General features: G+C 73.1%; 117 protein-coding genes, 1 tRNA gene and 4 pseudogenes (1 of these 122 cut by a window edge). 72 read left to right on the top strand and 50 right to left on the bottom strand.

Going from position 1 to position 108874, the window contains the following annotated elements; all coding sequences use genetic code 11:
* Both AVL61_RS14375 and AVL61_RS14370 read right to left on the bottom strand, forming a co-directional pair.
* On the bottom strand, positions 1-388 hold the start of the coding sequence (locus AVL61_RS14375) for an ABC1 kinase family protein (RefSeq protein ID WP_058875010.1). 1295 nt of this gene lie to the left of the window's left edge; only the first 388 of its 1683 coding nucleotides appear in the window; it begins with the start codon at positions 386-388; its stop codon lies off the left edge, out of view.
* Complete coding sequence (locus tag AVL61_RS14370) at positions 385-1542, bottom strand: hypothetical protein (RefSeq protein WP_058875009.1); 1158 nt, start codon at positions 1540-1542, stop codon at positions 385-387. Before AVL61_RS14370 ends, AVL61_RS14375 begins: the two co-directional genes overlap by 4 nt.
* 192 nt (positions 1543-1734) lie before the next feature.
* Here AVL61_RS14370 and AVL61_RS14365 point away from each other — a divergent pair, with 192 nt between their 5' ends.
* Both AVL61_RS14365 and AVL61_RS14360 read left to right on the top strand, forming a co-directional pair.
* Positions 1735-3159, top strand: a complete 1425-nt coding sequence (locus tag AVL61_RS14365; RefSeq protein ID WP_058875008.1) for a hypothetical protein — start codon at positions 1735-1737, stop codon at positions 3157-3159.
* 66 nt (positions 3160-3225) lie between these two features.
* Positions 3226-3429, top strand: a complete 204-nt coding sequence (locus AVL61_RS14360) for a hypothetical protein (protein ID WP_058875007.1) — start codon at positions 3226-3228, stop codon at positions 3427-3429.
* Positions 3430-3538: 109 nt separating this feature from the next.
* Here the strand turns inward: AVL61_RS14360 and pepN are convergent, their stop codons facing one another.
* Positions 3539-6163, bottom strand: a complete 2625-nt coding sequence (gene pepN / locus AVL61_RS14355) for an aminopeptidase N (RefSeq protein WP_058875006.1) — start codon at positions 6161-6163, stop codon at positions 3539-3541.
* A gap of 102 nt (positions 6164-6265) precedes the next feature.
* Here pepN and AVL61_RS14350 point away from each other — a divergent pair, with 102 nt between their 5' ends.
* Entirely contained in the window at positions 6266-6568 is a 303-nt protein-coding gene (locus AVL61_RS14350; protein ID WP_082697183.1) for a DUF2243 domain-containing protein, read from the top strand.
* A 12-nt stretch (positions 6569-6580) separates the two neighbouring features.
* On the opposite strand, the gene AVL61_RS14345 is transcribed toward AVL61_RS14350, so the two are convergent.
* Together AVL61_RS14345 and AVL61_RS14340 are read right to left on the bottom strand one after the other, a co-directional pair.
* Positions 6581-6853, bottom strand: coding sequence for a hypothetical protein (locus AVL61_RS14345; RefSeq protein WP_058875005.1), 273 nt, complete (start codon positions 6851-6853; stop codon positions 6581-6583).
* Positions 6850-7221, bottom strand: coding sequence for a hypothetical protein (locus AVL61_RS14340; protein ID WP_058875004.1), 372 nt, complete (start codon positions 7219-7221; stop codon positions 6850-6852). Before AVL61_RS14340 ends, AVL61_RS14345 begins: the two co-directional genes overlap by 4 nt.
* Positions 7222-7397: 176 nt before the next feature.
* Between AVL61_RS14340 and AVL61_RS14335 the strand changes: the two genes are divergently transcribed.
* The 10 genes and pseudogenes from AVL61_RS14335 (at position 7398) to AVL61_RS14295 (ending at position 19130) form a co-directional block, all read left to right on the top strand.
* Positions 7398-8381: a polysaccharide pyruvyl transferase family protein gene (locus tag AVL61_RS14335; protein WP_082697182.1), complete on the top strand. Its 984-nt coding sequence runs from the start codon at positions 7398-7400 to the stop codon at positions 8379-8381.
* Between the two features lie 49 nt (positions 8382-8430).
* On the top strand, positions 8431-10068 hold the full coding sequence (locus AVL61_RS14330) for a carbamoyltransferase family protein (RefSeq protein ID WP_058875003.1): 1638 nt from the start codon (positions 8431-8433) through the stop codon (positions 10066-10068).
* Positions 10065-11717: an HAD-IIIA family hydrolase gene (locus AVL61_RS14325; RefSeq protein WP_082697181.1), complete on the top strand. Its 1653-nt coding sequence runs from the start codon at positions 10065-10067 to the stop codon at positions 11715-11717. The genes AVL61_RS14330 and AVL61_RS14325 overlap by 4 nt, the downstream gene beginning before the upstream one ends.
* A 2-nt stretch (positions 11718-11719) precedes the next feature.
* Entirely contained in the window at positions 11720-12823 is a 1104-nt protein-coding gene (locus tag AVL61_RS14320) for a glycosyltransferase family 9 protein (RefSeq protein WP_058875002.1), read from the top strand.
* A complete protein-coding gene (locus AVL61_RS14315) occupies positions 12811-13770 on the top strand; it encodes a glycosyltransferase (protein ID WP_058875001.1) in 960 nt (319 codons plus the stop codon). Before AVL61_RS14320 ends, AVL61_RS14315 begins: the two co-directional genes overlap by 13 nt.
* A pseudogene (locus AVL61_RS18755) lies at positions 13767-14945 on the top strand (glycosyltransferase); the annotation flags it as partial. The gene AVL61_RS14315 and the pseudogene AVL61_RS18755, both read left to right, overlap by 4 nt.
* 111 nt (positions 14946-15056) lie before the next feature.
* Complete coding sequence (locus tag AVL61_RS18750; RefSeq protein ID WP_408669429.1) at positions 15057-15617, top strand: D-sedoheptulose-7-phosphate isomerase; 561 nt, start codon at positions 15057-15059, stop codon at positions 15615-15617.
* A complete protein-coding gene (locus tag AVL61_RS14305; protein WP_058874999.1) occupies positions 15614-17020 on the top strand; it encodes a PfkB family carbohydrate kinase in 1407 nt (468 codons plus the stop codon). The genes AVL61_RS18750 and AVL61_RS14305 overlap by 4 nt, the downstream gene beginning before the upstream one ends.
* Positions 17010-18032, top strand: a complete 1023-nt coding sequence (locus AVL61_RS14300; protein ID WP_231738425.1) for a glycosyltransferase family 9 protein — start codon at positions 17010-17012, stop codon at positions 18030-18032. Before AVL61_RS14305 ends, AVL61_RS14300 begins: the two co-directional genes overlap by 11 nt.
* An 81-nt stretch (positions 18033-18113) precedes the next feature.
* Positions 18114-19130, top strand: a complete 1017-nt coding sequence (locus AVL61_RS14295; RefSeq protein ID WP_058874998.1) for a UDP-glucuronic acid decarboxylase family protein — start codon at positions 18114-18116, stop codon at positions 19128-19130.
* A 34-nt stretch (positions 19131-19164) separates the two neighbouring features.
* Here the strand turns inward: AVL61_RS14295 and AVL61_RS14290 are convergent, their stop codons facing one another.
* A complete protein-coding gene (locus tag AVL61_RS14290) occupies positions 19165-20091 on the bottom strand; it encodes a glycosyltransferase family 2 protein (RefSeq protein ID WP_197412721.1) in 927 nt (308 codons plus the stop codon).
* The gene (locus AVL61_RS14285) at positions 20088-20972 is read right to left on the bottom strand and encodes a glycosyltransferase family 2 protein (RefSeq protein ID WP_058874997.1); all 885 of its coding nucleotides are present in this window, start codon (positions 20970-20972) and stop codon (positions 20088-20090) included. The genes AVL61_RS14290 and AVL61_RS14285 overlap by 4 nt, the downstream gene beginning before the upstream one ends.
* A 246-nt stretch (positions 20973-21218) precedes the next feature.
* Between AVL61_RS14285 and AVL61_RS14280 the strand changes: the two genes are divergently transcribed.
* The 3 genes from AVL61_RS14280 to AVL61_RS14270 are packed head-to-tail and all read left to right on the top strand — an operon-like array spanning position 21219 to position 24654.
* A complete protein-coding gene (locus AVL61_RS14280; RefSeq protein WP_058874996.1) occupies positions 21219-22883 on the top strand; it encodes a circularly permuted type 2 ATP-grasp protein in 1665 nt (554 codons plus the stop codon).
* On the top strand, positions 22877-23803 hold the full coding sequence (locus tag AVL61_RS14275; protein ID WP_058874995.1) for an alpha-E domain-containing protein: 927 nt from the start codon (positions 22877-22879) through the stop codon (positions 23801-23803). Before AVL61_RS14280 ends, AVL61_RS14275 begins: the two co-directional genes overlap by 7 nt.
* The gene (locus AVL61_RS14270; protein WP_058874994.1) at positions 23800-24654 is read left to right on the top strand and encodes a transglutaminase family protein; all 855 of its coding nucleotides are present in this window, start codon (positions 23800-23802) and stop codon (positions 24652-24654) included. The genes AVL61_RS14275 and AVL61_RS14270 overlap by 4 nt, the downstream gene beginning before the upstream one ends.
* Here the strand turns inward: AVL61_RS14270 and AVL61_RS14265 are convergent.
* The 3 genes from AVL61_RS14265 to glgC all read right to left on the bottom strand — a co-directional run bounded on the left by AVL61_RS14265 (position 24638) and on the right by glgC (position 28088).
* A complete protein-coding gene (locus AVL61_RS14265; RefSeq protein ID WP_231738431.1) occupies positions 24638-25339 on the bottom strand; it encodes a class E sortase in 702 nt (233 codons plus the stop codon). The genes AVL61_RS14270 and AVL61_RS14265 overlap by 17 nt on opposite strands.
* Before the next feature lie 117 nt (positions 25340-25456).
* Positions 25457-26485: a hypothetical protein gene (locus tag AVL61_RS18035; protein WP_157571449.1), complete on the bottom strand. Its 1029-nt coding sequence runs from the start codon at positions 26483-26485 to the stop codon at positions 25457-25459.
* A 358-nt stretch (positions 26486-26843) separates the two neighbouring features.
* A complete protein-coding gene (gene glgC / locus AVL61_RS14255) occupies positions 26844-28088 on the bottom strand; it encodes a glucose-1-phosphate adenylyltransferase (RefSeq protein ID WP_058874991.1) in 1245 nt (414 codons plus the stop codon).
* Between the two features lie 212 nt (positions 28089-28300).
* On the opposite strand from glgC, the gene glgA reads away from it, so the two are divergent.
* Positions 28301-29494 carry a glycogen synthase gene (gene glgA / locus AVL61_RS14250; protein WP_058874990.1) on the top strand — a complete coding sequence of 398 codons (1194 nt, stop codon included), beginning with the start codon at positions 28301-28303 and terminating at the stop codon, positions 29492-29494.
* Between the two features lie 441 nt (positions 29495-29935).
* Positions 29936-30021 (top strand) — tRNA-Leu (locus tag AVL61_RS14245).
* Between the two features lie 175 nt (positions 30022-30196).
* Here AVL61_RS14245 and AVL61_RS14240 read toward each other — a convergent pair.
* The 8 genes from AVL61_RS14240 to AVL61_RS14210 all read right to left on the bottom strand — a co-directional run bounded on the left by AVL61_RS14240 (position 30197) and on the right by AVL61_RS14210 (position 34059).
* The gene (locus tag AVL61_RS14240; protein ID WP_157571448.1) at positions 30197-30514 is read right to left on the bottom strand and encodes a hypothetical protein; all 318 of its coding nucleotides are present in this window, start codon (positions 30512-30514) and stop codon (positions 30197-30199) included.
* A gap of 611 nt (positions 30515-31125) precedes the next feature.
* Complete coding sequence (locus AVL61_RS14235; RefSeq protein WP_058874988.1) at positions 31126-31923, bottom strand: hypothetical protein; 798 nt, start codon at positions 31921-31923, stop codon at positions 31126-31128.
* Positions 31920-32333 carry a hypothetical protein gene (locus AVL61_RS14230; protein ID WP_157571447.1) on the bottom strand — a complete coding sequence of 138 codons (414 nt, stop codon included), beginning with the start codon at positions 32331-32333 and terminating at the stop codon, positions 31920-31922. Before AVL61_RS14230 ends, AVL61_RS14235 begins: the two co-directional genes overlap by 4 nt.
* On the bottom strand, positions 32320-32604 hold the full coding sequence (locus tag AVL61_RS18030) for a hypothetical protein (RefSeq protein ID WP_157571446.1): 285 nt from the start codon (positions 32602-32604) through the stop codon (positions 32320-32322). The genes AVL61_RS14230 and AVL61_RS18030 overlap by 14 nt, the downstream gene beginning before the upstream one ends.
* Complete coding sequence (locus tag AVL61_RS14225; protein ID WP_058874986.1) at positions 32594-32920, bottom strand: hypothetical protein; 327 nt, start codon at positions 32918-32920, stop codon at positions 32594-32596. The genes AVL61_RS18030 and AVL61_RS14225 overlap by 11 nt, the downstream gene beginning before the upstream one ends.
* Before the next feature lie 15 nt (positions 32921-32935).
* Entirely contained in the window at positions 32936-33244 is a 309-nt protein-coding gene (locus AVL61_RS14220) for a hypothetical protein (RefSeq protein WP_058874985.1), read from the bottom strand.
* 10 nt (positions 33245-33254) lie between these two features.
* Positions 33255-33593 carry a hypothetical protein gene (locus AVL61_RS14215; RefSeq protein WP_058874984.1) on the bottom strand — a complete coding sequence of 113 codons (339 nt, stop codon included), beginning with the start codon at positions 33591-33593 and terminating at the stop codon, positions 33255-33257.
* 178 nt (positions 33594-33771) lie between these two features.
* Positions 33772-34059 carry a hypothetical protein gene (locus AVL61_RS14210; RefSeq protein WP_058874983.1) on the bottom strand — a complete coding sequence of 96 codons (288 nt, stop codon included), beginning with the start codon at positions 34057-34059 and terminating at the stop codon, positions 33772-33774.
* Positions 34060-34223: 164 nt separating this feature from the next.
* Between AVL61_RS14210 and AVL61_RS14205 the strand changes: the two genes are divergently transcribed.
* Complete coding sequence (locus AVL61_RS14205) at positions 34224-34748, top strand: cupin domain-containing protein (RefSeq protein ID WP_197412720.1); 525 nt, start codon at positions 34224-34226, stop codon at positions 34746-34748.
* A 21-nt stretch (positions 34749-34769) separates the two neighbouring features.
* Here AVL61_RS14205 and AVL61_RS14200 read toward each other — a convergent pair.
* Positions 34770-35093: pseudogene (locus AVL61_RS14200) on the bottom strand (NUDIX domain-containing protein); the annotation flags it as partial.
* A 237-nt stretch (positions 35094-35330) separates the two neighbouring features.
* On the opposite strand from AVL61_RS14200, the gene AVL61_RS18515 reads away from it, so the two are divergent.
* Complete coding sequence (locus AVL61_RS18515; protein WP_058874980.1) at positions 35331-36173, top strand: hypothetical protein; 843 nt, start codon at positions 35331-35333, stop codon at positions 36171-36173.
* Here the strand turns inward: AVL61_RS18515 and AVL61_RS17600 are convergent.
* Positions 36073-36804 (bottom strand): annotated as a pseudogene (locus AVL61_RS17600) (class 1b ribonucleoside-diphosphate reductase subunit alpha); the annotation flags it as partial. The gene AVL61_RS18515 and the pseudogene AVL61_RS17600 sit on opposite strands and share 101 nt — an antisense overlap.
* A gap of 199 nt (positions 36805-37003) precedes the next feature.
* Between AVL61_RS17600 and AVL61_RS14185 the strand changes: the two are divergent.
* Positions 37004-37363 (top strand): hypothetical protein, encoded by a 360-nt coding sequence (locus AVL61_RS14185; protein WP_058874978.1) that lies wholly within the window; start codon positions 37004-37006, stop codon positions 37361-37363.
* A 123-nt stretch (positions 37364-37486) separates the two neighbouring features.
* Positions 37487-38125, top strand: coding sequence for an Ltp family lipoprotein (locus AVL61_RS14180; protein WP_058874977.1), 639 nt, complete (start codon positions 37487-37489; stop codon positions 38123-38125).
* Between the two features lie 658 nt (positions 38126-38783).
* On the opposite strand, the gene AVL61_RS14175 is transcribed toward AVL61_RS14180, so the two are convergent.
* On the bottom strand, positions 38784-39242 hold the full coding sequence (locus AVL61_RS14175) for a helix-turn-helix domain-containing protein (protein ID WP_058874976.1): 459 nt from the start codon (positions 39240-39242) through the stop codon (positions 38784-38786).
* A complete protein-coding gene (locus AVL61_RS14170) occupies positions 39239-39808 on the bottom strand; it encodes a hypothetical protein (RefSeq protein WP_058874975.1) in 570 nt (189 codons plus the stop codon). Before AVL61_RS14170 ends, AVL61_RS14175 begins: the two co-directional genes overlap by 4 nt.
* Before the next feature lie 809 nt (positions 39809-40617).
* Between AVL61_RS14170 and AVL61_RS14160 the strand changes: the two genes are divergently transcribed.
* The 5 genes from AVL61_RS14160 to AVL61_RS18245 all read left to right on the top strand — a co-directional run bounded on the left by AVL61_RS14160 (position 40618) and on the right by AVL61_RS18245 (position 42093).
* Positions 40618-40809, top strand: a complete 192-nt coding sequence (locus AVL61_RS14160; protein WP_058874973.1) for a hypothetical protein — start codon at positions 40618-40620, stop codon at positions 40807-40809.
* Positions 40806-41021 (top strand): hypothetical protein, encoded by a 216-nt coding sequence (locus AVL61_RS14155; protein WP_058874972.1) that lies wholly within the window; start codon positions 40806-40808, stop codon positions 41019-41021. The genes AVL61_RS14160 and AVL61_RS14155 overlap by 4 nt, the downstream gene beginning before the upstream one ends.
* Positions 41018-41257, top strand: coding sequence for a hypothetical protein (locus AVL61_RS18255; protein WP_058874971.1), 240 nt, complete (start codon positions 41018-41020; stop codon positions 41255-41257). The genes AVL61_RS14155 and AVL61_RS18255 overlap by 4 nt, the downstream gene beginning before the upstream one ends.
* 3 nt (positions 41258-41260) lie before the next feature.
* Positions 41261-41425: a hypothetical protein gene (locus AVL61_RS18250; protein ID WP_197412719.1), complete on the top strand. Its 165-nt coding sequence runs from the start codon at positions 41261-41263 to the stop codon at positions 41423-41425.
* Between the two features lie 203 nt (positions 41426-41628).
* Positions 41629-42093, top strand: a complete 465-nt coding sequence (locus tag AVL61_RS18245; RefSeq protein WP_058874970.1) for an ester cyclase — start codon at positions 41629-41631, stop codon at positions 42091-42093.
* A gap of 435 nt (positions 42094-42528) precedes the next feature.
* On the opposite strand, the gene AVL61_RS14140 is transcribed toward AVL61_RS18245, so the two are convergent.
* On the bottom strand, positions 42529-43716 hold the full coding sequence (locus AVL61_RS14140; protein ID WP_058874969.1) for a cytochrome P450: 1188 nt from the start codon (positions 43714-43716) through the stop codon (positions 42529-42531).
* 224 nt (positions 43717-43940) lie between these two features.
* On the opposite strand from AVL61_RS14140, the gene AVL61_RS14135 reads away from it, so the two are divergent.
* Positions 43941-44135 (top strand): ferredoxin, encoded by a 195-nt coding sequence (locus AVL61_RS14135; RefSeq protein ID WP_058874968.1) that lies wholly within the window; start codon positions 43941-43943, stop codon positions 44133-44135.
* A 184-nt stretch (positions 44136-44319) separates the two neighbouring features.
* On the opposite strand, the gene AVL61_RS14130 is transcribed toward AVL61_RS14135, so the two are convergent.
* From AVL61_RS14130 to AVL61_RS14105, 6 genes are all read right to left on the bottom strand, one after another.
* On the bottom strand, positions 44320-45168 hold the full coding sequence (locus AVL61_RS14130) for a hypothetical protein (protein WP_058874967.1): 849 nt from the start codon (positions 45166-45168) through the stop codon (positions 44320-44322).
* A 42-nt stretch (positions 45169-45210) separates the two neighbouring features.
* Entirely contained in the window at positions 45211-45600 is a 390-nt protein-coding gene (locus AVL61_RS14125) for a hypothetical protein (RefSeq protein WP_058874966.1), read from the bottom strand.
* Positions 45597-46079 carry a hypothetical protein gene (locus AVL61_RS18025; protein WP_157571445.1) on the bottom strand — a complete coding sequence of 161 codons (483 nt, stop codon included), beginning with the start codon at positions 46077-46079 and terminating at the stop codon, positions 45597-45599. The genes AVL61_RS14125 and AVL61_RS18025 overlap by 4 nt, the downstream gene beginning before the upstream one ends.
* Before the next feature lie 459 nt (positions 46080-46538).
* Positions 46539-46799, bottom strand: a complete 261-nt coding sequence (locus tag AVL61_RS14115) for a hypothetical protein (RefSeq protein ID WP_058874964.1) — start codon at positions 46797-46799, stop codon at positions 46539-46541.
* A 26-nt stretch (positions 46800-46825) separates the two neighbouring features.
* On the bottom strand, positions 46826-47482 hold the full coding sequence (locus tag AVL61_RS14110) for a hypothetical protein (protein ID WP_157571444.1): 657 nt from the start codon (positions 47480-47482) through the stop codon (positions 46826-46828).
* Between the two features lie 71 nt (positions 47483-47553).
* Positions 47554-48111, bottom strand: coding sequence for a GNAT family N-acetyltransferase (locus tag AVL61_RS14105; RefSeq protein ID WP_058874962.1), 558 nt, complete (start codon positions 48109-48111; stop codon positions 47554-47556).
* A 201-nt stretch (positions 48112-48312) separates the two neighbouring features.
* On the opposite strand from AVL61_RS14105, the gene AVL61_RS18020 reads away from it, so the two are divergent.
* Positions 48313-48507 (top strand): hypothetical protein, encoded by a 195-nt coding sequence (locus AVL61_RS18020; protein WP_058874961.1) that lies wholly within the window; start codon positions 48313-48315, stop codon positions 48505-48507.
* Between the two features lie 152 nt (positions 48508-48659).
* Here the strand turns inward: AVL61_RS18020 and AVL61_RS14095 are convergent, their stop codons facing one another.
* The 4 genes from AVL61_RS14095 to AVL61_RS14080 form a co-directional block, all read right to left on the bottom strand.
* Entirely contained in the window at positions 48660-48995 is a 336-nt protein-coding gene (locus AVL61_RS14095; RefSeq protein ID WP_058874960.1) for a hypothetical protein, read from the bottom strand.
* A gap of 329 nt (positions 48996-49324) precedes the next feature.
* Complete coding sequence (locus AVL61_RS14090; RefSeq protein WP_058874959.1) at positions 49325-49705, bottom strand: hypothetical protein; 381 nt, start codon at positions 49703-49705, stop codon at positions 49325-49327.
* A gap of 235 nt (positions 49706-49940) precedes the next feature.
* The gene (locus AVL61_RS14085; RefSeq protein ID WP_058874958.1) at positions 49941-50345 is read right to left on the bottom strand and encodes a hypothetical protein; all 405 of its coding nucleotides are present in this window, start codon (positions 50343-50345) and stop codon (positions 49941-49943) included.
* 143 nt (positions 50346-50488) lie between these two features.
* Positions 50489-51262: a hypothetical protein gene (locus AVL61_RS14080; RefSeq protein WP_058874957.1), complete on the bottom strand. Its 774-nt coding sequence runs from the start codon at positions 51260-51262 to the stop codon at positions 50489-50491.
* Positions 51263-51636: 374 nt separating this feature from the next.
* On the opposite strand from AVL61_RS14080, the gene AVL61_RS14075 reads away from it, so the two are divergent.
* The 7 genes from AVL61_RS14075 to AVL61_RS14045 all read left to right on the top strand — a co-directional run bounded on the left by AVL61_RS14075 (position 51637) and on the right by AVL61_RS14045 (position 56175).
* Complete coding sequence (locus AVL61_RS14075; protein ID WP_197412718.1) at positions 51637-52443, top strand: alpha/beta fold hydrolase; 807 nt, start codon at positions 51637-51639, stop codon at positions 52441-52443.
* A gap of 162 nt (positions 52444-52605) precedes the next feature.
* Entirely contained in the window at positions 52606-52818 is a 213-nt protein-coding gene (locus AVL61_RS14070; protein ID WP_058874955.1) for a hypothetical protein, read from the top strand.
* Between the two features lie 329 nt (positions 52819-53147).
* A complete protein-coding gene (locus AVL61_RS14065; protein WP_058874954.1) occupies positions 53148-54224 on the top strand; it encodes a TerC family protein in 1077 nt (358 codons plus the stop codon).
* Complete coding sequence (locus AVL61_RS14060) at positions 54221-54712, top strand: hypothetical protein (protein ID WP_058874953.1); 492 nt, start codon at positions 54221-54223, stop codon at positions 54710-54712. The genes AVL61_RS14065 and AVL61_RS14060 overlap by 4 nt, the downstream gene beginning before the upstream one ends.
* A 67-nt stretch (positions 54713-54779) precedes the next feature.
* Positions 54780-55160 (top strand): winged helix-turn-helix domain-containing protein, encoded by a 381-nt coding sequence (locus AVL61_RS14055; protein WP_408669428.1) that lies wholly within the window; start codon positions 54780-54782, stop codon positions 55158-55160.
* A 117-nt stretch (positions 55161-55277) separates the two neighbouring features.
* Positions 55278-55577 (top strand): hypothetical protein, encoded by a 300-nt coding sequence (locus AVL61_RS14050; RefSeq protein WP_058874951.1) that lies wholly within the window; start codon positions 55278-55280, stop codon positions 55575-55577.
* Between the two features lie 34 nt (positions 55578-55611).
* A complete protein-coding gene (locus AVL61_RS14045; RefSeq protein ID WP_058874950.1) occupies positions 55612-56175 on the top strand; it encodes a DinB family protein in 564 nt (187 codons plus the stop codon).
* 153 nt (positions 56176-56328) lie between these two features.
* Here the strand turns inward: AVL61_RS14045 and AVL61_RS14040 are convergent, their stop codons facing one another.
* The gene (locus AVL61_RS14040; protein WP_058874949.1) at positions 56329-56532 is read right to left on the bottom strand and encodes a hypothetical protein; all 204 of its coding nucleotides are present in this window, start codon (positions 56530-56532) and stop codon (positions 56329-56331) included.
* A gap of 98 nt (positions 56533-56630) precedes the next feature.
* Positions 56631-57362 carry a DUF72 domain-containing protein gene (locus AVL61_RS14035; protein WP_058874948.1) on the bottom strand — a complete coding sequence of 244 codons (732 nt, stop codon included), beginning with the start codon at positions 57360-57362 and terminating at the stop codon, positions 56631-56633.
* 166 nt (positions 57363-57528) lie between these two features.
* Here AVL61_RS14035 and AVL61_RS14030 point away from each other — a divergent pair, with 166 nt between their 5' ends.
* Positions 57529-58119 carry a thymidine kinase gene (locus tag AVL61_RS14030; protein WP_058874947.1) on the top strand — a complete coding sequence of 197 codons (591 nt, stop codon included), beginning with the start codon at positions 57529-57531 and terminating at the stop codon, positions 58117-58119.
* Positions 58120-58146: 27 nt separating this feature from the next.
* Here the strand turns inward: AVL61_RS14030 and AVL61_RS14025 are convergent, their stop codons facing one another.
* Positions 58147-58644 (bottom strand): hypothetical protein, encoded by a 498-nt coding sequence (locus AVL61_RS14025; protein ID WP_058874946.1) that lies wholly within the window; start codon positions 58642-58644, stop codon positions 58147-58149.
* A 592-nt stretch (positions 58645-59236) separates the two neighbouring features.
* On the opposite strand from AVL61_RS14025, the gene AVL61_RS14020 reads away from it, so the two are divergent.
* On the top strand, positions 59237-59848 hold the full coding sequence (locus AVL61_RS14020; protein WP_058874945.1) for a deoxynucleotide monophosphate kinase family protein: 612 nt from the start codon (positions 59237-59239) through the stop codon (positions 59846-59848).
* On the opposite strand, the gene AVL61_RS14015 is transcribed toward AVL61_RS14020, so the two are convergent.
* Positions 59823-60713, bottom strand: coding sequence for an SDR family NAD(P)-dependent oxidoreductase (locus AVL61_RS14015; protein ID WP_058874944.1), 891 nt, complete (start codon positions 60711-60713; stop codon positions 59823-59825). The two genes, AVL61_RS14020 and AVL61_RS14015, sit on opposite strands and share 26 nt — an antisense overlap.
* Positions 60714-60809: 96 nt before the next feature.
* Here AVL61_RS14015 and AVL61_RS14010 point away from each other — a divergent pair, with 96 nt between their 5' ends.
* Entirely contained in the window at positions 60810-61682 is an 873-nt protein-coding gene (locus tag AVL61_RS14010; RefSeq protein ID WP_058874943.1) for an aldo/keto reductase, read from the top strand.
* Positions 61683-61754: 72 nt separating this feature from the next.
* Complete coding sequence (locus AVL61_RS14005; RefSeq protein ID WP_058874942.1) at positions 61755-62453, top strand: type 1 glutamine amidotransferase domain-containing protein; 699 nt, start codon at positions 61755-61757, stop codon at positions 62451-62453.
* An 84-nt stretch (positions 62454-62537) separates the two neighbouring features.
* On the opposite strand, the gene AVL61_RS14000 is transcribed toward AVL61_RS14005, so the two are convergent.
* Positions 62538-62738 (bottom strand): hypothetical protein, encoded by a 201-nt coding sequence (locus AVL61_RS14000; RefSeq protein ID WP_058874941.1) that lies wholly within the window; start codon positions 62736-62738, stop codon positions 62538-62540.
* A gap of 219 nt (positions 62739-62957) precedes the next feature.
* Between AVL61_RS14000 and AVL61_RS13995 the strand changes: the two genes are divergently transcribed.
* Positions 62958-63701, top strand: coding sequence for an MBL fold metallo-hydrolase (locus tag AVL61_RS13995; RefSeq protein ID WP_058874940.1), 744 nt, complete (start codon positions 62958-62960; stop codon positions 63699-63701).
* Positions 63702-63814: 113 nt separating this feature from the next.
* On the top strand, positions 63815-64822 hold the full coding sequence (locus tag AVL61_RS13990; RefSeq protein ID WP_058874939.1) for a zinc-dependent alcohol dehydrogenase family protein: 1008 nt from the start codon (positions 63815-63817) through the stop codon (positions 64820-64822).
* Positions 64823-64871: 49 nt separating this feature from the next.
* Here the strand turns inward: AVL61_RS13990 and AVL61_RS13985 are convergent, their stop codons facing one another.
* A complete protein-coding gene (locus AVL61_RS13985) occupies positions 64872-66047 on the bottom strand; it encodes a CAP domain-containing protein (RefSeq protein ID WP_058874938.1) in 1176 nt (391 codons plus the stop codon).
* A gap of 419 nt (positions 66048-66466) precedes the next feature.
* Here AVL61_RS13985 and AVL61_RS13980 point away from each other — a divergent pair, with 419 nt between their 5' ends.
* From AVL61_RS13980 to AVL61_RS13970, 3 genes are all read left to right on the top strand, one after another.
* Positions 66467-66895, top strand: a complete 429-nt coding sequence (locus AVL61_RS13980; RefSeq protein ID WP_058874937.1) for a hypothetical protein — start codon at positions 66467-66469, stop codon at positions 66893-66895.
* A 50-nt stretch (positions 66896-66945) separates the two neighbouring features.
* The gene (locus AVL61_RS13975; protein ID WP_058874936.1) at positions 66946-68280 is read left to right on the top strand and encodes a M20/M25/M40 family metallo-hydrolase; all 1335 of its coding nucleotides are present in this window, start codon (positions 66946-66948) and stop codon (positions 68278-68280) included.
* Between the two features lie 77 nt (positions 68281-68357).
* Positions 68358-69599, top strand: coding sequence for an acyl-CoA dehydrogenase family protein (locus AVL61_RS13970; RefSeq protein WP_231738424.1), 1242 nt, complete (start codon positions 68358-68360; stop codon positions 69597-69599).
* 27 nt (positions 69600-69626) lie between these two features.
* Here AVL61_RS13970 and AVL61_RS13965 read toward each other — a convergent pair whose 3' ends face one another.
* Positions 69627-69860: a DUF5703 family protein gene (locus AVL61_RS13965; RefSeq protein WP_058874935.1), complete on the bottom strand. Its 234-nt coding sequence runs from the start codon at positions 69858-69860 to the stop codon at positions 69627-69629.
* Between the two features lie 40 nt (positions 69861-69900).
* Here AVL61_RS13965 and AVL61_RS18015 point away from each other — a divergent pair, with 40 nt between their 5' ends.
* The 3 genes from AVL61_RS18015 (at position 69901) to mshC (ending at position 72583) form a co-directional block, all read left to right on the top strand.
* Complete coding sequence (locus tag AVL61_RS18015) at positions 69901-70266, top strand: hypothetical protein (protein WP_058874934.1); 366 nt, start codon at positions 69901-69903, stop codon at positions 70264-70266.
* A 102-nt stretch (positions 70267-70368) separates the two neighbouring features.
* Positions 70369-71199 carry an undecaprenyl-diphosphate phosphatase gene (locus tag AVL61_RS13955; protein ID WP_058874933.1) on the top strand — a complete coding sequence of 277 codons (831 nt, stop codon included), beginning with the start codon at positions 70369-70371 and terminating at the stop codon, positions 71197-71199.
* Between the two features lie 100 nt (positions 71200-71299).
* Positions 71300-72583, top strand: a complete 1284-nt coding sequence (gene mshC / locus AVL61_RS13950; RefSeq protein ID WP_058874932.1) for a cysteine--1-D-myo-inosityl 2-amino-2-deoxy-alpha-D-glucopyranoside ligase — start codon at positions 71300-71302, stop codon at positions 72581-72583.
* An 87-nt stretch (positions 72584-72670) separates the two neighbouring features.
* On the opposite strand, the gene AVL61_RS13945 is transcribed toward mshC, so the two are convergent.
* Positions 72671-73579 carry a PAC2 family protein gene (locus AVL61_RS13945; RefSeq protein WP_082697176.1) on the bottom strand — a complete coding sequence of 303 codons (909 nt, stop codon included), beginning with the start codon at positions 73577-73579 and terminating at the stop codon, positions 72671-72673.
* A 75-nt stretch (positions 73580-73654) separates the two neighbouring features.
* Between AVL61_RS13945 and AVL61_RS13940 the strand changes: the two genes are divergently transcribed.
* From AVL61_RS13940 to AVL61_RS13865, 16 genes are all read left to right on the top strand, one after another.
* Positions 73655-74365: an HAD family hydrolase gene (locus tag AVL61_RS13940; RefSeq protein ID WP_058875047.1), complete on the top strand. Its 711-nt coding sequence runs from the start codon at positions 73655-73657 to the stop codon at positions 74363-74365.
* Complete coding sequence (locus AVL61_RS13935; protein ID WP_058874930.1) at positions 74362-75495, top strand: site-2 protease family protein; 1134 nt, start codon at positions 74362-74364, stop codon at positions 75493-75495. Before AVL61_RS13940 ends, AVL61_RS13935 begins: the two co-directional genes overlap by 4 nt.
* 120 nt (positions 75496-75615) lie before the next feature.
* Positions 75616-76755: a tRNA (adenine-N1)-methyltransferase gene (locus tag AVL61_RS13930; protein ID WP_058874929.1), complete on the top strand. Its 1140-nt coding sequence runs from the start codon at positions 75616-75618 to the stop codon at positions 76753-76755.
* Positions 76752-78524: a proteasome ATPase gene (arc, locus tag AVL61_RS13925; RefSeq protein ID WP_058874928.1), complete on the top strand. Its 1773-nt coding sequence runs from the start codon at positions 76752-76754 to the stop codon at positions 78522-78524. Before AVL61_RS13930 ends, arc begins: the two co-directional genes overlap by 4 nt.
* Complete coding sequence (dop, locus tag AVL61_RS13920) at positions 78521-80158, top strand: depupylase/deamidase Dop (protein ID WP_058874927.1); 1638 nt, start codon at positions 78521-78523, stop codon at positions 80156-80158. Before arc ends, dop begins: the two co-directional genes overlap by 4 nt.
* A 35-nt stretch (positions 80159-80193) precedes the next feature.
* Positions 80194-80403 (top strand): ubiquitin-like protein Pup, encoded by a 210-nt coding sequence (locus tag AVL61_RS13915; protein WP_058874926.1) that lies wholly within the window; start codon positions 80194-80196, stop codon positions 80401-80403.
* A 5-nt stretch (positions 80404-80408) separates the two neighbouring features.
* The gene (gene pafA, locus AVL61_RS13910) at positions 80409-81854 is read left to right on the top strand and encodes a Pup--protein ligase (RefSeq protein ID WP_058874925.1); all 1446 of its coding nucleotides are present in this window, start codon (positions 80409-80411) and stop codon (positions 81852-81854) included.
* A 131-nt stretch (positions 81855-81985) separates the two neighbouring features.
* Entirely contained in the window at positions 81986-82945 is a 960-nt protein-coding gene (locus AVL61_RS13905) for an FKBP-type peptidyl-prolyl cis-trans isomerase (RefSeq protein WP_058874924.1), read from the top strand.
* Positions 82946-83050: 105 nt separating this feature from the next.
* Positions 83051-83446: an FKBP-type peptidyl-prolyl cis-trans isomerase gene (locus AVL61_RS13900; protein WP_058874923.1), complete on the top strand. Its 396-nt coding sequence runs from the start codon at positions 83051-83053 to the stop codon at positions 83444-83446.
* 11 nt (positions 83447-83457) lie between these two features.
* Entirely contained in the window at positions 83458-85533 is a 2076-nt protein-coding gene (locus AVL61_RS13895) for a WYL domain-containing transcriptional regulator (RefSeq protein ID WP_058874922.1), read from the top strand.
* Between the two features lie 23 nt (positions 85534-85556).
* The gene (locus AVL61_RS13890) at positions 85557-85925 is read left to right on the top strand and encodes a hypothetical protein (protein ID WP_058874921.1); all 369 of its coding nucleotides are present in this window, start codon (positions 85557-85559) and stop codon (positions 85923-85925) included.
* Positions 85918-86214, top strand: coding sequence for a Sec-independent protein translocase subunit TatA (gene tatA / locus AVL61_RS13885; protein ID WP_058874920.1), 297 nt, complete (start codon positions 85918-85920; stop codon positions 86212-86214). The genes AVL61_RS13890 and tatA overlap by 8 nt, the downstream gene beginning before the upstream one ends.
* Positions 86215-86347: 133 nt before the next feature.
* The gene (gene tatC / locus AVL61_RS13880) at positions 86348-87241 is read left to right on the top strand and encodes a twin-arginine translocase subunit TatC (RefSeq protein ID WP_058874919.1); all 894 of its coding nucleotides are present in this window, start codon (positions 86348-86350) and stop codon (positions 87239-87241) included.
* A gap of 71 nt (positions 87242-87312) precedes the next feature.
* Positions 87313-90150, top strand: coding sequence for a DEAD/DEAH box helicase (locus AVL61_RS13875; protein WP_058874918.1), 2838 nt, complete (start codon positions 87313-87315; stop codon positions 90148-90150).
* Between the two features lie 55 nt (positions 90151-90205).
* Entirely contained in the window at positions 90206-91894 is a 1689-nt protein-coding gene (locus AVL61_RS13870; protein WP_058874917.1) for an amidohydrolase, read from the top strand.
* 196 nt (positions 91895-92090) lie between these two features.
* Positions 92091-92828, top strand: coding sequence for a polyprenol monophosphomannose synthase (locus AVL61_RS13865; RefSeq protein WP_058874916.1), 738 nt, complete (start codon positions 92091-92093; stop codon positions 92826-92828).
* A gap of 82 nt (positions 92829-92910) precedes the next feature.
* Here AVL61_RS13865 and AVL61_RS13860 read toward each other — a convergent pair whose 3' ends face one another.
* The 3 genes from AVL61_RS13860 to AVL61_RS13850 form a co-directional block, all read right to left on the bottom strand.
* Positions 92911-93246: an RNA polymerase-binding protein RbpA gene (locus tag AVL61_RS13860; protein ID WP_058874915.1), complete on the bottom strand. Its 336-nt coding sequence runs from the start codon at positions 93244-93246 to the stop codon at positions 92911-92913.
* 133 nt (positions 93247-93379) lie between these two features.
* Positions 93380-94504: an SPFH domain-containing protein gene (locus tag AVL61_RS13855; RefSeq protein WP_058874914.1), complete on the bottom strand. Its 1125-nt coding sequence runs from the start codon at positions 94502-94504 to the stop codon at positions 93380-93382.
* Between the two features lie 65 nt (positions 94505-94569).
* Positions 94570-95061, bottom strand: a complete 492-nt coding sequence (locus AVL61_RS13850) for an NfeD family protein (protein ID WP_058874913.1) — start codon at positions 95059-95061, stop codon at positions 94570-94572.
* Between the two features lie 258 nt (positions 95062-95319).
* Between AVL61_RS13850 and AVL61_RS13845 the strand changes: the two genes are divergently transcribed.
* On the top strand, positions 95320-95694 hold the full coding sequence (locus tag AVL61_RS13845) for a hypothetical protein (RefSeq protein ID WP_058874912.1): 375 nt from the start codon (positions 95320-95322) through the stop codon (positions 95692-95694).
* Positions 95695-95704: 10 nt separating this feature from the next.
* Here AVL61_RS13845 and AVL61_RS13840 read toward each other — a convergent pair whose 3' ends face one another.
* Positions 95705-97150, bottom strand: a complete 1446-nt coding sequence (locus AVL61_RS13840; protein WP_231738423.1) for an alanine racemase — start codon at positions 97148-97150, stop codon at positions 95705-95707.
* Positions 97151-97964: 814 nt separating this feature from the next.
* On the opposite strand from AVL61_RS13840, the gene AVL61_RS13835 reads away from it, so the two are divergent.
* Together AVL61_RS13835 and AVL61_RS13830 are read left to right on the top strand one after the other, a co-directional pair.
* The gene (locus AVL61_RS13835; protein ID WP_058874910.1) at positions 97965-98381 is read left to right on the top strand and encodes a DUF3054 domain-containing protein; all 417 of its coding nucleotides are present in this window, start codon (positions 97965-97967) and stop codon (positions 98379-98381) included.
* 51 nt (positions 98382-98432) lie between these two features.
* Complete coding sequence (locus AVL61_RS13830) at positions 98433-98711, top strand: Lrp/AsnC family transcriptional regulator (protein WP_017833527.1); 279 nt, start codon at positions 98433-98435, stop codon at positions 98709-98711.
* 102 nt (positions 98712-98813) lie between these two features.
* On the opposite strand, the gene trpD is transcribed toward AVL61_RS13830, so the two are convergent.
* Positions 98814-99872 carry an anthranilate phosphoribosyltransferase gene (gene trpD, locus AVL61_RS13825; protein WP_058874909.1) on the bottom strand — a complete coding sequence of 353 codons (1059 nt, stop codon included), beginning with the start codon at positions 99870-99872 and terminating at the stop codon, positions 98814-98816.
* A 250-nt stretch (positions 99873-100122) separates the two neighbouring features.
* Between trpD and ctaE the strand changes: the two genes are divergently transcribed.
* The 4 genes from ctaE (at position 100123) to qcrB (ending at position 104441) form a co-directional block, all read left to right on the top strand.
* Positions 100123-100761 carry an aa3-type cytochrome oxidase subunit III gene (ctaE, locus tag AVL61_RS13820; protein ID WP_082697175.1) on the top strand — a complete coding sequence of 213 codons (639 nt, stop codon included), beginning with the start codon at positions 100123-100125 and terminating at the stop codon, positions 100759-100761.
* Positions 100762-100820: 59 nt separating this feature from the next.
* Positions 100821-101612 carry a cytochrome bc1 complex diheme cytochrome c subunit gene (qcrC, locus tag AVL61_RS13815; RefSeq protein WP_058874908.1) on the top strand — a complete coding sequence of 264 codons (792 nt, stop codon included), beginning with the start codon at positions 100821-100823 and terminating at the stop codon, positions 101610-101612.
* A gap of 73 nt (positions 101613-101685) precedes the next feature.
* Complete coding sequence (qcrA, locus tag AVL61_RS13810; protein WP_058874907.1) at positions 101686-102780, top strand: cytochrome bc1 complex Rieske iron-sulfur subunit; 1095 nt, start codon at positions 101686-101688, stop codon at positions 102778-102780.
* Positions 102780-104441 (top strand): cytochrome bc1 complex cytochrome b subunit, encoded by a 1662-nt coding sequence (gene qcrB / locus AVL61_RS13805; RefSeq protein ID WP_058874906.1) that lies wholly within the window; start codon positions 102780-102782, stop codon positions 104439-104441. Before qcrA ends, qcrB begins: the two co-directional genes overlap by 1 nt.
* Before the next feature lie 450 nt (positions 104442-104891).
* Here the strand turns inward: qcrB and istB are convergent.
* From istB to AVL61_RS13790, 3 genes and pseudogenes are all read right to left on the bottom strand, one after another.
* A pseudogene (gene istB, locus AVL61_RS13800) lies at positions 104892-105695 on the bottom strand (IS21-like element helper ATPase IstB).
* Between the two features lie 20 nt (positions 105696-105715).
* A complete protein-coding gene (istA, locus tag AVL61_RS13795; protein WP_058874905.1) occupies positions 105716-107071 on the bottom strand; it encodes an IS21 family transposase in 1356 nt (451 codons plus the stop codon).
* A 98-nt stretch (positions 107072-107169) separates the two neighbouring features.
* Positions 107170-107523 carry a hypothetical protein gene (locus tag AVL61_RS13790; RefSeq protein WP_058874904.1) on the bottom strand — a complete coding sequence of 118 codons (354 nt, stop codon included), beginning with the start codon at positions 107521-107523 and terminating at the stop codon, positions 107170-107172.
* Between the two features lie 390 nt (positions 107524-107913).
* Here AVL61_RS13790 and AVL61_RS18010 point away from each other — a divergent pair, with 390 nt between their 5' ends.
* Positions 107914-108111: a hypothetical protein gene (locus AVL61_RS18010; RefSeq protein ID WP_058874903.1), complete on the top strand. Its 198-nt coding sequence runs from the start codon at positions 107914-107916 to the stop codon at positions 108109-108111.
* 286 nt (positions 108112-108397) lie between these two features.
* On the opposite strand, the gene AVL61_RS13780 is transcribed toward AVL61_RS18010, so the two are convergent.
* Positions 108398-108802, bottom strand: coding sequence for a cytochrome c oxidase subunit 4 (locus tag AVL61_RS13780; RefSeq protein ID WP_058874902.1), 405 nt, complete (start codon positions 108800-108802; stop codon positions 108398-108400).
* Positions 108803-108874 lie beyond the last annotated feature (72 nt).

Below are 108874 nucleotides of genomic sequence, written 5' to 3'. Positions count from 1 at the left end.
TCGAGCCGGTGGCGAGCGGCACGGGGTCGATCTGCGCGAGGATCTCCTCGGCCGCGGAGTCCGGCTCCGACTCGATCATCGCGCGGATCCGCTCCGGCGGAACGGGGGGCGAGTTGTCCTGCAGCCGCGTCAGCTCCTGCACGTACCGCGGCGGCAGCAGGTCCGGCCGGGTCGAGACGACCTGGCCGAGCTTCACGAAGGTGGGCCCGAGCTCCTCGAGGGCCTGCCGCAGGTGGACGGGCTGGCTGTAGAGCTTGTCGGGGTCGATGAGCCGGACCCGCGCCAGCGGTGCCCGCCACTCCTCCTTGATCCCGCCGAGGGCGAAGCCGAAGCCGTGCTTCGAGAGCACCTCGAGGATCTGCAGGAAGCGTTCCCGGCGGCTGATCATCGGCGGGCCGCTCCGGTGCTCATCCGGGCCAGGTAGAAGGACATGAACCCGGTCGCGACGGCCACGATGAAGCACAGCGCGCTCACCAGCGGCTCGATGCCGAGGAAGACCGTGCCCACCCCGCCCAGCAGCACGGTCATGGCGAGCAGCGCCCAGACGGCCGCGTGCACCCGGCCGAGCACGCCGGACCCCGGGCCGGCGGAGGACCGCTGGGCGGACACGTCGTCGTCGTGCGCGGGCCGGTCGGTGCCACCGGCCGCCGCCGCGGACACGGCCAGGCCCTTGCGCCACTTCTTCGCGTTGCGCGAGCGGTCGGCCTCCGCCGGGACGTAGGCGTCCGGGACGGGATGGCTGTCGGCGGGCGGCAGCAGCTCGGGGACGTCGTTGGGCAGCCGCTCGAACCACTCGGCGGGGATGTCCTCCGGGCGCGCGGCCTGGAGCGTCATCGAGACCTCGAAGGCCGAGCCCCGGATGGTGCCCCACACCGCGGTGAGCCGATCCTGCTGGAAGGCGTGGTCGATGATCGGGATGAACTGCTGGGACATCTGGGTGGAGAGCCTGCCCACCTGGCGGCGCTCGTAGAGCACGTCGACGATGTCGAGGGTCTGCCCGTGGTGGTTGCGGACCTTGTTGGTCTCGAGCGTCAGCATCACGCGGCCCTCCCCGGACGGGGGGATGACGCTGTGCAGGTACTCGGCGAACTCCTGCTCGTCCAGGACCTTGATGGAGGGGCCCTGCGGCAGCACCGCCGCGTGCGTCGGGGGCGTGTTGAGCGGGAAGAGCAGGTCCGGGGCGGCGATCGACAGCCGCGCCGCGGCGTCGACCTCCGCCTGCCCGTCCTGGCGCAGGACCGTGGCCTCGAGCTTCAGCGGCGCCACCGGCGTGTAGCCGGAGGCGATGACCCGCGCGAGGTAGGGCCAGTACCGCTGCGCGTCCTGCTGGGCGAGGTGCCCGATCTTGTTGGGCCCGATCCGCACCGAGACCGTGTGGGGGTCGAAGGGATTGTCCGGTTCCGGGACCAGCGCCGCGTTGCCCGTCCAGGTGCGCAGCTTGCCGAAGGACAGACCGCCGAACACCCGCATGATCTCGGTGTCGTAGAAGTTCTCCGTGACGATCTCCAGAGAGCCGCGGTCGTTGAGCGCGTAGTCGGTCATGGTCTCCCTCGATGGAGCTGGGGCATCAAGTCGTCCTCAGCATCTCACGATTCCCGGGACGCCCGGTTCATTGTCCGGCCCGTACGGTGTCCGCGCTGACTGGTGCAATGATGGCCGATCAGGACACCGGGCGGGCCCCGGTGGCCGTCCCGGGACGAGAGCCGGACCGGGAGCCGCAGAGGAGGCGCACGGATGCCCCAGGGCCAGGTCCCCCCGCCCGAGCCCGGCCGCCCGGCGGTGGACGTCGACGTGCTGCGCACGCTGTTCCTCAGCCCCGCCGACTGGATCCACCGCCGCGTGGAGTCCGTGCTGATGAGCCCCGACGGCGTCACCCGCCGGAAGGTCTCCCTCGACGTGGACCTCGCCGCGCGCGCCCCCTGGCCGGCCGACGCCGCCGGCCGGCTGCTGGTGCCCGTGACCATCCAGGCCAAACAGCCCCTGCGCAACTTCGACGCCGTCTGCCAGGGCGACCCCGTCCCGGTCCTGAGCACGGAGGACAACGGCGCGCTCGCCGAGCTGCTGCTGCGCGGGCTGATCCCGGAGCAGCTGCCGCCGGCCGAGGCGGCCGTCCTGGCCCACGACCACGTCCCGGCGATCGTGCACGCCCCCGAGCTGCTCGTGGAGGACGCCCTCGACGGGTTCTGGGCCTACTGCGAGCACCTGCGGGTGGTCGTGCAGGAGCTCGTGGACCGGGGGATGCTCCCGGCGGAGGACGCCGAGCACTGGGATGCGGACCTCGCGCTGTTCACCACGGTGGCCGACCAGCTGGCCCGTGGCTTCCTGCTGACCTTCGCGCTGCCGGAGGAGTTCGCGGGGCGCCGGCTCGTGCTCAAGTACTCGATGGACGAGCAGTACGCCGCCGGCGGGAGACCGCGCGCCCGGGACCGGCTGCGGCACTGCTGGATGCCGTGGGTGGGGCGGGTCGGCCTGCACGACCTCGCGTCCTGCCGCAGCTTCCACCTGGAGCTCACGGTGCCCGCGGAGGTCCGGCTGCACGAGTTCACGGTGCTCTCGCACGAGGGCGGGCGCCCGGGCGGTGCGGGGGGATCGCACCGGGCGGTGGACAGGGTGCTCGCCGAGGACCGCACCGTGCGGCGGTGGCCCGGGGCGGTGCGCGGTCACCTGGCGCTGCGGCCCACGTCCCGCTTCGACGACGCCTTCTGCGAGATGGTGATCCTGCCGGCGCGGCAGGGGATCACGGCGTTCGCCTCCGTGGCGGTCAGCCTCATCACCGCGGTCCTGCTGCTCGTGGGGCTCGTGTCGACCGTGCGGGAGCACGTCCTGGGGCCCGGCTGGCAGGTGCCCTCCGCGGCGGCGTCGATCGTGATGTCCGTGGTGGCGGTGCTGCTGTCCTGGATCAACCGGCAGCCGGAGCACGACGTCTCGGTGCGCGTGATGCGCCCCCTGCGCTACGCGCTGAACCTGGAGGCCCTGGTCATGCTGATGCTCGCCGGCGCCGCGTCGGTCCCCTTCACCCCGGGGGCGGCCGCGGCGTACTGGGCGGTGCTCGTGCTGCTGCACGTGCTCTCGCTCGTGCTCGTGGCGCGCACCTGGTGGGTGCGGCGCTCGGTGGACCGGGGCTGGTACACCTCCCGGGCGCGGCGGCACGGCCGATGACCGGCGGCGCTCTGTTCAGTGGGACGGCGGCCTCCTACACTGGAGGAGTCACGGAAAGGATCCACCATGGCCTATGACGCCCGGACCGGTCCGCAGGCGCCCCAGCCGCGCCGCGAGCACCGCAACGACTCCAAGGTGAACCTGCTGCAGCTGGGCAACTCGTCGATGTCGCTCGGCCAGAGCCTCGACCGGCGGGTCTTCAAGTCCAACGAGGACGCCCAGCGCGCCGTCGACCGCGTGCTGCGCCGCTCGGGGCGCCCCGCCGCCTGATCCCGGCCGGCCCGGAACCGCCGGACCCCCAGACGCTCGCGATCCCCCCGGTGCCCACCGGGGGGATCGCCGTTGCCCGGGGCCCCGGCGCGGGGGTGTCGGCGAGGGGTCAGGGCCGCGCCGCCGCCTGCGCCCGCAGCGCCCGCAGCAGGTGGTCCCGCTCCTCGACCAGGATCCGGCGCAGGGCCGCGGGCGCTCCGGCGTGGCTGTTCAGCCACAGCTCCGTGCGGGCGAGCACGGGGTGGTGCCCGGGGTCGTGGCCCGGTTCGAGGTCGGCCCCGCCGGGGTAGAGGCCGGCCACGATGCGGGTGGCCATCCCGATGGACCGGTGCGCCCAGACCTCCTCCAGCATGCCGAAGTACCGCTCGCGGTAGGGCTCCACCAGTTCGGCCGGGCCCAGCCGGAAGCCCTCGATCGTGGCGGTCAGCAGGTCGTTGGACAGCTCGTCACCGGTGATCGCCTCCCAGGCCGCGGCCTTGGCCCCGGGCAGCGGGCGGGCGGCCCGGGCGCGGGCCCAGCCGACCTGCCCCGTGCGGGTCCGGTCGCCGGCGTGCTCCCGCTCCAGGGCGGCCTCCAGCTCCGGGTCCTCGCCGTGGCCGGTGGCCGCGAGCGCCGTCCACAGCGCCCAGCGCAGCTCCGGGCCCAGCCGCAGCCCGGGCAGCGCGTCCCGCCCGCCGAGGAGGTCGCGCAGCCAGCCGGCGTGGCTGCCGTCGCGGCGGGCCGTGCGGGCGGTGAGCCGGGCGAGGGCCAGCTGCCGGTCGCTGCCGGGGTCGGCGCGGCGCAGCTCCCGGACGGCGGCGTCGAGCAGCCGCCCCCGCAGCCGGGCCCGGCGGGCGGTGGGGGTGAAGCGCTCGACGGCCTCCACGGCGTGGTCCACGGCGGTGCTGAACATCCCGGTCCGCGGCTCGGCGAAGCCGTGGTCCAGGACGGCGCCCACCCAGTCCCCGGGGTCGAGCTCGGCGTCCCGGGTGGCGTTCCACAGCCCGGACCACAGCTGGGCGCGGGCCATGTCGTCCTCCACGGAGGACAGGGAGCTCAGGGCCGTGGTGAGCGAGAGCGGGTCCAGGCGGGTCTTGGCGTAGGTGAGGTCCTCGTCGTTGACCACCAGCAGGGGAGCGGTGGAGCCCACGAGCTCGGGGACCTCCACGGACGCCTCGGCGGGCAGGTCCACGCTGACCGTGCCGGTGCGCACCAGGACGTCGCCGGGCCCGCGCTCGTAGCCGCCGAGCAGCAGCCGGTGCGGGCGCAGCACCCCGGGTCCGGGGTCCTGGAGCAGCGCGGCGAAGGTCACGGTGCCGTCGTCGTCCCGGGCGAGGTCCAGGGTCAGCGTGGAGACGCCGGAGGTGGCGAGCCAGGACTCGGCCCAGCCGCGCACGTCCCGCCCGGAGGCCTCCTCGAGCACGGCCAGGAAGTCCTCGAGGGTCGTGGAGCCGTAGGCGTGCCGGCGGAAGTAGGAGCGGCACGCGTCGACGAACGGCTCGTAGCCCACGAACGCGACGAGCTGCTTGAGCACCGCGGCGCCCTTGGCGTAGGTGATGCCGTCGAAGTTCTGCCGGGCGGCCTCGAGGTCCTGGACGTCGGCGACCACGGGGTGGGTGGTGGGCAGCTGGTCCTGCCGGTAGGCCCAGGCCTTCCGGCGGTCCGCGAAGGCGATCCACGCCTCCTCGAAGTCCGTGGCCTGCACGGAGGCGTGGGCGCCCATGAACTCCGCGAAGGACTCCTTGAGCCACAGGTCGTCCCACCACGTCATGGTCACCAGGTCCCCGAACCACATGTGGGACATCTCGTGCATGAGGGTGTTGGCCCGTCCCTGGTACTGGGCCCGGGTGGCCCCGTCCGGGAACAGGTACTCCTCGGTGAAGGTCACCAGCCCGGGGTTCTCCATGGCCCCGAGGTTGTACTCGGGCACGAACGCCTGCTCGTACTTCCCGAACGGGTACGGGTAGCCGAACAGCTCGGTGAAGAACGTCAGGCCCTGGCGGGTGAGGTCGAACAGCTCGGGGGCGCCGGTGGCCGCGTCCAGGTGCTCGGCCAGCGAGGCCCGGCAGTACAGGGCCAGCGGCACGGACATCCGGCTGCCGTCCTCGAAGGAGTGCCGCCACTCGCCGGCGACCCGGTGGTACGGGCCGGCCAGCACCGTGGTGATGTACGTGGAGATCCGCTCCGTGGGGGCGAACTCGTGGCGCACGGACCCGGCCCGCTCGGCCTCCGGGGCGGGGGAGACCGCCATCCGCACCCCGTTGGAGGAGACCTGCCAGCCCTCCGGGGCGAGAACCGTGAACCGGAACGACGCCTTGAGGTCCGGCTGCTCGAAGTTCGCGAAGACCCGGCGGGCGTCCGCCGGCTCGTACTGGGTGTACAGGTAGACCCGACCGTCGGCGGGATCCACGAACCGGTGCATCCCCTCGCCGGAGCGGGAGTACCGGCCCCGCCCGGCCACCGAGACCTCGTTGCTGGTCTCGAGGGACGGGAGGCGGATCCGCGCGCCCTCGACGACGTCGTCCGGGTCCAGCTCCCGGCCGTTGACCGTCACCGACTCCACGGAGTGGGCGATGAAGTCCAGGAACGTCTGGGCGCCCTCCTCCGCGCTGAAGCGCACGGTGGTCACGGACCGGAACGAGTCCGCCTCCGGGTCCGGCGCGGTGGACAGGTCCAGCAGGACGTCGTAGCTCTCCACGGCGACGAGCTGGGAACGGTCGGCGGTCTCGCTGCGGGTCAGGTTGTCGTTGCGCACCGTGCCATTGAACCACCCGCCCCGCCCCCGGGCCCTGGACAGGGGACCGGCCCGCCGTAGGCTGGACCGCGAGCCCGCCCGAGCGCACCGGAGGACATCCGCATGGCCGACCAGGACCGCCGGACGCTGCTCGCGGGCACCCTGCTGGGGGCGGGGATCGCCGCCTCCGTGGTGGACCTCGCAGTCTTCCACCTCCTCCTGCACTGGCACCACTTCTACGACCTGTCCACCACCGGGGTCGCCCTCGCCTCGGACGGGGTCTTCCACGCCTTCGGCTGGTTCACCACCGTGGGCTTCCTCTTCCTGCTCGCCGACGTCCGGCGCCGGGGCACCGTGTCCTGGCGTTGCTGGAGCGGGGGCCTCCTCCGGCTCCGCCGCTCCCGGCCCGCCCGGTCGACCGCCTGAGTGGACCGCAGGTCACGCCCCGGACGCGGCGTCCCGGCGGGCCTCGAGCTCCGCCACGAGCTCCTCGTGCCGGTCCTGGGTGACGGGGTGGGGGCCGTCGGCGTTGACCAGGTACTCGTGCTCGAGCTGGCACACGACCCTGCTGTGCAGGACCTGCAGCTCCACGAGGGGCAGCGCGGAGAGCTCCGCGGGGAAGTCGCAGTCCGGGCCCAGGCACGTCTCGCAGTCCGGGGACCTCCCGGCACCGGTGCCGGCCGGGGACGGGACGGTGTCGACGCCGCTCATGCCGCCACCCCCTCCGCCCCGGCGCCGTGCCGCGGCGCGGGGGCCGGGACCTGCGCACGGACCGCCGGGCGGGACGCCTCGGCGAGACCGAACGGCACCGGCCGGGTGAGGATCCGGACGGAGCCTCCGGGCTCCGGCACGGAACTCTGCTCGAGGGACCACCGCAGGAGGTCCAGGCCCTCCGGGTCCACGTGCTGGGCCCCCGTGAGGTCCACGGCGACGGCCGCGTCCGGGAACAGCGCGCGGGCTCGGCCGACCAGCGGGGTCAGGGTGCGGTGGTTGTGCTCGGTGAGATCGCCGGTGACCACCAGGCGCACGCACCGGGTGTCCAGCTCGATCTGCACGACGACGGACAGGGAGTGGTCCATGGAGGGGTCCTTCCACGACAGGACGTCACGGCCGGCTGCTCGACCCGTGCTGTCGATGGTAGATGCCCGTGACGTGGGTCACCAGACGCTGTGCCGAGTCGTTACGGACGTGAGTGTGCCCACAGCCGGCCCGCTGAGGGACCGCGGGCGCCGGTGCGCCCGGTAGCGTCGGAGCCATGCGCATTCTCGTGGTCGGTTGGTCCAGCGTCCTGCACGGCGAGGCGACGGCCGGCGACGTCCTCGCCATGGACGCCGTCGCCGACGCCCTCGGCACGGCGGGCGTCCCGCACGACGTCGCGTGGAGCGCCGTCATGTGCCCGCCCGGGGGGCTGCGGCTCGACGACGCCGAGCCCGCCGACTACACCCACCTGCTGTTCGTGTGCGGCCCGGCGACCGGGCGCTCGATCGCCGGGCTGCACGAGCGCTTCGCCCACTGCCGCCGGATCGCGGTCGGGGTCAGCGTCCTCGACCCCCGGGACCCCGTGACCGCCGGGTTCCACCGCGTCATCGCCCGGGACCGCCCCGGTGCCGGTGCCCACCGGGACCTGGCGGCACGGGCCGTGCCCGGGCTCGTGCCCGTCCTGGGCGTCTACCTCACCTCCGGGCAGCACGAGTACGGTGCCCGCCGCCGGCACGACGACGTCCGGGCGGGGCTGGAGGAGTGGCTGGGCCGGCTCGACGCCGCCCGGCTGCCGCTGGACACCCGGCTGGACCCGCGGGACTGGCGGCTGCCCGCCACCGCGGCCCAGGCCGGCTCGGTCATCGCCCGGCTCGACACCGTGGTGACCATGCGCATGCACGGCCTCGTCCTGGCGCTGCGGGCCGGCGTGCCCGCGCTCGCCGTCGACCCCGTCGCGGGCGGCGGGAAGGTCACGGCCCAGGCGCGGGCCTGGGACTGGCCGGCCGTGGTCGGCGCCGACGAGCTCGACCCCGCCCGGCTCGACGAGCAGCTGCGCTGGTGCCTGTCGCCGGCCGGGCGCACGGCGGCCGGGGCGCGGGCCACGATGACCCCGAGCGGTTTCGAGCAGCTCGACGAGCTCCTCCAGGACCTCCTCGCGGACCTGTCCGGGGAACCGGGCCGGAACGCCGACGACGAGTTCGACCGCGAGCTCGGCGCGGAGCTGCCGGCGGTCGGGGCGGCGGGCTCGCAGCGGCGCTGACGCAGGCCCTATGTCAGCCGCCTGATCATTTTGTGCCATACTCCGATCCATGAACTACCTGGGCGTCAACGCGATTTTTCACGACCCCGCGGCGGCTCTCGTCGTGGACGGCAGAGTGGTGGCAGCGGCGGAGGAGGAGCGTTTCTCCCGCCGCAAGCACGGCAAGCGTCCCGTGCCGTTCTCGGCCTGGGAGCTGCCCGAGCAGGCGATGCGCTGGTGCCTCGCCGAGGCCGGGCTGACGCCGGCCGACCTCGACGCCGTGGGCTACTCCTTCGACCCCGCCATCGCCGCCGAGATGCCGGACGACCCGTACGACCCGGTGCGCGTGGACTACGCCCGGCGGGCCCCCGGGTTCCTCGCCGAGGCCCTGCCCGGGCTGGACCGGGAGAAGGTCCGCTTCGTCGAGCACCACGTGGCCCACGCCGCCTCTGCCGGCCTCGCCGCCCCCGCCCGCACGAGCAGCGTCCTGGTGGTCGACGGCCGGGGCGAGGCGCACTCGCACCTGGCCGGCCGGTACCGGGACGGCGAGCTGGAGATCCTGCACCGCCAGGCGCTGCCCGAGTCCCTCGGCCTGCTCTACGAGTCCCTCACCGACCACCTGGGCTTCCTGCGCTCGAGCGACGAGTTCAAGGTCATGGCCCTGGCCTCCTACGGGCGGCCCCGCTTCCTGCCCGAGCTGCGCGAGATCGTCCGCGCCAAGGGCGACGGCGGCTTCTGCGCCCAGGCGCCCGACTGGACCCGCTTCGCGCCCCGCCGGATCGACGACGGCACGTGGGGCGGCGACCACGCCGACCTCGCCGCCTCGGTCCAGGCCGTGGTCGAGGAGGTCCTGGTGGACCTGGCCACCTGGCTGCACGAGCAGACCGGGGACACGGTCCTCACGATGGCCGGCGGCACGGCGCTGAACTGCGTGGCGAACTCCAGGATCTGGCGCGAGACGCCGTTCGAGGAGGTCTGGGTCCAGCCCGCCTCCGGGGACTCCGGGACCGCGCTCGGCGCCGCCCTGCACCTGGCCCAGGAGGCCGGGGACCTCGGCGCTCCCCAGCCCACCGCGGCCCTCGGCCGCAGCTGGTCCGGCGAGGAGCTCGCGCAGTGGCTGAGGACCGCGCAGGTGCCCTTCAGCACCCCGGCGGACCTCGCCGGCGAGGTCGCCGACATCCTCGCGGACGACGGCGTGATCGCCTGGTTCGACGGCCGCAGCGAGTTCGGCCCCCGGGCCCTGGGCCGCCGCTCCCTGATCGCCAATCCGATGCGCGCCGAGAACCTCGAGCGGCTCAACGACGTCAAGGGCCGCGAGCAGTTCCGGCCGGTGGCGCCCATGGTCCTCGAGGAGCGCGCCGCGGAGATCTTCAGCGGCGGCCCCCTGCCCAGTCCCTTCATGCTCTTCGTCCACGACGTGGCCCCCGAGTGGCGCGAGCGGATCCCCACCGTGACCCACGTGGACGGCACCGCCCGGATCCAGACGGTCACCGACGAGGACAACGCCGGGATCGCCGCGCTGCTGCGCGCCTTCGACGAGCGCACCGGCGTGCCCGTCGTCGTCAACACCTCGCTCAACACCGCCGGGCGGCCCATGGTCGACGACCCGCGCGACGCCCTCGAGCTCTTCGGCTCCGCCCCGGTGGCCGCGCTCGTGCTCGGCCCGCACCTGGTCCGCCGCGCCGCCTTCTTCCAGGAGGCCCAGTGACGGCCGCGCCCGGGACCTACGCCGTCGTCGTCCCCTCCGTGGGGCGGCCGACCCTCCAGTGGCTCCTGGACACGCTCTCCGCCCAGGACGTCGACGCGGACCACCCCGGCCCGCTCGAGGTCGTCGTGGTCGACGACCGGCCCGGCGACGTGGAGCCCCTGCGGCCCAGCGTGCCGGACAGCGTGGCCTGGACCGTGCGCACCGTCCGGGGCCACGGCCGCGGCCCGGCCGCCGCGCGCAACCGCGGCTGGCGCGCCGCCCGCCGCTCCGGGGCGGAGTGGATCGCCTTCCTCGACGACGACGTGGAGCTGCCCGCCGGCTGGGCCCAGCGCCTCGCCGAGGACCTCGCCGCCTGCGGGCCCGAGGTCGGCGCGACCCAGGGCCGGATCGACGTCCCCCTGCCGGGCCACCGCCGGCCCACCGACTGGGAGCGCAACACCGCGTCCCTCGAGGACGCCGACTGGGCGACCGCGGACATGGCCTACCGTGTCGCCGCCCTCGAGGCCGTCGGCGGCTTCGACGAGCGCTTCCCGCGGGCCTACCGGGAGGACGCCGACCTCGCGCTGCGCGTGCGCCGGGCCGGATGGCAGCTGGTGCGCGGGCAGCGCCGGATCACCCACCCCGTGCGTCCCGCCGACGACCTCGTGAGCCTGCGCGTGCAGGCCGGCAACGCCGACGACGCCCTGATGCGCCGCCTGCACGGGCCGGACTGGCGCCGCGCGGCCGAGGCCCCGCCGGGCGGCTTCCGGTGGCACGCCGCGACGGTCGCCGCCCTGGGCACTGCGGGTGCGGGTGCCGGCGCGGCGCTCACCGCCACGGTCCTGGGCCACCGGCCCGCGCGGCGCGCCGCGCTGGCCGCGGCCGGCGCCGGGGCCGCGGCGTGGGGCTGGCTGACCGGGCGGTTCGTGCTCCTGCGCACGGTCCCCGGTCCCCGCCCGGGCGACCCCGAGTTCCGGCCCGAGCTCGGCCGCATGCTCCGCACCAGCGTCGCCATCCCGGTGGCCGCCGTGCGGCACAAGGCCCGGGGCTGGTGGCGGCACCGGGGCACCGGGCCCTGGCCCGTTCCGGTGCGCGCAGTGCTCTTCGACCGGGACGGCACCCTGGTCCACGACGTCCCCTACAACGGCGACCCGGACGCGGTCGAGCTCGTCCCCGGGGCCCGGGAGGCCGTCGACGCCGTGCGCGCGGCCGGCCTGCGGGTGGGCGTGGTGTCCAACCAGTCCGGGATCGGCCGCGGCCTGCTGACCCGCGCGCAGGTCGACGCCGTCAACGCCCGGGTGACCGAGCTCCTCGGCCCCTTCGACACCTGGCAGCTGTGCCCGCACGCCCCGGAGCAGGACTGCGCGTGCCGCAAGCCCCGGCCCGGGATGGTGCTCGCGGCCGCCGCGGAGCTCGGGGTGGACCCGTCCGAGTGCGTGCTGATCGGCGACATCGGCGCCGACGTCGAGGCCGCCCAGGCGGCCGGCGCGGGCAGCGTCCTGGTCCCCACCCCGGTGACCCGCGAGGAGGAGGTCGCGGCGGCCCCGGCCGTGGCCGGGACCCTGCGCGAGGCCGTCGCCGCCGTGCTGGCCCCCGGCGCCGGTGCGGGGACGGAGGCCCGCCCCGCCGCCCGCCCGGCACCGGCCGCGGCGGCCGGGGCCCGGGGCTGAGCGTGGGACGCACCCTGGCCGTCCGCCTCGACTCGGACGGGGACGTCCTGCTGACCGGGCCCGCGGTCCGGGCCCTGGCCCGGACGGGGAACCCCGTGGACCTGCTGGCCTCCCCGGCGGGGGCCGCCGCCGCCCGGCTGCTGCCGGACGTGGCGGAGGTCCTCGAGTACTCGGCGCCGTGGTCGGGCTTCAGCCCCCCGCCCGTGGACCGGGAGGCGACCGAGGCCCTGGTCGACGACCTCGCCGCCCGCGGCTACGACCTCGCCGTGGTCTTCACCTCCTTCCACCAGAGCTCCCTGCCCATGGCCCTGCTGGCCCGGCTCGCCGGGATCGAGCGGGTCGTGGCCACCAGCGAGGACTATCCCGGATCGCTGCTGGACGTCCGGCACCGCCGCGCGGACCCGCCCGGCGGCGGCCACGAGGTCGAGGCGGCCGTGGAGGTCGCGGTCGCCGCCGGCGCCCCGCGGCCCGCGGAGCAGCAGCTGCGCCTGGCCGTGCGCCGCCCGCTCCCGCCCGTGCCCGCGGAGGTGGCGGCACTGCCACCGGGCTGGGTGGTCCTGCACCCGGGCGCCTCCGTCCCCTCGCGCGGGCTCACCGCCGAGCACGCCGGGTCCCTCGCGGCGGGGCTCACGGACGCCGGGCGCGCCGTCGTCCTCACGGGCGGGCCGGGGGAGCGCGAGCTCACCGCCGCGACCCGCGCCGCGGCCCAGGCCGCGGCGCCCGGGGGCACGGTGCTGGACCTCGCCGGCCGGACGGACCTGCCGGGCCTGGCCGCCGTGCTGGACGCCGCCGCGTGCGTCGTCGTGGGCAACACCGGTCCCGCGCACCTCGCCGCCGCCGTGGGCACCCCGGTCGTCTGCCTGTTCTCCCCGGTGGTGCCGCCCGAGCGGTGGGCGCCCTACGGCGTGCCCCTCGTGCTGCTCGGGGACCAGGGCGCGGCGTGCCGCGGCTCCCGCGCGCGCGACTGCCCCGTGCCCGGCCACCCGTGTTTGAGCTCCGTCTCCCCGGCCGCGGTCCTCGCCGCCGTCGAGGAGCTGACGGCCGGGGCCCGGGGCATCCCCGCCACTGTTCCCGAACCGCAAGGAGGACCCGGGTGCGCATCCTGACCTGGCACGTCCACGGGTCGTGGACGACATCGTTCGTGCACGGTCCCCACACCTACCTGCTGCCCGTGCTGCCCGACCGCGGCCCCGACGGCCGGGGCCGCGCCGAGACCTGGGACTGGCCGGCCGCCGCCGTGGAGCGCACGCCCGAGGAGCTGGCGGACGACGAGTTCGACGTGGTCCTCCTGCAGCGCCCCCACGAGCTCGAGCTGCTCGAGCGGTGGACCGGGCGCCGGGCGGGGACCGACGTCCCGGCGGTCTACGTGGAGCACGACACCCCCCGCGGGCCCGCCGTGGCCACCCGCCACCCCCTGGCCGAGCGCTCCGACGTGCCCGTGGTGCACGTGACGCACTTCAACCGCCTGATGTGGGACAACGGGCTCGCGCCCACCGAGGTCGTGGAGCACGGCGTCCTGGACCCCGGCCCCCTCTACACCGGGCGCACCGCGAGCCTGGCCGCCGTGGTCAACGAGCCCGTGCGGCGCGGGCGGGTCGCCGGCACCGACCTGCTGACCGCCCTGGCCGAGGAGCTGCCCGTGGACGTCTACGGCATGGGGATGGACCGGCTGGCGGAGCACGCCCCCCACATGGCCGGGCGGTTGCACGAGAACTATCCTCAGGAGAAGCTGCACGCGGCCCTCGGCGGGCACCGGGCCTACTTCCACCCCTACCGGTGGACGAGCCTGGGGCTCGCGCTGCTGGAGGCGATGACCATCGGGATGCCGGTGCTCGGGCTCTCCACCACCGAGGCGCCGCGGGCGGTGCCGCCCGGGGCGGGGCTGCTCTCCAACGATCCGGAGGAGCTCGCCGCCCGGGCCCGGCACTGGCTGAACGACCCCGACGCGGCGTCCGCCGCGGGCACCGCCGCCCGCGAGCACGCCCTGAGACACTACGGTGCGGACCGCTTCCTCGCGGAGTGGGACCGCGTCCTGGAGAAGGTGACAGCATGAGAATCGCAATGGTCTCCGAGCACGCCAGCCCCCTGGCCGCGCTCGGCGGGGTCGACGCCGGGGGGCAGAACGTCTACGTGGCCGCCCTGGCCGAGGGGCTCGCCCGGCTGGGCCACGACGTGGTGGTCTACACCCGCCGCGACGACGCCGGGCTCCCCGACGTGGTCGAGCTCGCCCCCCGGGCCCGGGTGGTCCACGTCCCCGCGGGACCCCCGAGCCTCCTGCCCAAGGACGACCTCGCCCCGTACATGGACGAGTTCGGCCGCTGGCTCGCGCGCGAGTGGGCCCGCGACGGCGCCCCCGACCTCGTGCACGCCCACTTCTGGATGTCCGGGCTCGCGGCCCGGCGGGCCGCCGGGACGATGCAGATCCCGGTGGTGCAGACCTTCCACGCGCTCGGGGCCGTCAAGCGCCGGCACCAGGGCGCGGCCGACACCAGCCCCACCGGCCGGCTCGCCGCCGAGAACGAGCTGGTCGCGGCGGCCGACCTGGTCCTGGCCACGTGCCGGGACGAGCGGGCCGAGCTCCTGGCCCTCGGGGGCGACCCCTCGCGGATCGACGTGGTCCCGTGCGGCGTGGACCTCGACGCCTTCGTCCCCGCCCCGCCGCCCGCCGGCGGGCGGCGGCCCCGGATCGTGGCGCTCGGCCGACTGGTGGAGCGCAAGGGCGTGGACGTCGTCGTGCGCGCCCTCGCCGAGCTGCCGGACGCCGAGCTCGTCGTGGCGGGCGGGCCCGACCGCGCCGAGCTGGACCGCGACCCCGAGGCCCTTCGCCTGCGGGCGCTGGCCCGGGAGCTCGGGGTCGCGGACCGGGTCGAGCTCCGCGGCCGGGTCGACCACGACGACGCCGCCGCGCTGCTCGCCACCGCGGACGTCGTCGCCTGCACCCCCTGGTACGAGCCGTTCGGCATGGTCCCGCTCGAGGCGATGGCGTGCGCCCGCCCCGTGGTGGGCAGCGCCGTGGGCGGGCTGCTCGACAGCATCGAGGACGGCGTGACCGGTCTGCACGTCCCCCCGCGGGACGTCCCGGCGACCGCGGCCGCCCTCGGCACCCTCCTCGGGGACCCCGAGCTGGCGGCCCGCATGGGCCGCGCCGGGCGCGAGCGCGTGGAGCGGCTCTTCGACTGGCGGCGCGTGGCCCAGGAGACGGAGCGCTCCTACGCCCGCGTCGTCGCCCGGCACCGCCGGGAGCACCCGCCGCTGCTCGGGCAGACGGAGCAGTGGCTCGGCAGCCACCTGGACGAGCTGGCCGTCGCCGCCCGGGACGCCGCCCAGCACGCCGACGTCGTGGACCGGTGGGGCGCCCGGCTCGCCGGGCTCCTCACGGACGGCGGGCGCGTGCTCGCCGTGGGCAACGGCGGCAGCGCCGCGGAGGCCCAGCACTTCACCGCGGAGCTCGTCGGCCGCTTCGTCGACGACCGCCGGCCGCTGTCCGCCGTGTGCCTGTCCGCCGAGACCTCGAGCCTGACCGCCATCGTCAACGACTACGGCGTGGAGGAGGTCTTCGCCCGCCAGGTCCAGGCCCACGGCCGACCCGGCGACGTGCTCGTGGTGCTCTCCACCAGCGGGCGCAGCCCCAACGTCCTGGCCGCGGCGGACCGGGCGCGGGAGCACGGCCTGCATGTCTGGGCGCTCACCGGTCCCGGCCCCAACCCGCTGACCGAGCGGGCGGACGAGTCCCTGACCGTGGCCGCGCCCAGCACCTCGGTGATCCAGGAGGTCCACCTCATGCTGCTGCACGCGGTCTGCGCCGCCGTGGACGCCCGGCTCGCCCCGTCCGCCGGGCCCGCGGCGCCCGTCGAGGCCGGCACGCCCGTCCGCACGGCCGTCCGGGCGGGGGCCGCATGAGCGCCCCGCACGTCGTCGTGGTCGGCGACGCCCTGCTGGACCGGGACGTCTCGGGCACCTCGACCCGGCTGAGCCCCGACGCGCCGGTCCCCGTGGTGGACGTCGACGCGGTGTTCGCCAGTCCCGGCGGGGCGGGCCTGGCGGCGCTGCTGTGCGCGGACCCGCCGTCCGTCGGCGCCGGTCCGGCGGCGGTCGCCGTGACCCTCCTGGCCCCGGCCGCGGACGACGACGCCGGCCGGGAGCTGGCCGGCGCGCTCGGCGAGGTCGCCCTGGAGCGGCTGGGCCACGAGGGCGGGACCCGCACCAAGACGCGGATCCGCAGCTCGGGCCAGACCCTGGTGCGCGTGGACGAGGGCGGGCCCGGCACCCCGGTGGGCGTCTCCGCCGCGCACGTGGCCGCGGTCCTCGCCGGCGCGGACGCCGTGCTGGTCTCCGACTACGGGGGAGGCGTCACCCGCGATCCCGCCGTGCGCGCCGCGCTCGAGGAGCACGCCCGCACCGGTGTGGTGGTGTGGGACCCCCACCCCCGCGGGGGGCCCCCGGTGCCCGGGTGCACGCTCGTCACCCCGAACGCCGCCGAGGCGGCGGCCGCCCTCGAGGGCCCCGCGTCCCCCCGCGAGCTCGCCGGCGCGCTGCGCCGACACTGGGACGCCCGGGCCGTGGCCGTCACGGCCGGCGCGGACGGCGCCTACCTGGCCACGACCACCGGCACCGAGCGGGTTCCCGCCGCGCCCGTGCAGAACACCGACCCCTGCGGGGCCGGGGACCGGTTCGCGTCCGCGGCGGTCCTCGCCCTCGGCGGCGGCACCGACGTGACGGCCGCCGTGGAGACCGCCGTCGAGGCCGCGGGGCAGTGGGTCGCCGCCGGCGGGGCGGCCACCTGGCGCACGCGCCGCGCCGCCGGCGTGCACGCCCGCCCGGTCCTGCACCCGGGCGCCGAGCGGCTGCCCCGCGAGGTGCAGGAGCTGCTGGGCGAGGTGCGCGGCCGCGGCGGGACCGTCGTGGCCACCGGAGGGTGCTTCGACGTCCTGCACGCCGGGCACATCGCCTCCCTCGACGCCGCGCGGCGGCTCGGCGACGCCCTGGTGGTGCTGCTGAACTCGGACGCCTCCGTGCGCCGGCTCAAGGGCCCGGGCCGGCCGGTGGTCGGCGAGGCCGACCGCGCCCGGGTGCTGGGCGCCCTGCGCAGCGTCGACGCCGTCGTCCTCTTCGACGAGGACGACCCCCGCGCGGCCCTCAACCTCCTGCGCCCCGACGTGTGGGTCAAGGGCGGGGACTACACCCCCGAGCAGCTGCCCGAGGCCGTCGACGTGCGCGGCTGGGGCGGGCGCGTCACGGTCCTGCCCTACCTGTCGGGACGCTCGACCACCGCGATCCTGCAGAAGGCCGGCCGTGAGCGCTGAGCCGGCCACCGCCGCGGCCGCTCCTCCCGCCGGGACGGAGCCGGACCGGTGGACCGTGGACCCCGTGACGGTCGGCCCGGGCGACGTGCTCGTGCTGCGGGCGCTCGGGCTCGGGGATGCCCTGACCGCCGTGGCCCCGCTGCGGGGTGTGCGCCGGATGCTGCCCGGGCACCGGCTCGTGCTCGCGGCGCCGTCCGCGGTGGGTGCGTGGCTGGCCGGGCTCGGCGTGGTCGACGGCGTGCTCCCGGTCCCCGGGCTGGTGCCGCTGCCGTCCACCGCCGGCGGCCACGTGGCCGTGAACCTGCACGGGCGCGGGCCGCGCAGCCACGAGCTGCTCCTGGCCTCCCGGCCCGAGCGGCTCGTCGGCTTCGCCGCGCCGGAGGCCGGCCACGACGGCCCGCCGTGGCGGCGGGACGAGCACGAGGTGCACCGCTGGTGCCGCCTGGTCACCGGGGCCGGTGGACCGTGCGGCCCCGAGGACCTGCGCCTGCGCGCCCACCGGCCGGCCCCCGGGGACGCTCCCGTGCTGATCCACCCGGGCGCCGCCTCCGCCGCACGGCGCTGGCCCGCCGAGCGCTGGCGGGAGGTCGCCGCGGCCCTGGCCGCGGACGGGCACCGGATCGTGGTGACCGGCTCCCCGGCCGAGGCGGAGCTCGCCGCCGCCGTCGTGGCCGGGATCGACGCCGCGGAGAACCGGTGCGGTGCGCTGGACCTGGACGGCCTGGCCCGCACCGTCGGTGCGGCCGCCGTGGTGCTCAGCGCCGACACCGGCGTGGCCCACGTGGCCACCGCCCTGGCCGTGCGCTCCGTCGTGCTCTTCGGTCCCACGCCGCCCTCGTGGTGGGGGCCCGCCGTGGACCCCGGTCTGCACACCGTGCTGTGGCACGGCGACCCGGCCGCCCGGGCCTGGGGCGACCCCCACGCGGACCGCCTCGACGCCCGGCTCGCCGCCGTCACCCCGGCGGAGGTGCTGACCGCGGCCCGGGCCCAGCTGGACGCCTCCCGCCCCTGACGCCCGCACGGCCACGGCCTCGTCCTTCCAGTCTCCCGAGACCTGCCCACCGATCCCCGTCCTTCGACCCAGAGGAGCACCGTGAACCCCACGACCGACGCGACCGCCACCGCGGGCGCCGCCCGTCCGATCCGCCGCGCCGTCGTCACCGGCGGGGCCGGCTTCCTGGGCAGCCACCTGTGCACCGAGCTGCGCCGCCGGGAGGTGGAGGTGGTCTGCCTCGACAACTTCCTCACGGGCTCCGCGGCCAACATCGAGCACCTCGTGGGGGACCCTGGGTTCCGGCTCGTCCAGTGCGACGTCACCGACTACGTGCACGTGCCCGGGGACGTGGACCTCGTGCTGCACTTCGCGTCCCCGGCGTCCCCGATCGACTACCTGAAGCTGCCCATCCACACCCTGAAGGTCGGCTCGATCGGCACCCACCACGCCCTGGGGCTCGCCAAGGACAAGGGGGCCCGGTTCGTGCTCGCCTCCACGTCCGAGGTGTACGGCGACCCGCAGGTCCACCCGCAGCCCGAGAGCTACTGGGGCCACGTCAACCCGGTGGGCCCGCGGGGGGTCTACGACGAGGCCAAGCGCTTCGCCGAGGCCCTGACCGTCGCCTACCGCGCCGAGCACGGGGTGGACACCGCGATCGTGCGGATCTTCAACACCTTCGGCCCCCGGATGCGGCCCTTCGACGGCCGTGCGATCCCCACGTTCATCCGCCAGGCCCTGGCGGGGGAGCCGCTCACCGTGGCCGGGGACGGTGCCCAGACCCGCTCCGTCTGCTACGTCTCCGACCTCGTCCGCGGCATCCTGGCCCTGGCCGGCAGCGGGCACAGCGGCCCCATGAACATCGGCAACCCGCACGAGCTGTCCGTGCTGCAGATCGCCCGCGACGTCATCGCGGCGACCGGCTCCTCCTCGGGCCTGGAGTTCGTCGAGCGTCCCGTCGACGACCCCATGGTGCGCCGCCCGGACACCACGCTCGCGACCGAGGTCCTCGGCTGGGCCCCGGAGGTCCCGTGGACGGAGGGGCTGGCGCACACGGTCGAGTGGTTCCGCGAGGGGGCGGGCCTGCCACAGCCGGGCGCCGCCGTGCGCTCCCGCTGACCGGACCGCCGCGGCGCCGGCCGCGGCGGTCCGGTCAGCTGACGTAGCGCCGGGCGGCGCTGCTGCGCTGCGACTCCTCCAGGGCCAGGAACCGCCGCTCGACGTGCTCGGGCAGGGGGCGCCGCTCGCGCAGCACCCACGGCGCCCCGCGCAGGGCGTCGAGCAGGGCCAGGGCCGTGACCCGGTCCCGGGGGGCCGCGCCGACCACGTCCCGGGTCCGGCGCAGGGCCGCGCGCAGCGGCCGGCGCAGCCAGATGAACCACAGCGTGTTGCGCAGCCCGTGCCGGCGCCGCAGGTGCGGGTCCCGGACCGTGGAGGCCTGGTGGTGGACCACCACGTCGGGCAGGTGCACGAGCTCCCAGCCCGCGGTCGCGAGATCCGCGGCCAGCAGCTCCTCCTCCCCGCCGAGCCACAGCCGCTCGCTGAACCCGCCCACCTCGAGGAACGCGGTCCGGCGGACCACGGACGCCCCCGCCAGGAAGCTGCCCAGGGCGGGTCCGGGCATCCAGGCGGGGCCCTCGACGGGCGAGTGCAGCAGCTCCGCGTTGATCGCGTCCTCCCGGGACCCGGGCTCCACCAGGATCTTCCCCGTGACCACGCCCAGCCGCGGGTGGGCCTCCAGCGCGTCGGCCGCCCGGCGCAGTGACCCGGGCTCCCACCACGTGTCGTCGTCGCAGAAGGCCACGAACGGCGTGTCCACGCGCTCCAGCGCCACGTTGCGGCCCACGGCGCCGAGGTTGACGGGGCTCGCGACGAGCTCCGCCCAGGGGTGGTGCTCCCGGACCGCGTCCGCGGTGCCGTCCGCGGAGCCGTTGTCGACGACCACCACGTGCGGTCGTTCGGGGAGCTCCCGCAGCCGGGCCAGCGCCAGCAGGGCCTCGTCCCGGCGGTTGTGGGTGATCATCACGACCGCCACGCGCCCGTCGGGGGCGGACGCGGGGGTGGAAGCGGTGTCGGTCACGGGCTCTCCTCGGGTGCGGTGGGGTCGGTGGGGCCGTGCAGCAGCGCGAGCGCGGCCTCCGTGGTCGGGGACACCCGGTGCCGGGCACGCAGCGCGGCCGGCACGCGGGGGAGGGCGCCGAGCAGCCCGCGGCGCCCGGTGCGGCCCCCGCGCAGGGCGCCCAGCGCCTCGTGCGCCACCACCCGCAGGGGACGGCGCATCAGCGCGGTCAGCAGGCGGCTGCGGACCAGCTCGGCCTGCCGGCGGCCGTCCGAGCCCCGCCGCGGCGAGGGGTGGTGGTGGGCGCGGATCTCCGGGACGTAGGACAGCCGCCACCCGGCGTCGAACAGGTCGAGGGCGAGGCGCTCCTCCTCACCGGGGAAGCGCACGACGTCGTCGAAGCCGCCGGCCGCCAGGAACGCCGAGCGCCGCACGATCGCCCCGCAGCCCACGAAGCCGAGCAGCGCCGGGCCGGGCGAGCCGGTCGGGATGCCCAGCGGGGACGCCGCGAGCACGGCGTTGAGCGGATCCGGGCGCTCCTCGGGGCCCACGGCGATGGACCCGGCGACCAGGCCCAGCCGGGGGTGGGCGTCGAAGACGGCCGCGGCGCGGGCGAGCGCCCCGGGCGCCCACCACGAGTCGTCGTCGGCGAAGGCCACGTAGGGCGTGCGGGCGATCCGGACGCCCACGGTCCGGGCCACGGCCCCGACGTTGCGGGGCAGCTCGACCACCTGCACCCGGGGGTGGGCGGCGCGCACCGCCTCCGCGGAGCCGTCCGTGGAGGCGTTGTCCACGACGACGACGGGCCCCTCGTGCCGGCCCAGGTGCGCCACGAGCTCCTCCCGGCGGTTGCGGGTGGCCACGACCACCGTGACACGGTGCTGGGGGTCCGGGGCGTCCATCGCGTCCTTCCGTCGAGTCCGCCGTGTCCCGGTGGCGGACGCGGCCGCGTGCCCGCCTCCGGGCGGACACGCCCTCCCATCGTAGGGGCACGTCCTCCCGCCGTCCGGCGCACCGCGCGTGGCACAATCGGGAGGGACCTCGGCATCCGGGTTACCGTTGCGAAACACGGCGCGTCCACACTGCACGTACTGCACGTACAGCACGTCCTGCCCGTCACGACCCCGAAAGGCCTGTGATCGCCCGACATGTCCGACCTGTTCGAGAACTACGCCACCGACATGGCCGTGGCGGCGGCCTACGACGAGATGTTCACGGCGGACCAGCGGATCCGGTCCGGCTACGACCAGGTGGGCGGGGTGCTGGACGACCTCTCGCTCAGCGACGTCAACACCCGCGCCGACTCCATGGCCCGGTCCTTCCTGGACCGGGGGGTGACCTTCGACTTCGCGGGGGAGGAGCGGCCCTTCCCGCTGGACATCGTGCCGCGGGTGATCACCGCCGGTGAGTGGGACGTCATCGAGCGCGGGGTCAAGCAGCGGGTCCGCGCCCTGGAGTGCTTCCTCGACGACGTCTACGGGGAGCAACGGGTGGTGGCCGACGGCATCGTGCCGAAGGCCCTGATCACCTCCTCCGCCCACTTCCACCGGGCCGTGTGGGGCTTCCGGCCCCCGGGCGGGGTGCGGATCCACGTGGCGGGCATCGACGTGGTCCGGGACCAGGCGGGCGTGTTCCGGGTCCTCGAGGACAACGTGCGCGTGCCCTCCGGGGTCTCCTACGTGATCGAGAACCGGCGGGCCATGACCAAGGGCCTGCCGGAGGCGTTCATGTCGCAGCCGATCCGCGCCGTGGAGGCCTATCCCCGGCACCTGTACAAGGCGCTGCGGGCGACCGCCCCGGAGGCGGCGGAGGACCCCACGGTGGTGGTCCTCACCCCCGGGGTGTTCAACTCGGCCTACTTCGAGCACACCCTGCTGGCCGGGCTCATGGGGGTGGAGCTCGTGGAGGGCCGCGACCTCGTGGTCCGCGGCGACAAGGTCTACATGCGGACCACGGACGGCGAGCAGCGCGTGGACGTGATCTACAAGCGCATCGACGACGAGTTCGTCGACCCGCTGCACTTCCGCTCGGACTCCGCGCTGGGCTGCTCGGGGCTGGTCAACGCGGCACGGGCCGGGAACGTGACCATCGCCAACGCGATCGGCAACGGCGTGGCCGACGACAAGCTCACCTACTCCTACGTCCCCGACCTCATCCGGTACTACCTCGACGAGGAGCCGGTGCTGCCCAACGTGGACACCTACCGGCTGGAGGAGGACGAGGCCCGTGCGTACGTCCTCGAGCACCTGGAGGAGCTCGTGGTCAAGCCCGTGGACGGCTCCGGCGGCAAGGGGCTGGTGATCGGCCCCCAGGCCACCGAGGCGGAGCTCCAGGAGCTGCGGGCGAAGGTGCTCGCGGACCCGCGCGGGTGGATCGCCCAGCCGGTGCTGCAGCTGTCCACGGTGCCCACCTTCGCGGAGGGCGGGTTCAGCCCCCGGCACGTGGACCTCCGGCCCTTCGCGGTGAACAGCGGCGACGAGGTCTACGTGCTGCCCGGCGGGCTGACCCGCGTGGCCATGCAGAAGGGCTCGCTGATCGTCAACTCCTCGCAGGGCGGCGGCTCGAAGGACACCTGGGTGCTCGGCCAGCCGCAGACCCAGGACCTCGACCCCGGCCAGGCCCCGCCCCAGGACGTCGACTCCTCGGTGCACACGTGGCCGGTCTCCGCGTCCTGGCAGGACGAGGGCGACACCGGCCAGCAGCAACAGCAGCAGCAGGCCGTGGCTGCTCCCGGCACCGCCGGGAGCACGGCCGCGTCCACCACCGCATTCGCCACCGACGCGACCCGCACCGGAGAGGGGCCCACATGCTGAGCCGTATTGCCGAGTCCCTGTTCTGGATCGGCCGCTACGTGGAACGGGCCGACGGGGTGGCGCGGATCCTCGACGTGCACCTGGAGCGCATCACGCAGCTGCCCGTGGGCGAGCAGGAGGCCGAGGTGCGCCGCATCATGGCGGTCATGGGCGTGGAGCCCGGGGACGGCGACCACAGCGTCCGGTCGCTGATCCACGAGCTCGCGTGGAACAAGGACTGCCTGACCTCCATCTCGGGCTCCCTGCACGCCGCCCGCGAGAACGCCCGCCGCGCCCGGGAGACCGTGTCCTCGGCCATGTGGGAGTCGCTGAACTCCACCTACTACGGACTGGGCCAGCACCGCCGCGACGTCGTCGGCACCTTCCGGGTCTGCCACTGGACCATCGAGCGGATGGCGACCGTGCGGGGACAGATCCAGATGACCATGTCCCACGACGAGTCCTGGATGTTCCTGTCCCTGGGCGCGGCGATCGAGCGGGCCGACATGACGTCCCGGCTGCTGTGGACCCGGTCGACGTCCACGTCCGGCATGTCGTGGGTGTCGATCCTGCACTGCGCCGGCGGGTACGAGGCCTTCCTGCGCACCCGGTACGGCACGTTCAGCGACGAGTCCGCGACCGAGTTCCTGCTCCTGGACCGGCTCTTCCCGCGCTCCATCCTGCACGCGCTCACCACGGCGGAGGAGATCCTCGTGGGCCTGGAGCCCGGCCTGCAGCGGGTCGGCTTCAAGGACGACGCCCGCCGCATCATCGGCGAGGCCCGCACGTCCCTGGAGTTCCACCACGCGCTGGACCTCATCGCGGTGCTGCCCGAGCACCTGAACAACGTCCAGGCCGCGTGCGCCAACGCGTCGGAGGCCGTGAGCACCAAGTACTTCTCGCACGCCGTCGAGGCGTCCTGGTTCGGAGGCATGCTGTGACCCGGCTCAAGATCGACCACGTCACCCGCTACGACTACAACGACAACGTCTCCAAGTCCTACAACGAGGCCCGGATGACCCCCCTCACGGACGACGAGCAGGTCGTGCTCGAGGCGGAGCTCGCGCTGAGCCCGGGGATCGCCACGGTCAGCAACTACCGGGACTACTGGGGCACCCGGGTCGCGGCCTTCGACATCCAGGGCCGGCACCGGCACCTGGAGGTCCGCTCCTCGGCCACGGTGGAGGTGCACCGGCGCCCCGGCGACGAGGTCGCGGACGGGCTGAGCTGGGCGGAGCTGGCCACCCCCGAGGTCCTGGACGCGGTCTCCGACTTCGTGCCGCAGACCCCGCTCACCCGGCTGGGGCCCGAGCTCGAGAGGATCGCCGAGGAGATCCGCCGCGAGGCGGCCGATCCGGCGGCGGCGGCCGCCGCGATCTTCCGCGGCATCGCCACGCACATGCAGTACGTCCCGGGGGTCACCGGCGTCCACACGGACGCGGAGGCCGCCTGGCGGGAGGCCAAGGGCGTGTGCCAGGACCTCGCGCACGTGGCCCTCGGCATGATGCGGCACATCGGCATCCCCGCCCGCTACGTCTCCGGCTACCTGCACCCGGACTACGAGGCGGGCATCGGCACGACCGTGCCGGGGGAGTCCCACGCGTGGGTCGAGTGGTGGAACGACCGGTGGTACGCCTACGACCCCACCAACCACACGCAGCTCACCGACTTCCACGTCACGGTGGCCCGCGGCCGCGACTACACCGACGTCACCCCGCTGAAGGGCATGGTCACCGGGGGTGGGGGCACCTCGGGGCTGCAGGTCCAGGTCGAGGTCACCCAGACCGCCTGAGGCGGTGCCCGGCGGGCTCCCCTCGGACCCGGTCCCCGGCCACCGCCGCGGCGATCTCGGCCGGAGGGCCGGCGGACGCCGGGCGCCAGGACGTCAGCTCGGCGCGGCCGACGAAGCGCTCGGTGGCTCCCCAGCGCGGGTAGCACGTGGTGAGCGTGAGGATCCGGCTCCCGGCACCGGCAGCGGGGGCCAGGACACGTGTCTCGTCCGGGGCCACCACCTCGCCGCTCCGGTAGGAGTACGTGTAGTAGGCCTCGACCGTGCGTACGTGGATGCGGTCGCCCGGCCGCAGGGTGTGCACCAGGTCGAGCGCCTTCCCCTTGGACTGCCGGTGGCCGGCGATCGCGAAGTTGCCGGGTTCGCCCGGCAACGCGGTGGACGGGTAGTGCCCCAGTCCCAGGGTGTCGAGCACGCCGGGGTCCGTTCCCTCCGCCAGGGGCCGGGCGTAGTCGTCACCGAACCGCGGGACGTAGACGAGGCCGATCAGCTGCCCGTACGGTGGCCGCGCCGTCACCGGAGGCGTCCCTGCTCCGCCGCCGCCGGCCTCCGTCCCGGGGGCGGAGCCCGCCTGCTCGAGCCGGTCGCTCATCGCCACCACCGCCCGTTCCTGGGCCTGTGCGGCCACGAGGTCCGTCCCCCACAGATGCCACACCGGCACGAGCAGCAGCGCCAGCCCCAAGGCCATCAGCACCACCGGTCCTGCGCCGCGGCGACGTCCTCCCGCGGCACGGAGGCCTGCGGTCCGGACGCGTGAGTCCGGACCGCGGAGGGCGGTGTCCGGGATCGACGGCACGGTGCCGCCTCAGGCCCGCCTGCGGCGCAGGGCCGCACCCAGCACGAGGAGCAGCGCGCCGAGCACACCCGCCGGCAGCACGCCACCGGGCACGCCCGTGTAGGCCAAGGAGTCCGGCTGGGCAGGCGGAACCCGGACCGGGTCGGAGACGGACAGCGCGAGACCGGTCGCCGGCGAGCTCGCGGCGGCGGTGGCTGCGGCCGGGACGCCCGGTGCGGCCGGGGGTCGGTCGTCGGCGGTCTCCTGGTGCGCCGGCAGGGCCACGTGGGCACGGACCGAGCCGGCCGGACGCAGGTCCGCGTCCGCCGGCACGACAGGGTGCACCGGCCTCGGCGCCCGGGGGTCGGAGTCCTCGACGCCGGGAGACGTGGGGGCCGGTGATGGGGCGAGGAGGGTCGGCGCTGGGAGGGCATCCCGGTCCGGCGGGACGGGCGCAGACACGGGTCCGTCGGTGCCGCTGACGGGCGTGGCACCTTCTGAGCCCTGGCCACCGTTGCCCTGTCCGTCGTTGCCCTGTCCGTCTGAGCCCTCATGGCCGGTACCGGGGGCAGTGCCGTCGGAACCGTGCCCGTCGGTGCCGTGGTGTCCTTCACCGGGGTCGGTGCCGTCGTTGCCTTGGGTGCCGTTGCCGTTGCCGTTGTCGCCGTTGCCGGGAGTGGCGCCGTCGTTGCCCTGGCCGTTGTTGCCGTGGCCTCCGTCGTCAGGGGTCGCTCCACCGTTGTCCTGGCCGTCGTTGCCCTGTCCGTCTGCGCCTTCGTGGTCGGTACCGGGGGCAGTGCCGTCGGAACCGTGCCCGTCGGTGCCGTGGTGTCCTTCACCGGGGTCGGCGCCGTCGGAGCCCTGGCCGCCGTTCCCGTGTCCGCCGTTGCCCGCAGCCGTCGTCGTCCACGGGGCCGGCGCTGCGGTGGCGGAGGCCGGTACGATCTGCTGTCCGGGTCCGGGGCCCAGATCGGTGGCAAGAGCACCCGTGAAGCCGCAGAAGGTCAGGGCGGTGGCAGTGGGGGCGACGAGCAGCGCTCGGCGGAGGGAGGGGTTCATGGTGATCTCCGAGGGGTGAGAGACGGTGTTCTGGATCGGTTCTCACCGTAGGGAAATCACATGACATTGCATGTAGGCAGAAGTGCCTCGGATCTGCACTGTCCCCCGTGCTGTCGATGGCGGATGCTATGCCTCTGACCTGGGGGAACGCCGTTCCGGTGGATCCGGGCGCCCGGACCGGGATCGATTCCTGTCCCTCGTTCTGGTCCGCTGGTGCGGGCCGTGTCCCCGGAAGTGTGCGGCCTCGGTGCTCTCGGCGCCCGGGATGTGACGGGGCCGCGAAGAGACGGCGTCACCGCACCACGGGGGACGCGGTGCGGTGACGCCGTCGGACGCCGGCTTTCGGGGGCCGGAGCGGTCAGTTCTCGAAGCGGAAGTTCTTCGGGGCGACCGTCAGGCCGGACGGGGTTACGGTCAGGCCCCGGGCCCGGTCCTGCTCCGCGTCCACGCCGACCTTCACGCCGGGGGGCACCACCACGTTCTTGTCGAGGATGCACCGCTCCACGACGGCGCCCTCGCCGACCTCCACGTTGGGCAGCAGGATGGACTGGTTGACGGTGGCGTCGTTGTGCACGAGGACCTTGGGGGAGAGGATCGACTCGCTCACGCGCCCGCCCGTGACGAGCACCCCGCGGGAGAGGATCGAGTCCGTGGCGATCCCGCCCTCGCCCCGCGGGCCGCGCACCAGCTTGGCCGGCGGCGCCTGGATCTCGTGCGTGTAGAGCGGCCACGCGTAGTTGTACAGGTTGAACACCGGCAGCGGGCGGATCAGGTCCATGTGGGAGTCGTAGTACGAGTCCAGGGTGCCGACGTCCCGCCAGTACTGCCGGTCCCGCTCGGTGGAGCCCGGGACGTCGTTGTTCGTGAAGTCGTAGACGGCCGCCTCGCCGCGGTCCGCGAACCAGGGCATGATGTCGCCGCCCATGTCGTGGCTGGTGCCCTCCTTCGACTCGTCGGCCCGCAGGGCCTCGATGAGCGCGTCGGTGTCGAAGACGTAGTTGCCCATCGACGCGAAGAACGCGTTGGGGTCGTCCGGGAGGGGTGCGGTGCTCTCGGGCTTCTCGACGAACCGGGTGATCCTCGTGACGTCGTCGGGGTCCGTCTCGATCACGCCGAAGGACGTGACCATCTCCATCGGCTGGCGCACGCCGGCCACGGTGGCGCGGGCCCCGGACTCGATGTGGAAGTCGACCATCGCCGAGAAGTCCATCCGGTACACGTGGTCGGCGCCGACCACCACCACGATGTCGGGCTTCGCGTCGTCGATGAGGTTCATCGACTGGAAGATGGCGTTGGCGGAGCCCAGGAACCACTCCTTGCCCCGCCGCTGCTGGGCCGGGACGGTGGCCACGTAGTTGCCCAGCTGGGTGGACAGGCGCCAGGTCTGGGAGACGTGCTGGTCCAGGGAGTGGGACTTGTACTGGGTGAGCACCACGACCTGGAGGTAGCCCGAGTTCACGATGTTGGACAGCGCGAAGTCGATGAGCCGGTAGCCGCCCGCGAAGGGCACCGCGGGCTTGGCACGGTCCTCGGTGAGCGGCATCAGGCGCTTGCCCTCGCCTCCGGCCAGGACGATCGCGAGTACCTTCTTACGGTGCGGCATGGGAACCTCTCTGACTTCTTCGGCAATCGGGCGCAACAACTCCGCCTCGCGGCGCGGAACCACTCGACAGGCGCCTTCATTGTGTCTTAACAGCCGCGAAGGGGGGTGACCGACCACACAGGAGTCGGGATGTGTCACCCCGCGCACGGCGTGGCGTCCCCTGCGGGAGATTCCCCGTGGCGGCGGGGCGTTCCTGCAGTACGCTCGGAACCGTGCGAGCAGATATCTTGTCCAAGGAGTTCCCGCCCGAGATCTACGGCGGCGCCGGAGTCCACGTGTCCGAGCTCTCGCGGGTCCTGGCCCCGCTCGTCGACCTGAGGGTGCGGTGCTTCGGCGCTCCGCGCGAACCACGGGTCAACGGCGTCGAGGTCCAGGCGTACCCCGTGCCTGCGGAACTGGCCGACGCCAACGCCGCGATCCAGACGCTGGGGGTGGACCTCGCCATGGTCGGCGACATCGCCGGCGCCGACCTGGTGCACTCCCACACCTGGTACGCCAACATGGCCGGGCACCTCGCATCGCTGATGCACGGCATCCCGCACGTGCTCTCCGCCCACTCCCTGGAGCCCCTGCGGCCCTGGAAGGCCGAGCAGCTCGGCGGCGGGTACGCGGTGTCCTCCTTCGTGGAGAAGACCGCCTACGAGTCGGCCGCGGCGATCATCGCCGTCTCCGACGGGATGCGCCAGGACATCCTGCGGTCCTACCCGGACGTCGACCCCGACCGGGTCCGGACCGTGCACAACGGCATCGACGTCAGCCAGTGGGTGCGCGACGAGAACACCGACGTGCTCGAGTCCTACGGCATCGACCCCGCCAGGCCCTCCGTGGCGTTCGTGGGCCGCGTCACCCGGCAGAAGGGCGTGCCGTTCCTGCTCCGCGCCGCGGCCCGGCTGCCCGAGGACGTGCAGCTGGTGCTGTGCGCCGGCGCCGCCGACACCCCGGAGCTCGGCGCCGAGGTCAACGCGCTCATCGACGACCTCAGGGCCACCCGGTCCGGGGTGGTGCTCATCGAGAAGATGCTGCCGCGCCGCGAGATCGTCCAGATCCTCTCCGGCGCCACGGCGTTCGCCTGCCCGTCCGTCTACGAGCCGCTCGGGATCGTCAACCTCGAGGCCATGGCCTGCGGCACCGCCGTGGTCGCCTCCGCCACGGGCGGCATCCCGGAGGTCGTCGTCGACGGCGAGACCGGGCGGCTGGTCGAGATCGAGCAGGCCCAGGACGGCACCGGCACGCCGGTGGATCCGGAGAAGTTCGTGGCCGACTTCGCGGCCGCGCTGACCGAGGTGGTCTCCGACCCGGAGCGCGCCCGGGCGATGGGCGCCGCCGGCCGGCGCCGCGCCGAGGAGCACTTCGCGTGGGAGTCCATCGCCGAGCGGACCGTGGAGGTCTACCGCTCCGTGCTGTGAGTCCCGCACGGCGCTGCCGGCCGCCGTGGCCGGCGGCGCCGCGCGGGAGAGGCGGCGGCCACCGTGGGCCCGTGGGAGCACGGGGCGGCGGCGGCCGCCGCCGGCACAGGTGAGGGGGGTCCCCGGCCACCCCGAGAGCCTGCGTCGCCGGCGGGGACGGGGGGGCACCCCGGTGGCTGGGACGCTTCTCTCGAGTGAGCATCGTCCCAGGTCAGCTGGACAATCCGGGAGACGCTCAGGACACATTCAACCGCATGCCGGGTCGTGGCGGAAGCCGGGAGAGCGCCTACCGACGAGTTTTCATCATTTTTTCGGCCGCGCCCCGCGGGCGGCCCCGGAGCCGCGCCGATGTGAACCCCAGGCCCGCATGTGGTAACTTATTTTCTGTTGCGTTCAGGGAGAGCGGCCGGAAACGGCACGACGTTTCACCTGGATCCACTCGCGCGGGTGGCGGAATAGGCAGACGCGCTAGCTTGAGGTGCTAGTCCTCGTATTAGAGGGTGGGGGTTCAAGTCCCCCCTCGCGCACAGATAACGGCCCAGTCGGGCCGAAGACGGCAGCCCCGTCGTTGACAGGACCAAGAATCCTGTTGACGGCGGGGCTGTTGTCATCGCCATGGCAAGCATCAGACAGCGCGCACACCAGGACGGATCCCCGACGCGGGCGGTGCTGTGGCGCGAGCAGGACAGTGGCGAGCAGACCTCACGCACTGTCGACGACCACCGCGAAGCCGTGATGCTCAAGGACTTCCTCGATGCCAACGGCAATTCCTTCCGCCTGGCCGCCCGGTCCGCCGCTGAGCTCCGTTGCCAAGCCCCTGAGCTCGCCGATGTCGTCACGGGGCACATCGAGGCGTTGACGGGCGTGGAATCCGGCACACGTGTCAGGCATGAGCGTCTCGCCGCCGAGCACATCCTTCCCAGCCTGAACACCCGACCAGTGGACAAGACCACGCGCGCCGACATGGCCTTGTGGTTCAACACTCTGTTCGTCGCGCCCAAGACGCGGAAGAAGATCCACGCCCTCCTTCCGGCTGCCCTGGCGAGAGCTGTGGACGAAAAGCTCATCGACACCGATCCGGCTCAGGGCATCCGTGGTCCCGGGTCCAGCCGTCAGCGCGATGCCGTCGTCCTCACCCCGGAGAGGTGCGCATTATTGGAGAGACCATCGATCCGCGCTGGTCAGGCTCGATCCACCTGCTGGCACACTCGGGGTTGCGCTACGCCGAAGCCACGGCCCTGCGCCCAGTCGATCTCACAACAGCCCACGACCATTCGACTCTCCCTATCAGCCGCGCATGGAAACGGACCGCCAACGGTGAGCAGATCGCCACGCCGAAGTCCCCGCGTTCCCGCCGCCACGTCACGCCCCACAGGGTGGTCGCGTCGCGGTCCAGGCGTCTCTTCCAGTCGGTGGTGGCCAGGCCGGCGTCGACCAGCTCTGTGACGAGTTCGGGGTAGTCCTCCGCGCAGCTCTGTGCCCCGCGGCGAGATACGGGGCGCCTCAGCTGGGAGTGGAGGACTGGGCGGGCTCGCTGAGCCGGTCGGGCCGGATCAGCGGGCAGTCGGGCGCGGCGGGCGTCTGGGTCGTCATGGCGTCCAGGTGTGCGGACGCGCCCCGGCGAGGGAGGGTCAGCGATTCATGAAGTAGCCCCAGTCGGCGGCCTGGTGGAGGTGGGCGTCGGTGTAGCCGGGGTGGTGCTCGCGCAGCTGCTGGACCTGCCGGCCGTTGTCGTCGGGGTAGTACGCGCAGCTCCAGCCTTCTTCGATGAGGGCGTCGGAGCGCGTGACCGCCTCGTCGATCTGCTCGCAGTCGAACAGGTCTCCCAACGCCTCAGAGAGGTTGATCGGACCCAGCCCGTACTCCCCGATGTGGCCGGAGAACCGGCAGTTGAAGTAGTGCAGCTCGAAGACGGCGTTGAGCGCATCCAGCTGACGGGCCTCGGCGATGTCCTTGGCGCGGCGAGCGGCCACCCTGGCCTTGGCCTCCTCGATGCCGGACAGGGCAGCGTCCAGCTGGGTCTCGTAGCGCTCGGGCGGAAAGCCCCCGATGGTCTCTCGCATGTGTTTCAGGGCCCCGGCGCGGTCGGTCTTGCCTTCGGCCATCCGGGTGCCGTTGAACCAAGCGGCCGCGTACAGGCTGGACTCGCGCTGCTCCTCGGTCAGCACCCGGGGCGAGGGCGTGCGACGCGGCCGTGGGGTCGTGGACAGTCTCAGGACAGACGTGCGGGCCGGCCTGTGGTTGTGCGCCCGGCGCCGGCCCAGGAGAAGTCCAAGGCCGGAACCGAGTCCGACGCCGGCGGCGATCCACGACAGCGTCCCGGTGAACGCCCAGAGGGCCGCACCCATCCCGAGCCCGATGAGCAGACCCTTCTGGTGCGGGGCCAGGGAGCTCCAGGCGTCCTCCTTGAAGATGCGTCGACGGGTCATCGGTTCGCACCTCGGCGCAGGACGAACCCGCTGGCAGCACAGGCGACGAGCACCGTGGTGCAGACCCAGAAAGCCGTCGTGCCGCCGCCGTACATGTTGTCCGCCAGCGTGGTCCCCGGGTCGGCGCGCACCCGGTAGTGACAGACCAGGCGTGGCGGAAGGACCGAGAACTCGGCGGTGCCGGTGGGATGCAGGGTGCCGAAGCCGGCGGGAGGGGAGACGCAGGCATTGGTGGCACCCTCATGGATCAGGGCAATGAATTGGACCTCGACCATGGCCATGGTGACCAGCGCCAGCACCGCCACGATGATCACGACGAAGATCTTGTCGCTGTCCTCGCAGGCCGGTGGCGGCGGAACGCGCTCCACCTTTCGGCGGTCACGCCCTTCCGGCGGTTCAGAATGCTGCACGACGGGCTCGCGGAAGCGTGGCAGCGGCCACGAGGACGAGGCCGGCGACGATGATGAACCCGTGCAGGCCGCCGGCCTTCTCGGTGAGCACGACGGGTACCGGGGCGAGGAGCATCGCGACCGAAGCGAGTCGTGCCACCCGAATACGGGAGGGGAGCACCTCGTGTCCACGCAGCACCGGGCCCGCGGTCCCGGACAGAGAGAGCAGGACGATCGTGAGGATTTCCGGTCCCAGCAGCGGGGACGCTCCGAGCAGCGGGTCAGTACCCACCGGTGCCCCGCATCGGAAGCGCAGGGCTGGTGCGGTGCAGCTGGAAGAGGGTGTGGGCGGAGACGACCGCGAGCACCCCCACGATCGCCACGGCGAAGATCGCGCCGGACAGCGCGGCGGGGATCATCGGGAGGACGGAGAGCACGGACACCAGGGCGATCACTCCGGCGGCGGTGCGTCGGCCGGGGTCTACGGGGCGGACCCCACGCATGATCGGCCAGATGAGGATCAGCTGGGCCACGACCATCCCGGCGGGGATGCCCAGACCGATGATGAAGTAGCCGGCGCCGAACAGGATCAGGGGGATGTTCTCCACAGTGAGGTCTTTCGGTCAGGGTGTCGGAGGTGTGTGGGGCAGCCTGCGCAGGCGCACCAGAGTGAGCACTGCCGGGACGGTCAGCCCGCCGAGCAGCAGCAGCCCGAAGACCCCCAGGAACCAGGCCATGATCAGCAGCGGCGCCGCGGCGATGAGCGAGAGGATCGCCAGCACGGTCGCCGCGGTCCGCCGGCGTTCGGTGACCGCCTCCCGGCGCAGGATCGGGGCCTCGACGATGAGCGCGGCGATGATCAGCACCGGGTAGCCCAGCAGCGGCAGGGCGAACATCAGCGCCTCGAGCGCCCAGACTGTCTCCTGTTCCACAGCGGCTCTCCTACCCGTCTCCGGGCGCCGGAAGGCTGCCGCTCGGTCCGGCCGCAGGTGTGCGGCCCAGCTGGATGAGGGTAGCGGCCGCCGAGGCGACCAATGCGGTCATCAGCGCGATCCCGTAGACCCCGAGGTCCAGGACCCAGCCGATGAGCTGGAACGCCCAGAACAGGCACAGCAGCGAGAAGATGACCGCTGCGGTCCGACGCCCGGCGCTGACCGGCTGCCGCCGACGAAAGACCGGGGCGGCGACGGAGATCAGAGCCACGAGCAGTGCGGGGCCGATCAGGTACGGGAGGAGGAAGATCAGTTCGAAGACCGTCTCGACGGTCGCGTTGTCGCCCATGGGGGCCTTCCGGTCAGGGTGCGCTGGAGCGGCGCTGTTGGTCAGAACCTAGCGGTGGAGCGGTCGTTCAGGAGGGAACTGGGGCTTCGAGCCAGGTGATGCGGGCGAGGCGCTCAGGGCCGCGTCTGGGCCCGGGCGGTGTAGAGCCGGCGGGGGAACCCGGGGGCTCAGAATCGGGTCAGCGCAGGATGCAGCCGCGGTGCGGGCTGGCGTGGGTGGAGTGCAGCGTGCAGCAGTAGTCGGTGTGGTTGTAGGCCGGGAATTCGTACTCCGCCTCCAGCTCCTCGATCGGCAGGAAGTCACGCACCTTCTGCGCCATGCCGCCGGGGGAGTGGACGAGAGCGACCCGGCGGCCGGAGCGTCGCCCGGTGAGGATCCACAGCTTGCCGGTGGCCTTCTCCTGGTAGGTGTAGCCGTCGCCCACAGGAATGGGCAGGGTCACGGGGTGCGACAGAGGCTCGGTCATCGGCGGGTCAGCTCGATCTCGGTGAAGATGTCGCACTCGCACGGGCTCATTGCGCCGTAGTACGAGCAGGTCTGGGGTGGCCGCAGGATGTCACCGGGTCACGGTTGTGCCACGGCCAGCAGCAGGCCGGCGCCATGAGGGGTGCCCAGAGGGATCCTGATGGCATGGAGACCAGGATCTACGGGCCGGTGGGTCCCGAGGACGGGCGTACTGCGCTGATGGGTCCGTTGACCGCCCGGACCATGCTGCCCCCGGAGCTGACCGAGGGGCGCCTGTCGGTCGTCGAGCACTATCTGGACCCGAAGGAGCTGGGTGCGCCGCTGCACCGTCACGCCCGGGAGGACGAGTACACCGTGGTGCTTCAGGGCCGGATGGGCGTGCTGCTCGGTGAGGACGTCTACGAGGCCGGGCCCGGGGAGCTGGTGCTCAAGCCGCGGCACCAGTGGCACGCCTTCTGGAACCCCGGCCCGGAGCGGGCCCGGCTGCTGGAGATCATCTCCCCGGCCGGTTTCGAGCAGTTCTTCCAGGAGATCGGTCAGTACTACGGGCCTGACCGGGACATGGACCTGGAGAAGTTCCTGGCTGCCTGCGACCGGTACGCCCTGGAGATGGACCTGGAGTCGATGCCCGAGCTGATCGGCCGCTTCGGCCTCACCCCGCCACCGGAGATGACCGCCGGCGGCGGGTGAGGCAGAGCCGGTACGAGCCGATCAGCGGGCGCAGACTGCCAGAGCCAGCGCTGCCAGTGTCATCGCATCGGTGATCGCCCCGGAGCCGATGAGCTGCGGCATCCCGGAGGCCGACACCCAGACCTGCGCTGCTCCCGTGATGCCCTCGACGTGGCCGGTGTCGGGGGCGTAGTCCAGGTGGACGGCGTAGACGGTGACCTCGGTGGTCAGCAGCCCCGAGTCGGGGTGGATGGTCCCCAGCCGCTTCAAGGCCGCCCCGGCCCAGGCCGGGCCCACCTCTTCGACCATTTCGCGCACCGCGGCCGCCGCTGCGTCCTCGCCGGCGCCTGCTCCGCCGCGGGGGGAACTCGAGCAGGGTGGTGCCGACCGGGAACCGGTGCACGATCAGCAACCCGTAGGAGGTACCGGCCCATCCGTTGACCCCGGTGGCGGGGGAGATCAGGGCGCTGGTGTCGGGGGGTAGTCACGAACCCATTGTGTGCGGGGAAACGGGACGAGCTCCGCATCGCGTGTGCGGACCTCCGGTGCTGTCGGCATTAGGTACGGTGGCGCGGTCGTTCGCCGAGGAAAGGCTCCCGCACCATGCCTGACATCTCGTGGCTGCTGGAGTCGCTGCACCACGTCGCGCTGCGTGTTGGGCGAGCCGACGAGTTGGGCCTGCAGGCGGTCCACGATTCCCACCTGTGGCCCCGACAGGGGCCGGTGGAGCTGGTGTCGCGCGTCGACGACCAGGCGAAGAGTCTGATGCTTCGATCGGTGGCCCCGGTGCCGCCGCGGATTTCCCTGCTGTTCAGCGAGGCCGTCCACCAGCTGCGTGCCGCTCTCGACAACGTCGTGTTCAACCTGGCCTCGGAAACGGTGCCAGGACCCATGACCGAGAAGCAGGTGAAGGCCGCGTCCTTCCCCATCGCCAGGGACGATGCTGCGCTGAGGGGCTGGACCAAGCGGATGCGCCGTGACGGTCTGCCCGGCCTGACGGACGGGGCGTTGTCAGACCGGATCGCCTGCCTGCAGTCCTTCGTCGACTTTGGGCGACAGATCGAGTCTGTGATCCCGTGGCTGGGACAGATGCTGGGGATGCCGCTTGACCGGGTGCACGCGCTGATGCTGCTGCAGGAGTACTCCAACCAGGACAAGCACCGTACGCTGCGGACCGCCGGCCACCCGGGCATCGCCACCGTCTACGGCGAGACGTTCGGCGAGGACGACCGCTCCCCGCGGGGGCTGGCTCCGGCGACGTGGTCCTCTCCCAGCCCGCGGGCAGTCCGGGCAAGGAGATCGACACCTGGGCCTATGTGGCGGTCGAGCGCCCGTTCGACCCGCCAGTGGTGGTCGGCGCCGGGTAGTAGGTGCGCCCGAGCTCGCCCTCCTCGCGGATCTCGATCTGAGAGGCGATCGGGTGGATGGAGGAGGTGGAGTGGTTGATGTAGGAGATCGAGCCGGTCGGCGGCACGGCCTGCAGGTTCTGTTTGTAGATCCCGTGCTCCATGACCGAGGTATTGAGCTGCGCTCAGTCCTCGCGGGTCGGCAGCGTCATGCCGAACTTCTCGAACAGCGCTCGCACGGTCTCGGTGGCCGGGGTCCAGTCGCGGGTCGTGCACTTGTCTCAGTACTCGCCGATGACGTGCTTGGAGCGGGAGAACCCGTCGAAGGTCCCGCCCTTCTCGATGGCGATCAGGTTGGACGCGCGCACCGCGTGGTAGGTCACCACTCCGAAGTAGATGGACGTTAAGTCCACCGCCTCGACGGAGTCGTAGTGGATGCGCTCGCGGCCCAGGAACCCGTGGAGGTTCATCTGGCCCAGCTCGATGGCGTGGGAGCGGGCGTTGCCGGCGGCGATCGAGGGGACGATATGGATGTCGGAGGGATCCGAGACCGTGGTGAGTCCGCGCACGGCCGTCCCGACGGTGGCGCCGGGGTCGCCGCCGTCCATCGCCATCGCGATGTTCATCGACCCGAGGTTGCAGGAGATGTCCTTGCCGACGTGGTCGTACTCGCCCCAGGAGTTGTAGGTCGAGCGTTCGGAGACCCGGAGGAACTCGGAGCGCAGGTTCGAGCCGTTCAACGACGACGTGGTCGTCAACCTCTACGCCAACATCGTGTTCGACGGCCCTGGGGTCAAGGGGCCTTGGTGAACAAGGCGCAGTAGCCGTTCCACTGAGGCCGTCCGTCAGGGATGACCGCTGTCGCAGTCGACCTTCGCTGGCCTGGGCGCGCCCCCGCCGGGGCGGAGACCACCAACGAGAGGCACCCCCATGTCCGAGCACCAGTCCGGCACCGAGGACGTCGTGGCTGCGCGGCTGATGGCCGACCCGGAGCTGGACGGGCCGGTGGGCGTCCCGCTGGCCGTGCTGGACGAGCACCTGGAGCGCTTCACCGCGGACCGGCCGTTCCTCACCACCGAGGACGCGCTGCGGGCGGTGCTGCGCGACTCTGGGGTGCGTGCCAAGCTCACCCCCGCGCACCTCAGCATCGTGGGCTGGAGCGAGGACGGCTGGCAGCTCATGGAGATTCACCCGAACTGTCTGAGCCGGTCCCGCCGGATCCGAGCCACCGCGCCGCCAGGCACCGGGCGCACGATAGCCAGCATCTGCGGTCGGTCGTCCGAGACGTGAAGGCTCAGCCTGTGGGATGGTGTACGAAAGCGAACCACGCATGTGGGAGTGGTCGAGGGCGTTACCGCCGACGCTCTGACGTCGACCCGCCAGAGCCTCGGGTGCACCAGAAGGAGATCCACGATGCAGACAATCAACACACCGGCCCTGGTGACCTCGGGCGGTCTCGCCGCGCTGCTGCTGCTGAGCGGATGCGGTGCCGAAGAGGCGTCGTCGTCGACCCCCACGGCCACGGTCACCGTCACCCAGGACACCTCCGAGGCGGACCAGCGGGTGGCCGATGCCGAGGCCAAGGCTCAGGAGGCCGAGGAGCGGGCCGCGGAAGCGGAGCAGCGCGCCGAGGAGGCGGAAGCGGAAGCAGAGGCCAAGGCAGCGGCAGAGGCCGAAGCGGAAGCCAAGGCCGCCGAGGCCGCTGAGGAGGCAGCACAGCCGGAGCCGCCGGCTCCGGAGCCGAAGGCCGACCAGTCGGGGTTGACGCTGGCGCAGCAGAACGCGGTGCGCTCGGCCCAGAGCTACCTCGACTTCACCGCGTTCTCGCGGTCCGGGCTCATCGATCAGCTGGTCTTCGAGGACTACTCGACCGAGGACGCGACCGTGGCCGTCGACAGCCTGACGATCGACTACAACGCCCAGGCCGCAAAGGCCGCCCAGAACTACCTCGACTTCTCGGGCTTCTCCCGCGGGGGCCTCATCGAGCAGCTGATGTTCGAGGGGTACACCGCCGAGCAGGCGACGTACGGGGTGGACCAGGTCGGGCTCTGAGCCGCTGATCTGCGGGGTGCCGGCACACCGCGCGGTGACGCTGACAACCAGCTTGCAGGCTGGAGACATCACGACGGCGAGGTGATGATCGACGCGCAAAGACGATCCGAGCCTCGGCGAGCGCCATAGCTCGGGTCTCGACCGGGGTCGTCTTCGGGGGAGACTGGGACCATGTCTGATCCCGCGCGGGACCCGCACCCCGATCCGGACGACATGCTGGACGCGCTGCAGGTGCCCGGTGAGGTCGTCGAGGAGTCGAACCTGGCTGACCGGCGCCCGGACGTGAACCGGTTGCGCGCGGTGCGCACGGGGGAGGGGACGGCGGCCCTCTACGTCGGCTGGCCGGAGAACTCCGACACCTTCGCCCTGCCGGCGCGGATCTACGAGCAGGCTCGCGCGTTCGCTCAGGCGACCAAGCGGGAGGATCGGCTGCCGGCTCGCGCTCCGCTCATCGTGGGGGGAGTTCTGCACCAAGGGATGTCTAACATGTGGACCATCGAGTCGAGGTACTTCTCCCGGGTCTGCGGGTGGCGTGGGTCGTGGCGCCTGGATCGGAATATCTGTTCGTGCTTCGCGTACCGCTCACGTTCAGCTCGAGCCCGGGCGCGGGCGAGCCGGGGGAGCGCAGACGGTCCCCATCGGTCCTTGCGCTTGCACATCACGTCCTCCCCGGTGCCTCGACGATCCGCAGGCCCGGCACGTCCTCGGCCACCCGGTAGGCGACCGCCCGCCACCACCGGGCGGTAGGCGGCAAGGGTGCGCCCGGCAGGTCGAGGGCCGGCATGTCGGTGTCGCGGTCGTAGACCTCGAAGACCGGGTCGGGCCCGGCGTGCTCGAGCAGGTGAGCCGCCAGCTGGTCCGCGACCTGGGCGGTGTACGCCTCGATCCGCTCGACGTCGTCGCGGACGCCGTCCGGGATGGGCCGGCGGCCGGACTCCCAGTCGTCGACCGAGCGCAGTCCGACGTTCAGGGCTGCGGCGAGCTGCTCGCGCGACAGGCCCAGGGCCTCGCGCACGATCTTCAGCTCGATCGGCGTCATCCGCCCGTCGGCCGGCACCTGACCCGCGGGGAGCGGCTGCGGACGGGACTGCGCCCAGGCGACCAGGTCCTCATTCATGAGCCCTGCACCGTCTCCCCGGTGTCGTCGTCGGGGTGGGCGGCGCCGAAGGCCCAGTTCCACGGGGTGGTCAGGAAGTCGTAGGCGTCCTGCGGGAAGCCGTCGGTGTCGATCAGGTCCCGGGCGGCGAGGGCGATCAGGGCGTGGGCCACGGGCATCTGAAAGCTGGTGGCGGTGGCTGCGGCGGCGTGCTTCAGGGCGTCCCCGGACGGCGGCGTGGAGTCGGGGCGGGTGTGCCGGTGCATCTGCAGGAACAGGTCGGTGGCGATCGCCTGGGACAGATTCCGCCAAGAACCCAGGACGAGATCCAGAGAGTTCTGGCGTCCGGCGGCAGCTGCGGCGCTGACGGCCAGCTTCACCGCGGCCAAGCCGAGCGCGTCGTAGTCGACCTCGGCGGGGGCGTTGTCGGTGACGAACTTCTGATGGAGCTCGGACGCCTTGCGCAGCGCCTGCGACTCGTCGAGCCCGATGTCGGCCGCCTTCTCGAAGACGGCCTGGACCTGCGGGGCCTGGGGCCCGGCCGCGGCGGCGAGGATCTCGGAGTTCTGCCAGGTGGGGGTGCTCATCGCACGGTGCTCCTCGGGGAGTCGGAGGCGGTGAGCGACGTCTTCGCCCGGTGCCTGCTGGTCGCACCGTAGCAGGCGTGCCAACGGCGACAACAGAACCGGCAAGAGCAGGGACGCGTCTGGCCGCCTTCGCTGCTCGAGCCTGAGGATCGCCCGATCGATGGCCTCGAAACGTTCCGGGCAACCATAGGAGGCGCGAACCTCAGCGCGTCCTCGGCGTTGAAGTCATCAGGGCTCACCAGCCAACGGCAAACCTCGCCGTCCAGGTCGGAACCGAGCCGGCGCCACCGCGCGGCGTTCGACGAAGGCGTCCGTCCTTCGAATGCCCGGTCCTCCATGTTCTCCGAGGCAGTTCCCAGCAGCAGGTGCGTGGTCGGCTGCAGCGACGCGCGCACGCACAGCGGCACATCGAACCAGTGCAGCGCGGTCCGGACCTCGATCGCCTCCAGACCGCCGTGGACGGTGCCCAGGCCCCGCACCGGTGGGCGGAGACGACCTTCTGGCCGGCCAGGGTGCTGAACCAGAACCGGCCGTACCCGTCGTCGCTGATCGCGCCCAGCCACCACCAGCAAGCATCGGGAGTCGGGCCCTTGAGCACGTGGGCGTAGAACCGCTCCACATCGACCGGGTTCACGGCAACCTCCTCCGCACCCGAGACCATCATCGACCCGGCGGCCACGGCCCCCTCCAGCCGAACGTGGCCCGCCCCTGCTCGCTGCACCACGGTTCGCCGATGAGGGGTCAGACAGCCCCGGTCTCCTCGTGGCACGATGCGAGCAAGCAAGGCGATGGGCGAGAAGGAGTGCAGGGTGTCGAGGCGATGGCAGCAGGTGCTCATCCAAGCGGCGATCATCGTGGCCCTCATCGTGGGGCTGCGTCTGATCCTGGGCGAGTGGAACTGGTGGATGACCGCGATCGGCGTGGCCGCTTTGCTGCTGAGCAACCTCTGGTCTCCCGGCACCCGTCGCGGCGGGCAGACCGGCCCCCAGGAGAGGCCATGACACCGGACCGGTCCCTGCACGGGCACCTGATCGCGATGCTCGTCGGCGCGGCGCTCCTGGTACTGGCGCAGGTGGGCACGTGGCCGCCGCTGACCGCATTCGAGCGGGCCCTGACCGGGCTCACCGTGACCGCGGTGCTGATCGCCGTGTCCCGGCCGGTCCACGAGTGGCGGCAGAGTCGGCACCGCCGCGGACCGGACCACCAGCCATGACCGAGGAACGGCAATGGCCCCAGCGCGTGTGGTTCGCTGACGTGCTGACCGACACGCTGAGCATTTTCGTGATCGTCGTCGTCGGACTGCTCTACGGATGGGGTGCGGCCGTCCTGGTCGGCCTGGTGGTTGTCCCCTTGGGATTGTGGTGGAGGCTCGGTCCGTTCTGGTCCCGGGAGCAGCGATCGCGGATCCGTCGGCGGGCCCAGCAGCGCGCCGGCGACCGGCAGGTGTAGGTCGTGTCGAAGGCGCGTCGGTGGTACGTGACGTTCCTGGGGCTGATGCTCGCTGTGTGCATTTGGTTGGGGCTCGAAGGAGCCCTGGGCGCATGGTTCACCGCTGTCGCCTTCGCCTGTCTCATCGCCTCGGTCGTCCAGCAGGACCGGCGGGCCCGGCGCCGGTAGCCGACGCGACGAGGTTTCCCGGGCTCGTGGTGGGGCACAAGAGCGACCGTCGGCGGGATGGGAGGCGTCATGTATCCGCCCTGAGTCACGAGCCTGCGACGATGCGGCCGGAGTCCTTGGTGCCCCAGTCAGCCGGCGCCTACCGTCGAGTGCCGGCCCTGCCGAGCAGGTGGGGCCTGGGTCCACCAGAAGCGGAGATCACCATGAGCGACACCCACACGTCCGTCGTCGGACCAGTCCCGGGCGAGGGCATGGACCGCCGGGAGCAGGTCGAGCACGCCATCGCATCCATCAATGCCCACGATGCCGCAGGGGCTGCGGCCACCTACGCCCCGGACGCCGTCGTCTACACCGCTGCCTCGCCTGAGCCGGTACGTGGCCGAGCGGCTATCCAGCAGGACTTCCAGCAATGGATCACCGCGATGCCGGACATGAAGCTGGAGATCGAGGAGGTGGCGATCGATGGCCCCACGGCAGCGATGCGGCTGCTGTTCGTGGGCACCCACACGGGGCCGCTGACGACTCCCCTGGGGGTGGTCGAGCCCTCTGGCCGGCGGGTGTCCGTCCCCATGGCCGTCTTCAACCGGCACGACGAGAGCGGGACGACCGAGGTGGAGCACCGCTACCTCGACATGATGTCCATGGCCCAGCAGCTCGGCATCGTTTGACCCACCAGGCGGGGAACGCCCCGGTCTCCTCGCTGGCCCGGCCCTCCAACAGGGCGTAGAGGGAGACCTCCACGACCGCGGTCAGGAACCCGTCCTCAGCGGCGGCCTCGGTGATCGTCATCGGCTTCTCCAGCGTGGCCAGGCCCAGCTGCGCGACGTGGACGGCCAGGGATTCCGGGACGTGGCCGGCGGCGACAGCGTCGGTGACAGTGGGTGAAGCGGGTGCGTTCGTGGTCGTTTCCATGCCCTCCATGTGTGCGGACAAGAGCCCAGCCCTCGCAGGCGGTGCAGTACGGCACCGCGCCCGCCTGATGGGTGAGCCGGGAGCGGTGCCGGGCCGGGAGACCAGAGCAGCAGGTGCACTCGGCGATGCGCTCCGGGGCCCGAGGAGCACAGGAGATGGCCACGTGCCCGGAAGTCACGGTCATGTGGTCACTAGGTGACGGGCAGCTCGTGGAGGCCGTAGATGTCGGAGTCGTTCTTGAAGGGCAACTCGTTGACGGGAACCGCGCACCGGAGGTCGGGGATACGCCGGAACAAGGTGTTGATGACGATCTGCAGCTCCAGGCGGGCGAGGTTCTGGCCCAGGCACTGGTGCGGGCCGTAGCCGAAGGCGAGGTGGTGGCGTCCGCCCCGGTCGATGTCGAAGGCCTCCGGGTCGGTGAACACCTCCGGATCGCGGTTGGCGGTGTTGGACAGGCCGAGGACTCCTTCCCCGGCACGGATGAGCACCCCGCCGATCTCCACGTCTTCCAGGGCCACCCGTGAGGTCCCCAGTTCGGCGATCGTGAACCAGCGCAGCAGCTCCTCCACGGCATCGGGGGTCCTGCTGGGATCCTGGCGGACCACAGCCAGGTCTTCGGGGTGCTCGAGCAGTGCCAGCACGCCCAGGGAAATCATGTTCGCCGTGGTCTCATGACCGGCCACCAGCAGCAGGAAGGCCAGACTGACCAGGGCTTCATGGTCCACACCGCCCTTCTCCTGTTGTTTGCGGATCTGGCGGCCCAGCAGGTCGTCGGTGGGGTCCTGCTCCTTCGCGCTGATCAGTCGGTCGAGGTAGGACAGCAGTTCGCCCAGTGCCTGCTGGATCTGCTGCACCGCCACGCTGCGGGAGAGCAGGGTGGCCGAGCGGGTCTGGAAGAAGTCGTGGTCGGCGTAGGGCACCCCGAGCAGCTCACAGGTCACCAGTGAGGGCACCGGCAGGGACAGCGTCTGCACCAGGTCCACCGGGCGGGGTCCGGCCTGCAGGACATCGATGCGCTCGTCCACGATCTGCTGGATGCGCGGACCGAGTGCGGTGATCCGTTTGAGGGTGAACTCTCCCATCACCGCCCGGCGGGCCGGTCCGTGCTCGGGCGGGTCCATGCCGAGCAGGCTCAAGGACACCGGGATCGCTTCGTGTGTAGGGGCCGGGAACCCGGGGTGGTTGCGGTCGGAGCTGAACCACGGATCGGCCAGCATCGCCCGGATGTCCTCGTGGCGGGTCAACGCCCATACGGTCATCCCTGAGGGCAGGGTGACCCGGGAGATGGGCGCCTTTTCGCGCAATTGCAGGTGCTCGGGCGGTGGGGCGTCGGGGCACTGACGGGTCAGTGGCAGGGCGACGGGTTCGGTGGAGGTCATGGCGCACCTCAGTCCTGGTAACCGTACGGCGCAGCTTCTTCCGTGGAGATCCACGCTACCGAGCCGCCGGAAAACCGTCCATATGCGTCACGACCAGCGACGATAGAGGTCCGGGGGGAAGAGCGCTCCAGCCGCCGCTGTTACCTCCAGCAGGGCGGGGACCCGGCCACCCGCGACACGGTGCCGGCATTTTCCCGGAGTCGGCTGGAGACGAGGAGGCGGCCATGCGGGTCAGCGTGGATCAGACCAGGTGCTGCAGCTCCGGGCAGTGCGCCGCCCTGGCACCGGAGGTGTTCGACCAGCGCGACGACGACGGCGTCGTGATCCTGCTCGATGCAGCACCGCCAGAGGCCGTGCACGCTGCGGTCCGAGACGCCGCGCTGGCCTGCCCGGCCGCCGCGATCCTGCTCGACCCATAAGGAGTGCGAGGTGCCCAGGGGGAGTGTTGACTCCGAGACCGAGGGCGGCCCCGGAGGCGCTCGAGCGCGGCGCGACCGGCCTTCGCATCTGCGTCACCACGAGCCCGGCAGGTCCTGCGGTTGCGGCGGCTCCGGCCGGACAGCCGCTGCGGGCCGCGTGATCGGACCCCGTCGGAACATCCGGTCAGGCCAGGCCGCTGCGGCTCCGCCGGGCAACGGCCCCGCCGATGAGCGCGATCGCCAGGACGGCGAGAAGACCCGCGGTCACCGGCCCTGAGGTTCCGTCGGCTTCCGCGGACACCGCGGTGTCCATGTTCAGGCCGGGGTTGACGGCCACCGGGCCGGACGCGGGCGGAGTCGCGACCGGCTCCGGCGCTGCGACGGGTTCCCCTGCGTCCACGACGGGCGGACCGTCAGCGAGGTCCCCGCACAGGTCGCGCACCTGATCGGCCAGACCCACGAGCTGGTGGGCGGAGGCCTCGTCGAGGCCGAGGCCCGAGCGGAGCGTCTCCAACTCGTGGTAGGCGGCGTCGAGAGCGTGCTGGGAGGCGACCACCTCGGGAGCGCTCAGGGCGACTCCCAGGGCGTCCATGAGCTCAGCGGCCTGCGCCTCGATCGGAGCCAGCGCCGCCCGGGCGGCGGTGAGCTGGTCTTCCGCTGCGGAGATCGCGGCGGCGTTCCCGGAGGCCTGCGCCACCCGCAGCGCCTCCTCGGCCGCCAGCAGCGCGGGTCGGGCTTCGTCATCGGCCCGGTCCACGATCCCCAGCTGAGCCCACAGCTCCCCGGCCGCCGCCTCGCGCAGCGCCTCCGACCGGGTGTGGGCGTCCGCGGCGGCCGCGGAGGTCTCCGCCAGCTCCACCACCGATGCCACGGTGATGCCGTAGGCGCCCAGCACCTCGGTGAAGTGCCCTGACGTCTGCACGCAGGCCGGGTCGTCCGTGGCGGCGACCGCCGCCGGGCCGCCCAGCATCAACCCGCCGCCCAGTACCGCGGCCGAGGCCCCGGCCGTCACCCACTTCGTCACAGCGACCATGCCCGTGCCTCTCCTGGAATCCTGTCGCGGCCCGGGCCGGTGTCAGCGCGGACGCCGGCGGACCATCGCCACGCTGCTTCCGGGCACGATCCCGTACAAGAACGCGCCGACCGGTTCGAATCCGTGCTCCCGAACGGCCCGGACGATTCTGGCCCGGCCTTCGTCGGCCCCGGTGAAGCCCGTGACGGAGCCCGAGGCGAAGACCGGTCCGTCACCGGTCTCGCTCTCCACGACCTTCCAGCGGGTCGGGCCCTCGTATCCTGGCCCGGCGTCCTGGCCCCAGGCCACGACCAGGGCGTAGAGGGTGTCGGTGCCCTGCTCCAGCTCCTCGATCGCGGTGGCCACGCTGCTGCGCAGCACGTGGACGTCACCGCCGCAGTCGCGCTCCAGGTGCTCGCGCAGGAAGGCCAGCAGGGCGTCGTAGGCGGTCATGGTGAATCCTCCTTCAGCTCCGGGACGATGTCCGTGGCACAGATCGTAGATCCGTCCGCGCGTCCGCAGAATGTCTCCAGGGACGCCGCAGGGGCCGAGCGCATCAGCGGTGGACGAGGTGGCTCCGGTCCAGGGCTTCCCTCGACGCCCGGCCACGGGAACCGGGATGAGCAGCCCGCAGCCGGGCCATGTTCAGCTCGTGGGTCCAGGACCCGGGGCCCCTGCGGATGCCTTCGTCTGCGGATGCCTTCGTCGATCAGGGCGTCGCAGCAGGCCAGGGCGGCGTCCAGCTGCGTCTCGTATCGCTCGGGCGGGAAGCCGCCGATGGTCTCTCGCATGTGCTTCAGTGCCCCGGCGCGGTCGGTCCTGCCTTCGGCCATCCGGGTGCCGTTGAACCAGTCGGCGGCGGACAGGCTGGACTCGCGCTCCCCCTCGGTCAGCACCCGCGGTGCGAGTCGGCGGCGCAGTGGCTTTGCCATGGAGTTCCCGGGGGCGGTGCCGGACCCCGGATGCGCGCCCGGCGCCTGCCCGGGAGGAGTCCGAGGCCGGAACCGAGGCCGACGCCGGCGGCGATCCGGGGCAGCGTTCCGGTGAACTCCCAGAGAGCCGCACCGATCCCGAGCCCGGCGATCATGATGAACCCCTGCACCCCATCAGCGGTCTTGGGGAGCACGATGGGCGCTGCGGCGGTGAGCACGCCGTCAAGGTCCACCGGGCGGCACGGACGCGGGCCTCGGTCACCCGGTGACCCCGCAGCACCGGCAGCACGGTTGCGGCGATTCACCGCCTGCCGGTGACGGGTTCCCGCCGCAGGATCGGAGTCTCGACGACGAGCTGGATGATCGTCATCGTCGGAGGCCCGAAGGAGAGGCAACCACGGCCGGCCACTCGACAGCGGTGAGGGTGACCGTCAGGCGCAGCCTCTCGGAGGGTCGGCGTCAGCACTCGCCACCGCCCACACCCCCGCCGCCGTCGAATCCTCTTCCGGAATCCCCGCCGCCGTAGCCCCAGAATCCAGCGGTGGAGCCCCCAGCGGCCGTTCCGCCATCGGTGCCGGTGCGCTGGTCGAGATGCTTCGGGCGGTAGAGACGCAGGAGAGCCGCCACGCACACCGCGGCGACAGCCAGGCCGAGGATCCCCAGGACGAGACCGAACGGGGGCGGGCTGTCGAGTGCTTCTGCGGGCATCAGGGGCAGCATGTCGACTCCTTCGAGGGCTCGTGGGTTCAGGGTGCAGGAAACCGACCCGGTTGCACCAGGGCGAGGACCGATGTGGCGACCAGCGCGACGACCAGGCCCGGGCCGATCACGCACGGGATCAGGAGGACGAGCCCGAAGATCGTCTCGATGGCGGCGTTGTCACCCATGGGGGCCTTCCGATCGGTGAGCGTGCGGAGCGCTCCCGATCCGGACCAAGCGGTGGGACCGCTGTTCGGGCCGGAGCGGGACCGGTGAGCCGGCCGCGCCCACGCAGCTGACTCCTCGACGCCCCAGTGCGCGGAACCGGCCCCGGATGCGGCAACGCCCCGGACTGCCGGGTCGGGGCGGAGTCCGGGCGTCGCCGGGGAACCACCGGGAACCGGACTTCCGACGCGGTCGTCCCGATGCCGGCCTCGCGCAGCACGTCGCTGGAGCGGTGGAGGGCGCCAGGCCCCCTTCCGCACGGCCCGCACCGTTGTCACCAGCGGCAGGAGGCCGGCTTCGACGAAGATCCGCGTGAACAGCATCCAGGGGCTCCAGAACGCCACCGTCAGCAGGATCGGCACGCCGATCAGGACCGCGACGACGACCGCGGCGAAGACCGGTCCGACAAGCGGGGCGCCGCGCCGGAACAGGTCCGGCCGCGCGTCCTGCTGGACGTGGAGGACCGGGCTGTCGGTCACGGCGGTCCGGGGCACAGGACGGGGGTCCGGCGTCACGGCCGGGTGCACGCACTCAGGATGTGGTGGGCGGGTCAGCGGCCGGGGACCGTGGCGGTGACCTGCAGCGGCTCGATGGTGTGTCCGGGGTGCTCGACCAGGGCCCGGCCGAGCACGAGCGCGCGTGTGAGGCCGTGGGCGAGCCGGTGCTGGAGCGGGACGAAACCGGCGGCCCCGTAGAAGGCCAGCAGCTCCTCGACTCCGTGGACGAAATCGGGGGATGCGGGGCGGAGCACGACCCAGGTGTTGCCGGCCGCCCGCGCGGCGTCCAGGAAGCGCTCCAGCAGGGCGGCGCCGATGCCGTGGTCGCGGTGCTGGTGGGCGACGACGAGGGTGTCGAGGTAGCTGCACCGCCACTCGGCGGGCGGCTCCGGCGTCACGACGAAGCTCTGCCAGGTGGCCGAGGAGTGGTTGCCGTGGCACAGCCCGACGATCTCGCCCCGGCGGGTCTCCGCGACCGTGGTGGTGCCCAGCCACCGCTCGAACTGCTCCCGGGTCAGATCCCGGTGCGGGGCGACCTGCCGGTTGAGTTCGGCGGCCGCTTCGTAGTCGTCGCAGGCGGCGGGCCGGATCGTGATGCTGGGGGAGCACATGGGTCGAGCGTAGCGCCGGTGCGCTGCGGCATCGAGGAGGTCCTCGAGGAACTCGGGCGGACCGACCTGCCGGAGAGCAGCCCGCGCTGCGGCAATCCACCTGACGCACGGACCGCCTGACGAGCTGCGTGGGCTCGCGCTCGCGTTTCGTTACGCTGGCGACATGGCGGAGACGGGCGCGACCACAGCGAAGATCCGCTGATGCCGACGTCGCTGAAGCTCAACCTGGTCGCTCTCGGGTTCCTGTTCGCCGGCCTGGCCTTCCTGGCCCGGGGACTGGTCGGGGGAAGCGGCACGATGCCCAAGGGCCGGGACCGCCGGGCCGCTGCCGGGTTCTTGGCCGTCTCGGCCGCGCTGTTCCTGGCTGCCGGCGGCTTCCTGATGGCCGGGGACTGAACCCCGGAGGCCCGCGGACGGCTCCGTGGCGGCCCGGCCGGGAAGCGATCCGGCGGCCCGCACAGCCCCACGTCGGTGCACCGGCGCGGAGGCGACGGATCCGGGGACCCGGACCGTCGTGCGCCGGCTGGGGGTCGAGCAGCTCCGAGCCGCTACCGCGACTCCGGCGGTTCCTCGAGCGAGGAGTCCGTCTCGGCGGATCCGGCCTCCTCGTCGCCCCGCCCCTGGCCGGGTGCGGTCCCACCGGCCGAGTACGCCTGGTGCCGGGCGACGTCCGCGTCATTGCGCTGCCTGTCTGCCAGGGCCACGTCACCGCGCCCGCGGGAGATCAGCTTCCACCCCAGCACGGCGATCAGCACGCCGGCGACAGTGACCGAACCGCCCAACCAGAACGGGCCCACCGTGTGGAGCTCGAAGGAGTTGAACACGGTGAGGACTCCCGTGGTCAGCACCACGGTGCCGATCGTCTGCTTCGTCGTGCCCTTCATGCCTGCCGCATCCCATCCGGTCGCGTCGCCATCCGCGACCAGTCCACCAGATCTGTGTGTGAAGGGGAATGCCCCGCTTCGGGGGTGGGGCAGGGGAGGGCTGGACCCCGATCAGGGGCACGGGCCTCCACCATGTTCGGTCTCCCGTGCCGGAGGCAGGCCGACCGTGGTCGAGGTCGGCAACGCTCGCACGGTCCCTCGACGGCTGCCGGTGCCTCGGCCGGCTCCTCGGTCACGGTGACCGTGGTGCGATCGGCCGGCTCGTGCACCCCGGCGGCTGTTCGCGGGCCCGGACCGACGGTGTGCGGTCCGCCCGGGGCAGGAACGGGTCAGCCGCGCACACCCGGCACCGACCACGCCACGGGCTCGGCGCGCATCCGGGTGTGCTCGACGAGGGCGAGGTCGCGGGCCGCCAGCAGCGCGCCCGGTGCGTAGCCGTCGGACTCGTACCGGACCAGGACGACCATGCCGAGCACGGTCGGCTCGTAGACCGCGCACAGCACCAGCTCACCGGCGCGCAGACTCAGGCTCGGCCGGTCCGCGCGCACCCGGTAGCGCGACAGCGTCGTGGCCTGCACCGCAGGCAGCACCTGCGGGGAGGCGCCGACTCCGATGCCGGGCGGACGGGTGTGCGGAGAGGCCCGGTGGCCCGTGCGGGAGACGCCGTGGGAACCGGTGCGGGGAGTGGGGGTCAGAGTGGGGGAGCCCATGATCCTCGAGGTGTGCGGCGCGTCACGGTTTGCGACGCCACACGATCGTGGCACCGGATGCTGAGGGCTCGCTCGGATCCGGCTGGGGATTCAGCGCCGCTTCAGCCCGTACGGGTCCTCGGTGCGGCCGGCGGCGACAGTCCCGTCGCCGACAGGACGCACGATCCTGTCGGCGACGGGGCTGGCCGCCTTCTGCCGGCAGGCATCCGGTGGCCCGGGGCGCCAGCGCGAGCGCTCAGGGGTTCGTGCTGATCTGCCCGCCGAGCTCGTCCTGCAGCTGCTCCAGCGGCGCCGCGTCCCTCGAGATGACGATCCAGTTGCCCGCGTGCAGGATCGAGGCGTTCTGCTCGTCCCGGAGGAGGCCCAGCAGCTGGTCCATGCTCTCCTCGGACCCCGCGACGGCCATCGCCATGACGCCGTTGGCGCAGTCGAGGAAGGTGGTCGACGCATCGGCCGGGGCGCGCAGCTGGTCCGTGCCCGGGCACTCCACACCGGCGTCGACGACGTCCTCGCGCAGTGCCAGCGCGTCGTCGTAGGCGGTGTTGCCGTCCACCATCGCCTGGATGTCCGCGGCGGTCGGCCCGCAGCCGGTCAGCGCCAGGGCGGAGAGAGCCAGGAGAGCAGGAAGGGGGCGGCGCATGGGACGTCCTCTCGTCGGTGGGGCCGGAGGCCGAGCAGGCAGCACCGGGCGCGCGGGTGCAGCCACTGGCCCGATCCTACGTGCCGGACCGCTCCGGGCGGCTGGTTTCCGTACCGCGGCGGGCCGCTCCGCCGGTCCCGGGCTCACCCGGATTCGCCCTGCTCCGCGCGGTGCTGTTCGTCGAGGACGCGGTCGAGGACACGGCCCGGGGTGTGCTGGTACCCGGGGTCGATGCGCTCCAGCGCGGTGAGGATCGCCCCGACGTCGTAGGTCACCGCCGGGTCCCCGCCGTGGTGGCTCCAGCGGCGCTCGGCGACCCAGGCCCACACGTGCACGGGCCGGCACCGCCGGCAGGTGCCGTGCTCGGCGGTGAGGCAGTCCGGGCCCACCGGCCGGGTGAGGCCGGCGATCTCGGCGGGCGTGCGGCGGTGGTGCTCCACCACGGCCCAGAACTTCTCGTCGGGGATCCGGGTGAAGTCCGCGCTCAGCCCGGCCAGCGCGTCCCGGGCCCGTGCCGTGTCGTAGTAGAAGTCCGCCCTCGCCCACGGCGGGACCCGGTGCCGGGCGCGCAGTGCCTCGAGGACCACCTGGTCCTGGGCCTGCGCGATCTCGGCCGCGGTGCGCGGCGACGGGTCCGTGGCCGAGCGCCAGAGGCTGTCGAACAGGGCCGCACCCTCGGTGCAGGCCTGGCGGACCAGCAGGGTGCCGATGTCCAGGGAGTAGCGCTGGGACCACAGTGCCCCGGAGAGCCGTTCGTAGACCTGCCCGTCGTCGAGGGTGAAGCTCTTCCGGTCGGCGGCCACGACCGCACGGCGGGTGGTGGGTTCACCGGTGGCTCCGGTGCGGGCGGGGACGACCACCGCCCGGGCACCGGGGTACACGGCGCCGCCCTGGTTGAGTCTCCGCCGTTCGTCCATCAGCCGGGGTGCTCCTCGTGGCGTCGGAGGCGGGGGCGACGTCTTCGCCCGGTGCCTGCTGGTGGAACCGTAACAGCCGCCGGCCGCTCCTCCCGGCAGCCGCCGGGGCAGCGGGTTTCCCCGCGGCGACGGTGGTCGGCTTCACGACCGCCGTGCACCACGACGGGTCCTCGGGTCCGTTCTCGGCGCAGTTCCCCGGGTCGGGCACGACACGAACCGTTCTGCTCTGGCGGCGGCCTCGCCGCCCCGGGACACTGGGGGCATGACTGCAGCTCCCACCCAACGCGACGCGCCGGCGGCCGGAGTCCGGAGGACGTTCCCGGTGCGGTCGGCGTCCCTCGGACCCTCCAGGACCGGTTGAGATGGCCCGGACCGTGACCGACCGCGGATACCTGGGTCCGGGCCTGCCGTTCCTGCGCGTCGGCTCCGGCCCTGCGGTGGTGCTCCTTCCCGGGCTCAGTGCCCACCACCGGCTGCCCGAGGGCGCGGAGCTGACGGCGCAGCTCGCCCAGCTGCGCATCCTGCCCGCCGATCGCACCGTGTGGTGGATCAACCGGCGGCACCGGCTTCCGGCCGGGGCGACCATGGCCGGGATCGCCGGGGACTACGCCGCGGTCCTGCAGGAGCAGTTCACGGAGGAGACGGGCGGGGTCGACGTGGTAGGGGTCTCCACCGGCGCCAGCGTGGCCCTGCAGCTGGCCTTGGACCACCCCGGCCTGGTGCGCCGGCTGGTGCTCGTCTCCGGCGCTCACCGGCTGGGCCCGCGCGGGCGGTGGGTGCAGCAGGAGGTCGCCCGGTCCCTGCGGCGCGGGGAGGTCCGGCGCGCCGGGGCACTGACCATGGCGACCATGGGGGCCACCGCACCGACGTCCCGGGCGCTGGGCGTCCTCGGGTGGCTGCTCGGGGTCCGCGTGCTCGGCAGCGGCGACCCGGACCTGCTGACGACGATCGACGCCGAGGACGCCTTCGACGTCGGGGACCGGATGTCCGCACTGGGCTGCCCGCTGCTGGTCGTGGACGGTGCGCGCGACCGGTTCTACACCCCGCAGCTGTTGCACGAGACCGCCGCCCGGGCTCCGCGCGGACACCTGGTGCTCTACCCGCGCCGGGGTCACCTGTCCACGCAGCTGGTCCGCCGGCTGCCGACCGATGTGGGGGCCTTCCTGGCCCTGCCCTCGTGAGCTGCGGCGGGTGCGCGGCAGCCCTTCCGCGCACCGGCCCCGGGGGTGCACAATCTGATCACCCGAGGACCTCGTGAGCGCTGGCCCCAGCGCGGCGGGGTCCTCGCGTCGATCCGATGAGCGCCCGGCGCCGTGCCGGGGAGCGTGAGCAGAGGAGCTGCCGTGGAGACCGACGAGTGCCCGGACTGCGAGTACGGCACGGTGGCCCGCTACCGGGTGGAGGCCACCGGAGAGGTCGTGCAGGTCTGCGACGAGTGCGACGCGCTGTGGGAGGCGGAGGAGGACCTGACCGCGCCGTCGGTCACCACGATCGAGAGGTACCTCGGCCTGCGCGGGCTGCCCCTGCTGCGGAGCGGACTGGTGCCGCTGCTCTGAGCCTCCCGCATCGTCCTCGGTCCCGACCGAGGGCAGCCGGTCCACGAAGCCCACCGGCAGAGCGGGCCCGGCCGTCCGGCGGCACCGTGATGACGACGAGCTGGACGATCCCCGCCGACACCCGGATCCCGGCCGGCCGATCCTTGTGGACGGAGCGGGTACCGATGCGCCCCTTGCCGCAAAAAGGTGAAGTGTGCTTCACTGGTTAGTGCAGGGAGGGGAGTATCCCACCAGCGTTCCGTCGTCACTACGGCCCTGAGGGTCCGGCGGAACGGGCCCGTGCCGGGCCGGGAGAGACCTCCGATCGGATCGATCGGAAGGTTGTCGTCATGGATGTCCCGTTCTGGATCTGGGCCGCGGTGCTGGGCTTCATCGTGGTGATGCTCGCGGTCGACCTGTTCGCCCACCGCCGCGCTCATGTCATCGGCGTGCGTGAGGCTGCCGTGTGGTCGGGGGTGTGGGTGGCCTTCGGCGTGGCCTTCGGCGCCGTCGTCTGGCAGGTGTGGGGCGCGGAGTACGGCCAGCAGTACTTCTCCGGATACCTCATCGAGAAGTCCCTGGCGGTGGACAACGTCTTCGTCTGGGCGATCGTCTTCAGCTACTTCGCCGTTCCCCGTGAGTTCCAGCACCGGGTGCTGTTCCTCGGCGTGCTCGGCGCCCTGGTGTTCCGCGGGGTGTTCATCGCCGCCGGGGCGGTGCTGATCCAGAACTTCTCCTGGATCCTCTACGTCTTCGCCGCGTTCCTGCTCTACACCGGGTACCGGATGATCCGTCAGCGCAACGAGCACCTGGATCCCGAGCATTCGATGGTGCTGCGCGGCTTCCGGCGCTTCGTGCCGATGACCGACGTCTACCACGGGCAGAGGCTGCTGGTCCGGAAGGACGGGGTTCTGCTGGCCACCCCGCTGCTCGCGGTGCTCGTGCTGATCGAGACCACCGACGTCGTCTTCGCCGTCGACTCGATCCCGGCGATCTTCGCCGTCACCGACGAGGTGTTCCTCGTCTTCACCGCCAACGCCTTCGCGATCCTGGGACTGCGGGCGATGTACTTCCTGCTGGCGGACCTCATGCACCGCTTCGTGTACCTGAAGGTCGGCCTGGCCCTGGTCCTGATCTGGGTGGGGGCCAAGATGCTGCTGAAGATCGACCTGTTCTACGTCCCCACGCCGGTCTCCCTGGCCGTGGTCGCCACGATCATCACGGTCTCGATCGTCCTCAGCCTGCGGGCCACGCGGGGACAGGGACGCCGGGAGCTGCCGGCCCCGGCCGAGCCCCCGTTCCGGGTCGCCACCGAGGCCGAGGACGCCGCCCTGGAGCCGGTCCGGTCCGCCCGCCGCGCGGGAACCGCCACCGGGCACCGGGAGGACCCCGAGCCCGCCCGCCGTCACGAAGGAGACCTCCGATGACCGCCCTTGCTCCCCGCCGTCCCGTGGCCGCGGTGGTCACCGACGGCCCCGAGTCCGTCACGGTGGCCCGCTGCGCCGCGAGGATCGCCGCCGAGCAGGGCCGCCCGCTGCTGCTGCTGCTGGTGCCGATGCTGCGCTCGGCCTTCAGCGCCGACGCCGTCATCGCCGCCCGGGTGCACCGGGAGGCGCTGCGCGAGGCCGAGGCCGTCGCCGCCCGCACTCGCCCGGTCCTGGACGCCGCCGGGGTCCCCGCCCGGGTCCAGGTCGTGTGGCACCGGTCCTGTGCCTTCCGCCGTGCCCGTCAGGGGCGGGCCATCGCCCTGGCCCATGCGGCCGGCCGGGCCGGTGCCGCGGTGGTCGTCACCCCGGCGGGACTGCCGCTGCCCACGGTCCGGCACGGCGCCGAGGTCCTGCTCGTGGCGGCCGGCGCGGCGGCCCTGGTCACCGTGCGCCGCCCGGCACGCTCCCGCGGGCTGGCCGAGCTCTGACCCGGATCGGCTCCCGCCGGCGTCCGGGTCGTAGAATCGGCATTCCCGACGGGAAGGATCCACGACCGTGCCCTCCAGCTCCCACCCCGGTGCGGCCGCGAGCCCGCCTCCCGCCCCGGACGGATCCGGAGGGCCGGTGGCGGGGCGCCCGCCGTGGACGTTCCTCACCAACCACGGCCACGTCCTGCTGGCCGTGGCCCAGTCCCAGGACGTGCGGGTGAGCGAGATCGCCGCCCAGGTGGGCATCACCACGCGGGCCACCCTGACCATCCTCAAGGACCTGGAGGACGCCGGGTACCTCACCCGGCACAGGGTGGGCCGGCGCAGCCACTACACCCTCGACGTCCACCGGCACTTCCGCCACCCGGCCACGGCCGCCCACGAGGTCGGGGAGCTGCTGGCCGTCTTCGCCCCCGGCGTCTCCCGCGGGACACCGGACGGAACCTGAGCCGACGTGCAGGGCCCGGGAGCGCCGGCGCGTGCCCACGCCGCCCGTGCCGGGGACCGGTGGTGCCCGGCCCCGCCCGGTGCGTATCCTGTCCGCACCGGCGGGAGGAGGCCGACGATGTACGCACGGGTCAGCACCTACGAGGGTGCCTATCCGGAGGACTACGACTCCGGCCTGGACGCGCTGCGCTCCGAGGTCCTTCCGGGCATCCAGGCGCTGCACGGGTACCGAGGATCCCTGAGCCTGGTGGAGCGGACCACCGGCCGGTCCGTCTCGATCACCTTCTGGGCGGACGCAGCGGCCCTGGCCGCCACCCGGCAGACCGTGGAACGGATCCGGGAGCGTGCCGCCGCCACCTCGGGCTCGCGCGTCCTGGACGTGACCGAGTACGAGGTCGGCTACAGCGACCTGCCGTAGCCGCGGGCGCCGCCCCGAACGGAGAGGAATCGCCATGACCGAACTCGACGTCGCCGCCTGCGCGGCCGACCAGATCGACCGGCACTGGGCCGGCCAGCTGCGCCCCCGTCTCGCCGGGCTCACCGACGAGGAGTACTTCTTCGACCCCACCGGCGGGACCGCGTGGACGGTCCACCCACGGACGCAGCGGCGCACGCCCCTGCAGACGGGCGGCGGGGATCTCGTGCTGGACTTCGCCCATCCCGAACCGGTGCCCGCGCCGTTCACGACCATCGCCTGGCGGCTGGCGCACGTCGTGGTCGGCGTCCTCGCGGTGCGCAGCCACGGGCACTTCGCCGGCCCGGAGGCCTCCTACCAGTCCTGGGCGTACGCCGGCACCGCCCACGAGGCGCTGGCCCGGCTCGACCGGGAGTTCGACCGGTGGACCTCCGGGGTGCACGCGCTGTCGGAGGCGGACCTGGCCCTCCCCTGCGGACCGCAGGAGGGCCCCTACGCGGACCTGCCGATGCTCGCGCTGGTCCTGCACGTCAACCGCGAGCTGATCCACCACGGCGCGGAGATCGCCCTGCTGCGCGATCTGTACGTGCACACCCGATGACCGGCGGGTCCCGAGCCGCCCCGAGCACTGCGAAGGCCCGGCCCCTCCGCTGAGCGCAGGGTCCGGGCCTTCAACACGTTCCGCCTCCCGGTGCCGGAGGCAGGCCTTCCATGGTGGAAGACGTCGCCGGGGCAGTGCAAACCGGGACGGCGGCTACCGGTCGTCCTCGGGGCGACCGTCCTCCGGGTCCTCCGGGGGCACGACGTCGTCCCCCGCATCCTGGGGCCGGGCACCCTCGCGCCTGTTGTTCTCGTCCGTGGTGGCGGTCAGCCAGTCCTCGTCGCGGACGCCCAGCCTCTCCTGGCTCGTCTCCGCGTAGGCCTCGTTGCGGTCCGCGGGCTCCTGGTAGCGGTCCATCTCCGGCTCCTGTCCTGCTCGACGGTGATGGCCCGATCCTATGCCCGGCCGGTGCGTGCCGGGGCGCTCCGGCCCGGGCACCCGGCACGGACCGCTCCTCAGCCGCCGTCGAGCAGCCCGCGCAGCGTCAGGGCGTTGCGCACGGCGTGGCCGTCGCCGTCGTTGTTGAAGTACGCGTACACCTCGCGGCCGTCGCGGTCCCACTCCCGGATCCGCTCCGCCCACCACGCCAGGTCCTCGTCCGAGTAGGAGCCCGCGTAGAGGTGGTGGTGGTCCGGGCCGTGGAAGCGGACGTAGACGAACGGGGCCGTGGCCTCCAGGACGCAGGGCAGCCCGGCCCCGCTGAGCACGCAGTAGGCCGCCCCGTGGCGCCGGAGGAGCTCGAACACCTCCGGGTGCACCCAGCTGTCGTGGCGGAACTCGACCGCGACCGGGAGCCAGCCGGGCAGACCGGCCAGGAACCAGTCGAGCCGCGCGTCGTCGCGGGCCTGCGCCGGCGGGAGCTGGACGAGCAGCACCCCGCGCCGGTCCCGCAGCTCGTGCCAGGACTCCGAGATCCGCCGGCTCCAGGTCTCGGGCGCGTAGAGCTTCTTCGCGTGCGTCAGTCCGCGGGGAGCCTTGACCGTCATCCGGAAGCCCTCCGGCAGCCGCCGGTTCCAGCCGGCGAAGGTGGCGCTGCGCGGCCACCGGTAGAAGCTCGCGTTGAGCTCCACGGTGGCGAAGGCCCGGGTGTAGAGCTCCAGGCGCTTCGCCGGGGGAGTGCCCGGGGGGTAGAGGACGTGCTCCCAGTGGTCGTAGCTCCACCCGGAGGTGCCGATGTGCCAGCCCATGGGCTCCAGGCTAGCGGGATCCCCCGGCGGTGCCGGCCACCGCGCGGGGCCGACGTAGGGTGTTCACCGGCACGCACGGCGCTGCCCGCCGCCCACCGAACACCCGGCACGACCCCAGGAGCACCCGCATGACCACCCCCGCCTCCCGTCCCGCCGGAGCACGCTGATGGCGAAGCTCTACTTCCGTCACGGGGCCATGAACTCCGGGAAGTCCACGGTGCTGATCCAGGCCGCGCACAACTACGAGGAGCGGGACCAGAAGGTCCTCGTCGCCAAGCCGGCGGTCGACTCGAAGGGCGCGGACACCGTGGTCTCTCGGCTGGGGGAGTCGCGGCGGGTCGACCTGCTCCTGGCTCCGGACGACGCCGTGCGCGGGCGCTTCCGGGCCACCGTGCAGCAGTTCGGGCAGGTGCACTGCCTGCTGGTCGACGAGGCGCAGTTCCTCACCCCGGCGCAGGTCGACGACCTGCTGCGCATCGCGGTGCTGGACGGCGTGCCGGTGCTCGCCTACGGGCTGCGCACGGACTTCCGCACGGAGGCGTTCCCCGGCGCGGCCCGCCTGCTGGCCGTGGCCCACACCGTCGAGGAGCTGCGCACGATCTGCCGCTGCGGGTCCAAGGCGATGTTCAACGCCCGGACCGTGGACGGGGAGCCCGTCTTCGAGGGCGACCAGGTGGCCATCGACGGCGTCGCGGTGTCCTACGAGTCGATGTGCGCGGGCTGCTACCTCCGCCGCTCCGGCGGGCGCCTGCGCTGAGCCGGGCGGGAGGTCCCGGCGACGGTGTCACGGGGTGGTGTCCCGGTCCTCCTCGCGGCCGTGCCGGTCGACGACCGCCCAGAACAGGTCCTCGGGGATGGCCTCGAGGTCGGGGTGCAGGGCGGCGAGCTCGTCGATGATGGCGGCCACGTCGTAGTGGGCGTGCACGTCGCCGCGCCGGGCCAGCCGGTTGGACGCGATCAGCCCCTCGACGTAGGCGGCGTGGTCGGAGTCGGTGAAGGCGCTGAGCCCCGCGTCCGCCCACAGCCGCTCGAACTCGGGGTGTCCCTCGGTGACGAGGCGGGTCGGGGCGGGCGCGCTCCCGTGCTCACCGGGGCCGGGCTCCGGGGCACGTCGTTCGAGACCCGTCGCCTTGGCGAAGCGGGTGCCGTCGTCGACCGTGACGGTCCGGTCGGTCTCGTCGACGACGGTGCGCCGCTCGGTGCGCAGGGTCGGGTCGCCGCGGACGACGACGGCTCGGGTGCCGATGCCGGTGGCGCCGCCGACGTGGTGGTGCTGGCTCACCAGAGCCTCCTCGGGGCCGGGGCACCGGTGGCGGCCGCTCCGCCGGGTGCCTGATGCGCAGAACGTAGCAGTCGGCGCAGACCCCGGGGAACTCCCGGGCCCGCCCCACGGCGCGGGCCGGCGGTCGCACCGCCGTCGTCGCCCGGCCCGCCGCGGCCCCGGCCGAGGGCGCGGGTCGACGTCGCCGCCCGGCCCGGGACGACGTCGGCGCCGCCGGAGCAGGTCCGGCGGCGCCGACGGGGCGTGGTGGACCGCGGCTCAGCCGCCGAGCAGCACCGCGCGGACCAGGTCGAAGAACATGCCGAGGATGGCCGTGAAGTTGGGGTTGAAGAACGCGTCGAACTCGCCGACCAGTCTGATCATGACAGTTCCTTCCGGGGAATGGGTGGGTGCCCGGGCCCGGCGGGGGGTGCCCGGCCCGGGCTCACTCTATCGAGGGCGTTCTCGATCGCACATGGCCTTTCGGCCAGTTCCTGCGCGGACCTCCGGGGCGCCGGGGGCACGAGGGAGCCGGCGCACGCGGCACCGGTGCGCGCCCGCCCCTCCGTCCGTACGCTGGAGCGCTAGCGAGCACGAGCGGAGGAGGCCCGTCATGGCGCAGGGACCGGACCCCCGTCCGCGGCTGATCGGGCTGCACGGGCGCAAGCAGTCGGGCAAGGACACGTGCGGTGACCGCCTCGTGGCCGCCCACGGCTACGCCCGGGTGGCCTTCGCCGACCCGCTGCGGCTGTTCCTCGCCGAGCTCGACCCCCTCGTGGGCGTCCGGGACGGCAGGCCGCTGCGGCTCGGCACCGTGCTGGCGGAGGCGGGCGGGGACTGGGGTCTGCTCAAGGACGAGGCGCGGGACCCGGTGCACCGGGAGATCCGGACGCTGCTGCAGAAGGTCGGCAACGAGGCCGGCAAGGCCGTCTTCGGGGAGACGGTCTGGGCGGACCGCGGCCTGGAGACGGCCCGGCGGCTGGCCGGGCCGGTCGTGTTCACGGACGTGCGCTTCGACGTCGAGGCCGCCGCCATCACGGCCGAGGGCGGCCGGGTGGTGCACGTGGTGCGCCCCGGGGCGGCCGCCGATGAGGACCCGCACCCGTCGGAGGCCGGCATCGACCCGCGCTGGATCACCGCGACCCTCGTCAACGACGGGACGGTCGAGCAGCTCTGGGCGAAGGTCGACGCCCTGGTGCTCAGCCGGCCGGACGCCCCGGGGTGAGCCCCACGAGCTCGGCGCTGCGCTGCCACAGGGCGTCCGCGAGCGCGTCGTCGGCCGCCCGGGACGGGACACGGGCCGGTCTCCTGTTCTCGTAGTAGCCCCTGGAGCGCCAGTCCCGACCGGCGGTGCCGTCGGCCAGCCAGACGAGGGTCTCCGCGCCCTGCTCGGGGGTCCGCATGAGCCGGCGGCCCGGTCGGGTGCGGTACAGGAACCGCAGGGCGGTGCTCGTGCCCGAGGCGAAGTTCGTCGCCACGCCGCCGGGGTGGAAGGCCGCGGCGGCCAGCCCCTGCTCCCCGTACCGGCCGTCGAGTCCGCGGGTGAAGAGGAGGTTGGCGAGCTTGGTGTCCGCGTAGGCCCGCTGCGGGCTCCAGCGCCGGCCGTCCACGAGGGTCTCCGGCGAGAGCCGGCCGATCCGGGCCGCGACGCTGGAGGTGCTGACCACCGCCGCGCCGTGCGCCAGGAGGCCGTCCAGCAGCAGCCGGGTGAGCAGGTAGGGCCCCAGGTGGTTGACCTGCCACGTCCGCTCGTGCCCGTCGGGCGTCAGCTCGCGGCGGTCGAAGATCCCCCCGGCGTTGTTGACCAGCACGTCGATCCGCGGGACGGACTCCTGCAGCTCCCGGGCCAGCCGGCGCACGTCGTCGAGCCGCGCGAAGTCGGCGGTGAAGCGGCGGGTCCCGAGCGGACCGGCCACCGCCGCGGTCTTCTCCTCCGAGCGGCCGACCACGACGACGTCGTGCCCCCGCCGCGTCAGCTCGCCGGCGGCGGCGGCACCGATGCCGTCGCTGGCCCCGGTGATCACCACGGTGCGCCGCCCGGAGCGCTGCTCGCCGCGCTCGCCGTCGTGCTCGCCGGTGTCCTGGTCCACGGAGACCTCCTGGGTCGTGCCGGAATCCCGGTCAGCCTATCGGCACCCCGGGCCGCCGGGCGGAATAAGCCCGCGGGCGGACTCGTTGCGGGTCGCATGACGGAAAACACCCGGACCACCGCCCGCACCGTGCCCCGCACCATCGAGCTCCGGGACCTCGGGACCGTCCACCGGCTCGGCTTCGGTGCCATGCGCATCGTCGGGGAGGGCGTGTGGGGGGAGCCCGCCGACCGCGCGAACGCCGTGCGCCTGGTGCGCCGGGCCGTGGAGCTCGGCGTCGACTTCATCGACACCGCCGACGCCTACGGCCCCGACGTCAGCGAGCAGATCATCGCCGAGGCCCTCCACCCCTACCCCCCGGGCGTGCGCATCGCCACCAAGGTGGGCTTCGCCCGCACCGGACCCGGGCAGTGGACCCCGCTCGGGCGGCCCGAGTACCTCCGCCAGCAGACCGAGCTGAGCCTGCGCAAGCTGAAGGCGGACGCCCTCGACCTGCTCCAGCTGCACCGCGTGGACCCGGCCGTCCCGGCCGAGGAGCAGTTCGGCGTCCTGCGGGAGCTCCAGCAGGAGGGCAAGGTCAGGGCCCTGGGCCTGTCCGAGGTCACCGTGGAGCAGCTCCGGAGCGCCGGACGGCACTTCACCGTCTCCACCGTGCAGAACCGCTACAACCTCACCGACCGCACCTCCCAGGACGTCCTGGACCACGCCACGGAGCACGGCATCGGCTTCATCCCCTGGGCCCCGATCTCCGCCGGGGAACTGGCCCGCCCGGGCGGGCCCGTCGACCGGGCCGCCCAGCGGCTCGGCGCCAGCACCGCCCAGGTCGCCCTCGCCTGGCTGCTCCGGCGCTCGCCGGTGATGATGCCCATCCCCGGCACCGCCTCCCTCGAGCACCTCGAGGAGAACATGGGGGCCGCGGAGCTCGAGCTCGACGACGCCACGGACGAGGAGCTCACCGCCGCGGGCTGACCGCCCCGGCCCCGACCGCCCGGACGGACACCGGTTCGCCCCGGACAGACACCAGTTGAGGAGCAACCCATCATGGCCCGTGTTCTGCTGATCGCCTCGGCGGCCGACTCCCTCACCATGCGGGACGGCACCGAGCACCCCACCGGCTTCTGGGCGGAGGAGCTCGTCGTCGCCCACCGGACCCTGCGGGCGGCCGGGCACACGGTCGACCTCGCCACCCCGGGCGGGCGCCGCCCGACCGTGGACCGGGTCAGCCTGGACCCGGACTCGGCCGGGGGACAGGAGCGGGCCGACGAGCTCCGCGCCTATCTGGAGGACATCGACGCGGAGCTCTCCGCGCCCCGCGTCCTGGCCGACGTCGACGAGAGCGACTACGACGCCGTGGTGCTGCCCGGCGGGCACGGCCCGATGGCGGACCTCGTCCACGACCCCTCGCTCGGCCGGATCCTGGCCGCCTCGGACCGCGCCGGCCGGATCATCGCCCCGTTCTGCCACGGCCCCGCAGCGCTGCTCAGCGCCCAGGACGACGGGACGTTCCTCTTCGCCGGCCGCCGGCTCACCGCCTTCACCAACGAGGAGGAGCTGGGCGGCGGCACCGGGGAGAACACCCCCTGGTTCCTGGAGACCGTGCTGCGGGAGAAGGGAGCCGTCGTGGAGACCGGACCCGCGTGGTCCAGCCACGTCATCCGCGACGCCAACCTGATCACCGGGCAGAACCCCCAGTCGAGCCAGGCCGTCGCCGACGTCCTCGTGGAGGCGCTCGCCGAGTGACGCCGGCCTGGGCCTCCCGGACGCCCCGGACGCCCGGCGCGGGCCGGGCGGGTCAGCGTCTGCCGGGGTCGGCCCGGGCGGAGCTCAGACGCCGACGGGCGCCCGGTGCTCCAGCGCCAGGGCGCGGGCGGCGGCCACGGCGTCCCGGAAGTCCGGGAACGTGCGGCGGACGGGGCTGCCGCCGGCCGGGACGAAGGTCATGGCCCAGCGGTGCCGGCGGAACCGGTGGAAGGGGACGGCGACGATCTCCACGGAGGGCAGGGCATCGGGGCGCTGGTCGATCACAGCGGGACCTTTCGGGGGGCAGGCCGGGGGGCCAGGGCCTGTTCCGGGCGGACCGGGGGATCCGTGGACGGCGGCCGTGGTGGGACCCATGCTACCGGGAGCACCCGCCGGCGGCGGCCTTCCCGGGCCGGTGTCGTGGACCGGTGCCGCGGACCACCAGGTATGATCAGCACACTGATCGTGTGACCTGCGCCATGACCTGATCGAGTGAGGAGACCCATGTTCACCCCCGAGGTGGCCGACGGCATCCACCGCATCACCCACGCCCACGTCAACTGCTACCTGGTCGAGGACGAGGACGGCGTCACCCTCGTGGACGCCGGCCTGCCCAGCATGTGGCCCATGCTGCTCGCCGCGCTCGAGGAGCGGGGCCGGCGCCCCGACGAGGTCAGGGCCCTGGTGCTCACGCACGCGCACTTCGACCACGTGGGCTTCGCCCGCCGCGCCCAGGAGCAGTGGCAGCTGCCCGTCCTGGGCCATGCGGGAGACGCACACCTGGCCGCCCACCCCTACCGGTACCGGCCCGAGCGCAACCGGTTCCTCTACCCCGTCACGCACCCGAGGTCGCTGCCGCTGCTCGGGCGGATGGCGGCGGCCGGAGCCCTCTCGGTCAAGGGCGTCCGGGGGCTGCGACCGCTCGAGACCGGGACGGCCCTGCCCGTCCCCGGCCGGCCCGTGGCGGTGCACACCCCGGGCCACACGGACGGGCACTGCGTCCTGGACCTGCCCGACCGGGGAGCCGTCCTCAGCGGGGACGCCCTCGTGACGCTGGACCCCTACACCGGCCGGCGCGGCCCGCAGATCATCGCCGCCGCGGCGACCAAGGACTCCGCCGTGGCCCTGGACTCCCTCGACGCGGTGGCCGCCACCGGGGCGCACACCGTGCTGCCCGGGCACGGGGAGCGCTGGACGCAGGGCGCCGAGGCGGCCGCCCGGCACGCCCGTGCCGTGGGCGCCCACTGACCGGCACCGCCGGGGTCCGGCCGGAACAACAGGAAGCGTGCTGATGACAGGTCCGGGCGCGGCGGCTATCGTGGGCGGCGACCGACGGCCCCGACCTGCCTGGAGGACCACCCGTGAAGCAGCTGACCGTCTCCGCCCCCGGCGGCCTCGACCGGATCGAGTTCGAGGACGTGCCCGATCCCGGGGAGCCCGGGCCCGGTGAGGTCCGCGTCCGCCTGCACGCGAGCTCCCTGAACTACCACGACTACCTCGTGGTCTCGGGCGGGACGCGCACCGAGGACGGGAGGATCCCCCTCGCCGACGGGGCAGGTGTCGTCGAGGCCGTGGGGGAGGGCGTCGAGGAGTTCGCGGAGGGCGACGCCGTGGTCTCCTGCTTCTTCCCGCTGTGGCAGGACGGCCCTCCCGTGGACGGCGACTTCCGGCGGGTCCCCGGCGACGGGCTCGACGGCTACGCCCGGGAGGCGGTGGTGCGGCCCGCCACGTGGTTCACCCGGGCCCCGCAGGGCTGGTCGCACGCCGAGGCCGCGACCATCACCACGGCCGGCGTCACGGCCTGGCGCGCCCTCGTGGTGGAGGGCGGGCTCCGGGCGGGGGACGTGGTCCTGGCCCTGGGCACCGGCGGCGTCTCGGTCTTCGCCGTGCAGCTCGCCAAGGCCATGGGCGCCACCGTCGTGGTCACGTCCTCGTCCGACGACAAGCTCGACCGCGTCCGGCAGCTCGGCGCGGACCACGTGCTCAACTACCGGGAGACGCCCGAGTGGGGACGCGCCGTCCAGGAGCTCACGGACGGCCGCGGCGCGGACCACGTCGTCGAGGTCGGCGGGCCGGGCACGCTCGCGCAGTCCATCCGGGCCGTGCGCGTCGGCGGCCGCATCTCCCTGATCGGCGTGCTCACCGGCGCGGCGGGCGACGTCCCCACGGCGCTGCTCATGGCCCGCCAGGCGAGGCTCCAGGGGCTGCTGGTGGGCAGCCGGCGGGACCAGGCCGACTTCGTGCGGGCGCTCGAGGCGACCGGCCTGCACCCGGTGATCGACCGGCGGCACGGCCTCGCGGAGGCCGCCGACGCGTTCCGGGAGATGGAGTCCGCCCGGCACTTCGGCAAGATCGTGCTCGAGCACTGAGCACGGCCCCCGGGCCGCGTCCCGGGGACCGTGCCCCGGGACGCCGGGGTCACCACCCGGTGACCCACACCTGACCGGTGGTCGAGGACCAGTTCACCCGGTAGCCGTTGGAGAAGCGCTGGTAGACGGTGTCCCCGTAGCGGATCGGGTCGGTGACCGGGTAGCCGTAGCCCCGCTCGAAGCCCGCCGCCTTCCAGGCGCGGCCGATGGCGCCGGTCTCGTTGACCGCGCGCGCCCCGTGGGCCCGGGTCCACATCACCTTGGTGAGCACGCCGTCCCGGGAGAAGACCTGGTAGGAGGAGCCGTCGGGCAGCCGGCGCTCCTCCGTGGTCGGGAAGCCGTAGCCGTTCTCCCGTCCGGCCGCCACGAACTTCTGCCCGATGGCCGTGGGGTTCTCGACCCAGTGGGCGCCCGTGGCGGGGCTCCAGTACAGGGTGGTCTTGCGCCCGTTCAGGGAGAACTCCTGATAGGCGCCCCCGGCGCGCAGGCCGCCGCGCTCGGGCATCACGGGCTGCCCCAGGACCAGGGCGCCGCCCAGGGCGTGGTACTTCGAGCCGATCGCGCCGGCCACGCCGTAGCCCGCCGGGGTCTGGACGGGCGTCGACTCGTAGCTGTGCACCGGCGCTCCGTCCACGCGCGCCGACGCGTCCGCGGGGGCGCCTCCGTTGGCGTACCCGTAGAGGTTGACGGTGGAGAGCACCTGCCAGGGCTGCCCGGTGTTCGCGAGCCGGCCGTCCGCGTAGGTGAGGCCGATGCCGATCACCTCGTGGCGCGGGTCCTTGATCGCCTTGTCGTGGGCCGCCGAGGACTTCCACCACTTCACGAGGGCCCGCACGTCCCGGTGGTGCTCCAGGGCGATGACCTCGTTGGCGCTGGTGTAGGGCCCGGTCCGGGGGTCGGTGAGGAACGCGGTGCTGTGCGAGAACTTCTCCTCGACCACCTGCCGGTCGGACTCCTTCTGCACCACCTGGGACAGCGTGGCGGAGTACTTGAGGGGCTTCACGCCGAGGGACGCGCGGTAGCTGTTGATCTCGTCGAGGATCAGCTGGGCGTCCGCCTGACGGGTGGCCGCGTCGACGGCGACGACGTCCTGCGCGGCCGCGTGGGCTGCCGGACCGGCCAGCAGCGACGTGCCGGCGAGGGTGGTGACGCCGATGCCGGCGGAGAGGGCCAGGGCGGCCATGCGGCCGGAACGGCGCGCGGGGGCGCAGCGGTGTTTCGCCATGGGTGCTTCTGCTTCCTGGGTCTGTCTGCGCGCACGGACGAATTGGGGGGGGTCCGCGCGGCGGGGGGCTATCGTCGTCCGGCCGGACGACGAGACAGATTGGGCTGGGGAAGTCGCCCAGGGAAAGGCTAGGGAATTTCGATTGCAAATACGAAATGTGTGAAATTGTTTCGTCTATCACGGAACAATAACGGCGACATCACGGAATATCCCGCGGAGAGCCTTTTCCCGTGGTTATAGTGGGCGGTTCTCGTCCCTGCGGGCGGGAGGCCCGCGGCGGCCGGGTGTCCTCGCGGGCCGGTCCGCCCGCCGACCGCGACGTCCGCCCGCCGCGCCCCTGCGCCGGCGGCGGCCGTGCCCCGGCCGGTCCGAGGGGCGGGGAACGATAGGCTGAGGGCGCACCCCCGGAGAGGAGTCCGATGACCGTCCACGCCACCCGCGCCACCGGCGTCCGGAGCCGGCTGGGGCTGTGCCTGACCCTCGCCGTGGGGCTCGCCGGGTGCGGCCCGGACCTCGGCACCCCCGAGGGCACCACCCGCGCCTTCGTCGACGCGATGGCCCAGCGCGACTGGGACAGCGCCTGCGGGCTGCTGTCCCACGACTTCGTGCACCGGGCCATGGAGGGCAACTCCCAGTACTGCCCCGTCTACCTCGAGCGCTGGCACCCGGACACGTCCCGCTACGAGACGCTCGCCGTCCAGGGCGAGGCCGTCGACACCCCGGACGGGCACCGCCTCGAGGTCGCCCCCGAGGACTCGCCCGGGGAGACGGAGGAGGTCCTCGTGGTCGAGGAGTCCGGACGCCTCGTGCTGCTGCGCTACCCCGGCCGCGACACCGCCATCCGCTGAGCGCCACCCGCGCACGGCCCCGCCCACCAGGCACCCCAGGAAGGACCGCCATGACCGACCCGCAGACCGTTCCCGCCGCGGCGGCCGCGTCGTCGCCCGAGGGCGAGACCGTCGAGATCTGCCGCAACCTCATCCGCATCGACACCTCCAACTACGGCAGCGGCGACGCCAAGGGGGAGCGCAGGGCCGCCGAGTACGTGGCCGGGCTGATCGAGGAGGTCGGTCTCCCGACGACCGTCCTGGAGTCCGCGCCCGGCCGGGCCAACGTCTTCGCCCGGATCGAGGGCACCGACCCCTCCGCCGACGCCCTGCTCGTGCACGGCCACCTCGACGTGGTGCCCGCGATCGCCGCCGACTGGTCGGTGGACCCCTTCGGGGGCGAGCTCCGGGACGGCATGATCTGGGGTCGCGGCGCCGTGGACATGAAGGACATGGACGCCATGATGATCTCGGTGCTGCGCCACATGGTGCGCACCGGCCAGCGGCCGCGGCGGGACATCGTCTTCGGCTTCTTCGCCGACGAGGAGGCCGGCATGGTGTACGGCTCCCACTGGATCGCCGAGCACCACCGCGGGCTCTTCGACGGCGTCACGGACGCCATCAGCGAGGTCGGCGGGTACTCGGCCACCATCGGCGGCCGGCGGGCCTACCTGCTGCAGACCGCGGAGAAGGGCCTCATGTGGCTGCGCCTCAACGCGCAGGGCACGGCCGGGCACGGTTCGCAGATCAACGACGACAACCCGGTCACCCGGCTCTCGAGAGCGCTGGCCAACATCGGCGAGCACCAGTGGCCCATCGAGCTCACCAAGACCACCCGGGCGTTCCTGGACTCCGTCACCGAGCTGACCGGCGTGGAGTTCGACCCGCAGAACCCCCAGCGGCTGCTGGCCGAGCTCGGCTCCGTGGCCCGGTTCGTGGGCGCGACGCTGCAGACCACCGCGAACCCGACGATGCTCGAGGCCGGCTACAAGGTCAACGTGATCCCCGGCTCGGCGCAGGCCGGCCTGGACGTGCGCTACCTGCCCGGTCAGCGCGAGATCGTCCTGGCGAAGCTCGCCGAGCTCGCCGGGGACGGGGTGTCCTTCGAGTTCGAGTCCGACGACATCGCCCTCGAGGTGCCGTTCTCCGGCACCGTGGTGGACGCCATGGTCGACGCGCTGCACGCCGAGGACCCCGAGGCGGTCGTGCTGCCGTACATGCTCTCCGGGGGGACGGACAACAAGTCCCTGGACCCGCTCGGGATCACCGGCTACGGCTTCGTGCCGCTGCGCCTGCCCGACGAGCTGGACTTCCCGGCCATGTTCCACGGCGTGGACGAGCGCGTGCCCACGGACTCCCTGGAGTTCGGCTCCCGGGTGCTGCACCGGCTGCTGACCCGGTACTGACCCGGCACCGGACTCCTCCGCCCCGGCCGGAACGGTCGCCGGGGCCCAGATCTCAGGACATCGCCGACAGGAGCGAGATGGACCACACCACCGGACCGCAGCCCGACACCGTGCCGCCGCGGCCCCCAGCGCCCGAGGACCAGGTGCCCGAGGACCAGGTGCCCGAGACGCTGCTGCCGGACGAGCTGCTGGCCGTGTTCCGCGAGCGCGCGGCCGGCTACGACCGGGAGAACCGGTTCTGCGACGAGGACTTCGCGGACCTGGTGCGGATCGGCTATCCGCTCATGCTGGTGCCGCGGGACCACGGCGGGCTCGGGTTCACGCTGCAGCAGGCGGTCGCCGCGCAGCGGCGCCTCGCCGCGGCCGCCCCCGCCACGGCGCTGGCCATCAACATGCACCACGTCCTGGTCGGGGTGGCGCACACCCTGCGCCTGCGCGGGGACGCCCGGGCCGAGCGGATCTTCGAGCAGGCCGCGGCCGGGGAGATCTTCGCCTTCGGCATCTCCGAGGCCGGCAACGACTCCGTGCTCTTCGACTCCGACACCACCGCCGTGGCCACCGAGGACGGGTACCGGATCACGGGCACGAAGATCTTCACCTCGCTCTCGCCCGTGTGGACCCGGCTGATCGTCCACGCCCGCGACGACGCCGAGCCCGGCGCGCCGCTGGTGTTCGGCTTCCTCGACCGGGCGGCGGAGGGCATCGAGGTCCTCGACGACTGGGACACCATGGGCATGCGGGCCTCCCAGTCCCGCACCACGGTGCTGCGCTCGGTGCCGATGCCGGCGGCGCAGGTGCTCACGCGCACCCCCGTGGGGCCGAACCCGGACCCGGTGGTGTGGGGCGTGTTCGGCTGCTTCGAGCTGCTGCTGGCCGCGGTCTACACCGGGATCGCGGACCGGGCGGTGGAGCTGGCCGTGGAGCTCGCGGGCGCCCGGCGGTCCCGGGGCGGAGGACCGGCCCGGGCCGAGCACCCCGACGTCCGCTGGCAGATCGCGGAGGCCGCGCTGCTGCGCGACGGGGTGGAGCTGCAGCTGCTCCGGCTCACCGCGGACGTCGACGCCCTCGGCACCGCGGACGCCCCGGAGCACGGAGCGCGCTGGTTCCTGCTGTTCTCCGGGGTCAAGCACCGGGCCACCGAGGCCGCCCGCCAGGTCGTCGACCTGGCCGTGCGCACCTCCGGCGGCGCCCAGTACTCCCGGGGCCGGGAACTGGAGCGGCTGTACCGGGACGTGCTCGCCGGGATCTACCACCCCTCCGACAACGAGTCCGTGCACGCGGCCGTGGCCAAGGCCCTGCTGGGCCCGGTCGGCGGCTGAGCCCCTTCCGCGGGAGGGGCTCCGGGCTCAGACGGTGCGCTCCACGCGGATGACCCGGCGGCGCAGCCAGTACTTGCGGGTGCCGCCGTAGAGCAGCACGGAGCGGGTCAGCTCCCACTTGCCGTACTCGGCGTGCTCGCTGAGCCGGGCCCGCGCGTCGCTGAGCAGCTCGTGCGGCGCCACGGTCAGCAGGAGGTACTCGTAGCGCTGGTCGGCGTCCCTGGTGACGGTCGCCGTGCTGGTCCGGACTTGTTCTCTCATCGGTCCCCATTCTGCACGGAATAGCGCTAACGTCTACTCCATGAGCAATGATCCTCGTGCCGCGCTGCAGGCTCTCGTGAGCGCCTTCGAAGAACACCTCGTCGCCGCGTCCAACCGGCGCAGCGACGACGACCCCGCCGTCGACGGCGCGTACATCGCCATCGCCGACGCCTTCGACGCCTACGAGGAGGCGCTCTACGACGCCTACGACGAGGTCACCCCGCTGACCGTCTTCGCGGAGGAGGAGGACTCCGACGACGAGGACGACGACTCCGACGACGACTCGGACGACGACGAGGACGACGAGGAGCTCCTGGAGGACAACGAGATGCTCGACGAGGACCTCGTCGACGAGGAGGACTACGAGGACCTCGACGACACGGACGGGGCGCGCACCGGCCGCTGAGCCGCGCCGCACCGACAGGAACGGCCCGCCCGGCGGGCCGTTCCTGCCGTGTCCGGGCCTGTCCCGCCGTCGACGGCGCGGAGGGTGCCGTAGGGTGGCCGGGTGAATTGGATCGAAACCATCATTCTGGGCCTCGTCCAGGGCCTGACCGAGTTCCTCCCGGTGTCCTCCTCGGCGCACCTGCGCATCGTGGGCGAGCTCCTGCCCAACAGCGCCGACCCGGGGGCCGCGTTCACGGCCATCACGCAGCTGGGCACCGAGACCGCGGTGATCATCTACTTCTGGCGGGACATCGTCCGCATCCTGAAGCAGTGGAGCCTGTCCCTGGTGGGCAGGGTGGAGCGCTCGGACCCCGACGCCCGGATGGGGTGGCTGATCATCCTGGGCTCCTTGCCCATCGGCGTGCTCGGGCTGCTGCTGGAGGACTACATCGACACGGAGTTCCGCTCCCTGTGGATCACGGCCACGATGCTGGTGGTCTTCGGCGTGTTCCTGGCCGTGGCGGACCGGGTGGGCCGCCAGGCCCGCCACCTGGACGACCTCACCGTCAAGCACGGCGTGCTCTTCGGCCTGGCCCAGGCCCTGGCCCTGATCCCGGGGGTCTCCCGCTCCGGGGGCACGATCACCGCGGGCCTGCTGATGGGCTACACCCGCGAGGCCGCCGCCCGCTACGCGTTCCTGCTCGCCATCCCGGCGGTGTTCGCCTCGGGGCTGTACAAGCTGGCCCAGACGGTGGGGCAGCCGCAGGCGGGACCCTACGGCATGACGGAGACGCTCGTGGCCACGGGCATCGCCTTCGCGGTGGCGTACGTGATCATCGGCTGGTTCATGCACTACATCTCCAACCGCAGCTACACGATCTTCGTGTGGTACCGCATCGCCCTGGGCCTGGCCATCTTCGTGCTCCTGGGCCTCGGGGTCATCAGCGCCTGAGCCCTGCGTCACCCGGCGGACCGGGGGCGCCGGCCGGTCCGGTAGGTTGGGTGAGGCCCCGCGCCGCCGATCTCCGATCCCCGAACCACCCGAGGTGAGCATGAAAGCCTGGTCCGCCCGACCCGTCCCCGACCTCCCCGGCGAGGCGCCCCTGCCCACCGTGCAGGACACCCGGCTGCGGCGGCGGGTGGAGTTGCCCCGGCAGGAGCGGGCGAGCCTCTACGTGTGCGGGATCACCCCGTACGACGCCACCCACATGGGCCACGCCGCCACCTACGTGGCCTTCGACCTGCTGCACCGCGCCTGGCTGGACGCGGGCACCCCGGTGGACTACGTCCAGAACGTCACCGACGTGGACGACCCCCTGCTCGAACGGGCCCGGGACACCGGCGTGGACTGGCGGGAGCTGGCCGCCGGGCAGACCGAGCTGTTCCGCACCGACATGAGCGCGCTCAACGTCCTCCCGCCCCAGCACTACGTGGGCGCGACCGAGTCCGTCGGCTGGATCGTGCCCGCCGTCGAGCGCCTCGTGGACCGCGGCCTCGCCTACCGGGTCCCCGGCCAGGACGGGGAGCCGGACGGCGACGTGTACTTCGACGTGGCGGCCGTGGGCTCCCTGGCCGGCGACGACGCCGACGCGTGGGTGCTCGGCGACGTCTCCCACCTCTCGCCCGAGGAGATGCTGCCGCTGTTCGCCGAGCGCGGCGGTGACCCCGAGCGCCCGGGCAAGCGGCACCGGCTGGATCCGCTGCTGTGGCGCGTGGAGCGTCCCGGCGAGCCCGCCTGGGACGGCGCGTCCCTGGGCTCGGGGCGCCCCGGCTGGCACATCGAGTGCTCGCTCATCGCCCTCGAGTACCTGCCCGCGCCGTTCACCGTCCAGGGCGGTGGCTCGGACCTCGTCTTCCCGCACCACGAGATGGGCGCCGGCCACTGCTGGGCCCTGACCGGAAAGCCCATGGCCCAGCACTTCCTGCACACGGGGATGGTCGGGCTCGACGGGGAGAAGATGTCCAAGTCCAAGGGCAACCTCGTGCTCGTCTCCGCGCTGCGGGCCCAGGGCGTGGACCCGGCCGTGATCCGCACCGCGATCCTCGCCCACCGCTACACCGAGGACTGGTACTGGACCGACCTCGTGCTCGCCGGCGCCGTCGCCCGCGTGGACGCGTGGCGCCGCGCCCTGGCCGTGGCCCCCGAGGGCAGCGCGGCCCCGCTGCTGGCGACCGTGCGCGCCGCCCTGGCCGACGACCTGGACGCCCCTGCGGCGCTGGCCGCCCTGGACGAGTGGGCCGCCGCCGCCCTCACCGCCGGCACCCCGGGGGCCGGCGGGGCGGACGCCCGGCTGGTCCGGGACCTGGTGGACGCCCGGCTCGGCATCGAGCTCTGACGCCGGTCCCGGACCGGCTCCCGGAACGCGCGGAGGGGCGGCACCCGTTCCGGGTGCCGCCCCTCCGCGCCCGGGCGCCGGCCGCGCTCACTTCTCGTCGCGGCGGCGGCGCAGGTAGCGCTCGAACTCCTTGGCGATCGCGTCCCCGGTGGCCTCGGGCAGGTCCGTGGTGTCCTTGGCCTCCTCGAGCTGCTGGACGTAGGCGGCGATCTCGGGGTCGTCGGAGGCCAGCTCGTTGACCCCCCGCTCCCACGCCTCGGCGTCCTCGGCGATCTCGTCCAGCGGCAGCGTGATGCTGAGCAGCTCCTCCAGCTCCCGCAGCAGGGCCAGCTCCGCCTTCGGGGAGGGGGACTGGGCGACGTAGTGGGGCACCGCCGCCCACAGGCTGACCGTGGGGAACCCGCCCAGGGACGCCATGTGGGAGAGCAGACCCACGATCCCGGTGGGCCCCTCGTACTGGGAGGAGTCGATGCCCAGCTCCTCCTGCAGCTCCGCGGTGTCGGAGGTCTTGGTCACCGGGATGGGCCGGGTGTGCGGCACGTCGGCGAGCAGCGCACCGACCATCACCACGAAGTCGACGTCCAGCAGGGTCGCCTGCTCCAGCAGCTCGGCCGTGAAGGAGCGCCACCGGTAGGAGGGCTCCCAGCCGTGCAGCAGCACGAGGTCGAGATTGGTGCCGGGCACGGTGGCGGTCGAGAGCCGGGTCGTGGGCCAGACGATCTTCACCTCGCCGGTCGCGGCGCGGCGCACGATCGGACGGGAGAACTGGTAGTCGTAGTAGTCGTCCGACGTGACCTCGAAGACATCCTTCGCCCCGTAGTGGGTCGCCAGGAACTGCACCGCGTCCGTGGCGGCGTCCCCGGCGTCGTTCCACCCCTCGAACGCCGCCACCAGCACGGTCACGCGCTCCTGGTCACCGTCCTCCCGGACCACGCCGAACGGGCCGGCCTGGGGACGGGGGAACGTCTCGTCGAAGTCGTTGCTCACGCCACCCACACTACGCGCAGGGACATCGACGGCAAGAGCACCCGGCAGGCGGGGGCCCGTGTTGCGGACACTACGATGGAGGCCATGCCCCGCCACCTGTCCCCGTCCCCCGACGACCTCCTGCCCACCGCCGTGCTGTTCGACATGGACGGGACGCTCGTGGACACCGAGCCGTACTGGATCGAGGCCGAGATCGAGCTGGTCCGCTCCCACGGGGGCCGCTGGACCGAGGCCGACGCCCTGGCCATGGTCGGCACCGGGCTCGAGGACGCCGCCGCCGTGTTCCAGCGCCAAGGGGTGCGCCTGGGCGTGCGCGAGATCGTCGACCGGCTCATCGCCCGGGTCGCGGCCCGCACCCGGGAACGGGTCGTGTACAAGGAGGGGGCGCAGGAGCTGGTCGCCGCCCTGCGCGAGCGCGGGGTGCCCCTGGCCCTGGTCACCAGCAGCGAGACCCCCCTCGCGGAGGTCGTCCTCGACGCCTTCGGCGGCCCGGGCGTCTTCGACGTCGTCGTCACCGGCGACCTCGGCCACCCGGCCAAACCGGCCCCCGACCCGTACCGGATCGGCGCCGCCGGGCTCTGCGAGCGCGCCCGCCGCCCCTCGGCGACCGCCGGCATGGTCGCCGTCGAGGACTCCCGCACCGGCATCCGCTCGGCCGTCGCCGCGGGGATCTTCACCGTGGGAGTGCCCAACATGGTCCCGCTCGACGACGCCGGCGCCGACCTCGTGCTGCCCAGCCTCGCCGGCGTGGGCCCCGAGGACCTCGGACGGCTCGTGGCCGGGACCCGCGCGTGAACCGCACCCGCGCCGAGGGAGTCCCCCTCGGCAGGATCGGCGGAGTGCCCGTGACCCTGTCCTGGTCCTGGTTCGTGATCGCCGCGGTCACCGTGCTCCTCTACACCCCCGTGCTCATGGAGGCGTACCCCCGGCTGGGGGCGCTCAACTACGCCGCCGCCCTCGGCTTCGCCCTGACCCTGGCCCTGTCCGTGCTCCTGCACGAACTCGCCCACGCCTGGACCGGCCGCGCGTTCGGCTGGCCCACCGGCCGGATCGTGCTGAGCCTGCTGGGCGGGCACACCCACTTCGGGGACGTGCGCAGCACCCCGCTGGCCTCCGCCGTGGTCTCCCTGGCCGGACCGGCCGTCAACCTCGCCCTGGGCCTGGCGGGCTGGACCGTGCTGCGCACCGGGGAGCCCGCCCCCACGCTCGGCTGGGTGCTGCTCGACCTCACCACCTGGGCCAATCTCATCGTGGGCGTCTTCAACGTGCTGCCCGGCCTGCCCCTGGACGGCGGACGCGTGGTCGAGGCCCTCGTCTGGGCGGCCACGGGCCGGGAGCAGCACGGCACGGTGGTGGCGGCCTGGACGGGCCGGCTGCTCGCCGTGGGGATCGTCGCCGCCACCGCGCTCACCGGCCTGTGGCGCCAGCCCGTCGCGCTCGTGCTCGTGGTGCTCGTCGCCGGCTTCATGTGGCAGGGCGCCGGCGCCTCCCTGCGTGCCGCGGCCGTCCTGTCCCGCATGCACGGCGTCAGCGCCGCGGCGCTCGCCGAACCCGCCGTGGCGGTCCCCGCGGAGGCCACGCTCACCCACACCGACCGGGTGGTCACCGAGCACCTCGCGCACGCCGCGGTCCCGGGCGGACCCGTCCCGCACGTGCTGGCGGTCTCCCCGGACCGGCAGGTGGTGGGTCTGCTCGTGCCCGCCGCCGCGGACGCGGTGCCCGCGGACCGGCGTGCCGGGACGCCGCTGACGTCCGTCCTGCAGCACCTGCCGGCCGACGCGGTGCTCGACGCCGGGCTGCGCGAGGAGTCGCTGCTGCGGGCGGTCGCCGCCCGGGAGTACCCGCACTACGTGGTCACGGGACCCGGCGGCGCGCTCGTGGGGGTGCTGCGCAGCGCGGCCCTCGAACGCCTGCTGGCCGGCTGAGCCCCGGCGCCCGGCCCCGGCACCCCGCGCCGCGGTGACACAATGGGGGAGGACCCCGGGCCGGCGGCGCACCCGCCGGCTCCCGCACGACCGACCAGACCCCGCCCCGAGAGTGAGCCGATGACCGGAACCGCTGACCAGACCGCCGCCCCTTCGCCCGCGTCCCCGCGGGGCGCCGCCAACCGGCGCGGACCCTTCCGGGCCGGGGAGCGCGTGCAGCTGACCGACGAGCGCGGGCGGATGAACACAGTCACGCTCGCGGAGGACGGCGCGTTCCACTCCCACCGCGGGGTGCTCGGCCACGGCGAGCTCATCGGCCGCCCGGAGGGCACCGTGGTCGAGAACTCCGCCGGGTTCCGCTACCAGGCCCTGCGCCCGCTCCTCAAGGACTTCGTGCTGTCCATGCCCCGCGGCGCCGCGGTGGTCTACCCCAAGGACGCCGGCCAGATCGTCACGATGGCCGACATCTTCCCGGGCGCCCGCGTGGTCGAGGCCGGCGTCGGCTCCGGCGCCCTGTCCATCTCCCTGCTGCGCGCGGTGGGCGACGAGGGCAGCCTGCACTCCTTCGAGCGGCGGGCGGAGTTCGCCGACATCGCCCGCGGCAACGTGGAGACCATGTTCGGCGGCCCCCACCCCGCGTGGCGGATCAGCATCGGGGACCTCGCCGAGGAGCTCGGCGAGCACGAGGAGCCCGGCTCCGTGGACCGCGTGGTCCTCGACATGCTCGCCCCCTGGGAGTGCCTCGACGCCGTGGCCACCGCCCTCGCCCCGGGCGGCGTGGTCATGTGCTACGTCGCGACCGTCACCCAGCTCTCCCGCACGGCCGAGGCGATGCGGGCCGACGGCCGCTACACCGAGCCGGACGCCTCCGAGACCATGGTCCGCGGCTGGCACGTCGAGGGCCTCGCCGTGCGCCCCGACCACCGCATGGTCGCCCACACCGGGTTCCTGCTCTCCGCCCGCCGGCTCGCCGACGGCTCCGAGCGGCTGGCCCCCAAGCGGCGGGCCTCCAAGTCCGAGTACAGCGAGGACGACCTGCAGGCCTGGACCCCCGTGGCCCTCGGCGAGCGGGACGTCACCGACAAGAAGCTGCGCCGCGCCGGCCGCGAGGCCCTCGGTCTCGCCGAGCGCGCCGCCCGCGGGAGCGCACCCGCCGACGCCACCGCCCCGGCCGCGCCGGACGCCGCGCCCGAGCCCGCCCAGGCACCGGCGGCCGGGCCGGCTCCCGGCACCGAGCAGCCCCACGAGGAGCGCCCGTGAACGAGTCGTCCCCGCAGCAGACCACCGGAGCGGCCGACGCCGAGCAGACCCGCCGGGCCCTCGTCAACGCCCAGCGGCAGGTCAACATCCTCCGCGACCAGAAGCGCGCCCTCGACAAGCAGCTCGCCGCCGCCGGGACCCAGAACCAGAAGCTCGTCCGGCTCCTCGACGCGACCCGCACGGAGATCGCCCAGCTCAAGCGCGCCCTCGAGAACGACCTCGTCCCGCCCCTGAGCCAGGGCACCGTCCTGCAGGTCAACCCCGGGCGCGCGCCCGTGGGCGAGCCGACGGGCACCGGGCCCGCGGTCACCGACCGCACCCTCGACGTCCTCGTCGCCGGCCGCCGCATGCGCGTGGCGCTCAGCCCGCTCGTGAGCTTCGCCGCCTGCGAGCCCGGACGCCAGGTCCTCCTCGACCAGAACTACACCGTCGGCGCGGTCCTCGACTACGAGCAGACCGGCGAGATCGCGACCGTCAAGGAGATCGTCGACCACGACCGCGTCCTCACCGTCGGGCGCTCCGACGAGGAGCGCGTCCTGCTGCTCTCCGGGCTGCTGCGCCGCAGCCGCCCGGAGATCGGCGACGCCGTGTCCATCGACCACCGCACCGGCTTCGCGCTCGAGCCCATCGAGCGCACCGACGTCGAGCAGCTCGTCCTCGAGGAGGTCCCCGCCGTCTCCTACGACGACATCGGAGGCCTCGGGCCCCAGATCGAGCAGATCCGCGACGCCGTCGAGCTGCCCTTCGTCCACCCCGAGCTCTACCGCGAGCACGGGCTGACCCCGCCCAAGGGCATCCTCCTCTACGGGCCCCCCGGCAACGGCAAGACCCTCATCGCCAAGGCCGTCGCCCGCTCCCTCGCCGAGCGCGCCGCCGACCGCGCCGGGCGCGGCAAGGCCCTGGGCTACTTCCTGAACATCAAGGGCCCCGAGCTGCTGGACAAGTACGTGGGGGAGACCGAGCGGCAGATCCGCTCCATCTTCCTGCGCGCCCGCGAGCAGGCGGCCCGTGGCATCCCCGTGGTCGTGTTCTTCGACGAGATGGACTCCCTGTTCCGCACCCGCGGCTCCGGGCTGTCCTCGGACGTGGAGACCACCATCGTCCCGCAGCTGCTCACCGAGATCGACGGCGTGGAGCGCCTCGACAACGTCATCGTCATCGGCGCCACCAACCGCGAGGACATGATCGACCCCGCCGTGCTGCGCCCGGGCCGGCTCGACGTCAAGATCCGCATCGACCGCCCGGACGCGACGGGTGCCGCCGAGATCCTCCGGCTCTACGTCACCGAGGACCTGCCCCTGCGCCAGGACGAGGTCGACGCCGCCGGCTCCCGCACCGGGGCCGTCGCCGCGCTCGTCGACGCCGCCGTCGCCCGGATGTACGAGAAGAGCCCCGGCACGCAGTTCCTGCACCTGAGCTACCGGGACGGCACCGAGGAGACCCTCTACTTCAGCGACTTCACCTCCGGGGCGGTCATCCGCAACGTGGTGGACCGGGCCAAGAAGCAGGCCATCAAGGACCTGCTCACCACCGGGGTCCGCGGCCTGGGCCGCGAGCACCTGGTGCGCGCCGTGGACGAGGAGTTCCACGAGCAGCAGGACCTGCCCAACACCTCCAACCCGGAGGACTGGGCCCGGATCTCCGGGCGCCGCGGCGACACCATCACCGACCTGCGCGTGGTCCTGCACCGCGACCCGCACCCCGCCGGACCCGGCGCTCGGCACGCCGCCGCCCCCGCCGGCCCCGTCCCGGGGGAGGGACCCGCATGAGCGTCCGTCGCGTCATGGGCGCCGAGACCGAGTTCGGCGTGCTCGCCACCGGCAACCCGCAGGCCAACGCCACCGTGCTCTCCACCCAGGTGGTCACCACCTACGCGGCCCTGGTGCGGCGCCGCCTCGGCGCCTCCCGCACCACCGCCGGCTGGGACTACCACGGCGAGACCCCCCTCGAGGACGCCCGCGGCTTCACCGTCCCCCGCGAGCAGGCCGACCTCTCCCAGCTCACCGACGCCGCCCCGGTGCTCACCGCCGAGGAGGTCGCCGCCGAGTCCCTCCGCGAGAGCGGGCCCCACGCCGAGACCCTGGACTGGCGCCAGGTCGTGATGAACACCGTCCTGCCCAACGGCGCCCGCCTCTACGTGGACCACTCCCACCCCGAGTACTCCTCCCCGGAGGTCACCACCCCCCGCGACGCCGTCCTGTGGGACGCCGCCGGGGACCGCGTCGCCCTCGACGCGGTCCGGGCGATCGCCGCCAGCGCCCCGGGCACCGGCCTCGACGTCGTGAACCTCTACAAGAACAACACCGACAACAAGTCCGTCTCCTACGGCGCCCACGAGAACTACCTCGTGCCCCGCTCCGTGCCCTTCGACGCCCTCGCCGCGGGCCTGCTGCCCTTCTTCGCCTCCCGCCAGGTGGTGTGCGGCGCCGGACGGGTGGGTCTCGGCGACCGCGGCCGGCGCCCCGGCTTCCAGATCAGCCAGCGCGCCGACTTCTTCGAGCGGGAGGTCGGCCTCGAGACCACCGTCCACCGGCCCATCGTCAACACCCGCGACGAGCCGCACGCCGAGCGCGCCCGCCACCGGCGCCTGCACGTCATCATCGGCGACGCCAACCTCTCGCACACCTCGAACCTGCTCAAGTTCGGGACCACCTCCCTGGTCCTCGGCCTGATCGAGGCCGGCGCCGCCCCCGACGCCGCGCTCGTGGACCCCGTGGCGGCCCTGCAGGCGATCAGCCACGACCCGGGGCTGACCACCGCCGTCCCGCTCCGGGACGGCCGGGAGCTCACGGGCGTCCAGCTGCAGCGGCTCTACCTCGAGGCCGCCCGGGCGCACGAACGGGCCACCGGGGGCCCGGACCCGGACACCCGCGAGGTCCTCGAGCTGTGGGAGGAGGTCCTCGACGCCCTCGAGACCGACCCCCTGTCCCTGGCGGACCGCCTGGACTGGGTCGCCAAGCACGCCCTGCTGCTGGGCTACCGCGAGCGCGACGGCCTCGCCTGGGACGATCCCCGCCTGACGCTGATCGACCTGCAGTACGCGGACGTGCGCCCGGAGAAGGGGCTCCACCACCGGCTGGTCGCGGCCGGACGGATGCGCACCCTCTTCGGCGAGGAGGAGCTCCGGCGCGCGGTGGAGCTGCCGCCCGCCGACACCCGGGCGTGGCTGCGCGGCCGGCTGGTCACCCGGTTCCCCGACGACGTCCTCACGGCCAACTGGGACTCGGTCTCGCTGACCCTGCCCGGCGTCCGCCGGGGCGCGCGGATCACGATGCCCGAGCCGCTCGAGCTGACCCGCGAGGACGTCGGCCCCCTGCTGTCCGCGGCGCCGGACGCCGAGCACCTCGTCCGCGCCCTCGCCGCCGCCCGTCCCGCCCTCGTGCACACCGGCTCCCTCGGCTGAGCACCCCCACCACCGACCCCAGGAGGAACCCCGTCATGGCCCAGGAACGCATCTTCGGCACCGGCGCCCAGCGCCGCGAGGAGACCGAGCTCCCCGAGCCCGGCGCCCCCGCCCCCAGCACCCCCGCCGCCCAGGCGCAGACCGGCACCGCCGGCACCGACGACCTGCTCGCCGAGATCGACGGCGTGCTCGAGTCCAACGCCGAGGAGTTCGTGAAGGGCTTCGTCCAGAAGGGCGGCCAGTAGCCCCCATGGACCGCAGGATCTACGGGGTCGAGACCGAGTTCGGCATCACCCACAGCGCCCCGGGCGCCCGTCCGCTCAGCCCGGAGGAGGCCGCGCGCACGCTCTTCCGGCCCGTGGTGGCCTGGGGCCGGTCCTCGAACGTGTTCCTGCCCAACGGCGGACGCCTCTACCTGGACGTCGGCTCGCACCCCGAGTACGCCACGGCGGAGTGCGCCACGCTCGAGGACCTCGTGGCCCAGGACAAGGCCGGCGAGCTGATCGTCGACGACCTCCGGCGGCAGGCCCAGGACGAGCTGGCGGAGCAGGGGACGGCCGGGCAGCTGTACCTGTTCAAGAACAACGTCGACTCGCGCGGCAACTCGTACGGCTCGCACGAGAACTACCTGATCGCCCGGCGCACCGAGTTCGCCCGGCTCGTGCAGATCCTCATCCCGTTCCTCGTCACCCGGCAGCTGCTCGTCGGCGCCGGCAAGGTGCACCCCGCGGGGCCCGAGGACTTCGGCGCCGTGCGGGTCGGGGACGCGGCCGGGGCGCCCAGCTACTCCTTCTCGCAGCGCGCCGACCACATCTGGGAGGGCTCGTCCTCGGCCACCACGCGCTCCCGGCCCCTCATCAACACCCGTGACGAGCCGCACGCCGACGCCGAGCACTACCGCCGGCTGCACGTCATCGTGGGGGACTCGACGATGTCCCAGACCACCACCGCGCTGCGGATCGGGACGACCGACCTCGTGCTGCGGATGATCGAGGCCGGGCAGATCCTGCCCGACCGCACCATGGAGGACCCGGTGCGGTCCCTGCGGGAGGTCTCCCACGACCTCACCGGCACCCGCCCGGTGCCGCTGGCCGACGGCACCCGCCGCTCCGCCCTGGACCTGCAGCGCGAGCACCTGGAGGCCGTGCACCGGTTCGTGGACCGCGAGGGCGCCCACCACGACCGGGTGCCGTGGGTGCTGGACCTGTGGGAGCGGACCCTGGACGCCGTGGACCGCCAGGACGCCTCCGCCGTGGACACCGAGATCGACTGGGCGATCAAGAAGAAGCTCCTCGACGGCTACGCCGCCCGCGACGGCCTGGACCTCGGGGCGCCCCGGATGGCGCAGCTGGACCTGGCCTACCACGACACCGCCCCGGAGCGGGGACTGTTCAACCTCCTGCAGCGGCGGGGACGCGCGGCGACCTTCGTCCCCGAGGAGCGGGTCCGGGAGGCGGCCCGGACCCCGCCCGCCACCCGGGCCGCCGTGCGCGGCCGGTTCATCGACGCGGTCGTCGCGTCCGGGCACAACTACACCGTCGACTGGGTGCACCTGAAGGTCAACGACCGCACCCAGCGCACGGTGCTGTGCAAGGACCCGTTCGCCGTGGACAACGCCGAGGCCGACGCCCTGGTGGCCGGCCTCGCCGCGCCCGGCACCTCGGGGGACGCCCACGGGGACGCTCCCGTGGTCTGAACCGCGGCGGAGCCCCCGAGGCCCCCGTCCAGTCAACGTCCAGCGCCCTGCACTAGGCTGGTCGCCGTCCCGCCCCGTGCCGTCCGTTCCGCGTGCCACCCACCCGGCCCGACCCCCTGAGGAAGCAACCCGTGCGAAAGACCCTGACCACCTCCGGTGCCGCCCTGACCCTGGCGCTCGTCCTCGCGGGCTGCTCCGGGCCCGGCGTCGACTCCGTGGAGCTCAGCAACGAACCGGACCCGGGCACGGCCCCGTCGGTCACCTTCGAGACCCCCCTCAACGCCGAGGAGGCCGGCGCGAAGGAGCTGCGCGAGGGCGAGGGGGAGGAGATCGCCGAGGGCGACACCATCCTGCTGCAGGCGGCGCTGTTCAAGGGCTCCGACGGCACCTCGATCGGCGAGACCTACTCCCGCGGCGCCGGCCAGGTGCTCCAGCTCGAGCAGGAGCTCAAGGACCAGATCCCGGAGATGTACGACGCGCTGGTGGGCGCCAAGGAGGGCGCGATCATCGCGTACTCCTCCCCGGAGACCGCCGGGGCCGCCGGCGACGAGTCGACCTCCGTGGAGGTCTACGAGGTCGTCCGGAAGATCCCCACCGAGATCGAGGGCGAGATGCAGGACAGCCCCCGCGGCCTGCCGGAGATCACCGAGAACGACGAGGGCGTGCCGTCCGTGGCGAAGCCCGAGGGCAAGGCCCCGAAGAAGCTCGTCTCCGAGTACCTCGTCGAGGGCGACGGCGAGGAGGTCGCCGAGGGCGACACCGTCATCGCGCACTACGTGGGCGTGAAGTGGTCCGACGGCGAGACCTTCGACTCCTCCTACGAGAACGGCGCCCCCGCGTCCTTCCCGCTCGCCAACGTCATCGAGGGCTGGCAGGAGGGCCTGAAGGGCAAGAAGGAGGGCTCCCGCGTGGTCCTGTCCGTGCCCGTCGGCCAGGCCTACGGCACGGAGAAGGACCTGGGCGAGGACTCGGACTACCCGGCCGGCAGCCTGCTCTTCGTCGTCGACATCCTCGCGGCCGTGGACACCCCCGAGGCACCGGCCGAGGAGGAGCCCTCCGCCTCGCCGTCGCCCTCCGCGACCGGGGAGTAGCCCCCGGTCGGATAGGGTGGCCCGGTGGGGCACGAGCCCCCAGGGGCCTCGTGCCCCGCCGTTCCCGACGACCGACCGTCGACGACCCGACGAACAGGAGCACCCATGTCCTTCGGAGAGCGCAAGCTCGACCGCAGCAAGCCCGAGATCGACTTCCCCGAGGGGGAGGCGCCGACCGAGCTCGTCATCACGGACCTCGTGGAGGGCACCGGCGCGGAGGCCACCCCCGGCAAGCAGATCTCCTGCCACTACGTGGGCGTGACGTTCTCCGCCGGCGAGGAGTTCGACGCCTCGTGGAACCGCGGCCAGCCCCTCGACTTCACCGTGGGCATCGGCCAGGTCATCGAGGGCTGGGACAAGGGCCTGCTCGGGATGAAGGTCGGCGGCCGCCGCCGCCTGGAGATCCCCTCGGACCAGGCCTACGGCTCCCGGGGAGCCGGCGGGGTCATCGGACCCGACGAGGCGCTGATCTTCGTGGTGGACCTCCTGGACGTGCGCTGAGGACCCAGCCGATGGCAGCCCGATCGACGGAGCGGCTTCTCAACCTGCTCATCGCCCTGGTCTCCCGCGACCGCGGGTACACCCGCGCCGAGCTCCGGGAGGCCGTTCCGTCGTACGCTGAGTCCGCGTCCGACGAGGCGTTCGAGCGCATGTTCGAGCGCGACAAGGCGGAGCTGCGCGATCTGGGCTACCCCATCGAGGAGGTCTCCGAGGACCCCCTGTTCCCCGACGACACGCACGGCCACCGCTACCGGATCCCGCGCGGGTCCTTCACCCTCCCGCCCCTGCAGTTCACGGCCGAGGAGTCCGCGGTGCTGGCCCTGGCGGCCAACGCCTGGACGGACGCCTCCCTCGGCGAGCTCGCCCACCGCGCCCTGCGCAAGCTCGAGCCCGCCATCGGGGGACTGCCGGAGGACGACGCCCCGCCGCTGCTGCAGCCCACCCTCACCGCCCACGACCCGTCCTTCGAGCCGCTGCTCTCGGCCGTGGTGCGCCACCGCGAGGTGCGCTTCGACTACCTGGCCCGCAGCACCGACCAGCTCACCACCCGGCGGCTGAGGCCGTGGGGGATCGGCTCCCGCTACGGCAACTGGTACGTGGTCGGCTGGGACCTGGACCGCAAGGACTCGCGCACGTTCCGGCTCTCGCGGATCATGTCCGACGTCACGGTCACCCGCAAGGAGTTCGACCCGCCCGAGCACTTCTCCATGAACGAGGCGCTCTCCCACATGGTCTCCCACGCCCCCGCGCGCACCGTGGAGGTGCTCGCCCGGCCCGGGCACGCGCACATGCTGCGCCGCATGGCCTCCCGGCAGGAGGCGGGCGTCGGCGCCGGGGACGGCGTCGAGCACTGGGACCGGCTGCACATCCCCTTCGCCGAGACCGAGATCCTCGCCGAGGAGATCGCCGCGGCCGGCCCCGGCGTCGTCGTGCCCCGGGACGGGGACGGCACCGCGCCCACGATGCAGGCGGAGGTGCGCGCCGCCGTGGTGCGCCGGCTGCGCAGCGCGGAGACGGCCGTGGCCCGGTTCCGCGGGGTGCCGGTCGACTGGAGCCTCAAGTCCCGCAAGGGCACGCGCAACAAGCTCTCCACCGCGGACCACCTCTCGCGGCTGCTCGAGATCGTCCGCTGGGTCTACGCCCACCAGGGCGCGGAGCTCGAGGAGACCGCCCGCCGGTTCGGGATCACCGACCAGGAGCTCATCGCCGACCTCAACACCCTGTTCGTGTGCGGCAAGCCCGGGCACATGCCGGACCAGCTGATCGACGCGTCGTGGGACGACGGCCACGTCTACCTCTCCAACGCGGACGAGCTCTCCGACCCCGTGCGCCTCACCCAGCCCGAGGCCTCCGCGCTGCTCGTGGGCCTGCAGACGCTGCGCACCGTGCCCGGCGGGGACTCCGAGGCGGTGGCCTCCACGATCGCGAAGGTCGCCGGGGCGGCGGGGGACGCCGGGGTGCTCGCCAACGCGGTGGGCGCCCGGCCCATCACGGACACCCCCGCGCCCGCCCTCGACGACGTCATGGCAGCGGTCCGCCGCGCCGTGGAGCAGCGCCGCCGGATCCGGATCCGCTACGTGGTCCCGTCCCGCGACGAGCTCACGGAGCGGGTCGTCGACCCGGTCCAGGTGTTCTCCTCCAACACCCACTGGTACGTGCGCGCCTGGTGCCTGGACGCCGAGGGGATGCGCAACTTCCGGCTGGACCGGATCTCCGCCGTCGAGGACGCCGGGCCGGCGGGGGAGCGCCCGGCCGCCCAGGAGGCCGCCGCCGCGGCCCCGCCCGCCCCCGGCACCCCGGACACCGTGGAGGTCGTGCTCGTCACCGACCGGCGCAGCCGGTGGATCGCCGACCAGTACCACGCCTCCCGCACGGCCGTGGTCCGCCTCCCCGGCGGGGCCCGCACCGGACCGGCCGCCGACCACGAGGCCGCGCTCATCGGGTTCCAGACGGTCGAGGCCGTGTGCGCGCTCGTCACCCGCTACGGCGGCCAGCTCTCCGTGGCCGGGCCCGACGACGTCGTGGCGCAGGTGGAACTCTGGGTGAACTCTGCGCTCCGGGCCTACGGGACGTCCGAGCCGGCCTGAGCCGCCCGCCTATACTGGAGGACATGCTCTGGTGGTCCTGGGTCCTGCTGTGGACGGTCCTCGTCCTGCTCGGCGCGGCATTCCTCGGACTGATGCTGTGGCGGCTGGTCCGGACCTTCCTCGTCCTGCTCCGGGACACCGAGACGGTGGCCGGGGAGTTCGCCCAGCGCTGGGACGACGCCGCCGCCGGCGTGCAGCGTCCCGTGCGGGCCGCACCGGACCCGGCCCTGTTCACACCGGTGGGGCAAGCCGTGGCCGACTACCGGGTCGGCCGTGACCAACGAGAAACCGCCCGTCTGAGACGCCGCATCGAGCGCAAGGACCGCATGGGCCAGCCGCAGCGGATCAGCGACATCCGCCGGGCTGAACGGAAAGGAATGTTCAATGGGTAGGCTCTTCGACAGCCCCTTCATGATCCTGATCATCCTGCTGGTGATCCTGCTGCTGTTCGGCGCGCCCAAGCTCCCGGGCATGGCCCGCAGCCTCGGCCAGTCGCTGCGCATCTTCAAGTCCGAGGTCAAGGAGATGAAGAAGGACGACCAGCCGGGCGACCCCGACGTGGTCATCGACGGCAGGCCCGTGGAGTCCGGCCAGGACGTGACCCCCGACCGTGCTCCCGGCGCCCCCGGGACGGACGCCCCGCGGGACCCGGAGCAGCGCCCCGGCCGCCCCCCGGCCTGACCCACCCCTCCGTCCCTCCTCCGGCTCCCCGCTCCGTGCCGGTGCGCGCCGCCTCCGCGGTCCGTCCCCGGCCGGGAACGGACCGCCCGACCGGCCCCGGCGCACCGTGCGCCCCGACGTCCCGAAGGTCCCCATGTCCTCGCAGTCCCCCCGCGGACCCCAGAAGCGCCGGTCGGCGCGCAAGGCCAATCCGCAGGCGCAGATGGCCCTGGCCGAGCACCTGCGGGAGCTGCGCAACCGGCTGATCAAGTCCGCGGTGGCCACCGTCCTGGGCATGGTCGGCGGGTTCTTCCTGTACATCCCGTTCATGGGCTACATCACCGAGCCCCTGCAGCGGCTGGCCTCCGCGGAGGGCAGCGAGGCCTCCATCAACTACTCGGCCGTGGGCTCCTCCTTCAACATCATGGTGGAGGTCTCCCTGGTGCTCGGCCTGGTCCTGGCCAGCCCCGTGTGGCTCTACCAGCTGTGGGCCTTCGTCACACCGGCCCTGCACCGGACCGAGCGCCGCTACGCGGCCGGCTTCCTGGCCGCGGCCGTCCCGCTCTTCCTGGGCGGGGTCGCGGTCGCCGTGCTCACCCTGCCGACGGCCGTCTACGCCCTGACCGCGTTCACCCCGGCGGGCGGGACCAACTTCATCTCCGCGGACGTGTACCTGCGGTTCTTCCTGCAGCTGATCCTCACCTTCGGAGTGGCCTTCGTGCTGCCGGTGTTCCTCGTGGGCCTGAACATGCTGGGGGTGCTCTCCGGGCGCACGGTGCTCAAGAGCTGGCGGATCGTCGTGGTCCTCGTGATGGTCGTCTCCGCGATGGCCGCCCCGGGACCGGACCCGATGACGATGTTCTACCTCGCGGTGCCGCTGCTCACGCTCTTCTTCGTGGCGGTCGGGCTGTGCCTGCTCCTGGACCGCCGGCGGGCCCGGAAGGAGGCCCGGCTCGCGGCGGGCACGGGTGCCGCGGCCGACGTCGCGACCCCCGCCGACGAGCTCGGACGCCTCGGCCGCGACGCCGGGGACGGGTCCCGCGCCTGATCCGCTCGGCCCGTCGCGAACGGGCCGCCGGCGGGCCCGCCCGGGCCGGGACCGCGCAGTAGGGTGGACGCATGTCCTCCTACGCCGACCGATACCTGGCCGCCAAGCAGCGGGCCGCCCACGCGAGGACCGAGCTCGCCGCGTTCCAGCACCGGCTCGAGTTCGAGATGGACGACTTCCAGGCGACCGCCTGCGGGGCCCTCGAGGAGGGCCGGGGGGTGCTCGTCGCCGCCCCGACCGGCGCCGGCAAGACCGTGGTGGGGGAGTTCGCCGTCCACCTGGCCCTGTCCCGCGGGCAGAAGGCCTTCTACACGACCCCCATCAAGGCGCTCAGCAACCAGAAGTTCCACGAGTTCTCCCGCGCCTTCGGCGCCGAGCGGGTCGGACTGCTCACCGGGGACACCTCCGTGAACTCCGAGGCGGACGTCGTGGTGATGACCACCGAGGTCCTGCGGAACATGCTCTACGCGGACTCGCCGACCCTGCTGAACCTGGGCTTCGTGATCATGGACGAGGTGCACTACCTCGCCGACCGCTTCCGGGGCGCCGTCTGGGAGGAGGTCATCATCCACCTGCCGGACAGCGTCCAGCTGGTCTCCCTGTCCGCGACCGTCTCCAACGCCGAGGAGTTCGGGGCGTGGCTGGACACCGTGCGCGGGGACACGGACGTGGTCGTCTCCGAGCACCGTCCCGTCCCGCTGTGGCAGCACGTCCAGGTGGGCGGACGGCTGCTCGACCTGTTCGTGGACGACACCACGGTCGAGGAGGCCGCCGAGCGGCTCGGGGGCCCGGGCCGCGACGAGCCCGAGGTCAACCCCGAGCTGCTCCAGCTCGCCCGCGCCGAGCACCCGCGCGGCGGCCGCCGGGGCGGTCGCGGCCCCGGCGGCCGGTCCCGCGACCGGTTCTCCCGCCGCAACGGCGGCGAGGGGTTCCGGCCGAACCCCGAGACGCGCCGGGTGTCCCGCCCGCAGCTCGTCCGCCGGCTCGACGCCGAGGGGCTGCTGCCCGTCATCACCTTCATCTTCTCCCGCGCCGGCTGCGACGCCGCCGTGCAGCAGTGCGTCACCGCGGACATCCGGCTGACCACCGAGAAGGAGCAGCAGACCATCCGCGCCCGGGTGGCCGAGACCGCGGCCTCGCTCGAGGCCGCGGACCTCAACGTCCTCGGCTTCTACGAGTGGCGCGACGGCCTGCTGCGCGGGGTGGCCGCCCACCACGCGGGGATGCTGCCCGCGTTCAAGGAGCTCGTGGAGCAGCTCTTCGCCGACGGGCTCGTCAAGGCGGTCTTCGCCACGGAGACCCTGGCGCTGGGGATCAACATGCCCGCCCGCTCCGTGGTGCTCGAGAAGCTCGACAAGTTCAACGGCGAGGCCCGGGTGGACATCACACCGGGGGAGTACACCCAGCTCACCGGCCGCGCCGGGCGCCGGGGGATCGACGTCGAGGGCCACGCGGTGGTGCTGTGGCAGCCCGGGATGGACCCGCACGCCGTCGCCGGTCTCGCCTCCAAGCGCACCTACCCGCTGAACTCGAGCTTCCGGCCCACCTACAACATGTCCGTGAACCTGGTGGCCCAGTTCGGCGCCTTCCGCTCCCGCAAGATCCTCGAGTCCTCCTTCGCGCAGTTCCAGGCCGACCGCTCCGTGGTGGGCCTGGCCCGCCGGGTCCGCTCCCAGGAGGAGTCCCTCAGGGGCTACGAGGAGGCCATGACCTGCCACCTCGGGGACTTCTCCGAGTACGCCGCCCTGCGCCGGGAGCTCAAGGACCTCGAACGGGCCGAGGAGAAGGCCGGCTCCCGGCGGCGCCGCTCGGACGCCGTCGCCTCGCTGCACGACCTGCTGCCCGGGGACGTCGTGGAGATCCCCCGCGGGCGCAACGCCGGCTACGCCGTGATCCTGTCCACCGACCCCAACCGGGACGACCCCCGCCCCTCGATCCTCACCCTGGACCACCAGCTGCGCCGGGTGGGGGCGCAGGACCTGGACGGTCCCCTCGAGCCGGTGTCCCGGATCCGGATCCCCAAGCACTTCAGCGGCAGGACCCCCAAGGAGCGGCGCGACCTCGCCTCGTCCGTGCGCAACGCCCTGCACGAGCACCGGCCCCCGCGGGGCGGCGGCCGGGGGCACACCATCCAGTTCGACCGCGGCACCAGCGCGGCCGAGCGGCGCATCACGGAGGTCCGCAAGGCGCTGCGCGGCCACCCCTGCCACGGCTGCTCGGACCGCGAGAGCCACGCACGCTGGGCCGAGCGCTGGTGGACCCTGCGCCGGGACACCGACGGGCTGCTGCGGCAGATCGAGAGCCGCACCAACACGATCGCCAAGACCTTCGACCGCGTCTCCCAGGTGCTGGACTCCTTCGGCTACCTCGAGACCCTCCCGGACGGGGAGGTCCGCCCCACGCACGCCGGTGAGCAGCTGCGGCGGATCTACGGCGACCGGGACCTGCTGCTGGCCCTGAGCCTGCGCGAAGGATTCCTCGAGGACCTCGACCCCGCCGCCACCGCGGGCCTCGTGACCCTGCTCGTCTACCAGGCCAAGCGCGAGGAGCAGGGGATCCAGCCCGTCCTGCCGTCCGCCGCCATGGACCGCGCCGCGCAGACCGTGGTGCGCAACTGGTCCCGGCTCACCGACCGCGAGCAGGAGCACCACCTGCCGGCCACCGCGGAGCCCGAGTTCGGGCTCGTGGAACCGATGTACCTCTGGGCCCGCGGCGCCACCCTGAGCACGGCGCTGTCCGGCACGGAGCTCGCCGCGGGCGACTTCGTGCGCTGGGCCAAGCAGGTGATCGACATGCTCGACCAGCTCGCGGGCATCGACCTCCTCGACGCCGGCACGCGCGCCCAGTGCCAGCGCGCGATCGCGCTGGTGCGCCGCGGCGTCGTGGCGCACTCCGCGTTCGAGGACTGAGCGGCACCGCCCCGCCCCCCCTTCCGCCCGTACCGCCGCCCCGAACAGGAGACCCGTGAGCACCACCGCCCCCGCCCGTCCCGTCCTCTACCGCAACGGCTCCGTCTACAGCCCGGCCGACCCGTTCGCCACGGCCCTGCTGGTCGACGGCGCCCGCGTCGCCTGGGTGGGCTCCGAGGAGGCCGCGCGGTCCCTGCAGGACTCCTCCATGGACGTGGTCGACCTCGACGGACGGCTGCTGGCCCCGGGCTTCGTGGACTCCCACGTGCACGTGACGGAGACCGCGCTGGCGCTGTCCACCCTCGACCTCACGGCCGCCGGTTCCCTGCACGAGGTGCTCGAGGCCGTGGCCGGTGCCGCGCGCACGGGCGCCGGCCCGGTTCTGGGCTCCGGGTGGGACGAGTCCGTGTGGCCGGAGCGGCGGGCGCCGACGGCCGAGGAGCTCGACCGGGCCGCCGGGGGGCGCGAGGTCTACCTGACGCGGATCGACGTCCACTCGGGGGTGGTGTCCTCGTCCCTGGCCCGGCGGCTGGGCCTCGCCGGCGTCGAGGGATGGCTCGGCGACGGCCGGGTCGAGAACCGGGCCCACGACCGCGTGCGCGCCGCGGCCCTCGGCTTCGACGCCGGGCGCCGCGCCGAGCTGCACCGGCTGGCGCTGCGCCACGCCGCGTCCCAGGGCTACGTGGCCCTGGTGGAGGCCAACGCCGAGCAGGTCGCCCCGTTCGAGGACCTCGTCCGGCTGACGGCCCTCGCCAACCACGGGGTCGGCGCCGAGGGCCCGACACCCCGGGTGGTGCCCTACCGGGGCGAGCTCGCGGCCACGGCCGAGGAGGCCAGGGCGGTGGCGGAGCGCTTCGACGCCGCCCTGGCGGACCTGCTGGGACGGGCCGTGCAGCCGCGGGAGTCGCTCGTGGGCCTCGCCGGGGACCTGTGCGTCGACGGCGCCCTGGGCTCCCGCACGGCGGCCCTGCGCGCTCCCTACGCCGACGCCCCGGACGACCGGGGGGACCGCTACCTCGACGCCGAGACCGTGGCCGCCCACCTCGCCGCGACCACGGAGGCCGGCCTGCAGGGCGGGTTCCACGTCATCGGGGACGCCGGGATGGACATCGTCCTCGACGGGCTCGACCGCGCCGAGGAGCTCGTGGGGGAGCGCGCGCTGCGCAGCGCGGGCCACCGCCTCGAGCACGCCGAGATGATCGACCCCGAGGGCATCGAGCGGCTCGCCCGCCACGCGGTGACCGTCTCCGTGCAGCCCGGCTTCGACGCCGCGTGGGGCGGGCCGGGCGGGCTCTACGAGCAGCGCCTCGGCGCCGAACGGGCGGCCGCGATGAACCCGATGGCCTCGTTCTACCGCGCCGGGGTGCCCGTGGCCCTCGGCAGCGACGCCCCCGTGGTGCCGCTGTCCCCGTGGGAGACCGTCCGGGCCTGCCTCCAGCACCACGACCCGGAGCAGCGGATCTCCGCGCGGGCCGCGTTCCTCGCCTCCACCCGGGGCGCCTGGCGGGCCGCCCGGCACCCCGACCCCATGCAGGGCCAGCTCGCGCCGGGCACCCCGGCCACGTTCGCCGTCTGGGACGTCGAGGCCCTCATGGTGCAGCAGGCCGAGGGGACCGGCTCCTCCTGGAGCACCGATCCGCGCGCCCGCACCCCGCTGCTGCCCGCGCTGGACGGCACGTCCCTGCCCGTGTGCCGCCAGACCGTGCTCGACGGCGTGGAGCTCTACCGCTCCGCCGGCTTCTGAGCCCCTCGACGCCCGCCGGGACGCGGCCGGGGCGTGTTGGTCGCGGGCACGGGGCAGGATAGGCTGGGCAACTGCTGCCGGGTGGGCTCGCTCGTCCTTAGAAAACAGGCCGGCATCCCCTCAGGGCCGGACTGGTCCGAAGGCGAGGGAGCCTGCCCTGTGGTGTCGCAGGTGAGCCCTCGAAAGGAACGACCCGGTGCGCGTACTGACCGTCATCCCCACCTACAACGAACACGAGTCGCTGCCGACCGTGATGGACCGGCTCCGCCAGGCCGTCCCGGACGGGCAAGTGCTGGTGGTGGACGACAACAGCCCGGACGGGACCGGCCGCCTGGCCGACGAGATGGCGGCCGCGGACGAGAACATCCACGTCCTGCACCGCACCAGCAAGGAAGGCCTCGGGGCCGCGTACATCGCCGGCTTCCGCTGGGGCCTCGCCCGGGACTACGACGTCCTGGTCGAGATGGACGCCGACTGCTCCCACCAGCCCGAGCAGCTCCCGCTGCTGCTGGACGCCGTGGAGCGCGGTGCGGACCTCGCCATCGGCTCCCGCTACGTGCCCGGCGGGCGCACCGTGAACTGGCCCCTGCAGCGACAGCTGCTCTCCCGCGGCGGCAACCTCTACGCCCGCACCCTCCTGGGCTCCCGGATCCACGACATCACCGCCGGCTACCGGGCCTTCCGCCGCGGGACCCTCGAGCGGATCGGCCTCGAGACCGTGGACTCCAAGGGCTACTGCTTCCAGATCGACCTCGGCTGGCGCACCGAGCGGGCCGGGCTGAACGTCGTCGAGGTGCCCATCACGTTCGTGGAGCGCGCCGAGGGGGAGTCCAAGATGAGCCCGGACGTGACCCGGGAGGCCGTCGTGCGCGTCGCCCAGTGGGGTCTGACCGCCCGCGCGAAGACCCTCGCGGGCAAGCTCACCCGGCGCTGATCTCCCGGCCGGTGCACCGCCGGGAACGTGCGGAGGGCCCCACCCGACGGGTGGGGCCCTCCGCACGTCCGGCGCACGGGACTCAGAGCGCGTGCTTCTCCCGGTAGAACTCGACGCGCTGGGCGAGGATCTCCTCCAGCTCGTCCACGCTGCGCCGCTCCAGGAGCATGTCCCAGTGCGTGCGCTGGTGCTTCTCGTTGGGATTCTCCGGCTTCTCGCCGTTGACGATGATCGCTTCCTTGCCGGTCTTCGACACCCACACCGGCGGGATCTCGGCCTCCGCCGCGAACGTCACGGTGACCTTCTCGCCGTCCGCGGTGCGGTACTCGACGCGCTGGCGCGGGGCCGGCTCGACACCGGCCTCCGTCTCCATGGACTGGGAGCCCAGACGCATTCCCCTGAGGCTGCGGTCGCTCATAGTGGTGGTTCCTCCATAACTGACGGTGGCCACGGCAGTGGCGCACGCTCGGGCTGACGGCGGGTCCGGGACCCGGGATCCGTTGGGTGCAACGCACGGGCCTCCGGGGATGTTCCCTGTGATGTCCGCCGGGTCAGCGGGACGCCGGGCCGTCCTCCGGGGGCGTCGGGTCGTCGAGGCGCACGGGGGCCTCCGGGTCGATGCTCGAGGGACGGGGGATGGTGAACTCGTCCGGGTCCACCGTGGTGCGCTCGAGGTTGGGCTGGAGGTCCTCCTCCGTCACCCGGACCGCGTCGGGGGTCACGAGGGGTTCGTCCGCGGGCTCCGGTCCGGGCTCCGGCTCGTTGTCGTCCGACCAGCTCCCGCGGGGGCCCCGGCCGTCCTCGTCCGGCCGGGAGAGGAACTCGCCCACGCCGCGCAGGGCGTCGCCGAGCTCGGCGGGGATCATCCACACCTTGTTGGCGCTGCCCTCGGCGACCTTCGGCAGGGTCTGGATGTACTGGTAGGCCAGCAGCTTCTGCGTCGGGCGGGCCCGGTGGATCGAGTCGAAGACCTTCCGGATGGCCTGCGCCTCGCCGTCGGCGCGCAGGATCGCGGCCTTCGCCTCGCCCTCCGCGGAGAGGATGGCCGCCTGCCGCTGGCCCTCCGCCATGAGGATCCGCGACTGCTTGTCGCCCTCGGCCGTGAGGATCACCGCGCGTCGCTCCCGCTCGGCGCGCATCTGCTTCTCCATCGAGTCCTGGATCGACGGCGGGGGAGTGATCTCCTTGATGTCCACCCGCGACACGCGGATGCCCCAGCGCCCCGTGGTGGAGTCCAGGACCCCGCGCAGCTCGGCGTTGATCTTGTCGCGGGAGGTCAGTGCCTCCTCGAGGTTCAGCCCGCCCACGACGTTGCGCAGGGTCGCCGAGGTCAGCTGGTCGGCGGCCTGGATGTAGTCGACGATCTCGTAGGTCGCGGCCCGCGGGTCCATGACCTGGAAGTAGACGACGGTGTCGATGCCGACCACGAGGTTGTCCTCGGTGATCACGGACTGCGCCGGGAAGGACTGCACCTGCTCGCGCAGGTCGATCAGGGGCAGCAGACGGTCCACGAACGGGATGAGGAAGTGCAGCCCCGGCGTCAGGGTGCTCTGGTACTTGCCGAGGCGCTCGACGATGCCGGCCCGCGCCTGCGGGATGATCCGCACCGACCGCACCAGGATGATGACGACCAGGACGACCAGGACGGCGAGCAGGACGATGACGGCTAGGTCCACGGGTGCCTCTCTCAGGGGGTCTCGATGGGACCGTCCCGGCGGCGTCGCCGGGACGGTCGGTGGGCTCAGAAGGACGGGCGTGGTGCCGGCCCGCCGTCGGCGGCCGGAGCGGGGTACGGGGCCACGAGGACGGTGGCGCCCTCGATGTCGTGGACGTAGACGTCGGTGCCGGGCGGGAGCTGCTCACCGGTGACCGAGCGGGCGCTCCAGGTGTCGCCCTCCAGCCGCACCAGCCCGCTGCGACCCGTGACCGGGTCCAGCACCTGGCAGGGCAGGCCGATCAGCCGGGCGGCGTTGGACACGGTCTCGGGCGTGGAGCGGTTGACGCGGCGCAGGGCGACCGGCCGCACCACGAAGATGAGCAGCACCGAGGCCAGGGCGAACGTGACCACCTGAATCACGAAGTCGTCCGTCACCCAGCTCACCGCGAAGGCCAGCAGCGCGGCGGCGGACATCATCAGGAACAGGAAGTCCAGGGTGAGCATCTCGATGGCGGCCAGGGCGATCACGGCGATCAGCCACATGACCCACGCGTTCTCGACGAGCCACTCCCACATGATCGTCCCGACCTCTCGTCCGCCTCGGCGAGGGCGTCCTCGCCGCTCCTCCAATTGTGCCCCACGCCTCCGACACGCCGCCGGACCGGCGTGGCGTCCGGGCGCCGGCGGACGTCCCCGGAATAGGCGCTGTTCCGGCGGCGTTGGGATCTCTACGGTGGTGCCACCGGAGTCCTCGGTGGCCGCAGGCAGCCGCCGCCCGTCCAGCCGTCCCGGCGCCGGGCCGACACCCGCCGGGCCCGCGGGAGGAGGAGAACCATGAAGCTCATCACCTCGGTGGCGGTCTCCGCCGCCGGCGCCTGGCTCGCGGGCACGGCGACCGCCGTGGTCGGCCTCTCCGCGCTGCAGTCGCGGCTGCCCGCCGTGCTGACGCGCGGTCTGCCCGCCGAGCCCGACTTCGAGCGCGCCTTCGTCCTGCTCGGCACGGGTCGCTGCGCCCCCGGCGACGACCGGGCGGAGGCGCTGCGCGCCCGGCTGGAGGCCGACCACGGCCGGCCCGTCGTCTACGTGGACCTCACCGTCCCGCCGGGCGCCTCCGCACGCCGGGCGGCCCGCACCCGCGAGCTGGCGAGCAGCTTCCACGCCGACCTCGTGCTGGACCACGAGGCCGGGCCCGTGCCCGGCCGCCCCTGACCGGCGCGGATCACCCGCCGGAGGTCGTCACCGGCAGCGGTGCCGTGGCGTCGAGCATGTGGAAGGCCTCCGCGCTGAAGTCGATGGCGACCTCGTCTCCGGCGGCCGCGTCCGGGACCTCGGACAGGTCCAGGGTCAGCACCGTGCCGTGGTCGAGCAGCACCGGGACCTGCTTGCCCCCGACCGTGTACGTCAGCTCGTTCTCGCGGGACGGGATGTGGTTGATGAGGCCGACCTTCTTGGGCGCCGTGGTGGGCTCGGTGCACCCGTAGTCGATGCACCAGCCCGCCGGGAGCGTCTTGACCTGGGCGAGCTCCGTGGTCCAGGAGTAGAGCCGCTCCTCCGGGGGGCTGCTCGCGAAGAACATGCCGCCGATCCGCAGCAGGTCGTAGTACAGCGGGTCGATCTCGTGGTCGAGCACGTCGCTGGCCCCGGCGTGGATCAGGGCGTCCTTCCCGAGGCCGGCGTCCCGGATGGAGGCGACCGCGCCGTCGAAGCGGTTCTTCTGGGCCACCGTGGTGTTGGCCGTGTCGTTGCGCTCGATGGCGGCCCCGTCCTCCGCGGTGACGGTGGAGAAGTGCGTGGCGATGCCGGCGAGCTCCAGGTGCGGGGCGTCCTCGATGGCCTGGGCCAGGGGGAGGGCCTCCTCGGGGACCACGCCCTCGCGCCCCATCCCGGTGTCGACCCACAGGTGGACCTTCAGTGCTCCGCCCGTGGTCGAGAGCACCTGCTCCGCCGCTTCGACCCACGCGGGGTCGGTCGCGGCGACCTCGACGTCGTAGTGCATCAGCAGTGGGATGTCCTCGACCTGCGCCACGTAGAGCACGGCGATCTTCGCCTCGACACCGGCCTCGCGCAGGGCGATGGCGTCGTCGAGCTTGGGCACGAAGACGTAGTCGACCTTGGCGGCATCCTCGATGACCTTGCCGAACACGTCCACGGGCTCGCCGTTCTTGAGCACCGCGCCCAGCTGGACGTCCGAGGGGAAGTCGGCCCGGATCGCCTCGGCGTTGCGCCGCACGGTCTCGGTGTCCACCGTCAGGAGGGGGATGTCCTGCGTGCCCTGCGTGGTGTAGGTGTAGGCGGTCTTCTCGCCGACGTCGCTCCCGCCGGCGGCGAACGAGACCTCGACCGTGCCCGGGGTGCCGCGGGCCGGTGCCACACAGGCGTGGCGGGACGAGCGGTCGTCGAACTCGCACTCGACCTCCTCCTCGCCGAAGCGGACGGTGACCGGCCCGTCGGTGTCCCCACCGGTGTCCGCCAGGACCAGATTCCCGCCCTGCAGCCCGCCGTGCGAGGGGGAGAGTGCGACCGAGCCGGAGGCCACCGCGGGAGGCGCGTCCGCACCGGCGTCCTGCGCGCAGCCCGCGAGGGCCAGCACCGACAGGGCCAGCACGGACGTCACCAGCCGGTGCCCCCGGCCGTCCGGCGCGATCTCACAGTTCTGTCGTCCCACAGAGGTCCTTCCCTCGAGCATGTGTTTGCCGACGCGAATCCAGCTCGGCCACGGCGAGCGTATCGGCCGGTGGGGGCCCGGGGCCGGTCACGGGCGGTTTTTCCCCACAAGTGGCCACAAGCCCGGCGTCCGACGGCGCAACATTGGGAGATCCGCAGCCGGACCGGTCCGTCGGCACGACGGACGTCGAGGCGGCACAGTTGGTGGCGCATCCGATGCGGTTCGTCCGCACAGCGCCTCGGTGCGGACGGCGCCGGCGCGAGTGGTCCCGTAGCCGCGGCTGACACCGACGACGCGGGGCCCGGTGTCGCGGCCGTGCTCCGCCGGTGAGCCGCACCGGCCACGACGGCGTCCGAGTACGGTGCAGGAACGACGGCGGCACGGATCGGCACCACGACGACGGTGGTGTGCCGCCTCCTGACGACCCTTCTCCATAACGCCGATAATCGACATTATGTAAAGTCGCGGTGAGCGAGGGCTCCCCTCCAGCGCCTTCGGAGGCCTTCTGTACCACGCTGCGCACCACCCGGTGCAGGTCTCACAGTCGCCCGGCCGAGCGCCCGATCCGCCGGTGAGGCAATCCGTCTCCAGCGCGGCTCCGGCGCGCCCCCCTCGGCGAACCGCTGAGCAAGGACACGGGCTCCCCGGGGGGTCCGGACCGGACGGGCCGCGCCGCGACCCGGGCCGGCAGGGACAATCGACCACTGGTCGAAGGTTGAGACTTTGTCCGCGCGCATCCTTCAACTCTCAAGGTCTACCTGACCCTCAACCGGGCGTGGATGGCGGCCTGCCGGGCCCGCACTAGACTGCGAGCATGCACACGTCGGCTCCCCACACCGCCCTCCCCGAGCAGCGCGCCGCGGTCCCCGGCCCGTGGATCGGGGCGCTGACGGCGGACGTGCTGCTCGTGCTGGTCTTCGCGGGGCTGGGCCGCAGGACGCACGCCCTGGACGCCGCCGGCCTGCTGAGCACGGCGTGGCCGTTCCTGGCCGGACTGCTGCTCGGCTGGCTCGTGTGGCGGGTGCACCGCACTCCCTTCGGCGTCTGGCCCCGGGGCGTCGCCCTGTGGCTGACGACCGTGGCCGTGGGCATGGGCCTGCGCCTGGCCGTCGGCGAGGGCACGGCGCCGAGCTTCGTCGTCGTCACGCTCGTGGTGCTCGGCATCTTCCTGCTGGGTCACCGCACCCTGGTCCTCGTGCTGCGCCGGGCCCGTGCCCGCCGCTCGGGCTGACCTTCCCCGTTCCGCCGGCCCCGCCGGCGCCGTCCCCGAGAAAGGTGCTCCATGCTCACCGCCATCGTCCTCATCAAGACCTCCGCCGACCGGATCCCCGAGGTCGCCGAGCAGATCTCCGACATCCCCGGCATCAGCGAGGTGTACTCCGTGACGGGCGACTGGGACCTGATTGCGATGGTGCGCGTGCACCGGCACGAGGACCTCGCCGACGTCATCGCCGACCGCCTCTCCAAGGTGGAGGGCGTCGTGGGGACGAACACCAACATCGCGTTCCGGACCTACAGCAAGCACGACCTGGAGGCGGCCTTCTCCCTCGGCATCGACTGACCGTGCCGGCACCCGTGCCGGCCACGAGGGCACGGACGGCAGAAGGCCGGTGAGGGAGCACCCCACCGGCCTTCGTCGTCGGCCCGCCGCCTGCGGAGTGCGTCAGCGCGCGGTGTGGGCGATCCAGCGGTCCAGGACGGCGCGGGCCGCGCCGCTGTCCACGGACTCCTCGGCACGCCGGACCGCCGTGGCCATCCGGTCCTGGAAGGACCCTTCCGCGACGGGGTCGAAGGCGACGAGCCCGGCGGCCGAGTTGAGCAGCACGGCGTTGCGCACGTGCCCCTTCTCCCCCGCCAGGACCTGCTCGACGACGCCCGCGTTGTACTGGGCGTCCTGGCCCCGCAGGTCCTCGATGGTGGCCCGGGGCATGCCGAGGTCGAGCGGTTCGAGGTCGTGCCGGTCGACCTGCCCGCCGCGCACCTCCCACACCTGGGAGGGGGCGGTCACGGTGAGCTCGTCGAGACCGTCGGCACCCCGGAAGACGAGGGCGCGGTCGCCGCGGGCCGCGAAGACCCCCGCGATCAGGGGCGCCAGCGCAGGATCGGCCACGCCGACGGCCGACGCCTCGACCCGCGCCGGGTTCGTCATGGGTCCGAGGAAGTTGAAGGCGGTGGCCACGCGCAGCTGCGCACGGGCCGCGGCGGCGAAGCGCATCGACGGGTGGAAGGTCTGCGCGAAGAGGAACGTGATGCCCACGTGCCGGGCCGCGGACTCCACCATCTCGACCGGCAGGTCGAGCCGGACCCCGAGGGCCTCCAGGACGTCGGCGGAGCCGGACTTCGAGGACGACGCGCGGTTGCCGTGCTTGACGATCTTCGCGCCGGCGCCGGCGCACACGAGGGCCGACATCGTCGAGATGTTCACGCTGGAGAGCCGGTCGCCGCCGGTCCCGACGATGTCCAGGGCCGGACCGGGGATGTCGACCGGCCGCGCGTTGCCCACCATGGCGTCGGCCAGTCCGGTCAGCTCCTCGACCGTCTCCCCCTTCGCCCGCAGGGCCACGAGGAAACCGGCGATCACGACGTCGGACACCTCGCCCGACATGATCGTGTCCATGGCCCAGTAGGCCTGGTCGCGGGTCAGGTCGGTCCCGGAGATCAGCGCCGTGATCAGGTCCGGCCACTCGGGGTTCGGTGCGGTCGTCGGTGTCGTCGTGTTCACGCTCCTGATCGTATCGCCCACCGGCGGACCGGCCGGAACGGCCCCTCGGCCGCCTCGGCGACCCGCACCGAGGCCATGTGACAGGGATCACAGCACCGCCGCGGCGGCGCGCACAACCGCGGCCGCGCGGGCCCCGGAGGCGCACGGATGCCGCACGACCTGGTCACGGACGGCGGCGGGCGCCGGACACGCGAACCGCCCGACCCCCTCCTGGTTGGTCCACCGGCAGTTTTGGCGACATAATGTCTCTGTGACGACTGCAACCCATACCCCAGCCAAGCCGGTAGGCGGGTCGATCAATCGGCCCAACCTGACCTCAGTGGGCACCATCGTGTGGCTCTCCTCCGAGGTGATGTTCTTCGCCGGCCTCTTTGCCATGTACTTCACCCTGCGCTCCACCGCCCCGGAGCTCTGGGCCGAGGAGTCCGCCAAGCTGAACATCCCGCTGGCCCTGGCCAACACCATCGTCCTGGTGCTGAGCTCGGTGACCTGCCAGTTCGGCGTCTTCGCGGCCGAACGGCTCCAGCCCCGCCGCGCCGGCGGCGTCTTCGACGTCCGCCGGTGGGGAATGATCGAGTGGTTCGCCCTGACCTTCATCATGGGCGCGATCTTCGTGGCGGTGCAGTCCTTCGAGTACGCCGAGCTGGTCGCCCACGGCATCAGCATCCCGGCCAACTCCTACGGCTCCGCCTTCTACATCACCACGGGCTTCCACGCGCTGCACGTGACCGGCGGCCTCATCGCCTTCCTGTTCATCATGGGCCGCGCCTTCATCGCCAAGCGCTTCGGCCACTTCGAGGCGACCTCCGCGATCGTCGTGTCCTACTACTGGCACTTCGTGGACGTCGTCTGGATCGTGCTGTTCCTCGTGGTCTACTTCCTCAAATAGGCCGCGCCGTCCCGGGGACGCACCAAGCAAACCAACACCGAATTGAAGGAACGTTTGACGTGAAGGCACTTTCGCAGCAGCGGCGCCACCCGCTCGCAGTCCTCGTACTGATGGTCCTGGCCCTGCTCCTCAGCGGTGGACTCTACGCAGTCGCCACCACCACCAACGAGGCCAAGGCCCAGACCGAGTCCTACACGGCGCAGGACATCGAGGAGGGCGAGAAGCTGTTCGTCGCGAACTGCTCGACCTGCCACGGCCTCGACGGCGCCGGGACGCCGTCCGGTCCGTCGCTCGTGGGCGTCGGTGCCGCCGCCGTCGACTTCCAGGTCGGCACCGGCCGCATGCCCATGCAGGCCAACGGGCCGCAGGCCGCGGACAAGGCGGTCCAGTTCAACGACGAGCAGGTCCGCCAGTTCGCCGCCTACGTCGCGACCTTCGGCCCCGGCCCGGGCGTTCCCGAGGAGCAGTACCTGGACGTCACCCAGGGCAACGCCGCCAACGGTGCGAAGGTCTTCCTCGCCAACTGCGCCATGTGCCACAACGCCGCCGGTGCCGGTGGCGCGCTGACCCGCGGCAAGTACGCCCCCTCCGTGATGGACGTCGAGGAGAAGCACATCTACGAGGCCATGCAGACCGGTCCGCAGAACATGCCGGTGTTCAACGACGCGAACATCACCCCCGAGGAGAAGCGCGACGTCATCACCTACCTGAAGACCCTCGAGGACAGCCCGAACCCGGGCGGTTTCGGCCTCGGCGCCCTCGGCCCGGTGTCGGAGGGCCTGTTCGTCTGGACCATCGGGCTCGCCGTCATCATCGGGTTCACCGTCTGGCTCACCTCGCGTTCCGCCTGACGCCCCGTGCCGGCAGCGAATGTCGGACCCCGAAGCTACGATCAACTGCACCAAGAGAAGAATGAGGGACCACATGGGAAGCCACAGTGACGGCACTCCCCACCAGTCGGGAACCGTTGCCACCACGGGCACCACGGCAATGGAGCGTTTCCCCGACCCCGGACTGCCCCCGCACAGCCCGCGCCTGACGGACATCGACTCGTCGGCCGCCAAGCGCGCCGAACGGCAGGTCGTCCTGCTGTTCCTGCTCTCGATCGTCGGATCGATCCTGTTCTTCGTCGGATACTTCGGCATCCGCGTGGAGGGTCCCATCTACGACGTCACGAACACCGAGCCCACGCGTGCGCTGCAGCTGCAGAACCTGCTGCTCGGCCTGGGCATCGCGCTGGGCATGTTCGGCATCGGCCTCGGCGTCGTGCACTGGGCCCGCACCCTCATGCCGGACCACGAGCTGGTCGAGAGCCGCCACGCGGTGCGCACGGAGGAGCAGCGCGCCGAGGCGCAGAGCATCCTCACCACGATCTACGACGAGTCCGGGATCAAGCGCCGGCCCCTGCTGCGCAACACCCTCATCGGTGCGGCCGTGCTCGCTCCCCTGCCGTTCGTCGGGCTCCTCCGGGACCTCGGCCCGACGAACCTGGACGTCCTCAAGGAGACCCTGTGGGACGAGGGGATCCGTCTGGTGCGCGATCCCTCCGGCACTCCCATCAAGGCCTCGGACGTCACGCTGGGCTCCACGTTCCACGTGGTTCCCGAGAACCTGAACACCATCGGGCACAACGAGGGCTACCTCGACGAGAAGGCCAAGGCCGTGGTCCTGCTCATGCGCCTCGATCCGGAGACGGTCAACGTGTCCCCGGAGAAGGCCGACTGGAACGTCGACGGCATCTTCGCCTACTCGAAGGTCTGCACGCACGTCGGCTGCCCGGTCGCGCTCTACGAGCAGCAGACGCACCACCTGCTGTGCCCGTGCCACCAGTCCACGTTCGACCTCGCCAACGAGTGCGAGGTCATCTTCGGGCCGGCCGCCCGGCCCCTTCCCCAGCTGCCGATCACTGTGGACGACGAGGGCTACCTCGTGGCCCGCAGCGATTTCCAGGAGCCGGTCGGTCCGACCTACTCGCAGCGCGGTACCCATGTCGAAGAGATGCAGGGTGAGGCGAACTGATGTCCACGTCCACTGATTACGAGTACAAGCCCCAGACGGGCACCGGCCGGATCGCGAACTTCGTCGACACCCGCATGGGCATGTCGCCGATGGTCAAGGAGTTCGGGCGGAAGATCTTCCCCGACCACTGGTCCTTCATGTTCGGGGAGGTGGCGCTGTACACCTTCGTCATCCTGCTGCTCTCCGGCACGTTCCTCGCCCTGTGGTTCGAGCCGTCGATGGCGGCCCTGGAGTACGAGGGCTCCTACGTCCCGATGCAGGGTGTCGAGATGTCCGCGGCCTACGCGTCGTCCCTCGACATCTCCTTCGACATCCGCGGCGGGCTCTTCCTGCGCCAGATCCACCACTGGTCCGCGCTGGTCTTCGCGGCCGCCGTGTCCGTGCACATGCTCCGCGTGTTCTTCACGGGTGCCTTCCGCCGGCCGCGCGAGCTCAACTGGCTCGTCGGCGTCGCCCTGTTCCTGCTCGCGATCGTCGCCGGCTTCACCGGCTACTCGCTTCCCGACGACGTGCTCTCCGGCAACGGCCTGCGCATCGCCGACGCGATCCTGAAGGCCCTGCCGATCGTGGGCGCGTACCTGTCGATGTTCCTCTTCGGCGGCGAGTTCCCCGGGCACGACATCATCGCGCGCCTCTACATCCTGCACGTGCTCGTGATTCCGGCGATCATCCTGCTCCTGATCGTCGTGCACCTCTTCATGGTCGTGGTGCACAAGCACACCCAGTTCCCCGGCCCGGGCCGCACCGAGAACAACGTCGTCGGCTTCCCCGTGGGCCCGATCTACGCGGCGAAGGCCGGCGGGTTCTTCTTCATCGTGTTCGGGATCATGGCCCTGATGGCGGGCACCACCACCATCAACGCCATCTGGAACTACGGCCCGTACGACCCCTCCCCGGTCCAGGCCGGCTCCCAGCCCGACTGGTACATGGGCTTCACCGACGGCGCCGTGCGTCTCATGCCCGGCACCTGGCCGTTCAACTGGGAGTGGACGTTCTGGGGCATGTCGATCCCCATGAACGTGCTGCTGCCCATGGCGCCGCTCGCCGTGCTCTTCGGACTCATGGCGGCCTGGCCCTGGATCGAGCGCTGGGTCACGAAGGACGACCGGGAGCACCACATCCTGGACCGTCCCCGCAACGCGCCGTTCCGGACCGCGATGGGCGCGGCCGGCGTGACCTTCTACACCATCATGCTCGTCGCGGCCAGCGGTGACCTCATCGCCACGCACTTCCGTCTCGCGGTCAACGACGTCCTGTACTGGCTGCGCGCGCTGTACTTCCTCGGTCCGATCCTGGCCTTCATGATCACCCGCCGGATCTGCCTGGCGCTGCAGCGCAAGGACCGGGAGATCGTCCTCCACGGCCGCGAGACCGGGCGGGTGCAGCAGCTCCCGCACGGCGAGTTCATCGAGGTGCACGAGCCCCTCGACGAGTTCAAGCGCTACCGTCTGGTCAACATGCCGGACTACCAGGTGGAGCCGGCGCAGCCGAACGCGAAGGGCAAGATCACGCGCACCGAAAAGATGCGCGAGCGGGTCAGCCGGTTCTTCTTCGAGGACCGGGTGGCGCCCGTCACCCCCGCCGAGCTCGAAGCGGCGCACCATCACCACGAGGCCGACGCCCTGACCACGGGCTCCCAGGAGCGGGAGCTGGTGCGCTGAGCGGCGGACGCCACTGACAGGGCCCCGAGAGGATCGTTCCTCTCGGGGCCCTGTCGCGTCAGGGGGCGCTTCGACGGAGAACCGCTCCTGCTGTCGGGTGCACCGCCGCCCTCCGCAGCAGCTCGTGTCCTGCCGCTCGGCGCCGGGAGCCGCGGCCTGTCCTCGTCCCGGGAGACCGCAGGGACGCGCGCCGAGCTCGCAGACCGCACCGGACCACCGACACCACGGTGTGAGCACCTCCAGTACGGCCGATGGCCCGGCCGCGAGAACGTAGCCCCATCGATCCCGGTGGAGAAGAAGGACGTCAGACGTCACCGGTCTCGTCGGCCGTGATCCCGGGGCCGTAAGCGCGGGAAGAACTCGAGCGCTGCGGAGACGGCGCCGATGATGATGGCGCTCTGTGAAAGTCCCCGGGGATGCTCGTCGATTTTCCCCACCCGGTGGTTGTGGTCACTGTAGCGGTCGTGGGGTCCCGGTGGTCGTCCGACGCAGCGTGTCGGCGCGGGCCTGGTGAACGCGCAGCCGGTAGGAGTCGCCGTCGAGGTTGAGGACCACGGAGCGGTGCAGGAGCCGGTCGAGCAGGGCTGCGGCGACGGTGGTGTCGCCGAGAACCTCGCCCCAGGAGCCGACCCCACGGTTGGTGGTGAGGATGATCGAGGTCTTCAAGTAGCGCTGGGAGACGACCTGGAACAGTGCCGAGGCGGCCTCGGCGGGCAGCGGCAGGTAGCCGAGCTCGTCGATGACCAGCAGGGTGGGTCCGGCGTAGAAGCGCATGGTGGTGGCCCAGCGGCCCTCGATCGCGGCCTTGTGGCAGCGGGCGGCCAGGTCGACGGCGGTGGTGAAGTAGGTGCGGTAGCCGGCCTCTGCGGCCTTGCGCGCCAACCCGACGGCCATGTGGGTCTTGCCGACGCCGGGCGGGCCGATCAGTAGCACGTTGGTCGCGCTCTCGAGGTACCGGCAGGAGGCCAGCTAGTTCACCAGCCCCGGATCCAGGCCCGGGGTAGCTTCGAGGTCGAAACCCTCCAAGGTCGCCGGCGACGGCAGCGAGGCGAACCGCAGCCGCCCGGCCAGCCGGCGGGCCTCGGTGGCCTCGACTTCCAGGCCCAGGAGCCGCTCGAGGGCGGCGGTCATCGACAGGCCTTCCGCGGTGGCCTGCTCAAGGACGCCCGGCAGGTGCTCGGCGGCGGTGGTGAGCTTGAGCTCGGCCAGGTGGGAGCGCAGTTGCTGGTACAGGCTGGCCTGGGAGGCGCTCATCGGCTCGGTGGGAGGGGTGCTCATGTGAGGGTGTTCCTTCCAGCGGCAGCGGCCGCGTAGCGAGACAAGTCGATGACCACGGCGCGGTCCTCGACCGCGTCAGTCACGGTGGCGGGATCGCTGTTGCCGCGCAGGGCCGCGGCTGCAGCCAAGGCGTCAGGCCCCGGTGGGATGCGGACCTTGTTGCGGTGCGGCACCGCCGAGGTGGCGGCCTTCATTGCCTCGGTGTTCAGCGCGGTGACGTGGCCGTGGTCGCGGACCATCGCCCCGGCACCGGGGGCCGCGGCCCGGTGGCGGGCGATGACGGCCCCGCCGCTGGTGGCGATGTCGAGGTGCGGTTCGCCCAGGCGGGCGATCACGGTGACCGTGGCGTGGGCCAGTTCCGGGGCCACGGAGTAGGAGTTGCCGCGGTAGGCCACCAGCGCCTGGGCCAAGACCTTCCGGGTCACCGTGGTGACCGCCGGGAACGGGACCGGGGGCAGCGCCCCCAGCGGCTCGGTGCAGGCCAGGGCGCCCACCGTCGTGGTGCCCTCGCTCGTGGTGCGGCGGCGGGCGTCGCCGCGGGTGGCGCACCACCGATCCAGTGCGGCTTGTGCGGATTCGACCGTGGCGTCATCGGGCAAGGTGCGCCAGACGCGTTGGGCGGCCGAGTGCACGGCCTTCTCCACCACGCCCTTGCGGTTACCGCGTCGCGGTGGGCAGATCGCCACCTGCACCCCGTAGTGCTTGGCCACCGCGGCGAAGGTCGCGGTGACCTTGCCGGTGGGCGGGTGGCAGACGGTGGCCATCCGGTCGAAGCGCCACACCTTGGTGACCCCGCCCAGGGCGCGGGTGATGTGGTCGATGCCGGCGATCAGGTGCGCCTGGTCCTCGGACTCGCACAGGAGCCCGCGCCAGGCCCCGGAGTGCGCCAGAGCCCCGACGAGCAGGTGCGCATTCGCGCCAGCGCCCCAGGCCGCCGGTGGGTCGGGCAGCTCGACCCAGTCCCACTGGGTCTCCTCCCCGGGCGGGTGCTCGATCACCGCCACGGCCCGCCCGGCGGTGGGCCGGCAGTCCTGGCACACCGGGCGCAGCTGGCGTTGCCGCAGCTGGCGGGTGAAGGTCTGGTACGCCCCGGGGTACCCGGGGTCGGTGACCTCGTCGTAGAGCGTGGTGGCCCACAGGTGCGGGTCCTCGGCCAGGCGGGCCCGGCAGTAGTCGGCGAACGGGGCAAACGGATCCGGGGTGCTGCGTTGGCGGGCCCCGGGGGCGCGGTTCCCGGCCAGGTAGGCGCGGATGGTCTTGCGGTCACGGCCCAGGTGCTGGGCGATCGCGGAGATCGTCCAGCCCTGACGGGCCAGGGCGTGCGCGTCGATGTCTTCCTCCCGTGTGAGCATGGTCAGCGGGGCTCCCTCGAATGGATGGCTGGTGGTCAGAGACCGCCATCATCGAGGGGGCCCCGCCGTCATTGGCGGAGCCACACGGGTGGGGAATTTCAGTGAGCAGGTCTGGGGAGTTTCACCTGAGCGCCATCAATGATCCCCAGCAGCCAGCCGGCGGCATACGGCACCACGACGAGGACTGCCCACCAGAGGGAGCGTCCGGTCCCTTCTCCCAGCCCGCCGACAGCACTCACGCCGACCAGCGCCGCCACCCCGATGGCCACCAGGAGCAGCGCCCAGTAGGAGAACACCCGGCGCCGGCTCCGCCCGAGAAACGCCCCGAGGGCTGCCAGGCCCGTGCCCGGCACGATGACCAGTGATCCCTCCAGCGGATCGAGAGCTCCCAGCACCATGGCGGCAAGGCCGGCGACGACCAGCCACCGCGCCCACGACGTACGTACCGGCACATCCGCTCCTCACCGCGATCCCGCTCACGGACACCCGGCCTTCCGGCATCCGATGGATCAGCCGGGACGGGCAGTGGTTGGCAGTGTAGATCGTCGGCCATCACAAGGACGACTGTCGACGCCGGACGAATACTGAGCAGATGCGACGTCGTTGACAACGACGCCGGAGTCGCACCGCTTGACGACGACGGACGAATACGGAGCCGGAGGACTGTCCTGGCGCTGGAGGTGCGTCATGACCATCGGAAACCCGTCGAGAACCCCCCCCCCCCCCCCCAGCAGAACGCTTCCGCCGATCCTCCGCCGAGGCGCGGTCGGCGCCGGGCCGCGGGGATCTGGAGCGCCGTTCTGGGCGCCCTCGGACTCGCTGCCCTCGCCTGGGTCTGGGCCGTGAGCCAACCCGGGATCGACCCGCCGCACTGGGCCCGGGTCGCCGGCATGATCTGGTTGCCCGTCGGGGTGATCGGCGCCCCCCTGCTCGGGGCCGTCGGCCTGCGCGGTTCGGCACGGGCGTGGGCCGTGACCGGGATCGTCATGGCCGCGGTCACCGTGGCCGGGCTGGTCGCACTGGAGATCACCGCCGGCTGACCGCATCCCGGACTGCTGCCCCGGGCCACGGGGGCGCTGACAGCGCTCTGCGACATGCGGGTGTGAAGGAACGTGCCCACTGTCCCCCGGTGCCCGGTGGAGAGTGATCGAGCGGCCGTGAGGCGGCGGACGCGGTGGCCGCACCATCGTCACGGAGAGCGCCGCCGGTCATGCTCAGGGACGATCCGGCCGGACGACGAGCAGGGCCGAATCGGCCCGGGTATGCGGGAGGCCCCGGACACCAGGGTGTCCGGGGCCTCCCGCGGGTCGGCTCGAGCCGTCCGTGTCAGTGGGCGTGGTCGCCGCGGGAGTACTCGAAGATCAGACCCACGAGCCCCAGGACCGCCAGCGGGGCCGCCAGGCCGAGGATCCACCAGCCCATGGCCAGCGCCGTGAACGCCAAGGCGCAGCCGGTGCCGAGCAGCAGGGGCCACCAGCTCCACGGGGAGAAGTGCCCGTACTCACCGGCGGACTCGACGATCTCGCCGTCGAGCTTGTCCTCCGGCAGCACGCCACCGGTGTTCCGGTTCACGAGCCACAGGTAGACCGCCAGCATGAAGGACATGGCGCCGACGGCGAGCAGCGCCGGGAACCCGACGAGCTCGTCGAACCGGGTCATGAACCCGTAGACCACGGCGACCAGGACGCTGAAGAGCCCGAGGATGACGAACAGTTTGATGGAGAGTTTCATGCTCAGCCCTTCCGCGTGGCGATGGCGCCGTCGTCGACCGGGGACTGCTGCGGGGACTCCGCGGCCAGCTCC

It is taken from the genome of Kocuria rosea subsp. polaris (assembly GCF_001483755.1).
Lineage (GTDB): Bacteria > Actinomycetota > Actinomycetes > Actinomycetales > Micrococcaceae > Kocuria > Kocuria cellulosilytica.
Note: the sequence above shows the minus strand (reverse complement) of the source record. Positions and strands in the feature narration are given on the sequence as shown.

What these genes read in the sequence shown, in the direction of transcription:
- AVL61_RS14370 (WP_058875009.1), bottom strand. Translation starts at nt 1,542, where the DNA reads ATGACCGACTACGCGCTCAACGACCGCGGCTCTCTGGAGATCGTCACG.
- AVL61_RS14365 (WP_058875008.1), top strand. Translation starts at nt 1,735, where the DNA reads ATGCCCCAGGGCCAGGTCCCCCCGCCCGAGCCCGGCCGCCCGGCGGTG.
- AVL61_RS14360 (WP_058875007.1), top strand. Translation starts at nt 3,226, where the DNA reads ATGGCCTATGACGCCCGGACCGGTCCGCAGGCGCCCCAGCCGCGCCGC.
- AVL61_RS14350 (WP_082697183.1), top strand. Translation starts at nt 6,266, where the DNA reads ATGGCCGACCAGGACCGCCGGACGCTGCTCGCGGGCACCCTGCTGGGG.
- AVL61_RS14345 (WP_058875005.1), bottom strand. Translation starts at nt 6,853, where the DNA reads ATGAGCGGCGTCGACACCGTCCCGTCCCCGGCCGGCACCGGTGCCGGG.
- AVL61_RS14340 (WP_058875004.1), bottom strand. Translation starts at nt 7,221, where the DNA reads ATGGACCACTCCCTGTCCGTCGTCGTGCAGATCGAGCTGGACACCCGG.
- AVL61_RS14335 (WP_082697182.1), top strand. Translation starts at nt 7,398, where the DNA reads ATGCGCATTCTCGTGGTCGGTTGGTCCAGCGTCCTGCACGGCGAGGCG.
- AVL61_RS14330 (WP_058875003.1), top strand. Translation starts at nt 8,431, where the DNA reads ATGAACTACCTGGGCGTCAACGCGATTTTTCACGACCCCGCGGCGGCT.
- AVL61_RS14305 (WP_058874999.1), top strand. Translation starts at nt 15,614, where the DNA reads ATGAGCGCCCCGCACGTCGTCGTGGTCGGCGACGCCCTGCTGGACCGG.
- AVL61_RS14285 (WP_058874997.1), bottom strand. Translation starts at nt 20,972, where the DNA reads ATGGACGCCCCGGACCCCCAGCACCGTGTCACGGTGGTCGTGGCCACC.
- AVL61_RS14280 (WP_058874996.1), top strand. Translation starts at nt 21,219, where the DNA reads ATGTCCGACCTGTTCGAGAACTACGCCACCGACATGGCCGTGGCGGCG.
- AVL61_RS14275 (WP_058874995.1), top strand. Translation starts at nt 22,877, where the DNA reads ATGCTGAGCCGTATTGCCGAGTCCCTGTTCTGGATCGGCCGCTACGTG.
- AVL61_RS14265 (WP_231738431.1), bottom strand. Translation starts at nt 25,339, where the DNA reads ATGGCCTTGGGGCTGGCGCTGCTGCTCGTGCCGGTGTGGCATCTGTGG.
- AVL61_RS18035 (WP_157571449.1), bottom strand. Translation starts at nt 26,485, where the DNA reads ATGAACCCCTCCCTCCGCCGAGCGCTGCTCGTCGCCCCCACTGCCACC.
- glgC (WP_058874991.1), bottom strand. Translation starts at nt 28,088, where the DNA reads ATGCCGCACCGTAAGAAGGTACTCGCGATCGTCCTGGCCGGAGGCGAG.
- AVL61_RS14235 (WP_058874988.1), bottom strand. Translation starts at nt 31,923, where the DNA reads ATGACCCGTCGACGCATCTTCAAGGAGGACGCCTGGAGCTCCCTGGCC.
- AVL61_RS14215 (WP_058874984.1), bottom strand. Translation starts at nt 33,593, where the DNA reads ATGGGCGACAACGCGACCGTCGAGACGGTCTTCGAACTGATCTTCCTC.
- AVL61_RS14210 (WP_058874983.1), bottom strand. Translation starts at nt 34,059, where the DNA reads ATGACCGAGCCTCTGTCGCACCCCGTGACCCTGCCCATTCCTGTGGGC.
- AVL61_RS14205 (WP_197412720.1), top strand. Translation starts at nt 34,224, where the DNA reads ATGGAGACCAGGATCTACGGGCCGGTGGGTCCCGAGGACGGGCGTACT.
- AVL61_RS18515 (WP_058874980.1), top strand. Translation starts at nt 35,331, where the DNA reads ATGCCTGACATCTCGTGGCTGCTGGAGTCGCTGCACCACGTCGCGCTG.
- AVL61_RS14185 (WP_058874978.1), top strand. Translation starts at nt 37,004, where the DNA reads ATGTCCGAGCACCAGTCCGGCACCGAGGACGTCGTGGCTGCGCGGCTG.
- AVL61_RS14180 (WP_058874977.1), top strand. Translation starts at nt 37,487, where the DNA reads ATGCAGACAATCAACACACCGGCCCTGGTGACCTCGGGCGGTCTCGCC.
- AVL61_RS14175 (WP_058874976.1), bottom strand. Translation starts at nt 39,242, where the DNA reads ATGAATGAGGACCTGGTCGCCTGGGCGCAGTCCCGTCCGCAGCCGCTC.
- AVL61_RS14170 (WP_058874975.1), bottom strand. Translation starts at nt 39,808, where the DNA reads ATGAGCACCCCCACCTGGCAGAACTCCGAGATCCTCGCCGCCGCGGCC.
- AVL61_RS14155 (WP_058874972.1), top strand. Translation starts at nt 40,806, where the DNA reads ATGACACCGGACCGGTCCCTGCACGGGCACCTGATCGCGATGCTCGTC.
- AVL61_RS18255 (WP_058874971.1), top strand. Translation starts at nt 41,018, where the DNA reads ATGACCGAGGAACGGCAATGGCCCCAGCGCGTGTGGTTCGCTGACGTG.
- AVL61_RS18245 (WP_058874970.1), top strand. Translation starts at nt 41,629, where the DNA reads ATGAGCGACACCCACACGTCCGTCGTCGGACCAGTCCCGGGCGAGGGC.
- AVL61_RS14140 (WP_058874969.1), bottom strand. Translation starts at nt 43,716, where the DNA reads ATGACCTCCACCGAACCCGTCGCCCTGCCACTGACCCGTCAGTGCCCC.
- AVL61_RS14135 (WP_058874968.1), top strand. Translation starts at nt 43,941, where the DNA reads ATGCGGGTCAGCGTGGATCAGACCAGGTGCTGCAGCTCCGGGCAGTGC.
- AVL61_RS14130 (WP_058874967.1), bottom strand. Translation starts at nt 45,168, where the DNA reads ATGGTCGCTGTGACGAAGTGGGTGACGGCCGGGGCCTCGGCCGCGGTA.
- AVL61_RS14125 (WP_058874966.1), bottom strand. Translation starts at nt 45,600, where the DNA reads ATGACCGCCTACGACGCCCTGCTGGCCTTCCTGCGCGAGCACCTGGAG.
- AVL61_RS18025 (WP_157571445.1), bottom strand. Translation starts at nt 46,079, where the DNA reads ATGGCAAAGCCACTGCGCCGCCGACTCGCACCGCGGGTGCTGACCGAG.
- AVL61_RS14115 (WP_058874964.1), bottom strand. Translation starts at nt 46,799, where the DNA reads ATGCTGCCCCTGATGCCCGCAGAAGCACTCGACAGCCCGCCCCCGTTC.
- AVL61_RS14105 (WP_058874962.1), bottom strand. Translation starts at nt 48,111, where the DNA reads ATGTGCTCCCCCAGCATCACGATCCGGCCCGCCGCCTGCGACGACTAC.
- AVL61_RS18020 (WP_058874961.1), top strand. Translation starts at nt 48,313, where the DNA reads ATGCCGACGTCGCTGAAGCTCAACCTGGTCGCTCTCGGGTTCCTGTTC.
- AVL61_RS14095 (WP_058874960.1), bottom strand. Translation starts at nt 48,995, where the DNA reads ATGAAGGGCACGACGAAGCAGACGATCGGCACCGTGGTGCTGACCACG.
- AVL61_RS14090 (WP_058874959.1), bottom strand. Translation starts at nt 49,705, where the DNA reads ATGGGCTCCCCCACTCTGACCCCCACTCCCCGCACCGGTTCCCACGGC.
- AVL61_RS14085 (WP_058874958.1), bottom strand. Translation starts at nt 50,345, where the DNA reads ATGCGCCGCCCCCTTCCTGCTCTCCTGGCTCTCTCCGCCCTGGCGCTG.
- AVL61_RS14080 (WP_058874957.1), bottom strand. Translation starts at nt 51,262, where the DNA reads ATGGACGAACGGCGGAGACTCAACCAGGGCGGCGCCGTGTACCCCGGT.
- AVL61_RS14065 (WP_058874954.1), top strand. Translation starts at nt 53,148, where the DNA reads ATGGATGTCCCGTTCTGGATCTGGGCCGCGGTGCTGGGCTTCATCGTG.
- AVL61_RS14060 (WP_058874953.1), top strand. Translation starts at nt 54,221, where the DNA reads ATGACCGCCCTTGCTCCCCGCCGTCCCGTGGCCGCGGTGGTCACCGAC.
- AVL61_RS14050 (WP_058874951.1), top strand. Translation starts at nt 55,278, where the DNA reads ATGTACGCACGGGTCAGCACCTACGAGGGTGCCTATCCGGAGGACTAC.
- AVL61_RS14045 (WP_058874950.1), top strand. Translation starts at nt 55,612, where the DNA reads ATGACCGAACTCGACGTCGCCGCCTGCGCGGCCGACCAGATCGACCGG.
- AVL61_RS14040 (WP_058874949.1), bottom strand. Translation starts at nt 56,532, where the DNA reads ATGGACCGCTACCAGGAGCCCGCGGACCGCAACGAGGCCTACGCGGAG.
- AVL61_RS14035 (WP_058874948.1), bottom strand. Translation starts at nt 57,362, where the DNA reads ATGGGCTGGCACATCGGCACCTCCGGGTGGAGCTACGACCACTGGGAG.
- AVL61_RS14030 (WP_058874947.1), top strand. Translation starts at nt 57,529, where the DNA reads ATGGCGAAGCTCTACTTCCGTCACGGGGCCATGAACTCCGGGAAGTCC.
- AVL61_RS14020 (WP_058874945.1), top strand. Translation starts at nt 59,237, where the DNA reads ATGGCGCAGGGACCGGACCCCCGTCCGCGGCTGATCGGGCTGCACGGG.
- AVL61_RS14010 (WP_058874943.1), top strand. Translation starts at nt 60,810, where the DNA reads ATGACGGAAAACACCCGGACCACCGCCCGCACCGTGCCCCGCACCATC.
- AVL61_RS14005 (WP_058874942.1), top strand. Translation starts at nt 61,755, where the DNA reads ATGGCCCGTGTTCTGCTGATCGCCTCGGCGGCCGACTCCCTCACCATG.
- AVL61_RS13995 (WP_058874940.1), top strand. Translation starts at nt 62,958, where the DNA reads ATGTTCACCCCCGAGGTGGCCGACGGCATCCACCGCATCACCCACGCC.
- AVL61_RS13985 (WP_058874938.1), bottom strand. Translation starts at nt 66,047, where the DNA reads ATGGCGAAACACCGCTGCGCCCCCGCGCGCCGTTCCGGCCGCATGGCC.
- AVL61_RS13980 (WP_058874937.1), top strand. Translation starts at nt 66,467, where the DNA reads ATGACCGTCCACGCCACCCGCGCCACCGGCGTCCGGAGCCGGCTGGGG.
- AVL61_RS13975 (WP_058874936.1), top strand. Translation starts at nt 66,946, where the DNA reads ATGACCGACCCGCAGACCGTTCCCGCCGCGGCGGCCGCGTCGTCGCCC.
- AVL61_RS13970 (WP_231738424.1), top strand. Translation starts at nt 68,358, where the DNA reads ATGGACCACACCACCGGACCGCAGCCCGACACCGTGCCGCCGCGGCCC.
- AVL61_RS13965 (WP_058874935.1), bottom strand. Translation starts at nt 69,860, where the DNA reads ATGAGAGAACAAGTCCGGACCAGCACGGCGACCGTCACCAGGGACGCC.
- AVL61_RS18015 (WP_058874934.1), top strand. Translation starts at nt 69,901, where the DNA reads ATGAGCAATGATCCTCGTGCCGCGCTGCAGGCTCTCGTGAGCGCCTTC.
- mshC (WP_058874932.1), top strand. Translation starts at nt 71,300, where the DNA reads ATGAAAGCCTGGTCCGCCCGACCCGTCCCCGACCTCCCCGGCGAGGCG.
- AVL61_RS13940 (WP_058875047.1), top strand. Translation starts at nt 73,655, where the DNA reads ATGCCCCGCCACCTGTCCCCGTCCCCCGACGACCTCCTGCCCACCGCC.
- AVL61_RS13930 (WP_058874929.1), top strand. Translation starts at nt 75,616, where the DNA reads ATGACCGGAACCGCTGACCAGACCGCCGCCCCTTCGCCCGCGTCCCCG.
- dop (WP_058874927.1), top strand. Translation starts at nt 78,521, where the DNA reads ATGAGCGTCCGTCGCGTCATGGGCGCCGAGACCGAGTTCGGCGTGCTC.
- AVL61_RS13915 (WP_058874926.1), top strand. Translation starts at nt 80,194, where the DNA reads ATGGCCCAGGAACGCATCTTCGGCACCGGCGCCCAGCGCCGCGAGGAG.
- pafA (WP_058874925.1), top strand. Translation starts at nt 80,409, where the DNA reads ATGGACCGCAGGATCTACGGGGTCGAGACCGAGTTCGGCATCACCCAC.
- AVL61_RS13900 (WP_058874923.1), top strand. Translation starts at nt 83,051, where the DNA reads ATGTCCTTCGGAGAGCGCAAGCTCGACCGCAGCAAGCCCGAGATCGAC.
- AVL61_RS13895 (WP_058874922.1), top strand. Translation starts at nt 83,458, where the DNA reads ATGGCAGCCCGATCGACGGAGCGGCTTCTCAACCTGCTCATCGCCCTG.
- AVL61_RS13890 (WP_058874921.1), top strand. Translation starts at nt 85,557, where the DNA reads ATGCTCTGGTGGTCCTGGGTCCTGCTGTGGACGGTCCTCGTCCTGCTC.
- tatA (WP_058874920.1), top strand. Translation starts at nt 85,918, where the DNA reads ATGGGTAGGCTCTTCGACAGCCCCTTCATGATCCTGATCATCCTGCTG.
- tatC (WP_058874919.1), top strand. Translation starts at nt 86,348, where the DNA reads ATGTCCTCGCAGTCCCCCCGCGGACCCCAGAAGCGCCGGTCGGCGCGC.
- AVL61_RS13875 (WP_058874918.1), top strand. Translation starts at nt 87,313, where the DNA reads ATGTCCTCCTACGCCGACCGATACCTGGCCGCCAAGCAGCGGGCCGCC.
- AVL61_RS13860 (WP_058874915.1), bottom strand. Translation starts at nt 93,246, where the DNA reads ATGAGCGACCGCAGCCTCAGGGGAATGCGTCTGGGCTCCCAGTCCATG.
- AVL61_RS13850 (WP_058874913.1), bottom strand. Translation starts at nt 95,061, where the DNA reads ATGTGGGAGTGGCTCGTCGAGAACGCGTGGGTCATGTGGCTGATCGCC.
- AVL61_RS13845 (WP_058874912.1), top strand. Translation starts at nt 95,320, where the DNA reads ATGAAGCTCATCACCTCGGTGGCGGTCTCCGCCGCCGGCGCCTGGCTC.
- AVL61_RS13835 (WP_058874910.1), top strand. Translation starts at nt 97,965, where the DNA reads ATGCACACGTCGGCTCCCCACACCGCCCTCCCCGAGCAGCGCGCCGCG.
- AVL61_RS13830 (WP_017833527.1), top strand. Translation starts at nt 98,433, where the DNA reads ATGCTCACCGCCATCGTCCTCATCAAGACCTCCGCCGACCGGATCCCC.
- qcrA (WP_058874907.1), top strand. Translation starts at nt 101,686, where the DNA reads ATGGGAAGCCACAGTGACGGCACTCCCCACCAGTCGGGAACCGTTGCC.
- qcrB (WP_058874906.1), top strand. Translation starts at nt 102,780, where the DNA reads ATGTCCACGTCCACTGATTACGAGTACAAGCCCCAGACGGGCACCGGC.
- istA (WP_058874905.1), bottom strand. Translation starts at nt 107,071, where the DNA reads ATGCTCACACGGGAGGAAGACATCGACGCGCACGCCCTGGCCCGTCAG.
- AVL61_RS13780 (WP_058874902.1), bottom strand. Translation starts at nt 108,802, where the DNA reads ATGAAACTCTCCATCAAACTGTTCGTCATCCTCGGGCTCTTCAGCGTC.